Consider the following 115,343-nt stretch of genomic DNA (forward strand, 5'->3'; position numbering starts at 1 on the left):
GAAGAACTCTGCGCCGGTGTTGTAAACCGTAAAGCCCTTCTCGGTGGACTGCATGAAGGCATCAGCCTCGGCGCCCATCAACGCTTCATCCTGCCAGGAATACTCTATGCACTGCGCAACGACCGCAGCAGCTTTCTGGCTAGAATAGGTTTTGTAGGGGCCAACAGCCCGTGCCTGGTTGGATGGCGAAGTACAACCTGCCAACACCGTCAGGGCCATTACCGAGATCAGAAGCTTCATGACAATCCTTAAGGATTAAAAGGCGGATTCTACACCGCCAGGCACCGGGCATCGAGGAAGCATGCGCGCCGCCCCACGGGTTCAAGCGTCGGTGAGTTGTTCTTCGTACTCTTTGACGTACTTACCCGCCAAGGCTTCTTTTTGTTTTTCATCAAGCAGTTTGCCCGCCATCTGAAAGAACTTCTGCTCTTCTTCCTTCAAGTGATGGTGAACCTTCTCGGACAGCTTCTTGGCGGTAGCCAGCCAGGCCGGGCTGGACATTTCAGTCTCGTCCAGCGTTTCCATCATCTCGTCCATCTCATGGTGTTCCGAGATCGCATGACGACTCAGGTCCACGCCATTGTCGTGTTCCATCAGCGGTATATAGAAGAAACGCTCTTCGGCGGTTTCGTGAGCCTGAAGTTCGGCTTTCAACTGTTTGTAGGCCTCAACACGCTCAGCGCTGTCGCCGCTGGTTTTGACCAGAATGTCGGCGTAGCCACGCTGGCGATCATGGCTTTCTCTCAGGGCTTCAAAAATATTCACGGGCTGTACTCCAGGAACAGCTTCCGAATGTGGAAGCGATGGTTACTAGACATCGGCCGCAAAGCGCCAGTTCAGTCCGCGAGTGGTGCACGTTGCTGTTTGGGCCCTGTGCCCTGTGCCAGTCACCTTATTGGCAAGTCGGTGTATCAGGGACGGCGCGCACGCGATGTATGATTAATCCTGCCTGCCATACAACTGCCACTCACTCTATGCGACAATGCGCGCCAAATTCGGCATGAATCCCGCATTCATTTCCAGTCATCCCCCCCAACGGGGCGCAGATGCTGGCTAGATATGGCCCAAAGAATGGCCCTCGGCCCGTGATAAAAATCGCCAGGGCAAAGACGGAAACGGGCATCACATCGGTACCGGCTGCTACAGCCAAATCCCAAGTTATTGAAAGGTAAGGTAATTGATCTCCACAGCGAATATCACCATGCAGTTCGGCGCCAAGCCCTTGTTCGAGAACGTCTCGGTCAAGTTTGGTGCCGGTAACCGTTACGGCCTGATCGGCGCCAACGGCTGCGGTAAATCCACCTTCATGAAGATCCTGGGCGGCGATCTGGAGCCTTCCGGTGGGCAAGTGATGCTCGAACCGAACGTTCGTCTGGGTAAACTGCGCCAGGATCAGTTCGCCTACGAAGAATTCACCGTGATCGATACCGTGATCATGGGTCACGAAGAGCTGTGGAAGGTCAAGGCGGAGCGTGACCGCATCTACTCGATGCCGGAAATGACCGAAGAAGACGGCATGGCTGTGGCCGAGCTGGAAACCGAATTCGCAGAGATGGACGGCTACACCGCCGAATCCCGCGCCGGTGAGTTGCTGCTGGGTCTGGGTATCGGCATCGAACAGCACAACGGCCCGATGAGTGAAGTTTCGCCAGGCTGGAAACTGCGTGTATTGCTGGCGCAGGCACTGTTCTCCGATCCTGAAGTGCTGCTGCTCGACGAACCGACCAACCACTTGGACATCAACACCATTCGCTGGCTGGAAAACATCCTGACCCAGCGTAACAGCCTGATGATCATCATCTCTCACGACCGTCACTTCCTGAACAGCGTGTGCACCCACATGGCTGACCTGGATTACGGCGAGTTGCGTCTGTTCCCGGGCAACTACGACGAGTACATGACCGTGGCGACCCAGTCCCGCGAGCAATTGCTGTCGGACAACGCCAAGAAGAAGGCGCAGATTTCCGAGCTGCAATCCTTCGTCAGCCGCTTCTCGGCCAACGCCTCGAAAGCCAAACAGGCCACTTCCCGTGCCAAGGCGATCGACAAGATCCAGCTGGCCGAAGTCAAGCCTTCGAGCCGTGTCAGCCCGTTCATCCGTTTCGAGCAGACTAAAAAGCTGCACCGTCAGGCGGTCATCGTCGAGCGCATGGCCAAAGGCTTCGACGGCAAGACACTGTTCAAGGACTTCAGCTTCCAGGTTGAAGCTGGCGAGCGCGTGGCGATCATCGGCCCGAACGGTATCGGCAAGACCACCCTGCTGCGCACGCTGGTCAACGAACTGACTCCGGACGCCGGTAGTGTCAAGTGGACCGACGCCGCGGAGCTGGGTTACTACGCTCAGGATCACGCTCACGACTTCGAAAATGACGTGACGCTGTTCGACTGGATGGGCCAGTGGACTCAGGGCGAGCAAATGATTCGCGGTACTTTGGGCCGGATGCTGTTCTCCAACGACGAGATTCAGAAATCGGTCAAAGTGATCTCCGGTGGTGAGCAAGGTCGCATGCTGTTCGGCAAGCTGATCCTGCAAAAGCCAAACGTGCTGATCATGGACGAACCGACCAACCACCTGGACATGGAATCCATCGAAGCGCTGAACCTGGCACTGGAAAACTATCCAGGCACGTTGATATTCGTCAGCCACGACCGTGAGTTCGTGTCCTCGCTGGCCACCCGCATCATCGAGCTGACCCCGGACGGCGTGACCGACTTCAGCGGCACCTACGATGACTACCTGCGTAGCCAGGGTGTGGTGTTCTGATTGGCCTGATCAATCTCTGAGCTTGCAAAACCGGTAGGAGCCAACTTGTTGGCGAAGCGGAGTGTCATGCAGTAAGGCTGTTACTGGAATGGCGCCTCGCGAACAAGTTCGCTCCTACCGGGGTAGCACTACAGTTCCGAGACCTTTCTCAGAGCCTCAAAACGAAAAAGCCCGGTCAATCTGACCGGGCTTTTTTCATTTCCAGACAAGCATTACTTGAGCTGCAACACCTCAATCCACAACGCGCCCTTGCCGGACTCGGCTTCACTGACACGCGTCAGTGCGCCCTTGTCACCCACCCCGTAAACACCCACCTTGTCGGCTTTCTCACCGGTCACCAATAGCCATTTACCATTGGGCGAGAAGGCGATGTTGCGTGGCTGCTTCTCTTCCACCGGGTAGTTATCAAGGAAGGTCAGCGCACCGGTTGCGCCATTGACAGCGAATGCTGATACCGAACTGGTGGTGCGTTCAGTCATGAACAGCAACTTGCCGTCTGGCGACAAACGCAGGTCAGCCGCCCAGATGCGCGGCGTCGGATCGTCTTTCAAATCGTTGTTGCTCGCATCACGCACTTCGCCGTGGACCAGCTTCAGGCGTCCCGGAATACCGCTGGCTTGTGCGACTTGCGTCAACGCACCGGTTTTGTCGTCAATCGAGAACGCTGTGACAGTGCCGCTCATCTCGCCGTCGACAAACAGAAACTTGCCATCACTGGAAAACGCCAAATGCCGTGGCCCGGTTTTGGCAGGCACGCTGACGAAACCACTGCCGATTGGCGTCAGCGCTCCGGTCTTGTCGTCCAGCCGATACTGCAGCACGTGGTCGGCACCGAGATTGCCGGCGTAGGCGAAACGGTTGCTCGGGTCGGTGCGTACAGAGTGCGCATGCGGACCGGTTTTGTAGGTCTGGATTTTGTCGTCAGGCTTCTTCGCCGCATCAATAGCCTGAACCGTAATGGCGTCAGCGCCGTAAGACGCGCCCATCAAAAAGCGACCGCTGCGGTCAGTAGACAGGTAAGCCAGGCTCTCGGCCAGCGGGCCTCGGGATAGGTCAGTCAAGTGCCCGCTTTTGGCATCAATGCTGAAGCCCAGGACCTGGAAGGGTTTGACCCGCAACGCGGCATAAAGGACTTTACCGTCCGGGCTGATCGCCATCGGGTTAACCATATCCCCCGCTTTGGTCTGCTCCACCAGACTCAGCTTACCGCTCGCTTCATCAAGGCTGTACTGGGAAATCAGTCCGTCAACAGGGCTGGAAATGTAAGCGAAAGTCGAGGCATTGGCGTTCATGCTTAACCCGCAGATAACGGCCGCAGCCATGAGAAGAGGTTTGCTCACAGTAAGGATCCTTTGTTTTTATGATTGTGGTCAGTCATCCTATGACTACCTGAGAATTCCAGCAATTACTGTTTTACAAATTGTTGCGCCTTCACATCGTTAGCATGCTTTCATTTGTTTGCGTGCAAGGCCATGATGTGGCCACTCCCTACCGCCTGCCAGCGAAAGAGCCCCATGTCTGTTGCCACCCCGCCGCCCGTTGCACAGCCCAGCTCCATGACGATCACCCTGCAGATCGTTTCCGTGGTTTTCTACACCTTCGTTGCCTTCCTCTGTATCGGCTTGCCGATCGCGGTGCTGCCCGGTTATGTGCATGACCAGCTAGGCTTCAGCGCAGTAGTCGCGGGCCTGGTGATCGGCTCTCAATACCTGGCCACCCTGCTCAGCCGCCCAACAGCAGGCAAGATTTGCGACACCATCGGCACCAAGCTCGCAGTGGTGTACGGAATGTCTGGTATCGCGATCAGCGGCGTGTTGACCCTGGCCGCAGCGCTGCTCGAACACCTGCCCGAAGTCAGCCTGACCATCCTCATCGTTTCCCGGCTGTTCCTGGGCGTCTCGCAAGGCCTGATCGGCGTGGGCAGCATCAGTTGGTGCATCGGCAAGGTCGGTCCGGAGCACACGGCACGCGCGATTTCCTGGAACGGTATCGCCTCCTACGGCGCCATCGCCATCGGCGCGCCGCTGGGCTACCTGATGAGTCATGAGCTGGGCTTCTTCACCCTGGGTATCGCGCTGACGGTGATGGCCTCCCTGTCATTACTGGTCATCCGTAAACAAACGGCACCGCCGGTGATCAAGGGCGAGCGCCTGCCCTTCTGGTCGGTGTTTGGCCGCATTGCTCCTTACGGCCTGAGCCTGACCCTCGCGTCGATCGGCTACGGAACCATGACCACCTTCATCACCCTGTTCTACGTCAGCCGCGGCTGGGAAGGTGCAGCCTGGTGCCTGAGTGTCTTTGGCGTATGTTTTATTGCCGCACGGCTTTTGTTCATCGGTGCGATCAATCGCCTGGGCGGCTTTACCTCAGCCATTCTGTGCATGGCAGTGGAAACGCTGGGGCTGGTGTTGCTGTGGGTTTCGCCCAATACCGCCTTTGCGCTCACTGGCGCGGGCCTGACTGGCCTTGGATTGTCACTGGTGTATCCGGCGCTGGGTGTCGAAGCGATCAAGCAAGTGCCGTCCAGTAGTCGCAGTGCTGGCTTGAGTGCTTACGCAGTGTTCTTCGATCTGGCGCTGGCGATTGCCGGACCCATCATGGGCGCAATCGCATTGGGGTTGGGCTATTCGTGGATTTTCTTCTTTGCTTCGCTGCTGTCGATTGGCGGACTGGGCCTCACGGTGCTGCTGTCTCGCCGTGCTAAGGCCCAGGTTAGCGGGGCATAAAAAAGATGAACTGGTGCATCACGTGCCAGTCCGATCTACATACCCGTTTATAGGAGCATCCGCGTGCCCCCTGATCCAGCTGGCGTTAATGCCGACGTAGTGGACATGAGTGATATCCCTGATATTCATCGCTTGCGCGTGCTGACGGTGAATACCCACAAAGGCTTTACCGCGCTCAATCGCCGTTTCATTTTGCCCGAGCTGCGCGAGGCCGTTCGCAGCACCAGCGCCGATCTGGTCTTCCTTCAGGAAGTATTGGGCAGCCATGAACGGCACGCGTCCCGACACGCTGACTGGCCGGAAACCTCTCACTACGAATTTCTCGCCGACAGTATGTGGAGTGACTTCGCCTACGGTCGCAATGCGGTGTATCCCGACGGCCACCACGGCAACGCGATACTGTCCAAATACCCGATCCTGCAACATCGTAATCTGGATATTTCGATCACCGGGCCCGAGCGTCGCGGCCTGCTGCACTGTGTTCTACAAGTGCCTGGCCATGATGAAGTCCACGCCATCTGCGTACACCTGAGCCTGCTGGAAAGTCATCGTCAGCTACAACTGGATTTACTCTGCAAGCTACTGGACTCTCTGCCCAGCCATGCACCGGTGATCATCGCGGGGGATTTCAACGACTGGCAGTTGCGCGGCAACAAACGCCTGGCCCGTTGTGAGTATTTACACGAGGTGTTCGAGCGCCATCACGGCGCGCTCGCCAAATCCTACCCTGCGCGCTTCCCGATGCTGCGTCTGGACCGGGTTTACCTGCGTAACGCCACCAGCCATGAACCGCGAATTCTGGGTAACAAGCCTTGGACGCACCTCTCGGACCACCTTCCCTTGGCAGTTGAAGTCCATCTGTAATCGCCGTTGCGTATAAAAACCATCATAAAGACTTGTGGTTGGTCAATTTGTTGACGGGCCGCAGGTTGTATCCTTAACTTCGATGGTTACCCGTTGAAATGATTGCTTATTGAAAAGCAGTCCGGATTCCGGGTCGGCTGCACCGCAGTCGCTCGGCTAAAGCGCGGTTGCCGGGCATTGATAAAGCAGTGAAAGCCTCCCTGACCTCGCAGCATGGAGCGCGGTCATGAGAAAAATACTGTTTCGTCACGGTGTGACTGGCTGCACGCTCATCGCCCTGGCAATAGCCTTCACCCCCAACCCGACCCATGCGGCCTGTGACCTGAACTCCACCATCGGCTCCGACATCCAGATTTGTGACAGCGGCAGCAGTGGCCCATTGACCAACCCAGGCGGCAACAACACGCTGATTTTTCCTGCGGGGGGCACAGGCGCCATTATTGGCAATGTGTCATTCGGTGTCGGCCAGGACCGTATCGAGATGAACTCCGGCAGCATCGTTGGCGACTTCAATCAAGGCGCCGGGGTGGATACTTTTCGCATTACGGCGGGCGAAATCACTGGCGATGTGAATCAGAGCTTTGATCCTGATGATTTTTTCATGAGTGGCGGGACAATGCGTTCACTCACTCAAGGCGACGGCCTGGACACCTTTCTCATAACTGGCGGCGCAATCAGCAATGCTTTCGAGGACGGCGACATCGCACGTATGACCGGTGGTTCCATCGGCCGGGTCGACATGAAGCTGGATAACAACCTGTTCGATATGTCTGGCGGTAGCATCATCAATAATCTGGTGGCCGGGTTTGGTCGGGACACAATTATTTTGTCCGGGGGAAGCATTGGCGGCGTGATCAGTGTCAGTGGTGGCGACGACACCATCACCGTCTCTGGCGGCGAGGCCAAAGGCGGGATTCGCACCAGCTTCGGCAACGACACGTTCAGCTGGCGCAATGCCGGGTTTATCCGAGGCTCGGTACTGATGGCGGACGGCAATGACCGCGCCTTCCTGACCAATCTCAGCGAAGCAACGCTGGGAGCCAACCCGCTGCTTGATGGCGGAGCTGGCATCGACCTGCTCACTTTCAATGCGGTCAACACATCCGTCCCGGCTCGTTATGCCAATTGGGAGACGGTGAACCTGAGCAACGGCAGCCTGTTGGAGCTCAATGGCGAAATGGTACTCGGGGATACAGCGAGCGGCACCGGCGTATTGAACGTCGACGCCAGTAGCGCCCTGACGTCGGTTTCCGGTCGCATCCGCCCGTTCACGGCGGCGCAATCAGCAACGCTGAACAGTGCCGGCACACTGGACTTGAGCCGCAATGACAGCGCGACGGACACCCTCTCCGTCAACGGCAACTACGCAGGCAACAACGCCAGGTTATTGCTGCAATCGGTACTGGCTGACGATGCATCGCCCAGCGACAGATTGGTGGTTTCACAAGGCAGCCTGTCCGGTACAACGCAAATCAACGTCAGCAATCTGGGCGGGCTGGGCGCTGCAACTGCGCTAAATGGTATTCAGGTCGTAGAGGCCACTAACGGCGCCACCAGTGAAAACACCGCGTTTTCACTGGGCAACTCATTGTCGGTCGGCGCTTACGACTATTACCTGTTCAAAGGCGGCGCCACGGCGGGATCAGAAAACAGCTGGTTCCTGCGCTCAACCGTGCTGGTGCCCCCTCTTGCACTGGCCGTCCCCGAACCAGAAGCGCCAGCGCCTTTACCTCCAACTCAACCCTCCCAGCCCGTTATACCACCAACAACGCCCACGGTACCCGCCAATCCAGGCATATCAATCCCCCCGACAACCGCCCCTGTGCAACCAGCTGCATTTGCGCCAGTGGCAGCCGTCGGCACGCCACCGCTACCGACGGCGGTGGCCGGTGCAGCTCCGATTCCCCTTTACCGGCTCGAAGTCCCGAACTACGCCGTAGTGCCTCCGGCCGCTGCGGTGCTGACGCTGATGTCGCTGGGCACTTTCCATGACCGTCAGGGTGAGCAGAGCCTGTTAACAGAGTCAGGTTGGGCTCCGGCGGGCTGGGCGCGGGTATTTGGCAGCAGTGTCAGACAAAGCTGGTCCGGTACTGTTAATCCCAAACTTGACACCTCGCTCAAAGGCTATCAAGTCGGTCACGACGTTTATGCCGTACAACACGGCAATGGCCGCATTCAACGCGGTGGGCTGTTTGCCGGGCATAGCCAACTCGACGGTGACGTAAAAGGCTTCGCGGGCGGGTTTCAGGATCGTAAAACCGGCAAGCTGAAACTCGAAGGTGACAGCCTCGGGCTTTACTGGACACTGACCGACCCCAAGGGCTGGTATATCGATGCCGTCGCCATGGGCACCCGTCTGGATGGCTACAGCCGTTCGGATCGAGGTGTACGCATCGACACCGAAGGGCATGCCGTGACGTTGTCCGTTGAAGCCGGTTATCCCCTTCCTGTGAGCGGGAACTGGGTTATCGAACCGCAAGCGCAATTGATCAGTCAGCACATCAAACTCGACAGCCAGAACGACGGTATTTCAGAGGTATCGTTCGACTCTCAGGCCTGGAATACAGCCCGGCTGGGCGCGCGTCTAAAAAGCACTTACAAGGTCAGCGGTTTGCCCGTCGAGCCTTACGTGCGCACGAATCTGTGGCACAACTTCGATGGCGAGGACACCGTCACTTTCAATCACACTGACAGGATCAACACCGAGCACCGATCCACCTATGCCGATGTAGGCGCAGGCATCGTCGCCACTGTATCCCCCGGGGTAAGCGTTTATCTCAGCGTGGATTACAGCGGCGATCTGGATGATGAGGATTTGAGTGGAGTGGCGGGCAATGCCGGGGTGCGGGTGAGTTGGTGATCTGCAGACGATCCACCCTCGGGGTGCTCCCATCGCGGGCAAGCACCGCTCCCACAGGAGATCGAGGTCCATCTGTGGGAGCAGTGCTTGGCCGCGATAAGTGCAGCACGGTCTTTCAGATTAAGCGATTAGCCCTCACTCGCCCTCGGCTTGAGAATCAACACCGCCAGCGGTGGCAGGTTCAATGACAGGGATACGGGCTGACCATGACTCTTGATCTCGTCAGCATGCACACCGCCGCCATTGCCCAGGTTTGAGCCTGCGTACATTTCTGCATCGCTGTTAAGCAACTCGACCCAGTTACCGCCATAGGGCACACCCACGCGATAAGCCTCGCGCGGGACTGGCGTGAGGTTGGCAACCACCAGCAAAGGTTCGCCCTCCTTACTCCAGCGCATGTAGGCGAACACGCTGTTGGCGGCGTCGTCGCCGATCAGCCACTGGAAGCCCATCGGCTCGGTGTCGCGCTCGTGCAGTGCTTTTTCTTCGCGATAGACCCGGTTAAGGTCGCTCACCAGTTTTTTCACTCCGATGTGCTCGGCGTATTGCAACAGGTACCAGTCCAGTTGCTCATCGTGGTTCCATTCACGCCACTGCCCAAACTCACAGCCCATGAACAACAGCTTCTTGCCTGGATGGGTCCACATGAACGTCAGATAAGCCCGCAAGTTGGCAAACTTTTGCCAGCGATCCCCAGGCATTTTGTCGATCAGCGAATGCTTGCCATGCACCACTTCGTCGTGAGAAATCGGCAGGATGAATTTCTCGGACCAGGCGTACATCAGACCGAAGCTCAGCTCGCCGTGGTGGTGAGCGCGATGAACCGGGTCCTGCTGCATGTAGTGTAGCGTGTCGTGCATCCAGCCCATGTTCCACTTATAGGCAAAGCCCAGACCACCCTGTTGGGTGCTCTGGCTGACGCCAGGCCAGGCGGTAGACTCTTCAGCGATCACCAGCGTACCCGGCGCTTCCAGAGCGACGACATCGTTGAGGTGGCGCAAAAAGTCGATTGCCTCAAGGTTCTCACGACCACCAAAACGGTTGGGCACCCACTCACCGGCTTTGCGCGAATAGTCGCGATAAAGCATCGATGCCACAGCGTCTACTCGCAGGCCGTCGATATGGTAATGCTTGAGCCAGTGCAGCGCCGAAGCCAGCATGAAACCGTGTACTTCGGTGCGACCCAGGTTGTAGATCAGCGTGTCCCAGTCCTGATGAAAGCCTTCCTGGGGGTTGGCATATTCGTACAGGGCGGTGCCATCGAACTGTGCCAGTCCGTGGGTATCGGTAGGAAAGTGCGCAGGTACCCAGTCCAGAATCACGCCGATTTCGGCCTGGTGACACGCGTTGACGAACGCGGCGAAATCTTCCGGTGAACCATAACGTGCAGTCGGTGCGAATTGGGCGAGAAGCTGATAGCCCCACGATCCACCGAACGGGTGTTCCATGATCGGCATCAGCTCGATATGGGTGAACCCCAGTTCTTTAACGTATGGAATCAAGCGATCAGCCAGCTCACGCCAGTTGTACTGACGCCACTGGCCTTCATCGTTCTGTTCCATCTGCCATGAGCCGGCATGCAGCTCATAGATCGACAGCGGCGCATTGGCCGCATGACGCTCGCCGCGCGATTGCAGCCAATCGTTGTCGTGCCATTCAAATTGCAGCGGAGCAGAGACTTTCGACGCGGTGTCCGGTGGCAACGTCGTCGCCAATGCCATCGGGTCGGACTTGAGCGGCAGAATCCCGTGGGCGCCCAGAATCTCGAACTTGTACAGCTCACCTGGCTGCAGGCGCGGGACGAACACCTCCCAGACTCCGGTAGGGTGGCGCAGGCGCATCGGATGACGACGTCCGTCCCAATTATTGAAGCTACCAACCACCGAGACGCGTCGGGCGTTGGGTGCCCAGACAGCGAAGCGCACCCCCTGAATACCTTCCACCGTGGTCAATTGGGCACCCAGGCAACTGCTCAGATCGCGATGGTTACCTTCGGCAAACAGGTAGAGGTCCATCTCGCCCAGCAGCGGGCCAAAACTGTAGGGGTCTTCGGTGATTTGCTCGCCACCGGCCCAGTTTATCTTCAACAGATAAGGTTGAACCTGAGCAAAACGCCCAATAAAGAAACCTGGAACTGCGCTCATTTCCAGCGCGCCCAGCTCATGCCCTCCTTCGCGGGCCAGCACCGTTACGCTCAGCGCGTCGGGCAGGTAAGCACGAATGATCTGACCATTGGCCCCATCACCATGGGGACCCAGTATCGAGAAGGGATCACGGTGTTCAGCACGGATCAATGCATCCATGTCTACAGCTGCGGGCATCAGTCGCGGGCCCGCGCCGGTTTTGTCAGGCGCATTCATCAAGACTCTCCATCAGACAGATTGAGCAACCCACGCAAACCTTGCAACGGCACGGACAACCAGGTCGGGCGGTTCTCAGCTTCGTAGACCACTTCATAAGCGGTTTTTTCCAGGGTGAACAGCTCAAGCGCTGCGGCCTCACCCTTGGCGTCTTTCCAGGCGTGGGCCAATCCGGCAGTTGCCGAACGATAACCTTCGATGAAGGCTTCACGCGCCTGGTTCAAATAAGTTTCAGCAACTCGCCGACGCGCTGCACCGGCTTCCGGCGATGTGTCGACACTTTGGGCGCTGCGTACCGCCATCGCCGCCGCGTAATCGAACGAGCGCAACACACCGCTGACGTCCTTGAACGGGCTGTACTTGGCGCGGCGCTCCTGCACCGAACGCGCAGGTTCACCTTCAAAGTCGATCAGGTAAGCATCGCCCTTGACCACCAATACCTGGCCAAGGTGCAGGTCACCGTGAACCCTGATACGCAGACCTCCCACCGAGCGTTTGGCCAATGCTTGCACATGCGCCAGAACTTTCTTGCGGTTGACCAGCAAATCACTGACCAACTGCTGATCAACCGGTTCCAATGCACTTTTGTTCTGCTCCAGCAATTGCAGCGCATGCTCCATTTGTGCAACGACGCTTTTGCCGGAAGCCTGGCTGTCTTTGACGCTGGTGACCTCAACCGCAAAATCCGGATTGTCCGTTGAAGCCGCCAGCACCTGGTGCATTTCCCCCAGACGAAGCCCCAGATTACCGGCGAAATCCTTCAATTCCAGCAAGGCGTTGTAATGCTGTTCCTGGCCGGAAACACTGTGGGACATCTCGTCACGCACAGCGCGTTCCAGATTGTTTTGAGTCCATTCCCACGCATCGCCCTGATTGCTCAGATACCCTTGGGCAATCATCAGCAAATGATGCTGGCCGTCATTGCCGACACGCACAACTGAACCCAGCAGCGGCGAGATGTACTGGTAACCGGCATTGGTCAGATAAGCGCCCATTTCCAGTTCCGGATGAATGCCCGGATTGACCCGGCGAATCATCTTCAGCACCAGGCTGCTGCCTACCACCACCGAGCTGTTGGACTGCTCGGCAGACAGGTAGCGCACTTCCGACTCATTACTCAAACCCAGCGGTTGCAGTTGCGAAGTGTGCTCGAAGCGCAACTCCCCTTCACTGCTCTGCAGCGCGGTTTGCACTTGCATGCCGTGTACCACCGCGCGAATAAAAGTTTCCAGAGTGAAAGCGTCGGTTACCAGACCCACCTGACGGCCCCGGCGTACGCGGGCCAAAGCCAGTTGCTGTGGCAAGGCGCTGCTGATGTCATCCTCAGCGAGCATGCCAAACGGCAGTTGGTAGCGTGCTTGATGATCGCCCGCCGTGACTTCGATTTCGCTAAGCAGAACCGGATGCGCGGCATCGCCAAAGCGCACCGCATAAGCGATGTGCACTTTGTCGATGGTTTTGTCCTTTGCGGCAAACCAGCGGCGCTTCGGCAGATAGAGCGCCAGCGAATTCTGTTCCATCACTGTGCGCAAGGGCTCTTCGAGCAATTCTTCGAGGCGTTTTTTCAGGACCATGGTCGGGAAGTCCGGCATGCTTTGCGCAGGCTCCACATGCCAACTCGGCATCTGGTTTTCTGCGGCGAGCAAGAACCAATAAAAGCCATAAGGCGGTAAGGTCAACAGATACGTCAGTTGGCCAATCGGTGGGAAAGCGCTGCCGCCGAGCATTTCAACCGGGACCGTGCCGGCATAGGCTGAAAGCTCCAGTTCGGCGGCCTGCGAGGCGCTGGACATATTGGCAACACACAAAATGATCTCGGTCTTGCCATCCGGCCCGGTGTATTCACGGGTATAGGCCAGGATCCGGCGATTACTCGGCGACAGCATTTTCAGCACGCCACGACCAAACGCCTTCTGTTGTTTGCGCACCGCCAACATGCGCCGGTTCCAGTTAAGCAGCGAATGCGGGTCGTTGTTCTGGGTCTCGACATTGACCGACTGAAAGCCGTACAGCGGGTCCATGATGGGCGGCAACACCAGGCTGGCCGGATCAGCGCGCGAGAACCCGCCGTTACGGTCGATGGACCACTGCATCGGCGTGCGGACCCCATCACGGTCGCCCAGATAGATGTTATCGCCCATGCCAATCTCGTCGCCGTAGTACAACGTGGGCGTGCCTGGCATAGACAAAAGCATGCTGTTGAGCAGCTCGACACGTCGACGATCCCGCTCCATCAGCGGAGCCAGACGGCGACGAATCCCCAGATTGATGCGTGCCCTACGGTCTGCTGCGTAGTAGTTCCACAGGTAATCACGCTCACGGTCAGTGACCATTTCAAGGGTCAGCTCATCGTGGTTACGCAGGAAAATCGCCCACTGGCAGTTGGCCGGAATTTCCGGCGTCTGGCGCAGGATATCGGTGATCGGAAATCGGTCCTCCTGAGCCAGCGCCATGTACATGCGCGGCATCAGTGGAAAGTGAAACGCCATATGGCATTCATCACCGTCATCACCCTTGGTATCACCGAAGTACAGCTGGGTATCTTCCGGCCACTGATTGGCCTCTGCCAGCAGCATGCGATCCGGGTAATTGGCGTCGATTTCAGCACGGATCTGTTTGAGCACCGCGTGGGTCTCGGGCAGGTTTTCGTTGTTGGTGCCGTCGCGTTCGATCAAATACGGAATGGCATCCAGACGCAGGCCGTCGATCCCCATGTCCAGCCAGTAGCGCATGACTTCGAGCACCGCTTTCATGACCTGCGGATTATCGAAATTCAAATCCGGCTGGTGCGAATAGAAACGATGCCAGAAGTACTGCCCGGCGACCGGATCCCAGGTCCAATTGGAGGTCTCGGTATCGAGAAAAATGATCCGGGTGCCGTCGTACTTGTCGTTGGTGTCGGACCAGACGTAGAAATCACGGGCCTTGGAGCCCTTCTTGGCGGTACGCGCCTTTTGAAACCAGGGGTGCTGATCCGAGGTGTGATTGATGACCAGCTCAGTGATCACCCGCAGCCCGCGTTTATGCGCCTCGGCAATAAACTTTTTGGCATCCGCCATGGTGCCGTAGTCGCTGTGGACACCGCGATAGTCAGCGATGTCATAGCCGTCATCGCGGCGCGGGGACGGGTAGAACGGCAATAGCCAGATGGTATTCACGCCCAGTTCGGCGATGTAGTCGAGCTTGGAGATCAAGCCCGGAAAATCACCGATCCCATCGTTGTTAGAGTCATAAAAAGACTTTACATGGACCTGATAAATCACCGCATCCTTGTACCAGAGCGGATCCTTGATGAAGGCCGCGCTCTTGGGTTTCTTCGCCATAGCTCATTCCCTGTTAGTTGGACTGGATACGCCAGATGCCGAAAGGCTGATACGAAGGATCGATACGCATGAACTGGTTTTTCCCGTACCAGGTCCAGCGGTGTCCGGTCATTAAATCTTCCCCGGAAGTCGCTGCATCATCTGGCAAACCCATCTCCCACAAAGGCAACTCGAAATGCGCTTCCTGCGCATTGAATGGATCAAGGCTGACGGCAACCAGAATGAAGTTGCTGCCATCGGCGCTGCGCTTGCCGAAGTACAGAATGTTGTCATTCCAGACTGTATAAAGCTTCAGGCCCAGGTGCGTCTGCAACGCCGGATTCTGACGCCGGATGCGATTGAGTTGGGCAATCTCGGCAATGATATTGCCCGGCGCCGTGTAGTCCCGAGGTCGGATCTCATACTTCTCGGAATTCAGGTACTCTTCCTTGCCTGGCACGGGCGCCGACTCACACAACTCAAAGCCGGAATACATACCCCACAGGCCAGAACCCATGGTTGCAAGCGCTGCCCGAATCAGAAATCCGGCACGTCCGGATTCATGCAAAAAGTGTGGGTTGATGTCCGGCGTATTAACAAAGAAATTCGGCCGGTAGCAATCGCGCCAAGGCGCTTCATTAAGCTGCGTGAAATATTCGGACAACTCGGCCTTGGTGTTACGCCAGGTGAAATAGGTGTAGCTCTGGGAGTAACCAACCTTGCCCAGCCGCGCCATCATCGCTGGCTTGGTGAACGCCTCTGCGAGAAACATCACGTCCGGGTGCTGGCTGCGAATGTCATCGATCATCCACTGCCAGAATGGCAGCGGTTTGGTGTGCGGGTTGTCCACCCGGAAGATCTTAACCCCCTCCTCGACCCAACCCAGCACCACATCACGCAACTCCAGCCACAGCCCGGGTACTGCATCGGGTGCGTAGAAGTCGACGTTGACGATGTCCTGATATTTCTTTGGCGGGTTCTCCGCGTAACGGATCGTGCCGTCGGGGCGCCAGGTGAACCAGCCCGGATGTTCCTTGAGCCAAGGGTGATCCTGAGAACACTGAATGGCGAAGTCCAGAGCGATCTCCAGTCCGTGGTCGGCCGCTGCCGCGACCAGGTTGCGGAAATCTTCGCGGCTGCCCAACTGCGGGTGGATTGCTTCATGGCCGCCGTCTTCACTGCCAATAGCGTACGGGCTGCCTGGATCATCCGGGCCTGCCGTCAGGGAGTTGTTCGGACCTTTACGATGTGCGCGTCCAATCGGGTGGATCGGCGGGAAATACAGCACGTCAAAACCCATGTCGCGGATCATGGGCAGTCGGGAATGCACATCCTTGAAGGTGCCGTGACGATTCGGATCATCGGTGATCGAACGCGGAAACAACTCATACCAACTGGCAAATTGCGCGAGCTCGCGCTCCACATCCAGCGGGAACTCGACGCTGCGGCTCAGAAACGCATGATTGTCAGCCTGACTCATCAAGGCCGACGTTTCGCTGTTCAGCAACTGCGCCACTCTTGCCTCGGGCTCCGCGCGCTCCAGCTCACCCAGAACACGGAGTATCTGCGCCTTGAGCTCACCGGAACTTCGTTCTGCAGCATGTTCAAGATGAATCCGGCCTTCGGTCAACTCCAACTCGATGGACACGCCTGCGCCAAACTTCTTCTCAAGCTCGTAGCGATAACTGGCGAACTGGTCGATCCAGGCTTCGAGCCGGAAGATATATCGACTCACAGCAGTCGGCGTGAATTCGCCGACCCAGCTGTCATTGCCCAGATCCTGCATGGACGCGCTGTGCCAGGTGTCTTCGGTAGCCGAACGCCAGCGAATTTGCACAGCCAGTTTGTCGTGACCGTCAGCAAATACCTTGCTGGTCACCGTGACGGGCTGGCCAATGATCCCTTTGACAGCAAAAAGCCCACCTTCAATAACCGGCGTCGTGTCTTCAATCACAATGCGCGGCAGTTGCAAGGCTTGGGTCAAAGGTAGGGGTCGAGTCGGGTGTGGTACATCACTGGCCAGGGAATCCGGGCCGTACGGTTGATCAGCGGTCACATTCATCGAGCATCACTCCTCACGCCCCTGGGGACGCTCCTGTGCAATCCATGCATGAAGATGGTCAGGCCGCCGTACCGCTGGCTACCTGAGCAAGAATTTTCTGGCAGCCACAGTCGAGAGACTGAATCCGGCCTGCTGGTTTCCGAGCAGTCACGGACGGGAAAAGTTCAAAGAGGTTTGCAGTCAGGCAACACAAGACGACTGTCAGCTTAGACGGAGATTGATCGTTCGCTTGTCGATTGAGTGAGCCATCCGCGAAAGCATGTGGTCGAAACAGGCGTGGCCAGAAAAATGTCATTTTGCGACCGCATTTGCCCTATGCCATCCAGCACGTAGAGGTGACGCCAATGAACATCCCTATTCCGCCAGAAACGCCCGATCCGATGATTGATGACCCGGCACTGCCGGTACCCAAGCCTGAGCAGGACCCTCCGCCGACTATGCCCCCGGTCATCCCTACCCCGGTAGGTGATCCGCCGCCAGAAGAACCGCCCGCTATCCTGGGTCAGGACTTTCCCGAATAGGCGCTTATTTGCGTCACGGCTTTTCCGAACCGTCCTTTTTATCGGGGTTGTGCTCAGCGGGATCTATTTTGCCGATCACTACCGGCATCAGACTCAGAATCCCCAGTGCGAGCACAGTACTCAACAACGCCGTGGCCTCCCGCCCCATACCCGCCGCGATTCCGATCGCGGCGGTCATCCATAGCCCGGCAGAAGTCGTCAGGCCTTTGACCTGATCGGTCCTCTGCGCGCGATCCTTGAGAATCGTCCCTGCGCCGAGAAAACCAATGCCGGCAACAATCCCCTGAATAACCCGACTCAGCGCAGCGTCATCAGCGCCGGCCATCCGCGGTGCGAGGACAAATAATGCCGCGCCCATTGCTACCAGCATATGAGTGCGAACGCCTGCCGCCTTGCCCTTATGCTCTCGCTCAAACCCTAGAATTCCGCCGAGCACCGCGGCGAGCGTAAGCCTGACCGTGACCTGCGTCAGTTGGGTGGCATCGGTGATATCGGAAAATTCCGCTTGAAGCGCTACCCAGACTTCTTGCCACCATGCATTCATTGCTGCTCCTTAAATATCTGGAAAAGCGCTATCCAATGTTGGCGCGGGACCGGCTTAGCCGTGAACAGGCCGGTACATCCACGGCATGTTCGTCTTTGCGGACCTGGCCTTCCCGGCTAAAGCCGGTCCCACGACAACTCAAGCCAGTGAGTGCCACGGGTGATCCGCATAAATGGACAGCGACGGACGGCAAGAGTGCGGGCTAACACTCCATTGTCCGCACGGTCGTAAATCAAGCAGCCCCGTGAAAGGAGATCACCATGCCTCTGCAATTCGATGCAACCTACGCGCACTGTTCGGCCGAGATCGATGGCGTGCGCTTCACCAGCCCTACTGTTGAAGTTTCGATCACCACCAACGATGCAACCCACATGTCTGAAGCGGAGATTGATGGCATCAAGGTGCCCATCACTGAAGCGGAAGCCGATGCCCTGACCATTTACAAGGCGCGGGATCTGCGGCATCACACGGTGGATCGTGACGAAGAGGATTCGCAGACCGTCATTTGAACCCGTAGATACGAAGACCTGATGGTATCTGATCCGGTTTTTAATCGTTAAGCTGGCCCTGTTTTCAATACGTCGCGTCGCTCACTCTGTTGTGCACTGCCCAGTGATTCAGATGAGCGTCCGACATGATCGAACATAGCCAGCGAGACGTCATGAAGCGTTACGAAAAGTATGCCGATAACATCGCCGAGCTGATCCGGACCGGCGTGCTGGCGCCGGGGCAGCGCGTGCCGTCAGTCCGTTATGCGAGTCAGACTCACGGTATCAGCCCATCGACGGTGTTCCAGGCTTATTACCTGCTCGAACGCCGCGGGCTGATCCGTGCCCGGCCCCGCTCCGGCTATTTCGTCAACGCCAAGGCACTTGATCAGTCAGGCGTCGCATTCAGCGAACCGCTCATTGAGGCTCATCATGTCGGCGAGTCCACTGAAGTCGATGTCAGCGAACTGGTATTTTCGGTGCTGGGTTCGATCAAAGACCCTAACACCGTGCCCTTCGGCTCAGCATTCCCCAGCCCGATGTTGTTCCCCATGCAACGTCTGTCTCGCTCACTTGCCAGCGCCAGCCGGGACATGGACCCACGCGTCGTGGTGACTGATATGTCACCGGGACACCCCCAGTTACGCCGGCAAATCGCCCTGCGCTACATGGCCGGTGGTCTGGTGTTGCCCATGGAAGAGCTGCTGATCACCAACGGTGCTCTGGAGGCGCTGAATCTTTGCTTGCAGGCCGTCACGCAGCCTGGCGATCTTGTCGCCATCGAAGCGCCCGCCTTTTATGCCTGCCTGCAGGTACTGGAGCGCCTCAAACTCAAGGCCGTGGAAATCCCGGTACACCCCCGGGACGGTATTGATCTGGACATCCTTGCGCAAACGCTGGAACGCCATCCGATCAAGGCGTGCTGGTGCATGACCAGTTTTCAGAATCCGACTGGCGCACTGGTGCCTGAGGCACGCAAACAAGCATTGGTGGCCTTGCTCGCGGAACATCAAGTCCCACTGATCGAAGATGATGTCTACGCAGAACTGTATTACGGCCCCCATGCGCCTAAGCCGGCCAAGGCCTTCGACACTCAAGGGCTGGTCATGCACTGCGGGTCCTTCGCCAAGAGCCTGGCCCCCGGTTATCGAATTGGCTGGGTAGCGGCCGGACGCTACGCGCAAAAAATCGAGCGGCTGAAGCTGATGACATCGCTCTGCGCATCGATGCCTGCTCAGGCGGCGATTGCCGACTATTTACAGCACGGCGGCTACGACCGGCATCTACGCAAACTGCGTTATGCCCTTGAGGATCAGCAACGGGCGATGCTCGGCGCCATAGGGCGTTATTTTCCTGCGCAAACCAGGGTCAGCCAGCCCACGGGCGGCTATTTCCTGTGGCTGGAACTCCCGGAGCAAGTCGACTCACTGCACGTTTTCAAAACGGCGCTGGCTCAAGGCATCAGCATCGCGCCGGGGCCGATCTTTTCTCCCACCCGGCGCTTCCGCCACTGCATCCGTCTGAATTACGGCGGTGTCTGGAATGACGCATCAGACAAAGCCATGCAGACCCTGGGACGGATCATTCACTCAATGCTTGCGAATTGAGCGAATCAGCGACCGCCCCCCAGATCAATGAACGTGCCGGTCGCATATGAAGCCTTCTCCGACAGCAGCCAGACGATGGCTTCAGCGACTTCCTCGGCAACGCCGCCACGGCCCATGGGAATACCGGACTCCAGCTTGCTGACCCGGTGCGGGTCGCCGCTCAGGGCATGAAAGTCAGTAAAAATGTAGCCCGGGCGAACGGCATTGACGCGGATGCCCTCGCCTGCCACTTCACGAGCCAGGCCTGTGGTGAAGGTGTCGAGCGCGCCCTTTGAAGCGGCGTAGTCAACGTATTCACCGGGTGAACCGAGGCGCGATGCTACCGAGGACACATTGACGATGCTGCCACCTTTACCGCCATGGCGTGGAGACATGCGCATCAGCGCGTGCTTGCTGCACAGCATCGGACCTACCACATTGGTCATCATCATTTTCAGCAAACGAAACTCGGTCAGTTCCTCGACACGGGAAGCGTGAGCGACGGTAGCGGCATTGTTGACCAGATGAGTCACCGGACCGAGTTCGGCATCGACGCGGGCGAATAAACGAATAATTTCATCTTCGTTACTGACGTCAGCCTGAACGGCAAACACGCTGGCGCCCAGGGCCCGAACTTGCTCACACACTTCATCTGCGGCGCGGTGATCGGAGAGGTAATTAATGCAGATTCGGTAACCCTGCGAAGCAGCAAGCAACGCAGTGGCTGCGCCAATACCACGGGAACCGCCCGTGATGATGAGAACTTTATCCATAAATGTCTCCTTTAAAGGTACGCATGACCCTGATCCAGCTAAAACTTAATGGCCAGAAGTGATCTGGACCCTCTCATGGCACTCAATCGCGGCAGACGTCGCACCTGTAGCAGTGACCGGGGTGGCGATCCACATTGCTCGCGATTCAGTTTTATGGCCGACGAATCAATAGCCTGAACAGACGCTATCGCGAGCAAGCTCACGCCTACAGGAATGCGTTCATCCTGAATGTTTATTTGATAGGAGCCAATCTTTACTGCACCGCAGCGGTTCGAGGTTACCAGTCTAGCCCGCCAATACGGTAGCAGCTCTGGCCGCATGAATGTCTGCCATGAAGCGCTCCGCAGGGAGCGGATGGCCGAGCAGATAGCCTTGCAGCGAGTCGCAGCCCAGGCGCGTCAGGAAACTTTGTTGACGATCTGTCTCGATCCCCTCGGCGACAATCCGCAGGTTCAGCGCCTGACCGACCGCGACAATGGCTGAAATGATCGCTGCGTCATCGCTGTCATGCTCCAGATCGCGAACGAAGCCGCGATCAATCTTGAGCTCGTTGGCAGGCAGTCGCTTGAGGTACATCAGGCTCGAATAGCCGGTGCCAAAATCATCGATGGACAAATCCACGCCCATTTCCGACAACTGCTGCAATACCGCCACACTCGCATCGGCGTCACTCATCGCCGTGGTCTCAGTGATTTCCAGCGTCAGGCTGTTGGCTGGCAGACCATGACGCTCAAGCGACCTGGCCACCGTGTCGACCAGACTGGAGTGACAGAATTGCAGCGTCGACAGGTTCACCGCGACACGCCAATGGCCATACCCCATGTCAGCCCAGATACGCATCTGGCGACAGGCTTCGTCGAGGACCCACTCACCGATACTGACAATCAGGCCGGTCTTTTCCGCGAGGCCGATAAACGAGTCAGGCAACAACAGACCTTTCTGCGGATGATTCCAGCGCAACAGCGCTTCGGCCCCCACCGGTTCGCCGCTGATAGCGTCAAACTTGGGTTGATAGAACAGGCAAAAGTGCTTGTACTTGAGGGCTATGCGCAACTCTTGCAGCAGCTCCAACTGATTGCGCGCATTGGTATTCATGGTGGTATCAAAGAAGCTGTAGCCGTTTTTACCGGCCGCCTTCGCGTGGTACATCGCCGCATCGGCATTCATCAGCAACTCTTCCTGGGTTTGCCCGCAGCCTGGGTAAAGCGCTATGCCGATGCTGACCGACACTTGCAGCAATTGACCTGCGATATGGAACTGCTGGGCAATCACACTGACCTGGCGGGCAGCGATGCACGCCGTGTCCTGAATGTCATCCACTTCAACCAGCAGCACGAACTCATCGCCACCGATGCGCGCCAGGGTATCGCGACGGTGCAGATTGGCTCGCAAACGCAACCCCACTTCCCGCAACAGCTGATCACCCACGTGATGACCAAACGCATCGTTGACGGGTTTGAAGCCATCCAGATCCATGAACATGAGCGCAAAACAACCGCCTTTGGCGTCAACGCGCCGCATGGCCTGCTGGATTCGTTCAGCCAGCAACACCCGGTTCGGCAACCCGGTCAATGTGTCGTGCTGGGCCATGTGCATCAGCTCACGGTTGACCTGAATAAGGGATTGGGACAGCTCAGCGGTCCTGGCCTCAAGCCTTGCGTCGAGGACTGATGTCAGCAACGTGAAGGTCAATACCGCCAGGGTGGCGACCAGCACCAATGAGAACAGGCCGGTGAAGTGAATACCGTCAGCAAGGGCGCCGCAGTAGCTGTCTTCAGAAAAACTCGCCGCCGCCATGCCGGTGTAATGCATGCCGACAATTGCCATGCCCATGACCACCGCTGCTGCGCCACGGGCAACGCGTACATGGGGCGTCTGTTGGCGCAAGCGAAAGGCAATCCACAGTGCAGCCGCCGAAGCAGCAATCGCAATGGCCAGTGAGAGCAGAACTGTGCCGGGGTCGTAGGTGATTCCTGGATACATACGCAGAGATGCCATGCCGGTGTAATGCATGGCGCTGATGCCCGCCCCCATGAACAACGCACCCAGGCCCAGAACTGGCAAAGGCAATTGCGGCTGGCTGACCAACCACAGGGCAAATCCTGAAGAAAGAACCGCAATCAGCAGTGAAAGGCATGTAATGGGCAGGTCAAAAGCCAGTTCGATCGGCAGATCGAAAGCCAGCATGCCAATGAAGTGCATGGACCAGATGCCTACGCCCATGGAGCAGGCACCACCAGCCATCCACAGAGCAGCAACCCGTCCTTTGGACGACGCAATGCGGCCAGCCAGGTCAAGCGCGGTATAGGAAGCGAGGATAGCGACGAAAATTGAAACCAGAACCAACGACGAGGTGTAACTGCCAATCAGCATGGATGACCGCGACCTGGATAAATGAGCGTATCCATGCCCAGTCAAAAAAGGCGATTCTACCGGGAGTTCAACAGGTTGTGGCGGTCACTCGTCGAAAATATGGCGCATAGCCATCAATCAGAAATTTTAACGTACCCGATGCCTGTTGTAGCGAGGCTTGCCCGCGAATCAGACGACGAGGTCAGGCAGATAGCCTTCATTATCGTCTTTTCGCGGGCAAGCCTCGCCCCAACAATGAAGTGCGCTCACAATAGACAGCCTTTCAGCAAAGCCTTCTTTGAAGCACTTGCACGGAGTCGATCCTTCAATCCTTATCCGCCTGTATATCCAGACCACGTTGCGCATCCCAGCCCCCACCCAACGCGGCGATCAGCTGAACGCTGGCAATCAGCCGGCTTTGCAGCAAGGTCAGCACGCTACGCTCATTGCTCAGGGCGGTGGCCTGGACGTTGACCACGTCCAGGTAACCGATCAGGCCAGCCTTGTACTGATTACTGGTCAGCCGCAGGGATTCACGGGCGGCATCCAGCGCCTCGGCGCGCACGCTGGCTTCGTCTTCGTAGACTTTGAGCTGAACCAGGTAATTTTCTACTTCCTGAAAACCGCTCAGGACCGTCTGCCGATACTGCGCGACCGTCTGGTCGTAGACGGCTTCAGTTCGATCCACTTCCGCAGAACGCTGACCTCCATCGAAAAGCGTCATCGCCAGTTGCGGCCCCACTGACCAGAAACGATTGGGCAGGCTGACCCAGTTGGAGAAGGTACTGCTGCTGTAACCACCGCTCATGCTCAAGGTCAGGTCCGGGTAATACGCCGCTTTGGCGATACCGATATTGGCATTGGCTGCCATGACCGAACGCTCCGCCGCGGCAATATCCGGGCGGCGCTCAAGCAACTGCGACGGTAACTCCAAGGGAATTGCAGGCAGCGGGGGGATCGACGTGCTGGCGGCCAGATTAAAGTCCGCCGGTGCCTGGCCCATGAGCACGGCAATGGCGTTCTCGAATTGCGCGCGCTGCCAGACCAGATCGATCAGATCAGCCTGAGTGCTTTTAAGCTGGGTTTGCGCCTGCGCTACGGAGTCACGCCCGGAAATACCCGCGCGGTATTGATTCTGGGTCAGGGTCAACGAACGCTGATACGCCTCGACAGTGGCTTCAAGCAAGCGCTTTTGCTCGTCGATGACACGTAGCTGCAAGTAGTTCTGCACCAACTCCGATTGCAGGCTCAGTTGCATGGCGGCAAGGTCCGCGAGGCTTGCCTGGGCGCTGGCAGTGTCGGCCTCCAGTCCACGGCGCAGCTTGCCCCAGATATCGGCCTCCCAACTGACGCCCAGTTGCGTGTTGTAGGTGTCACGAATGCCGCTGCTTGAACTGCTCAGGCTCGAACTGCTGCTGCCCGTACCCTGGCTTGAACGGGTCTTGCCAGCGGAGAAATCAAGCGTCGGAAAGAAAGCCCCGCGAGAGCTGCGAACCAGCGCCTTGGCCTGGCGATACTGGGCCTCGTACTGGGCCACGGTCTGGTTTGACCTGTTGAGCTTCTCGACCAGGCCGTTCAGTTGCGTGTCGCCGTAAATTTCCCACCAGGCGCCGCGGGCAATCGCATCGCTGGGCGAAGCCTGGGTCCAGCCCTCTGCCGCCTTGAACTGCGCGGGCGTTGCCATCTGCGGCTTTTCATAATCCGGCCCCACCGCACAGGCACTCAGCAGCGCAACAGATAACGCCAGGCACAGCGTGTGTACAGGCCAGTTTTTCAGACGGTTGATCTTCTGTTGTGCGGTCATAGCGGAGTTTCCAAAGCGGCATCGGTACGCACGCCACGCCAGTTGTTGAAGCGGTGGCGCAAACGGTCGAGATAGAGGTAGACCACCGGGGTGGTGTAAAGGGTCAGTACCTGGCTGAAGACCAGCCCGCCTATGATGCACAGACCCAATGGACGACGCATTTCAGCGCCATCAGCCGTGCTCAGCAGCAGCGGCAAGGCGCCGAGAATGGCCGCCATGGTAGTCATCAGAATAGGCCGCAGACGTTGCAGGCACGCGGCGCGAATCGATTCGACCGGGGTCATGCCACTGTCACGTTCCAGTTGCAGCGCGAGGTCGATCATCATGATGGCGTTTTTCTTCACCACCCCGATCAACAGGAACAGCCCCAGTAGAGAAATCAGGCTGAACTGCGAACCCAGCACATAGATGCTCAACAAGGCCCCTACCCCGGCTGACGGCAGCGTGGACAGGATCGTCAGCGGGTGGATATAGCTTTCGTACAGGATACCCAGCACCAGATACACCGCCAGTAACGCGCCGAGAATCATCCAGGGCTGGCTTTTCTGGGTCGCGGCGAAGGCATCGGCAGTGCCGGCCATCTTGGCGATAACGTCCGAGGGCAAGCCCACTTCAGCTACGGCGCGCTCAATGGCCACTGTAGCCTGATCGAGGCTGTAGCCTTCGGCCAGATCAAAGGAAATATTCTCCGAAGCGAACTGCCCGTCATGGGAAACCGTGTCATCTGCCAGGCTGCGCTCATAACGGGCAATACTCGACAATGGCACTCGATTACCGTCCGCAGTGATCACCTGGACCTGCTCAAGGGTCGCCGGGTCCTGAGCAAACTTAGGATTGACTTCCATCACCACCTTGTACTGGTTGAGGCTGTCATAAATCGTCGAGACCTGACGCTGGCTATAAGCGTTGTTGAGCACCGCTGTGACCATGTCCATGTCGATACCCAGGCGTTTGGCGGCATCGCGGTCGACCTGCAACGTGACCTGCTGCGCGCCGCGCCCTTCGCGCGCATCGATAGCCGTCAGCTCGGGAAGGGATTTGAGCGCCGCCACCACTTTGGGATACCAATCACGCAGCGCATTCAGATCACCGCTTTGCAGGATGTACTGATACGCCGAAGTCGTCTGCTCTCGCCCGCCACCCAATTGCAGATCCTGGTCAGGCGACAGGAAAACGCGGCCGCCCGGTACCTTGGGCATTTCCTTGCGCAAGCGCTCCACCACCTGTTCGGCAGTGAGCTTGCGCTCCGAGACGGGTTTCAGACGTACCAGCATGAACGCATTGTTGGTGCCGTTGCTGCCACCAATAAAACCCGCCACGGTGTCCACCGCCGGGTCGGCAAGAATAGCGTCGCGAAACTTCTCCATTTTCGGCTGCATGACCGTGAACGACAGCCCGTCATCGCCACGGACGAAACCCATCAGTTGCCCGGTGTCCTGGGTGGGCAGGAAGGTCTTGGGCACCACCACGTACAACGCCACGTTAACCACCACCGTCACCAGCAGGCTGAGCAGCGTCAGACGCCGATGGCGCATCACCCAACCCAGACTGCGGTCGTAACCCGCCACCATGCGATCGTTGACCCGGCTGCTCCAGCGCTGCAAAGCATTTTCGCTGCCCGGCACGTGAGGTTTGAGCCAGCGCGCGCAGAGCATCGGGGTCAGCGTCAGCGACACGACGAGCGACACAATGATCGATGCCGAAAGCGTAATGGAGAACTCGCGGAACAGGCTTTCCACCAGACCGCCCATGAACAGGATCGAGATGAACACTGCCACCAGCGATACGTTCATGGCCAACAGAGTGAAGCCCACCTCTTTGGCACCCAGATAGGCTGCTTGCAAGGGGGCCAGCCCCTTGTCGATATGCCGGGAAATGTTTTCCAGCACCACGATCGCATCGTCGACCACCAGCCCCGTGGCAAGTATCAAGGCCATCAACGACAGGTTGTTCAGGGAAAATCCGTACAGGTACATGATCGCGAAGGTGCCGACCAACGAAACGGGTACGGCCAGGGTCGGGATCAGCGATGCGCGGAAGTTGCCGAGGAACAGGTAAACCACCAGGATCACCAGAATCACGGCGATCAACAGCGTCATCTCCGCCTCATGCAACGTGGCCTTGATCACCGGCGAGCGATCCATCGCAACCTTCAACGTGGCACTGGCGGGCAACACGGCCTCCAGAGCAGGCAACTGCGCTTTGATCTGCGCAACGGTTTCAATGATGTTGGCGCCTGCCTGGCGGTTGATCACCAGCAGCACTGCAGGCTTTTTGTTGAAGAAGCCTGAGTTGTAGCGGTTTTCCACGCCGTCGCTGACCTTCGCGACATCCTTGAGGCGTAATGCTGCGCCGTCCTGATAACGAATGATCAGCGACTCATAATCCGATGCTTTTTCCAGTTGATCGTTGGCCTGAACCTGCCAGTTGTACTTGGAGTTTTCCACCGCCCCCTTTGGACGACGGACATTGGCGGCGTTCACCGCCGTGCGCACCTCGTCCAGCGATACGCCGTACTGATCCAGCAATTGCGGCTCAAGCTCGATTCGCACCGCAGGCAGCGAACTGCCGCCGATCTGTACCTCGCCGACGCCACTGACCTGAGACAGGCTTTGGGAAAGGATGGTCGACGCCATATCGTAGAGCTCGCCCTTCTCCAGCACTTCGGAGGTCAGCGACAAGACCATGATTGGCGCCTGGGACGGGTTGACCTTTTTATAAGTCGGCATGCTGCGCATCCCGCTGGGCAGCAGATTGCGCGATGCATTGATCGCCGCTTGCACCTCTCGCGCCGCACCATTGATATCGCGGTCCAGGTCGAACTGCAGAATCACCCGTGTGGAGCCCTGGCTTGATCGACTGCTCATGGTGTTAATACCGGCGATCGAACCCAACGAGCGCTCCAGCGGCGTGGCAACACTGGAGGCCATGATTTCCGGGCTGGCCCCCGGCAAACTCGCAGAAACCACGATGACCGGGAAATCCATATTCGGCAGCGGCGCCACCGGCAGCAGCCCAAAGCTGACGCCTCCCAGCAGCATGATCGCCAGACTGAGCAGCATGGTTGCTACCGGTCTGCGGATAAAAGGGCCGGACAGGTTCATGCGTCAGCCTGCTCCAGACGCGCACTTGAATCCGGCTTGCGGCTCCAGCGGCGTCCCATCCGGTCAAAATAGAGATAAATAACGGGCGTCGTGAACAACGTCAGCACCTGACTCAGCATCAGGCCGCCAACCATCACCAGCCCCAATGGCTGGCGCAATTCAGCGCCGGAACCACTTGCCAACATTAGCGGTACCGCGCCGAACAGCGCCGCCATGGTGGTCATGAGGATCGGCCGAAAACGCAGCAACGCCGCCTCGTAGATCGCTGTCTCGGGATCTACGCCTCGATTACGCTCAGCGTCGAGGGCAAAATCGATCATCATGATGGCGTTTTTCTTGACGATACCGATCAGCAGGATGATGCCGATAATCGCGATCATGCCCAGATCATTGCCACTGATCAGCAAGGCCAGCAAAGCGCCGACCGCCGCTGACGGCAATGTCGAAAGAATAGTGATCGGATGAATGTAACTCTCGTACAGCACACCCAGCACGATGTACATGGTCACGACCGCTGCGAGAATCAGCAGCAGGGTGCTGGACAGAGACGCCTGGAAGGCCTGAGCCGCGCCCTGGAATTCAGTCTGCACACCAATTGGCATGCCGATGTCTTTCTCAACCTGTTGAATGACTTCTACAGCTGCGCCCAGAGCGACATCGGGCGCCAGATTGAAGGACATCATGACCGCCGGAAACTGCCCCAGGTGCGCAATGGCCAGTTGCGCCTGACGCTGTTCGACATGCGCCAGACTCGACAGTTTGACCTGAGCGCCGTCGGTGGTTTTGACATGAATCTGCTCCAGCGCTTCCGGCCCCAACTCGCTGGCCGTCGCTGCCTGCAGCACCACCCGGTACTGACTGGCCTGGGTGTAGATCGTGGAAATCTGCCGCTGGCCAAACGCGTCATACAACGCATCGGTGATATTGGCCACGGTGACCCCGAGGCGGCTTGCCGCATCCCGGTCAATGTTCAGGTAGACCTGCAGACCTTTGTCCTGCAAGTCACTGGCGACATCGGTCAGTTCGGGACGTTTACTCAACGCATCCACCAAGCGCCCGCTCCACAGACTGAGCAGTTCGGCATCCGGCGACGACATGCTGAATTGATACTGGGTTCGACTGACCCGATCCTCGATGGTCAGGTCTTGCACCGGTTGCAGGAACAGCCGGATACCCGACAACTTGTCCAACTGCGGCTGCAGACGCTGAATAATCTCGGTCGCGGTGACATCGCGCTCGGCATGCGTCTTGAGGTTGATCAACAGACGACCACTGTTGAGCGTGGCGTTGTCGCCATCGACACCGATATAGGATGAAAGGCTTGCCACGTCGGGGTCTTGCAGAATGATCTTCGCCAAGGACTGCTGGCGTTCGCTCATTGCCGCGAACGACACAGATTGCGGTGCCTCGGAGATACCCTGGATGACGCCGGTGTCCTGCACGGGAAAGAAGCCCTTGGGCACGACCATGTACAGGAAAACGGTCAATGCCAGTGTGCCGATGGCCACCAGCAGCGTGAGAGGTTGATGCTTGAGTACCCAACGCAACTTGTTGCCGTACGCCTCCACCAACCAGTCCAGCCAGGCGCCACTGGCCCGGTAGAAACGGCTTTGTTCTTCTTCCCTCGGCTCGCGCTTCAGCAAACGGGCACACATCATCGGCGTCAGGGTCAGCGACACCACCAGCGATATCAGGATGGCGACCGCCAGCGTAATGGCAAACTCGCGGAACAACCGCCCTACTACGTCCGCCATGAACAGCAGCGGGATCAATACGGCAATCAGGGAGATGGTCAGCGATACCAGCGTGAAACCAATCTGCTTGGCGCCCTTGAGAGCAGCCTGCATAGGCGACTCGCCCTCTTCGATATGCCGGGAAATGTTTTCCAGCATGACGATGGCATCGTCGACCACGAACCCGGTGGCAATTGTCATCGCCATCAAGGTCAGGTTATTGACCGAAAACCCCGCCAGATACATCACACCGAAAGTGCCCACAAGCGACAGCGGCACAGCAATCGACGGAATGATCGTGGCGCTGAAGCGACGCAGAAACAGGAAGGTAACCAGGACGACGAGCACGATGGCAATCAGCAATTCGTGCTGCACGTCTTTGACCGAGGCACGAATCGTCTGGGTGCGGTCTGTCAGGACCGCGACATCCAGCCCCGCTGGCAGGTTATCGGTAATGCTCGGGAGCAGTGCCTTGATCCGGTCCACCACCTCAATGACGTTGGCACCAGGCTGACGCTGAATATTGAGCAGCACCGCCTGATTCTCATTGGCCCAGGCTGCCAGACGCTCGTTCTCGGCGCCGTCAACAATTTCTGCAACGTCCTTCAGGCGCAGCGGCGCACCGTTGCTGTAGGCCAGAATCAGATTGGCGTATTCCTCAGGGGATTTGAGCTGGTCATTGGCATCGAGCATCGACACGCGGGTCGGGCCATCGAAGTTGCCCTTGGGCTGATTGACGTTGGAAGCACCAATCAACGTGCGCACATCTGACAGGTTAAGCCCGTTGGCCGCGAGGGCGTCGGGGTTAACCTTGATCCGTACCGCCTGACGCTGACCACCGGCAATACTGACCATGCCGACCCCGCTGATCTGGGAGATCTTCTGCGCCATGCGCGTGTCGACCAGATCGTTGAGCTTGGGCAACAGCATGGTTTTGGAGGTGATAGCCAGTGTCAGGACCGGGGTATCTGCCGGGTTGACCTTGTTGTAAACCGGCGGCGCGGGCAAATCCGTCGGCAAAAGATTGGTTGCGGCATTGATGGCAGCCTGCACCGATTGCTCTGCCACATCCATGTTCAGGTCCAGGCTGAAGCGCAAGGTGATCACCGACGCGCCACCGGAACTGGTGGACGCCATCTGGCTCAGGCCCGGCATCTGGCCGAACTGGCGTTCAAGTGGCGCGGTTACAGCACTGGTCATCACTTGCGGACTTGCGCCGGGGTACAACGTCATCACCCGGATAGTCGGGTAATCGACTTGCGGCAAAGCAGAAACCGGCAACAATTTGTAGGCGATCAAACCGGCCAGAACGATGGCAAGCATGCTCAGGGTCGTAGCGACCGGCCGCAGGATGAACAGTCTGGAGATGTTCATGCGCGCGTACTTTCCGCCTTGGCAACCGACGCCGACTCATCACTGCCCTTGCCCGGTTTGCCCTGCAACTGCTGACCTGGCGTAGTCGGCACATCCTTACTGTCGGTGACCACTTCTACCGCAGCGCCATCGCGCAGACGGTCAGTACCTTCCAGCACCACGCGATCACCGGCTGACAACCCCTCACTGACGACGGTCTGTTGCTCATTGTTGGCACCGGTTTTGAGGGCTCGGATCTTGACCTTGTTGTCACCGTCCATGGCGTAGACGAAAGTGCCATTGGTGCCGAACTGGATAGCCGCTGTTGGCACCAGCACAGCCTGTTTGAGCGTGTCGGCCAGCAGATGCACATTGACGAACTGGTTAGGAAACAGCACCTCGTCCTGATTATCGAAGCGCGCCTTGAACTTCAACGTCCCGGTAGCGACATCGATCTGGTTGTCCAGGCTGGCGAGCACGCCCTTGGCCTGTTGTTTCACGTCGCCACGGTCCCAGGCTTCCACTGGCAGTTTGTCGCCGCTGCGATAACGTGCGATCACTGTCGACAGGTCTTTTTCCGGCAGCGTGAATGCGACACTAATAGGCTTGGTTTGAGTGATGATCACCAGCGCCGTCGTGTCGTTGGCCGCGACCAGATTGCCGACGTCCAGCTGTTTGAGGCCGATGCGGCCGGCAATCGGTGCACGAATACGGGTGAATTCGAGGTTGAGCTTCGCGTCGCCGACCGCCGCCTGATTGGTTTTGATCGTGCCCTGATACTGGTTGACCAGCGATTCGGCGGTGTCCAGGGTCTGTTTTGCAATGCTGTCTTCGGCGTACAGCCCGCGATAACGCTGTACGTCCAGCTGCGCGTTTTTCAACAGTGCCTGATTGGTCGCCAGGGTGCCCTCAGCCTGCTGCAAGGCAATCTGATAACTGCGCGGGTCGATCTCGGCCAGCAAGTCTCCGGCCTTGACCATCTGCCCTTCCTGAAAGTTGATTTTGACCAGTTCCCCTGCGACCCGGCTGCGCACGTTGATGGTGTTCATCGCAGTCACCGTACCCAGCGCCTTGTAGTAAATAGGGAAATCACCCAACACCGCAGGCGCGACCCGTACCGGTACAGCAACGGTTGAGCCACCAAATCCTGGTCGGGCAATGCCACTTTGAGCCGCACCTCCAGCCTTGCGGCTTGCGCCCTCTTTGTTCGGCGCAGATGTCGGCCACAACCACCAGCACAGGCCGACGATAATCAACAGGACCAACAGGCTGAGGAGCCAGCGACGGGAACTACGGGGGCCAGACAATTGCATGAATAAATCAACCATTGCGGATGGGACTTTCAGGAGGGTGAACAATAAGCACAGATGCGTGACAAGCAAAGCGCCTTTACCGGCAATTTACCTAGTCCTTACTTTTGTTAAACAGCTGAAGCGTAAACGAAAACGGCCTGAACATATTCAGGCCGTCCAAGTATTGCGAGGTGTTACTTCAGTACGGCCAACGCAGCATCGTAGTCAGGTTCCTGGCCAATTTCAGGAACCAGTTCGCTGTAAAGCACTTTGTCATTCTCATCCAGTACGACTACGGCACGAGTGGTCAGGCCTACCATCGGCCCGTCAGCGATGGCAACGCCGTAGTTTTCTTTGAACTCGCCGCCACGCATGGTGGAGAGGTTTTTCACATTTTCCAGACCTTCAGCGCCACAGAAGCGCGTCTGGGCGAATGGCAAGTCTGCGGAGATGCACAGAACGACTGCGTTATTCAGGTCGTTGGCCTGGGCATTGAACTTACGCACGGAGGTGGCGCACGTAGGCGTATCAACGCTTGGGAAAATGTTCAGTACTTTACGCTTGCCGGAAAAGTCGGCCAGGGTCACGTCAGCAAGATCAGCGCCGACCAGCTTGAAGGCCGGAGCTGCAGCGCCGACCTTTGGCAGTTCGCCATTGATTTGGACAGGGTTGCCTCTACGAGTCACTTGAGCCATGAACTGAATCCTTTTTCCACGGGTTGATTAGACCCGGAAGTTAACCATGAAAGTGTTGATCGACCTAGAGTGCAGAGTGATGAATTCAACCCGGTTCAACTGATACACCGCAGCGTCTGCATCGCGGGCAAGCCTCGCTCCCACAACGGATAGCATTTCAGGCTGATACATCAAGGATGGTTGATCCAGACTGGGCCACTCCTGTGATACACCGGCGTCACCCGGTCATTCGGTCCCCTGTAGGAGCCGAGCTTGCTCGCGATGAATTCAACCCGGTTCAACTGATACACCGCAGCGTCTGCATCGCGGGCAAGCCTCGCTCCCACAACGGATAGCATTTCAGGCTGATAGATCAGAAAAGGCGCTTTCCCGGCTAAAGCCGGTCCCACGTGTTCAGCTCTGATTTTCCAGCAATCAAAAATCCCGCTTGTAGAAAATATCCAGCGAACTCGCGATCCCGCTCGCCGCTTCCAGATAAACCTTTTTGCTCAGCATGTACCTCAAGGCAATGGTATTGGCTGGCTCAAACACCCCGACGCCATAGCGCAAGCTCAACTTGTCCGTGATCTTGCCGCTGGCAACAACATTGGTTTTGTCACCTGAACCAGACGTATCCAGTTCGAAATCACGAATGCCCAGATCTTTAGCAAGCTTGCCGGTGGTCGACTCACTGCCCGCCAGCCCCAACGCCAGTGCAGCCTGAGCCATCATATTGCTGTCTTCACCGGTATTGTTGAGCGGACGCCCCAGCACCAGGTAAGACAGTGCCTGCTCCTGACTCATCGCTGGCTCCGAAAACACCGTAGTCGTCGGTTGCTCTGCGCTGCCGGATAAGCGGATACCCGCGACAACGTCATCAGTCTGCCGAATGGCTTCGACATCCAGATACGGCTGATCAATCGGTCCGGCAAAAAGCAGCCGCGCCTTGCGAATCGTCAACCGCTGCCCATAAGCACGATATCGCCCGTTATTGAGGTTGAGTTCGCCACGGGTATCGAGGTTGTCGCCAATATGCACCCTCCCGGCAAGGTCAGCGGTCAGTCCGAAACCGGTGAAGCTCAACTTCTCCTGACCCACCTGGACGTCGATGTCCATGGCCATCGCCAAGGGCGGCGCGCCCTCCTCGGTTTGTTGACCGACGATCACCGTATCGCCTGACAGCTTGACGGTGGAAGGTGGCAACTCGCGAATGGTAATCGCGCCCTTGGGAATCAGTACCTTGCCTGAGACTCCCAGACGGCCACCTTGCATGGATATTTTCAGATCGGGCGCAGCTTCAAGACTGGCGTAAGGCTCAACCGTGATGGGCAGACGAGAGCCCTTGAGACTCAAGTCCACCACCAACGCCTGACTCCAGCCGAACTCGCCGGTCAAACGCCCCTCGCCGGCCTCGCCACTTTTCCATCGACCATCCAGCTGGACGTTTTCTCCGGCAATCAGCGCCTGTATGTTCAGGTCCTGAAGACTTATCGGCAGCTCCGGCCCGGAAATTTCTCCGCCGCTGAGGATCACGCTGCCGTTCACCTGAGGGGCCAGCAGACCGCCCGACAATCGACCGCTGCCGTTCAGCCGACCATTGAGTTTCTGCACCATTGGCACGAATGGTCGGGCGATGGACAGGTCAAGCCCGTTCAGACTGAAGTCGCCACTCAAGGTCTTGTTTTTTGCCAATGGGTCGATCCGCGCATTAACCTGCAATGCGCCGAGCTTTGCACCCTGAAAGTCCAGTCGACTGTCGATCAGTTTCGGGGTCAACTTGCTGACCAGGACCAGAGTTTCGTAAGGGAAGTCCAGCCACTGATCCTTCTCTTTGACGCGAAGCGTTCCCCCACCGGCATTGACTGTGATTTGTCCGCTCGGCCCGGCAGCCGGAACGTCGAGTTGCACGTCGGCATTCAGCGAACCTTTCCAGGCAAAATCTTTAGGAAGCCATTGGGCCAGACTTTCCAGGGGGAAGCTCTTCAAGTGGTAACGCAGACGCGGCTCGGGCATCAGACGCTGGTCCTCACCACACAGACTGGCAGCACCCGCCAGCCAGCAATGAGCACCGAAATTCAGCTTGCCATCGGCCAACCGCTCCAGTTTCGCCGGTTGCTGCAACTGCCAGCGCTGCCCGCCTGTTTGCACATCACCGCTGGCAAGGCGTCCACGCCAGTTACCCTTGTCCAGATTGCCGTCCAGGCCCAGACCCAGCTTGAGCAGCGGCCCTTGCAAATCAAGCTTCAATTGCTGGCGCTTTATATCGCCCTGAGCTCCTACGACCAGCGTGCCCAACTGCTTGTCGCCAAGCTGAATGCCGCTGCCTTTGATATCGACCGTTGCACGCTGGCGGTTGTCGAGCCTGGCATTCAGCGCCAAGGCTTTTAGTTGGTTGTCCTGAAAGCCCAGTTGCGAGCCCTGAAGGGCTAACTGGCCTTGGGGTGCTTGCAGGGTCCCGGCCACATCAAGACGGCCTTTGACCTGCCCTTGCAAGCGTGGCCAAAGCTGTCCCAATCGCGGCAAGTTGATGTCCAGTTGACCCAGCAGCCGCTGCTGCAAGCTGCCAGTCCCCTGAATCCGGTTATCACCCAGGCGCACCTCAAGCGCACCCACATTCCACTTGTCACCGCCCCCCTCGGCTTTGACCTGCAAGACAGTAGGCTGACCACGCAGCCTGCCCTTCAGATCCAGATCCGCGTTCAGGCTTAACTGTTCGTTTCTGAGCTGACCTTTGCTGCGCAACGGGCCTGCCAGCGTACCGGGCAATTGTGCAACCCAATAAGCAGGATCGATTGCGCTCAGATCCAGAGCTGTATCCCAACTGATTCCATCGGCGAACTGCAGGTTCAGATGCCCGGTGGCCTTGCCCTGCCCGGCAACCATTTCCAGTTGCGGCAGGAAGACCTGAGTCAAATCCCCACTAAACGGGCTGACCAGACTGAATGCGCCTGCCGGGCCGTCAAGGTTGGCACTGAAGTTACCCAGGTATTTGCCATCGGTGTAAGACACCTCGCCGGTGAACTTACGCAACGCCACCTGAGGCTCTTCGATCAATGGATAGAGCCTATGCCAGGGAAAGTCCAACCAATCGATTTTCGCCTCGGCACGCAGCGCCTGCTCCCAGTTCACCATGCCGTTAAGGCTCAGACGATGCTCTGCGTCGGCACTCAGATCGAGGGCCTCGATAACCGCGCCTTTTGCATCGACTCGCCCGTTGAGCACCAGGGCGACCGGGCCTTGTTCTGCTGGCAGACTGGCTGTTCCGTGTAACTGGTAACCCTGTTGGAGATCGCCTTGCGCATCGAGCGACAATTGATTGAGTTGCAACGTGTCCGGCAACGAATCGGCAGCCTTGAAAGGTTCGGCAATAATCTTCAACCGCGCAGGCAGGTGTTCCGCCAAGGGTTCCAATTCGCCGTTCAATTGCCCCTGCAGGTACCCACTGCTGATGCCCTTGAGCTGCAAGGTGTCAAGCAGATTGCCTTTAACATCTAGATTGAGGGTCCACGCACGGCCAGCAACGTCAGGTAACTTCAATAGCCCGGTTGCTGTAAGCGGCCATTTCCCGGATGGCTGGAGCAGCCCGGCCAGATCCAGTACCAGATCATCACGGCGCAGATGAACGTCATCCAGTCGCAGGCCATCGGCAGTCCAGTGAGCAGCCAGCCGTACATCGGCTAGTTGCTCGGCGCCATCCAGCAACAGGCTGCCAATGCGCACATCGCTTAAACGAATCGCTAACGGCAACTTCAAATCGGGCAGTTGCAAAGGCCCGCTTTGCCCGGTATCCGAACCCGGAGCCAGCTGCAGGCGAACCTGATTGGCCTGCAAACGATCAATGCACAGGGTCATTTTCAACAGACAGCCGGGCGACCAGTCCAGCGCCGGATTATCGATTTCAATGCGTGTCGCGTCTTGCTGCCAGAGCAGATGATCGGCCTGCCACTGCCCCGCAAGGTAACCGCTGAAGCTTTCTATCTGCAGGCCCGGCACACGCGCCAGGGCCCAACGGCTACCTGTCTCGGTCCCAAACAACAACCACAAGGTGATAAACAGCAGGAGGACACTACTGATGATTACCAGGCCCGCGACTTTCAATGAGCGCCGCCAGTTCAGAGGCTTCATAGCTCCGGCCCCATTGAGAAATGCAGTCTGAAGCCGCCGTCATCGTCCAGCGCGTGCGCCAGATCCAGACGTAATGGGCCTACAGGTGAAACCCAGCGCACACCGATACCCACACCTGTCTTGAGACTTGGCAATTCGAGCTTGTCAAAGGAGTTGCCTTGGTCGACAAACGTCGCGACTCGCCATTTTTCCGCAATCGAGTATTGGTATTCGAGGCTGCCTGCGACCATATATCGTCCGCCGATACGGTCACCGTCGGAGTTCTCCGGGGAAAGGGTCTGATAGTCGTAACCGCGTACGCTTTGGTCCCCGCCCGCGAAAAAACGCAGCGATGGCGGTATCGATTTATACCCGTTGGTAGCGTTGCCACCGAACTGTACGCGCGCAAGAAAGCGGTGATTATCCCAGAGGGTGGTCAGCCCCTTGAGCAACACATTGCCATGCAAAAGGTTCGAATCTGACATCAGCCCTTCCTTGGCCACCTGGGCATCGAACTGCAGGCGATAGCCATTGTGCGGATCGATGCGATTGTCGCTGCGCAGATAGGAATAGCTGACGCCCGGCATCAACAGCGTGCTCAGGCCGGAGTCGTCGCCCAGGCGATACTCTTCACGTTGCCATTTAAGAGAAATGACTCGCTCCCAGCCACTGGGCAGCTTGCTGTGCCACTCAGGGCCAACCGTCAGTAATTTGCTGAGCGTGTCGGTACCCGCGATTTCCTCGTATTGGTAACCCCCCGCAAAACGCAGCTTGTCGGTCAGCGGCGGGTCAAGCGGAACGTCATACCAGAGGCCTACGTTCTGACGAGGTGCAGACAGCTCGCTTTCAATCCCATAGCTGTGGCCCTGAGGGTTGACCCAATGACGGGTCCAGTTGGCCTTGCCGCGGGGACCGACGTCTGTGGAATAGCCCAGCCCGAGCCCCATGGTGCGCGGCTTGCGTGTCTCCAGCTGGACGGTGACAGGAATTTCCTGGCCCACTGCAGTGGTCGGTGTGGCGTCCACACGGACGCCTTCGAAATAGCCACTGGTCTGCATCGCCTGATTCAGCTCGGCGATCAACTCGGAGTCATAAGGCGTGTTTTCCTTGAAGGGCAACATGCGCCGCAAGAGGTCATCATCGAAAGGGGCGTCGCCGCTGAAGCTGACTTTGCCCAGGGTGTAACGCGGGCCGCTGTCGTAAACCAGATCGATATCTGCCACACCCGCTGCCGGATCCACCGAGAGTCGCTGCTGAACAAAGCGCCCGGAAAAGAAGCCATAGCGAGACGCCTGATTCTGTATCAGGCGCTTGGCATCTTCGTAATAACCATGGTTGAGCACCGCTCCGCTTTTCAGCGCATCACCTTTGGGCGTGCGGAATGCCTTGAGTGAGGCTGCCTCTCCTTCAATGCGAACCGTGACATTGCGCAAATGAATCGGCTCGCCGGGCTGAACGGTAATCACTAACTGCGGCTCTTTGTTTTTGCCGGTCTTCACCTCACTGGCGACTTTTGCCTGGTAGTAACCCAGAGCCTGAGCTGCGCGTTGCGCCTGCTCTTCAGCGCCGATGCTGAAATGCTGCAGGCTGTCGGCATCACGCTCGCCGGGGCTGCCCACGTAACCTTCAATATTGGCTTTGAGTTCGGAGTTGGCAGGCGAAACCCTCACCTCCAACTGGGCGTCGGCGAACGCCGCAACAGTGGAAATACTGAGTATCAAACCGCTGGTAAACCTTGCAAGAAACTTCATGGCGCGAATGCTAACACGAGCAACGGTTATCACTGGAACCCGCCAAAAAGTAAGAAATTCATACCTTTACGCCATCTCTTGCAGTGAAACCTGAGGGTTTGGCCGGAAAAACACGTGTTCCCGGATGGGTCCTACAGCAACTTCACCTATTTCCTCGTATCCCTGTCTTTTATAGAACTCAAGGTAACGAGCATTCCCGGTATCGAGCACAATGCCTTGAGAGCTTTCATCCTCAGCACACCAGTTATGCACGGCCTGCAACAGCTGTTCGCCCAAGTGCTCGCCCTGAAACTCGGGATGAACTCCAAGCAGTGGCAGAACATGAACGGACTCCGAAGGCAGGCACGCCAGAACGGCGTTGTAATACTCCAGATAGCGTCGAGTGCAGTTAAACCCCGTACTGAGCACCATGCGTAAACGCCAGGCCCAGCTTTCGGTGATCCCCAGACGGCGTTGCGGAGGCGCGATCAGGGCGGCACCCACCAGACGATCCTCGATGAACAGGCCAATGGCGGGTAAATCCTGCAGGAAGTGCTGTTTGACCAATTCGCGAACGGTCGCTCTGACGCGCTGATCGAAACCGTTGCGTTCGGCATTGAACAGGTAAGCGAAGCCCGGTTCGTGGCGATAGGCGTGATACAGCAGCGAGCGGGTTTCCCTCGAGTAACCGCTGTCGAGCTGACGAACTTCAGCCACGATGGCAGACGATTCAGGCATGGAACAACCTCTCTTCAAGGCGCAGCTCGGACGGCAGCGCTCCAGTGGTACAAAGGGTTCGAGTCAGCGCCTGCTGCCACAGTTCCAATATCCTTCGTGAACACACTAAGAGGCAGCCATCGGCAACGCCTGGCACAGACTGCCCTAACCGCACTGGTGATGAAGCGACAGGTCAGCTAGCATCGCTTTTTTGTATTTGCCAGGACTGCCCGCCCATGAAAATCGCTTCGTTCAATATCAACGGGCTTCGTGCCCGACCTCATCAGTTGGCGGCGCTGATCGAGAAACACCAGCCTGATGTTATCGGCCTGCAGGAAACCAAAGTCTCTGACGAGCAGTTCCCCCAGGCGGAAATTGAAGCCTTGGGGTATCACGTGCACTTCCACGGACAAAAAGGTCACTACGGTGTCGCTCTGCTTTCGCGCAAAATGCCGCTGGCTCTGCACAAAGGCTTCGAGACGGACGACGAAGAGGCACAGAAGCGCTTCATCTGGGGCACATTCGCCGACGATAACGGCCAACCGATTACCGTTATGAATGGCTATTTCCCGCAAGGAGAAAGCCGCGACCATCCGACCAAGTTTCCGGCCAAACAGCGTTTCTACAATGACCTTCAGGCCTTGCTGGAAACCCGTTTCAGCAACGACCAACCACTCATCGTCATGGGCGACGTGAACATTTCCCCGGAAGACAGTGATATTGGCATCGGCCCGGACAACGCCAAACGCTGGCTGAAAACCGGCAAGTGCAGCTTTCTGCCAGAAGAGCGCGAATGGATGGCTCGCCTGAAGAACTGGGGGCTGGTGGATAGCTTCCGACACCTTCACCCGGAAGTGATTGATCAGTTCAGCTGGTTTGACTATCGCAGCCGCGGCTTCGAGGATCAGCCCAAACGCGGGTTGCGCATCGACTTGATCATGGCCTCCAACGGCCTGCAGCCACGCATCAAGGCTGGCGGGGTTGATTACGAACTGCGCGGCATGGAAAAACCGTCGGATCATGCGCCGATCTGGCTGGAATTGAGCTAATTTAGCGAGGAATTAATCACATTTTAAACGTGGGACCGGCTTCAGCCGGGAGTGGGTACTTCTGGCAACTGATTTTCAGTGCCTGTAATGGCCCTTTCCCGGCTGAAGTCGGTCCCACGTCGCCAGTGCCTCGGCCACCAACACTCATCGGGCTCAGCGAGCGCCTCACTATGCTACCGAACCCAATTGTCACATTGCGGTAATCAATCCGACTTAATCTCTCGGCACTTTCCTGATATTCAAGGTGCCGCACATGCTGCGCGCTGTTTCGTTGCTGGCTGTATTCTCATTACTCGCGCTTGACGCAACCGCCAGCCTGCCTTTGCCCGCCGATCACAACCCGGTGCTGCGCATTCATGGCTCCAATACCATCGACGCCCAGCTCGGCCCTGCCCTTGTCGAAGGACTACTGCGCAAACAGGGCGCGCGTGATATTCAAACTGAGACGAGTACCGTGGTCAACGAACTCCGGGTGACCGGAACTGCGGCTAACGGCAAAAAACTGGCTGTGGAAATCGCAGCCCACGGCTCCGGGACAGGCTTCGCTGCATTGAAAGCTGGAAAAGCCGATATAGCCGCGTCATCACGGCCAATCAAAGAAAAGGAAGTTCAAGACGTTGCAGAGATCGGCAACCTGAAAGGCCCGGGAGCCGAGCAGGTCATCGCCATCGATGGAGTTGCAGTCATCGTGCATCCCGGCAACCCGATACGCGAACTGACGACAGAACAACTGGCGCGCATATTTTCTGGCGAAATCCGAAACTGGCAGGCATTGGGCGGCAAAGAAGGCGAAATCCGTCTTTATGCCCGTGACGAGCAATCAGGGACTTTCGATACATTCAAAGAACTTGTCCTGCTCAAATACCGCAAGACACTTTCCTCAACTGCAAAGCGCTTCGAGTCCAGCGAACAACTGTCCGATGAAGTCAGCACTGACCGTAACGGCATCGGTTTCATTGGCCTGCCCTATGTACGTCATTCCAGAGCCCTGGCTGTAGCTGACGGTGACTCACGGCCCATGCTACCCACCGTAGGCCTGATTGCGACAGAAGATTATCCGTTATCGCGCCGTCTTTACCTTTACCTTCCCGTGGAAACGCATCAACCCTGGGCGACCGAGCTGATCAATTTCGCTCAGAGCCCCGAGGGTCAGGCCGTGGTTGCGCAAAACGGATTCGTTGCGCAAACGGTACAAGCCATCAAGGTTCAGGCAACAGCACAGATGCCCGGCGACTATCAGGCACTGACCCGAGAGGCAGAACGGCTGTCGGTCAATTTCAGGTTCGCCCAGGGCAGCGCCAGGCTGGATAACAAGGCGCTGCTCGACGTGAAACGAGTAGCAGACTATCTGACGCAACATGGCAAGCTTGATCAACGGGTCACGCTGGTGGGTTTTGGCGATGCGAAAAGCGACCCCAAACGCGCGCAGCTACTCTCCCGACTGCGCGCCATGGCGGTGCGTCGAGAGTTGATCAAGAGCAATGTGACGTTACGGGAAGTTGTCGGCTTTGGTGATGAAATGCCGGTGGCAGCCAACGATCTTGACGACGGACGCATCAAGAACCGACGAGTTGAAGTCTGGGTGGATTGATAGGGCATTGCCGCTAGCCTGACCAGACGCTATTGCTCGGCTATCCTCGTGAGTACACATCAGGAGGCAACATGCATCAGCCATCCGCGCCTGAACCGCCAGAGTCTGAAGACAGCAAACCACCGACGTTCTGGCAAATGCTACACAGCGTGATGGCGGCCGCATTCGGCGTGCAAAGCGGGAAAAACCGTGAGCGGGATTTCACCCGCGGCAAGCCGATCCACTTTGCGGTCATCGGCCTGTCTTTTACGCTGTTCTTCGCTGCCCTGCTGTTCGGCCTTGTGCAGTTGGTCGTGTACTTTGCCATCGGCTGAAGTCCTGCCTATGGAGAAGCCGGACGCAACAAAAATGAATAGTCAGTTCCCGCAGGCTGGCCTTTCAGGCTCAGGGCACGGAAATCCACACCATAGTCATCGCGCATGCTGTCAGCGCGAATCCGACTCAAATCACTGACACTGACCTCTTTCATGACCTGGGCCTGACGGGCACCGATAATAGGGCGCGCGGCAGCGTCAGTTGTGTCGTAATCATGCAAAAGGACCATGGCCAGACCACCCAGCATGAAGTGCCCACCCGCCAGCGCACTGATACGCCCGTCCTGCAGCGCAATCAGCGATTGCGGTGACCAGTTGATAGAGCTGAACAGCACCTCCCTGCCCGGCTCTCGTGCTGTTTCCCGTACGGCATCCATGGCGCCAAATACCATTTGATCATTCGCCGACCAGATCAGGCTGATCTGCGGGTAGCGCCGAAGCAGCACACGGGCTTGCTCAAGCGCACGATCACGTCGCCAGCCGCCCAATACGATTTGCCGCAAACGAACTTCCGGATGCTCGGCCAGCGCCCGACGCATGCCCTGCTCACGCTTCAACGAGACCGGAGTGGTATTGGTACCTGAAAAAGCGAGCATCTCGATCACATCGCCAGCCTTTAGTGGCGGATGCAGGCTGATCAAGCGTTTGGCAGTGAGATAGCCACCCGTTTCGTCGTCCCCTACCAGGCTGCCAATAAAGTTGGGGTAGCGTTGCGAAACATCACCAAGAATACGCAACTGGTCAGCGGTCAACGTGTTGTTTACGGCAAAGAGCTTTACCTCGCTGTTTTGTGACAGGCGAAGAATCTCGGGGGCAATATTGAGTTCATTGGAAAACACCAGATAGTCCGGACGGCTCGGCCCCTGCAGCGCATCCCTCGCCTGCTCGACCAGTTGCCGCGTGTCACGGTTGCTGTAGAGCACCGTGAGGTTCATGCCGAGCCGGGTCGCCGCCGCTTGCATGAATCGCGCATAGACGGACCAGTAGCCATCGGACGCTGGTCCGGGACTCAGAAAAACCACTGAGGCGGCGCTGGCGGCGTTCAGCCAGCACCCTAAAGCGACCACAAGCACGCCGCAGTAAAGTCGAGTCATTCAGACGAGCCTTGATAAATAGCCAAAGATCTTTTCGAAGATCCAGTTAGCTATCGGCCGCTAACCCGATTGTCTGCACCGCAAATGTGTGCCGAGAAGTCTTATTGATGGCTGACCCAGAACACTGCGGCTCCCACAACAAGAATGATGATGAAAAAAATGGCCCACGCATCAACATGACTGTCGTTCTTGGAAACTTTGGGATGGTTGCTCATGAACATTGCCTCTTGTCTGTTTTATTAGTGGCAGCACGGATAAAGCGGTGAGTCTCAGGTTATTTCAGGTCAGACTCGACCCCAGTAAAGCCGAGGGATGCCCATACCACAAGCATGGGTTATCAGCGTCGGACCAAAGGCTTATCACTTTTAGCTATTTGCATATATGCAAACGCCACTTTTGTGTATATCCGCAAACTGGTATCTTCCCCCGGCTCCGTCTGGAGTGCGCGGCCGTGCGCGCAGATTTGCTGTGGTAATTGCCTGAGAACAGGACCTATATGTACGTATACGACGAGTACGACCAGCGGATCATTGAGGACCGCGTCAAGCAGTTCCGTGATCAGACCCGACGCTATCTTGCGGGGGAACTCAGCGAAGAAGAGTTCCGCCCTTTGCGCCTGCAAAATGGCCTTTATATCCAGCGTTTTGCGCCGATGCTGCGCGTGGCTGTGCCTTACGGCCAGCTGACCTCACGCCAGACACGGATGATGGCCAAAATCGCTCGCGATTATGACAAGGGCTACGCACACATCAGCACACGGCAGAATGTTCAGTTCAACTGGCCCGCGCTGGAAGACATTCCGGACATCCTTGCCGAGCTGGCAACCGTGCAGATGCACGCCATTCAGACCAGCGGCAACTGCCTGCGCAACGTCACCACCGATCAGTTCGCCGGCGTAGCGGCTGACGAGTTGGTAGACCCGCGTCCATGGTGCGAAATCGTCCGTCAATGGACCACTTTCCACCCTGAATTTGCTTACCTTCCGCGTAAGTTCAAGATCGCGATCAATGGTTCAACCAGCGACCGTGCCGCCATCGAAGTTCACGACATTGGTCTTGAGCCTGTCCTGAACCAGGCTGGCGAGCTGGGCTTCCGTGTATTGGTCGGCGGTGGCTTGGGCCGTACGCCAGTGGTAGGCGCCTTCATCAATGAATTCCTGCCATGGCAGGACCTGTTGAGCTATCTCGATGCGATCCTGCGGGTTTACAACCGTTACGGCCGTCGTGACAACAAGTACAAGGCGCGGATCAAGATTCTGGTCAAGGCATTGACCCCTGAAGTGTTCGCCGAGAAAGTCGATGCAGAGATGGCCCACCTGCGTGGCGGCCAGACCACGTTGACTGAAGCTGAAGTACATCGCGTCTCCAAACACTTCGTCGACCCTGATTACAAAGCGCTGGAAGACTTCAGTGCCGAATTGGCGAAACTGGATCAGGAACACCCGGGCTTTGCTCGCTGGCGTACGCGCAACACCCTGGCTCACAAAAAGCCGGGCTACGTTGCAGTCACGCTGTCCCTCAAGCCTACCGGTGTTGCACCCGGCGACTTGACCGACAAGCAGCTCGACGGCGTTGCAGACCTGGCCGATCGTTACAGCTTCGGCCAACTGCGCACCTCTCACGAGCAGAACATCATTCTTGCCGACGTGGAAGAGAGCCAACTGTTCACCCTGTGGCATGAACTGCGCGAGCAAGGTTTCGCCACCCCCAACGTGGGTCTGTTGACGGACATTATCTGCTGCCCTGGCGGCGATTTCTGCTCGCTGGCCAACGCCAAATCGATCCCGATTGCCGAATCCATCCAGCGCCGCTTCGACGACCTGGACTACCTGTTCGACATCGGCGAGCTGGACCTGAACATTTCCGGTTGCATGAACGCATGCGGTCACCACCATGTCGGCCATATCGGCATTCTGGGCGTGGACAAGAAAGGCGAAGAGTTCTATCAGGTCTCCCTGGGTGGCAGCGCAAGTCGCGACGCCAGTCTGGGCAAGATCCTCGGCCCTTCCTTTGCTCAGGACGCCATGCCGGATGTGATCGAGAAGCTGATCGACGTTTACGTTGAAAAACGCAACGAAGACGAGCGCTTTATCGACACCTTCCAGCGTATCGGCATTGACCCTTTCAAGGAGCGCGTCTATGCAGCGAATCATTAAGAACAACACAGTCATCGATGAAACCTGGCACCTGCTGCCCAAGGAAACGTCCTTTGATGAGTTGTCCAACTGCGACGACCTGATCGTTCCGCTTGCGCTGTGGCGCGAGCATGGCCACGCCCTAGCTGCCCGTGATGGCGGCCTGGGTGTCTGGCTGGACAGCGACGAAGAAGCTGAAGAGATCGGCGCTGATGTCGACAAGTTCCAGGTCATTGCCCTGAACTTCCCCGCCTTCACCGACGGCCGCAGCTACTCCAACGCGCGCCTGCTGCGGGATCGTTATGGTTACAAGGGCGAGCTGCGGGCTATCGGCGATGTTCTGCGCGACCAACTGTTCTACCTGCACCGCTGCGGCTTCGACGCATTCGCTATTCGCGCCGACAAAGACCCCTACGAAGCCCTTGAGGGTTTGAAGGACTTTTCGGTGACGTATCAGGCTGCAACCGACGAGCCGCTGCCGTTGTTCCGCAGACGTTAATTCGTTCGTTGCCCGAAAAAGCCCAGGTCTGGATTTCCAGCCTGGGCTTTTTTCATATCGTGGCACCGGATTTAGCCTGGAAGAGGGTATTGCCGACGATAAAATCTGGCGGATGAACTGGCCTCTTCCCGAATGAATTCGGTCCTACCCGCCCGGCGCGCGTCACACCTCATTGGCGGCAGGACCGCCCGCCAGTTCTGCTTGGGTCAATTGCGTTATCAGTTGCTCTTCGTCTACTTGCCGCTGGCGCATGATCGCGTCCGCTTCTCGCTTGTAAACAGCATCGGTCAGGGGGCTTACGCTGTGTAAATCATCCAGGGCTTCCATGCGAATTGCCGTAGCACGCTGGCAGGCCAGGACTTCATCGGCGTATTGACGCTTCAAGTGTTCAATCCAGAAATCACGCTTGATCGCAAAGGCGGTCAGCTCCTCGGGCGTCTCACGACTCAATACGGTCTGCTCGGCCCTGTTCAGCGCATCAGCGGTAACATCTGCAGAGGTGGAAAATTGCATGGTGCGCGACTTGATCGGCAATTCAAGGCGACTGGCAAGGCCGACACGATAGGCCAACTGCACTTCGACATCTTCGGTAAACCCGACGCGTGCGGCTGCATCCATTCTCGCAATGCCATCGACCTCCTCAAGACGAAACAGGCCGCGTATGAGCTTCAGCAACTGAGGCCCTTCTCTTCCTGCCCCCGCCAATGAACGCGCCTGACTCACCAGCACTTCCAGCTCCATATTGCTGAAAATGACAGAAGCCCCATCGACACAGGTTTCCGGGAACGCCGCCATCGCAATTAACCGGGTACGCAATGCTTCATCCTGCGCTCCGGCTTCGAGTAGATCCCACACTCGTTGCGTGACGGCTGCACGACTGAGGCTGAAATCGGCAGAGCCTTGCAAGCGGGAGATGATTTCGAAGAAATCTGCAGCATGCAGCTGGCTCCAGAACAGCTCCCAAAGCTCGCGACGATGCACGCGCTCCAGTGCTGGCGTCTGAGCCAGCCAGAACTCTACATTGTCGGCCACGTCAGTAAACACCAGCGGGCCGCCAACGGTGCCGATACGGATTCGGGTGCCAACGGAAAGAGGATTGCCGTCCAGCAGGGTATGGTCGGCAGCGCCAGGCATCTCGAAGAAGGCCTCAGGCAGCGTCGTAATCTGATTGCCGCGCAGGTCCAATGCCACCAGACCGGGGATTTCGAAGACGCCGACGGGAGCCTCTACAAGGCCGGTGTCGCGCAAAAAAAGATTGAGCAGTTGCGGCATGGCCCTGACGTCAAGCAGCGGCCCGATCGGGTTGCGCTCAAGATTGAGCAAGCGCAGATGAGGCAGGCCGCTGAGGGTTTGCATCATGTCGCCAGTGAGCACAATGCGGTTGTTCGCCAGGGTCAGGCGAGTCAGCTGGCGCAGGTTGCGAATGCCTGCGGGTATCACTGACAGGAAGTTGTTTTCGGCATTCAGCCAGCTCAGCCCAGGGCATTTACCCACCAGGGCGCTCACGGCTTGTTGCGACATATAGGTTCGCGCGACATTAATGGCCGTTACATGACTGAAATCACCGGGCAAATAAGGCAGATCGCCGATCACCAGGCCCGACAAGTCCAGTACATATCCATTGAGATGACGGGCCAGCGTACCTGTGACAGGCGTCTGCCGTTGCCAGCAACGCTTGATGATTTCAGCCGCGTGACGGCGGGACAGACTGGACACCGGTATCGAATGGGTGTCAGTCACCGTTCGCCAGCCCATCGGCCCGTTGACCCAGCGTTCAAGGCTGCGGTCCAGCGATTGAAAGTCCATCGACAATCGTGCCAGCTGTATTTCGATTGACGTGCCAGTGGCGCGCATCCCCGCAATAAAGTCAGCGGTCTGCTGCGAGGTGAAACCCGGATAAAGCGACTGGACCTGGGCATGCAATGACGGCCGGGCGATGCCGGATTCAGGCATCGGCAACGCGTCATCCATGCCACCCTTGAGACCACCGAGGTCTATATCCCACTGATCAGTATCCAGTTGCCTGATAAAAGGGCCGGGCCTGCCTGTCCCGTCAGGCGCCGTAATACGCCATTGACGAGCGGATTCCTCCCAGCAGACCTGGTATGCCCTGTCGTGAATCGGCACGAAATAATGTCCATCGGCATGGTAGATGTCGAGCATGCCATTGGGACCGTGAATAGTAGGCTCGCCGTGCACTGATGCGGGCGGAGCCTCGAACGTTTTCAAGGACTGACGCAGACCGGAACCGAGTGAGCGCAGGTTGGGAGGCGCCATTTCAAAGCGCATACGCGATCTACTGATAGGCTCCGACCCTTTCCCGCTTACCGGGGCTGGCTCATCAACACCGGTCAGTGGCTCAATTGATGTCGCATCTGATAGGCTGGCAAGCACTTTGACAAAGCCTTCCGCCGCCAACGGTAGAGCGTTGAACAGACCAAATGCGATGCGCTGCTCGGCGTGCTTGCGCTCTTCAAAGGTTTTGCCTTGATTCACCTGAACCGCTCCAACGCCGACCAGTGTGACGGAAAGACCGATAATGAATGGCACGGCCTCAGGCACCATCAGGGCAATCAGCCCTGTAAAAACAAGACTACGAGTCAATCCTTCGGCAAGCCCCTCCAGATGAGCTTCATTGCGGCTGTGGATGACCGACCTGGCATCATCTCTGAAACGTGCCTGCAAGCGGTCACGCACAGCATCAAACGGGTCACCGACGATCTGCTTGCCCGCGTGCACGTACTGGCGCGGCGGCCAACTACCGGTTGCCCTGTCAAGCCAGTGCGGATAAGCCGCAACACCCTCAAGAGCGGTGTGCAAACCACTCAGAAACAACCCGTCGCTGTTGTCGCGCTCCTGAAAGTGCGCGGCCAGCGCCAGCCGCCTGGCGGGATCCCGGCACTGGGTCGCCAGCCATTGCGACAGTTTCCTTTCACTTTGAAAGCCGTGCAGGGGTGAAGAGTTTCCGGGGATGTAAAGCAGCGTGCGCTGACTGCGCTGATCCTTGATCAGCAAAATATCAGTGGCACTGTAGTGATGAACTTTCAACGGTGAAACGACCACATGACGGGGGGCGGGAAACGGCTCGGCAAGTTTCGCCGGAGTGAGCGTGTCCCAACGCTGTGCCGTGGTGAGCCCCACGGATTCGAGTGCCAGTTGCCAGTCAGACGCGCTCAGTGTTTCTTCATGCAGCTGCAGGAAAGCCGCTTTGATAAAGGCAGCTTTGGCCAGGACCGGGAAGTACTGCGCACCGGTCGAGAGCGACTGTTCCAGATAGCTGTTGTAGAGCCTGCGCAGGTCAGTGTCTTTGATGAATTGCTTGAACTGGTCAGGACTGATACTGGTGTGAGTTGACGCGTCATAGCGCTGCGGGCTGGTTCGCCTGTAAAGCGCTTCGTAGGTTTGCACGGTGAAGTTCGGCAGCAGCTTCTCGACTCTTCTCAATTCAATGCCTCCAGGCCGCCAGGGCTGGAAGAAGTCGTACCATCTGACCAGTGCCGAACGACGCCGTACGTTGTTCAGCAGCGCTTCAGTCAAGGTCAGCGCCTGCTGAACAACGGCCGGGTAAGGAGCACTGGCCGGCGGCGAGTTGAAATGAAGTGTCGTCAGGCAAGTGGCATCAGGATCAACATCAACCGCCCAATGTTTGAGGGCGTACGCTTTGATCAGCGCCCGGGCAAAACTTGCCGGGCTTTTGATGACCGCGCCGTGATCGGTGACGAAGGTATCCAGCAGTGGATTGTTCGCAAGGTAGTCGGCTGTTTCAGGCATTTCGGGCAATTTCCTTATTGCAAAGAGATTGCCAGTCTTAGCGATATAGCAAAGCGAAATGACCTGTATAAATACCGCGCATTGATTTATTCGAGGCAATAAAAAGCGTCGCCTGCAATTGCAGGCGACGCTCGAAGGTTTTACCAGAAGCGTTGTTGAGTCAGACGACTCCACCAACCCAGCAGGAGCCGGTCCACTGAACCGGTCGCGGCCATGCCCATGCGTTCTTGCAGACTTTTACGCTGCACATAATGTAGGTGGAAGACTTCGGCGGACTTGGCGCGCTCACCAATGTACTCGTCGCTGGTCTTGAGTTCATCGACCAACTGCTTGTCCAGCGCTGCGACGCCCAGCCATACCTCGCCGGTAGCCACTTCATCAATCGCCAGTTGCGGACGGTAATTGGCAACGAAGTTTTTGAACAGGTCGTGGGTGATGTCCAGATCCTGCTGAAACTTCTCGCGGCCTTTCTCGGTGTTTTCGCCAAACACCGTCAAGGTACGTTTGTATTCGCCCGCAGTGAGTACCTCAAAATCGATATCGTGCTTTTTCAGCAGACGGTTGACGTTAGGCAACTGAGCCACGACGCCAATCGAACCAAGAATGGCAAAAGGCGCGCTGATGATCTTGTCACCGATACAAGCCATCATGTAGCCACCGCTGGCCGCCACTTTGTCGATGCAAATGGTCAGCGGAATACCTGCCTGACGAATACGCGCCAGTTGCGACGAAGCCAGGCCATAGCTGTGCACCATGCCGCCACCGCTTTCGAGGCGCAACACAACCTCGTCCTTCTCAGTAGCAAGCGTCAGCAGCGCCGTAATTTCATGGCGCAAGCTTTCAGTTGCGGATGCCTTGATGTCGCCGTCGAAATCCAGCACATAAACGCGCGGCTTGGGGTCGGCCAGCTTCTTGTCTTTCTTGAGACTTTTAGCCTGCTCTTTACGCAGTGTTTTGAGGCGCTCCTTGTCGAGCAGCGACTGCTCGAGGCGCTCGCGCAAAGCCTTGTAGAAATCATTGAGTTTGGTGACTTGCAACTGCCCGGCCGACCGACGGCGGCCTTTGCCGCGCAACGACGCAATCGCAACGAGAACAACAACGATGGCGACAACCAGGGTGACCGTTTTGGCCAGGAAACTGGCGTAATCGGCTAAAAACTCCACAGAGACTCCTCACTTCGATGGCGCCCTTACCATTCAAGGGTCGCGGATGGACTCAAGCATACCGGCGCGGCTTGTCGGCGACCAGCCGCCAATCGCTTAGAGACAGGCCATTCAAACAAGCGTATGTTTTTTCATTGACACGCCTTCGGCATCCTCATAACCTCGCAAACACTTCAACGTACCGGGATACGGACGTGGGCAGCATCTACTTGATACGACATGGCCAGGCGTCTTTTGGTGCCGACGATTACGACGTGCTGTCGCCTGTCGGTATTCGCCAGTCAGAAGTGCTGGGCGCGTATCTCGCCAGCCTCGGTTCAGGCTTTGATCGCTGCATCGCCGGTGGCCTGCGTCGACAACAGCACACTGCCGAACTGACGCTGGACCAACTCCGGGCTGCGGGCCTGAAAACCCCGCAGCTGGAGATCGACGAGGCCTTTAACGAATTCGATGCACAAGCCACAATCCGTATGTTGCTGCCCGCCATGCTGGGCGACGAGCCTGAAGCGCTGCATGTAATGCGCAACGCCGCCCAGAACCGCGCCGAATTTCAGCGCCTGTTCTCATTGATCGTCGCACGCTGGCTCAGCGGTGAGCATGACAGCCCTGAGCTGCAGAGCTGGGAAGCGTTCGTGGCTCAGGTTCAAGCCGGTTTGCAACGAATACTGGAGCGCGCCCAAAGCGGGGAACGCATCGCGGTGTTTACCTCGGGCGGTACCATTACTGCCCTGCTCCACCTGATAACCCAAATGCCCGCTCAACAGGCTTTCGAGCTCAACTGGCAAATCGTCAACACCTCGCTCAACCAATTGAAGTTCCGTGGTCGTGAGGTCGCACTGGCGAGTTTCAACAACCATGCTCACTTGCAACTGATGAATACGCCGGAACTCATCACCTATCGATGACCCTGGCAAAACCGTTACAGAACAACCACTAAAAAGGATCGAACCATGACCTCCGTAGCCGACGCCGTTCAAGCCATGAAAGCCAAGTTCAACCCAAGTGCCGCTGCTGGCCTGGACCTGGTTTTCGGCTTCCGTATCGATGAAGACAAACACTTCTCGCTGATCGTCAAAGACAGCACCTGCGAACTGCAGGAAGGCGAAAACCCTGACGCTCAGGTCACTCTGGTCATGGATGGCGAAACCCTGCAGGGCATCGTCAGCGGCGAGACCGACGGCATGCAGGCCTTCATGGGCGGCAAATTGCGCGCCGAAGGCGACATGATGCTGGCGATGAAGCTGAGCGAACTGTTCCCGGCCTGATCAATGAGTCCGGCAAAAGAAACCGAAGCCTGAGTGCTTCGGTTTTTTTTGGCCGATTTTCGTCTGAGCTATAAAAATGTCCGGGCCATCAAAGGCAATGATCGACGAGCAACACGGCGGCCAATAAGACAGCCTGCACGTTGTTGCCACCATTCGATTAGTCAATGATCTATGCGCACCATAATAAGCAGAAGGGATAAGCATGGCGCTTACTGACCAGTCCACACAGATCCGCGCAGGCGAAGAGCTGGATGCCGCGCTCATAGACCCTTACCTCAAGGCGAATATTCCAGGCCTTGAGGGCAACCCCGTGATCAGCCAGTTTCCCGGTGGCGCATCCAATCTCACTTATCTGGTGCAGTACCCTGATCAGGAATTCGTGCTAAGACGCCCACCTTTTGGCCAAAAAGCCAAATCGGCCCATGACATGGGCCGTGAGTACCGCATCATCAATCAGCTCAAGGATGCGTTCCCGTATTGCCCGAAAGCGTACCTGCACTGCACCGACGAGTCAGTGATCGGCTCCGGGTTTTATGTCATGGAGCGCATCAAGGGGATCATCCTGCGTTCCGACCTGCCAAAGGAGCTAAATCTCACCGCACCCCAGACCCGGCAACTTTGCAAAAGCTTTATTGATCGGCTCGTGGAGCTACACGGTGTGGACTATCAGGCCTGCGGACTGGGTGATCTGGGTAAACCGGAAGGTTATGTTGAGCGTCAGATTCGTGGCTGGGCTGAACGCTATGACAAGGCCCGGACCCCGGACGCGCCGGAGTGGACGCATGTCAAAGCGTGGCTGGGAGAGAAGATGCCCGCAGACCACCCGGTTCCGGCGATTGTGCACAACGACTACCGCTTCGATAACGTGCTATTGGACCCGGCAAATCCGCTGCAGATCATCGGCGTGCTGGATTGGGAGATGACCACGCTGGGCGACCCGCTGATGGATCTCGGCAACACCCTTGCCTACTGGATTGAGGCCAACGATCCGGCCCCGGTCCAGCTGATGCGACGCCAGCCCAGCCATGCACCCGGCATGTTGACTCGTCAACAATTCGTCGATTACTACGCTGAACGCTCGGGCATCGCCATCGAAAATTTCGATTTCTATTACACCTACGGGCTGTTCCGGCTGGCGGGGATCGTCCAGCAAATCTACTACCGTTTCTTCCAGGGCCAGACCCAGGACAAGCGCTTCGCACAGTTTATTCATATGAACAAACTGCTCGAACACATGAGCCTGCAGGTCATCGATAAATCCAGCCTTTGACTGGGACAAGACAAGGAAAACAACTATGTCCAGAACCGAACTGTTCGACCTCGATGGCAAAATTGCTTTTGTATCCGGAGCCAGTCGCGGCATTGGTGAAGCCATCGCGCGATTGCTGGCGCAGCAAGGTGCGCACGTCATTGTCAGCAGCCGCAAAATCGAAGGCTGCCAGCAAGTCGCCGAGACAATCATCGCCGAGGGCGGTCAGGCCACTGCCATTGCGTGCCATATCGGTGAGATGGAGCAGATAACAGCGGTCTTCGCCCAGATCCGCGAGCAATTCGGCAGACTGGATATTCTGGTCAACAATGCCGCGACCAACCCGCAGTTCTGTAATGTGCTGGACACTGACCTGGGTGCTTTTCAGAAAACCGTCGACGTGAATATTCGTGGCTATTTCTTCATGTCGGTTGAAGCAGGCAAGCTAATGCGTGACAACGGCGGCGGCAGCATTATCAATGTGGCATCGATCAACGGCGTTTCTCCGGGCGTTTTCCAGGGGATCTATTCGGTGACTAAAGCCGCAGTGATTAACATGACCAAAGTGTTCGCCAAGGAATGCGCGCCTTTTGGTATTCGTTGCAACGCCCTGCTACCGGGCCTGACCGACACCAAGTTCGCCTCGGCGCTGGTCAAGAACGATGCGATTCTGAAAACCGCCCTCCAGCAAATCCCGCTAAAACGGGTTGCCGATCCCTCTGAGATGGCCGGTGCCGTGCTTTACCTGGCAAGCTCAGCGTCGAGCTATACCACCGGTGTTGCGTTGAACGTGGATGGCGGGTTTCTGTCCTGACCACCGCGTAAACCTTCTCGCCAACGAGTTGCCTCCTACCGGACTCAGCACGAACCGGTACGAGCGAACTTGTTCGCGAGGCGTCTGGCCTGAATCACCGCGTAAACCCTCTCGCCAACAAGTTGCCTCCTACCGGACCCAGCACGAACCGGTAGGAGCGAACTTGTTCGCGAGGCGTCTGGCCTGAATCACCGCGTAAACCCTCTCGCCAACCAGTTGCCGCCTACCGGACCCAGCACGGACCGGTAGGAGCGAACTTGTTCGCGAGGCGTCTGGCCTGAATCACCGCGTAAACCCTCTCGCCAACCAGTTGCCGCCTACCGGACTCAGCACGAACCGGTAGGAGCGAACTTGTTCGCGAGGCGTCTGGCCTGAGTCACCGCGTAAACCCTCTCGCCAACCAGTTGCCGCCTACCTGATACGACTGTCCTGCAGTAATATACGCAGCTTCCGGGGCAGCTTTTCTGCCCGACTGCCAAGTAAGCCCTTCCCATGCCAATTGAACTGAGTGTCGAGCTGAGCACCCTTGCGGTGCTCGTTGTCGTTGCCTTTGTTGCGGGTTTTATCGATGCCATTGCCGGAGGCGGTGGTTTGCTGACCACCCCGGCGCTGATGACCGCAGGCCTGCCTCCGCATCTGGTGCTGGGCACCAACAAACTCAGTTCTACCTTTGGTTCGGCCACCGCTGGTTTTACCTTTTACCGGCGCAAACTGTTTCATCCACGACAATGGACGCATGCGCTGATCGGTACTGCCATCGGTGCGTTGATCGGCGCCGTGATCGCTCAGTATCTGCCTGGCGAATGGATCAACCAGATGCTGCCCGTGATCGTCTTCGGTTGCGGCTTGTACCTGCTGTTCGGTGGCACACCCAAGGCACCGATAAACTGCAATGCACCGATCAGGAAAAAATGGCAGTTCCCGCAAGGTCTGAGCCTGGGCTTCTATGACGGCGTGGCGGGTCCGGGAACTGGCGCGTTCTGGACGGTCAGCACCCTGCTGATGTACCCGCTCGATCTTGTGAAGGCCAGTGGCGTGGCACGCACCATGAACTTCGTCAGCAACGCCGCTGCACTCACCGTGTTCATTGTGTCAGGCCAGGTGGACTGGCTGATCGGCCTGAGCATGGGCGTCGCGGTGATGCTTGGGGCCGCCCTTGGCGCCCGCAGCGCTATCAAGGGCGGAGCAAAGTTCATTCGCCCGGTGTTCATCACCGTCGTGTTGTGCCTGACCGCCCGCCTAGCCTGGCAACACTGGTTCGGGGGCGCCTGAACGCTGCGCCAGGTACAACTCGATCAAGTGCCGGGCAATCGAGCGATTGGCTGGCAACGGCGGCAGATCATTGATGCTGAACCAGCGGGCATCTTCGATTTCGTCCGCCTGAGGGACAATCTCGCCACTCTCATATTCGGCATGAAAACCCAACATCATTGAATGGGGAAACGGCCAGCACTGGCTTCCCACATACTTGATGTTCCTGACCTTGACCTGCACCTCTTCCATCACCTCGCGGCGTACACAGTCTTCGGCGGACTCACCCGGCTCCACAAACCCGGCCAGTGTGCTGTAGACACCGGTCACGAAACGCGGCGAACGGGCCAGCAGGATTTCGTCACCACGGGTGATCAAGACGATCATGCTCGGCGAGATACGCGGATAAAACCGCAGGCTGTCGTGTTCGCAATACATCGCTCGTTCGCCGGGGACCTGCGTGGTGGGACGCCCACAACTGCCACAGAATCGGTGCTCACGAGCCCAGGTACTGATTTGCGCGGCATAGCCCAGTTGCTGGAAGACATCGTACTCGCCAGACAACATGAACTGTCGCAACCCTTGCCAACTGCAGCCTTCGACCTCTGCCGCTTCCTTGAGGACATACAGATAAACCGGCTCGCCATCGAAATAACCGATGCCGTGCTCACTGATGACCGCAAGCTCCTGGCGCTTGAGCCATTCCCTGGGGAACATCGCCCCGTTATCGTCCAGCAGGAAACCTTGCTCGCTATGGACTACAGCCCAACCGCCCGGCATCTGAATATCCAGTACTGCGGTGGTCCAGCGCCTGGGGCCTGACATAAAAACTCCCTGATACGTTGATCTGATTCTCGCTCTGGCTTTCGCTCTAGTTCTCGAAAGCAGGCTTCTGCTTGCTCATCTGAGCAACCATGGCGGTTTTCAAGTCTGCTGATTGCAGCATGGCAGCGTTCCAGATAGCAACGTGTTCCAGCCCGTCATCCACGCGGTGATCACGCATATAGCTGATCATTTCCTTGGTGCCGGTGATGGCGATAGGAGACTTGGCGGCGATTTCTTTAGCAAGGTTCAACACGCCTTCGAGCAGACTGGTCGCGTCGGAAAAAACACGATTGACCAGCCCGATCTCTTTTGCCTCCAGAGCCTCAACCGTACGCCCGGTATACGCCAGCTCGCGCATGATGCCATCGCCGATAATCCGGGGCAGGCGCTGCAGCGTTCCCACGTCGGCGGCCATGCCCATGTCGATTTCACGAATCGCAAACTTTGCATCCTGAGCGCAATAACGCATATCGCACGCAGATACCAGGTCGATGGCACCGCCGAGGCAATAGCCTTGAATGGCTGCAAGCACCGGTTTGCGACAACGGTCAACCGCAGTAAACGAAGCCTGCAGCTGCTGAATCTTGCGCCGCAACGTTCGTGCATTACGCCCCGGGTCCTTCCCCAGTTCATTGGCCACAGAGGCCAACAGTTGCAGATCGATGCCTGAAGAGAAGTGCTTGCCCGCCCCGCTCAGTACGACAACCCGCACTTCATCGGTCTCATCAATCCACTGGAAAATATCAATGATTTCAGACCAGAATGCAGCGTCCATTGCATTGACCTTTTCCGGTCGATTGATCTGCACGTGGGCGATGTGATCACTCAGCTCTACAACAAAGGATTGGTAGTCAGACACGGAGGTTCCTCTCTTGATTTTTCTTGTTCTAGCCACGACCCGATTCAGCCAGAGACTATATCAAGGCTGGCCTTTAGGCGATAAGGCGGCGGATGTGCCAAGTGCCGGACACTTGTCCCAAAACGCGCCTGAACGCGGCCTGCACAGTGCAAAAGTCTGAACGCTCGCGGGGCACAGCGGTCAAGTAGTGTGTAAGTGGTATTAAGCTGTGTCATAGGCATTGACAGCACAGCGGCCGTTTTAAGGCTATGCCACACCCCTAAGGTCGCAAGAGGGCGATTCTTGACTACATCAAAAGCAGCAACCGGTATTGTGGGCCTCGATGACATTCTGGCGGGGGGTCTTTCCCGTCGGCACGTGTTTCTTCTCGAGGGCGAACCAGGCACTGGCAAAACGACAGTCGCTCTGCAGTTTTTACGTGCAGGCGCCCTTGCGGGCGAGCGCTGTCTGTATATCACTCTTTCAGAGACCGACATCGAACTGCGCGATGGCGCGAAGTCGCACGGCTGGGATCTGGATGAGAACATCGTAATTTTCGAGCTGACGCCGCCTGAAAGCCTGCTCAACTCTGAAAATCATCAAAGCTTGCTGTACTCGTCGGACCTGGAGTTAGGCGAAGCAACGCGGCAGATTTTCGAAGTGGTCGAACGGGTCAAGCCAACCCGAGTAGTGATCGACAGCCTTTCGGAAATCCGTCTGCTTGCGCAAAGCTCCCTACGCTACCGCCGTCAGATTCTGTCCATCAAGCACTACTTCAGTCGCTATGACGCGACGGTACTGCTCCTGGATGACTTGACCACCGAAGCACTGGACAAAACCGTCCACAGCGTTGCGCACGGCGTGATCCGGCTCGAAGAGCTAAACCCTAACTATGGCGCCGAACGACGTCGTCTTCGGGTGGTGAAGTACCGCGGGCAAAAGTACCGCGGAGGCTTCCATGATTTCACGATCATGTCCGACGGCATTCACGTATTCCCGCGCCTCGTTGCTGCGGAGCACCGGAATGACTATGACCGCGGCGTGATTTCAAGTGGCGTTGCAGAACTGGATGCGTTGCTCGGTGGCGGCATTGATGGCGGCTCCAGCACGTTGATCCTCGGCCCAGCAGGCACCGGCAAATCGCTGATCTCCATGGTCTTCGCTGCCGCCGCCGTGGCTCGCGGTGAACGCGTTGCGCTGTTTATTTTCGATGAAGAACTAGGCTTGCTGTTCAATCGAATGCGCAAAGTCGGCATCGACCTTGAAGCACTGCAGAAAACCGGCAACCTGCTGATTGAGCAGGTTGATGCTGCAGAGTTGTCGCCAGGCGAGTTTGCCCACAGGGTTCGCTCCAGCGTTGACACCAAGCAGATCAAAACGGTGGTTATTGACAGTATCAACGGCTATCAGGCGGCTATGCCCGAAGAAAATGCGTTGATCCTGCATATGCATGAGCTCCTGCTATATCTCAACCGCAAAGGAGCTTCAACGTTTATGACCGTCGCGCAGCATGGGCTGGTGGGCGACATGCGCGCCCCCGTCGATATCACCTACCTGGCTGACACCGTCATCCTGTTGCGCTACTTTGAGGCTCTGGGCCAGGTTCGACGTGCGGTTTCGATCATCAAGAAACGCACAGGCACACATGAGTCAACTATCAGGGAGTATCGAATCAGTCATCATGGCCTGAAAATAGGTGCCCCGCTTGAAGCCTTCCAGGGCGTCTTGCGCGGTGTCCCGCATTATTACGGCGAAGGCAGTCCGTTAATGCGGGATGAGGCGGAGTGAGTACCCCGGGGCTTTTATCGGAGCGAGCTATCATTCTCGCGCCCAGAGGGCGCGACAGTCAGATTGCTTTGATGATTCTGCAGGAGGCGGGTTTTCCCGCTCTCGTTGCGCACAACCTTGCGGATTTAAATGCCGAGCTGAATCTGGGCGCGGGCGTGGCAATCATTGCCGATGAGGCTTTACGCAGTACCGAGATAGGGCCATTGGTCGACAGCCTAGCCCGGCAACCTGCATGGTCGGATATGCCCATCGTGTTGCTCACCCATCACGGCGGACCAGAGCAAAACCCGTCAGCCTATCTCGGCACACTGCTGGGCAACGTTACCTTCCTGGAGCGCCCTTTCCACCCGGCAACGTTGGTCAGCCTGGTCACCACCGCAATCCGCGGCAGGCGACGTCAGTACGAAGCCAGGGCCCGCATGGCCGACCTGCTGGAAAGCGAAGAGCGACTGCAGAACGCGCTGAAAGCGGGACGTCTGGGGTCTTGGCAGCTGGAAGCAGAGTTTCTCAAGCTGGAATGCTCTGAGACCTCCCGCGCGCACTATGGGCGGGACCTGGACGCTTCATTCGAATACGAAGACTGGCTGGATGGTGTGTACCCCGAAGACCAGCCACGCATGCAATCTGCCCTGCAGCGCAGCCTTGATACCGGCGAAGACTTTGTCATCGAGTTCCGCAATCTGTGGCCAGATGGCTCGTTGAACTGGGTTGACGTGCGCGCACGGGCGATACGCGCCAAGAACGGCAGGGTCAGCTCGCTGACCGGGGTAACGTCGGATATCACCGAGCGCAAGCAGGCGGAAGTCCAGCTACGCCGTCTGAATGAAACCCTCGAACAGCAAGTTGAAGAGCGCACCTCGCAGCTCAAGCACAACGAGGAAGTCTTGCGTCAATCGCAAAAAATGGAAGCTGTCGGTCAATTGACCGGAGGCATCGCACACGACTTCAACAACATGCTTACGGGGATTATCGGCAGCCTCGAGCTGCTGCGCAGGCGACTGGCACGCGGCAAAATCGAGGACCTGAACAGCCTGATCGATCTGGGCGTGACGTCCGCCAACCGCGCAGCGGCATTGACCCATCGACTGCTGGCTTTCTCCCGCCGTCAGTCGCTGGACTCCAAGCCGGTAGAAATGAATCAACTGATCAACTCGATGGGCGAGCTGCTGCATCGCAGCCTCAATGAAAGCATCCGCCTTGAGTTACACCTTCACGAAACACTGTGGGTCGCTGAAGCCGATCCAAACCAGCTGGAAAGCGCCCTGCTCAATCTGGTGCTAAACGCCCGCGATGCCATGCCGGATGGTGGTCTGCTGGTGGTCGAGTCGTTCAATCAGCGGCTGGACAGATCCTTCACCAACGCTCACGAGAATCTTCTACCCGGAGATTATGTCGTGCTTAGCGTCAGCGATACCGGGTGTGGCATGCCGGAAAACGTCATTAGCCGCGCCTTTGATCCGTTCTTCACTACAAAGCCGATTGGTCAAGGGACGGGGCTGGGCCTGTCGATGATCTATGGCTTCAGCAAACAATCTCATGGCCACGTTTCCATCCAGAGCGTGGTCGGCAGCGGCACTACCGTCCAACTTTATCTGCCACGCTTCAAAGGTCAGCAAACTCAAGACGAGCAGATTTACCAGAGCACGGAAAGCCTTGCCAACGAAGGCGAAACGGTACTGATCGTCGAGGACGATGCCGCTGTCAGGGTATTGGTCAGCGAAGTGTTGAGCGAGTTGGGTTATGCCTTTGTCGAAGCCAGCACCGGCGCTGAGGCGGTACCGATTCTTGAATCAGGGCAGCGCGTCGATCTGCTGATCAGTGATGTGGGTTTGCCGGGCATGAATGGTCGGCAATTAGCCGAGATAGGTCGTCAACTGCGACCAGGCCTCAAGGTACTGTTCATCACCGGTTACGCTGAACACGCGGCGGTCAGGGCCGGTTTTCTTGACGATGGCATGCAGATGATTACCAAGCCCTTCGCCTTCGACAATCTGACGTCTAAGGTGAGGGAGATGATTGAGGTGTGACGGTTTCGGCGCCATCTGGAGGTCAGGGATGGCGCGGGAGGGATGATCGATTCAGGCCAGCAGCTTTTCGATCTGGGAGTGCAGGGTTTCCATATTGAACGGCTTGGCAAGAATCGGTGCCTTGGCAGCAATAGGACTGCCTGACTCAAGGATTTCCGCTGGGTACCCGCTGATGAAAATAACCTTCAACTCAGGTCGAAGCTTGACGGCGGGCTCAGCGATCATGACGCCGGAGATGCCGCCTGGCAGACGGTAATCCGTGATCATCAAATCCAGGTGGGGTTTGCTCGCAAGGATCTCGAACGCCTGCTCACCGTTTTCCGCCTGCAACACTCGATAGCCCTCGCCCGATAGATAATCGGCAAGCAACATCAGGATCAGCGGTTCGTCTTCGACGATGAGGACGACATTTTCTGCATCAGAGCTCATGGGACTGCCTTCGGTCTATAAATAGCTGCCTTTACGACCATGGCGGTTGCCGTAGGTTGCGTAAATATCGGATAAATCTGACGCCTACGATGCACGTCCTCAGACCGGCAGGCAGACCCTGAACATCGAGCCTTCGCCCTCTGCACTTTCAACAACGATTTCACCGCCATGGGCAGCGACTATCTGGTCGGAAATAAACAGGCCCAGGCCCAGGCCGTGGACGGCATGATTGGCGGCGACCCGCTCGAATTGCTGGAAGATACGCCGCTGGTTTTCCGCACTGATACCGATGCCCTGATCACGCACCTCGACCCGCGCCTGCCCATCAACGGCATACACCCGGACTTCGATAGGCTTGCGCGCGCCATAGCGCAACGCATTCGTCAGCAGGTTGGCCACCACCTGTTCGATTCGGAACTCGTCCCACACGCCGATCACCGGCTCTTCTGCGGTGAAGGTCACACTGGATTCCGCCGCCGCGATCTGTGCAGAAAAGCTTTCGAGCAGATTGCTCACGAGTTCGGCAAGATCAAACGCACTGGTACGGATCGACAGCTTGCCCGTGCGAATCCGTGACACATCGAGCATGTCCTCGATGAGGCGAATCAGACTCTGGATCTGGCGCTCATCGCGATCAACCATGGCCCGCATCTTGTCCATGGTGAACGCTGATGCGTTGTCTTTCGCCAGGTGCAGCTTGCGCAGCTGAGTTTCAAGGATCAGCCCGTTAAGCGGCGTGCGCACTTCGTGGGACACGATTGACATAAAGTCGTCGCGCATCCGCACGGCGTGCTCCAGTTCGTTCTGAGTAACCTGCAGCTTTGCCAGTAACAGCTCCTGCTCTCGACGACTCTGTTCCAGCGCCTCGACTTGCAGCTTCATGGCCTTGCGCTGTCGATACAGATCAACGAACACGTTGACCTTGCTCTTGACCGCATGGATATCCAGCGGTTTGTGCAGAAAATCCACCGCACCACTTTCATAGCCCTTGAACGCGTAGTTGAGCTCTCGTCCTGCGGCGCTGACAAACACGATCGGGATACTTTTGGTCCGGTCTGTGCCACGCATCAACTCAGCGAGTTCGAAGCCGTTCATGCCAGGCATTTGAACATCCAGAATGGCCATGGCAAATTCGTGCTGCAGCAGCAATGACAAAGCTTCATCGGCGGACAACGCCTTGTACACCTCGCGATCTTCACGCTTGATCAGCGCTTCGAGCGCCAGGAGGTTTTCCGGCAGATCGTCGACGATCAACAGCTTGGCTTGAATGTGATTCAGCATGCAATTCGTTCCAGCTCGACCAGCAATTGGCCTATATCATTTAAAGGCAGAAGGTAATCCGGCTCATGCAACGCAAGAGCAGCTTCAGGCATGGTGCGCGCCTGAGCCTGGTTGGGGTCCTGGATTACCGTCATACCGCCGGAATGTTTGATACACGACAAACCAAAGGCCCCATCATTATTGGCCCCGGTCAGTAGAAAACCTGCCAGACGCGGCCCATAGGCATCGGCGGCTGACTGGAAAAGGATGTCGATACTGGGCCGCGAATGGAATACACGATCCTCCTGGCTCAGCGACAGACTTAAATCGTTCTCCACCGACAAGTGATAGCCGGGAGCGGCAAAGTACAGCGTGCCAGGCACTATGTCCTCTTTGTCGTCTGCCTCTTTGACCCTGAGCGGCAGTCTTGCCTGAAACACCTGAGCCAACTGACTGCGGCGGTCTTCAGGCACATGCAGCACTGTAAGAATGGGCAGTCGATAGCCGACCCTGAGCCGCGAAAACACCTTTAGCAGCGCCTCGACCCCACCGGCTGAGGCGCCCACTACAATGGCGTCAACGACGGGTAACGCTTGATCACCCCCGGACGCCTCAGGAAAAGATGTCTTCATGACTTGCGGTAGATCCGTTCCGGTTTGACCAAAGGCTCGAACTGGCTGCTGTAATCGGAAAAATCCAGTGTTTCCTTGCTACCCAGTACCAGAAAGCCACGGTGGCAGAGCGAGTCGTGGAACAAACCAAAAGCTCGATTCTGCAGTTTCTTGTTGAAATAGATCAGGACGTTGCGGCAGGAAATCATCTGCGTTTCGGAAAACACACTGTCAGTGGCCAGACTGTGGTCAGCAAATGTCACGTTTTCGCGCAGGGTTTTATCGAAAATCGCGTAGTCGTAGGCACTGGTGTAGTAATCGGAAAAGGCACACTGACCACCAGCCTTCTGGTAGTTGTCAGTGTAAGCACGCACGTTTTCCATCGAAAAAATCCCTTGCTGAGCCTTCTCCAGCGAACTCGGATTAATGTCCGTAGCGTAAATAATGGTTCGGTCCAGCAACCCCTCTTCGCGCAGCAGGATAGCCATGGAGTAGACCTCCTCGCCCGTACTGCAGCCCGCGATCCATATCTTTATCGACGGATAGGTGCGCAGCAGTGGCACCACTTCCTGACGAATGGCCAGAAAGTGCGAAGGATCACGAAACATCTCGCTGACCGGAATAGTCAGAAACTGCAGCAGTTGCATGAACGCCTGGGGATCATGAATCACCCGCTCCTGAAGCGCAGAAACCGTGGTGCAGTCAAACTGGCGCAGCGCGTGACTGATCCGGCGCTTCACTGAAGCGCCGGAATAATCACGAAAATCGTAGCTGTATTTGAGATAAATAGCCTCAATCAACAGACGTATTTCGATGTCCGTGTTTCTGTCTTGAGACATAGCGGAACCTTTCACCTTGTGCTGGATGCTCACCTTGGGCTTGTCCAACTCAAATACGTTCCATTTTTGGTAGCCATACACGAATCAAAGAGAACAACCGATCCAGATCGATCGGCTTGGCCAGGTAGTCGTTGGAGCCCGCCTGGAGACAGCGCTCCTGATCGTCTTTCATGGCCTTGGCGGTCACCGCAATGATCGGCAGCTTGCGCCAGCGGGGGTCCTTGCGGATCTCGATGGTCGCTTCGTAACCGTCCATTTCGGGCATCATCACGTCCATGAGTACAAGGTCGATATCTTCGACCTCGTCCAGCTTGCTGATGGCCTCGATGCCATTGCGCGCCACTTCAACAACAGCCCCTTTGTGCTCCAGCGCGCTGGTCAGGGCAAAGATGTTGCGCACGTCATCATCGACCACGAGGATCCTGCGCCCTTCAAATACCTTGTCCCGGCTGCGCGCAGTCTTGAGCATCTTCTGCCGCTCGTTGGAGAGCTGCGACTCAACCTTGTGAAGGAACAGCGTGACCTCATCCAGCAGGCGCTCTGGTGAGCGCGCGCCCTTGATGATAATTGAGCGCGAATACTTCAACAGCTCGGCTTCTTCATCGCGGGTCAGATTGCGTCCGGTGTAGACGATCACCGGCGGGAACGAACAGATCTCGTCGGTGGACATACGCTTGAGCAAGTCATTGCCGAGCATGTCGGGCAACTTGAGGTCGATGATCATGCAGTCGTAGATATTGTCGCGCAGCAGATCCAGTGCATCCTGGGCAAAACCTACAGCGGTGATTTCGATATCGTCATCACCAATCAGTCGCGCAATGCTGTCGCGCTGCAGCGCATCGTCTTCAACCAGCAGGATGCGTTTGACCTTCTGGGTCAACTTGGACTCCAGCTTGGCAAACACATCCTTCAGTTCTTCGCGGGTGGTCGGCTTGACCGCATAACCCACCGCGCCCATGTGCATGGCCGCTTCCTGACGGTCTTCAACGGAAATAACATGCACGGGAATGTGTCGCGTAGGTGCCAGCTCTTTCAGACGCTGCAGAACCGTCAGCCCTGAATGATCCGGCAGACGCATGTCCAGCAGGATTGCGTCAGGCACGAATTGCGCAGCGAGGTTGAAACCATCATCGGCCGCATGGGCAACCAGGCAGTGGTAACCCAGCTCATGAGCCAGGTCGAAGAGAATCCTGGCGAAAGCCACCTCGTCTTCAATGACCAGGATACAGCGCTTGGTCGATGGCAGTTTTTCGCGATCATCGGCAAAAGTCGGCACCGGCGCCCGGGCCGGGGCTACAGGAACCTCAATCGGCGCAGGCGTCAGGAACTGCACAGGCAGCGCCGGTGCGGCAACAGGTGCCGGGATATCTCCCGGCTCTGACAGCAGCGGCTCGACGTACTGTTCTGGCAGGATCAGCGAGAAGATGCTGCCCTGCCCCGGTTCGCTGGTCACGCTGATTGAACCACCGAGCAACCGCGCAAGATCGCGGGAAATAGACAGTCCGAGACCCGTGCCGCCATAACGACGATTGGTGGTGCCGTCCGCCTGACGGAACGCTTCGAAAATACTTTCCTGTTGCTCCGCCGCGATGCCGATGCCCGAGTCGCGGACGGTGAACACAATACCCGCGCCAGGCTGGCGCGAGACCGTCATGCTGACGGTGCCGGTTTCGGTGAACTTGATCGCGTTCGACAGCAGGTTTTTCAGAATCTGCTCCAGACGCTGGCGGTCGGTGTAGAGCATGGTCGGCGCACCGGCCTGTAACTCCACGTGGAAGTCCAGCTTCTTGTCGACAGCCAGCGGCTGGAACATGTTGCGCAGCCCCTCGACCAGACGCGGCACGCTGCTGTTTTCAGGGCGCATATCCAGCTTGCCGGCTTCGACCTTGGAAATATCCAGAATGTCGTTGATCAAATTGAGCAAGTCATTACCCGCCGAGTAGATCGACTCGGCAAACTTGACCTGCTCGGCTGTAAGGTTCTCTGCCGGGTTCTCGGCAAGCAGCTTGGCCAGAATCAACGAGCTGTTCAGCGGTGTACGCAGCTCGTGGGACATATTGGCAAGGAATTCAGACTTGTACTTGCTGGAACGCTGCAACTCATCGGCACGGGCTTCAAGCTCCACCTGCGCAATGTTCAGTTCTTCGTTCTTGCGATCCAGCGCATCGCGCTGATCGGCCAGGACCTGAGCCTGGTCAGCCAGTTGTTCGTTGGTTTGCTCCAGCTCCGCCTGCTGAGTTTCCAGGTGAGCCTGGGATTCTTTGAGAATCCGTGATTGCTCTTCCAGCTCTTCGTTGGCGGTGCGCAGTTCTTCCTGTTGAACCTGCAGCTCTTCGTTGAGCTGCTGGGTTTCGGCCAGGACTTCCTGCAGGCGCTGGCGATAACGCGCGGCCTCAATAGAGGTGCCCACGTTATCAGCGATCAACTCCATGAACTCAACATCGCTTTCGGTCAGCGCACGCAGGAAACCCAGTTCGATGACGCCATTGACCTGATCGTCGTTGCTGGTCGGGACCACCAGGATACTGCGTGGATTGCCCTCACCCAGCCCGGAAGACACTTTGAAGTAATCACCCGGCACTTCATCAAGGCGAATGATCTGATCCTGCTGCGCGGCCTGGCCGATAATCCCTTCGCCGCTGTAAATCGATTGTTCGTACTGTTCCTGCTCCCGGGAAAAACCGTAGGACGCCACACGCTTGAGTCCGCCGTGCTCCTGACGCACATAGACGGCGGCGACAACGCTACCCAGATACTGAGCGAAGAACTGCAAAACGTTGCCGCCGAGGGTATTCAGGGTCAACTGTCCCAACACTTGCTCGGCCAACTCGCTCTGACCGTTGCGCAGCCAGGCGACTTTTTTCAGGCGTTCGGCGTTTTCGTCCTGAAGCTTGAGGTTATCGCCGTAGGTGCTTGAGAGCGCAAGCAAGTCCCGGCGACCGATGTACGCCAGGAAGCTACTGACGCTCAGTACGAAAATCAGATACAGGGTTACGCACAGGATTGTGGTGCGAGTGACATCGGCGTTGCGCGCCAGACGCAGCTGCTGTTCAACTGCGACAACTTCCTCGTACTGACTGCGGACCTCGTCAGTCAGACGCTTGCCTCGCCCGGTACGCAAGGGGGCAATGTATTCACCTTTGATCCGGCGCTGCTGGATCATTTCCTCAGCGTATTGACCCCAGTCGTCCTGCAACGCCTGAATGCGCTTGAGCCGGTCAACCTGGGGTGGGTTGTCACTGACCAGGGTCTCAAGCCCCTTGAGTTCCGCAGTAAGCGCTGGCTTTGCCAGTTCGTACGGATCGAGATAGTGCTCATCTCCGGCTAGCAGATAACCGCGCATGCCCGTTTCCATGTCGATGGAAAGTTTCAGCGCGCGATTGGTGTTGTTGATCACCCGGTCGGTATGCTCGACCCATTGAATGACCGACAGCAAGTAGCTGATCAGGCCAATGAAAAAGACCGCGCTGATGACGCCCACACTCAAAGGCAGAGTGACGTTGCGGCCAAGCAATTTACGAAAACGTTGCTCATCGACGGTAGACGGACGGATCATGGGTCATCCTTGGTGATCATCAAACCATGAAGTTTGCCGTAAACTTTAGAAAAAGACTCTCATTTCTGACACAGATAGCTGAATTTTCTGACATTTAATCCGACAGAAACCTGCCTAGCGCTTCACAATGGTTACAAAATGGCCACTACGCACTCAAATGGGTGCCTGTGTTTGGCTATAGGAACTTCCAGCGTTATTTTGTTTACTCATCAACGGTCGCATGCGTCACTGCTGCCGTTTATTGTCTCTATTTGAAGGAACTCACACATGTCTGCCCCCGCCAGCACCATTCTCGTGGTCGAAGACGACGCTATTGTCCGCATGCTCATCGTCGACGTGCTTGAGGAACTGGAATACAACGTGGTCGAAGCCGAGGACGGCGAAGAGGCACTGAAAGTGCTGCAGGACGGCTCCAGCGTCATTGACCTGATGATGACCGACCATGGCCTTCCAGGCATCAGCGGCGCTCAACTGGCGGTTAAAACCCGCGAACTTCGTCCTTCCCTGCCCATTCTGTTTGCCAGCGGCTATGCGGAAAACATCGATGTACCGGCAGGCATGCACAGCATCGGCAAACCGTTTTCCATTGATCAGTTGCGCGACAAGGTAAAAAGCATCCTTGGATAAGCATGACTCGCAGCAACTGCCGGAAAGTCCGGCCTTGAAAGCATCAACTCATGTATTGATTATTGGCTATGTGTGGCCCGAGCCCCGGTCGTCGGCGGCCAGCGGGCACATCATGCAATTGATTCAGTGCTTCCTTGAGCAAGGATGGCGCATCACCTTCGCCAGCCCGGCCACTGAGGGGGAGCACAAGGCGGATCTTGCCCGGCTGGGCATCGATGAGGTGAGCATCGAGCTCAACAACAGCAGCTTCGATATTTTCGTCCATGAACTGCAGCCGGATATCGTCCTTTTCGATCAGTTCATGATTGAAGAGCAGTTTGGCTGGAGGGTTGAAAAGCAGTGTCCGGGCGCTCTGCGAATCCTGGAGACATCAGACCTGCAAAGCCTGCGTCATGCTCGCCACCAAAAGCTAAAGCACCACCTTGCAAATGAATCTCAAGCTGATGATTTAAATGATTTTTTTTCATCATCACAGCACGACATCTTCTCTCTGATGGCAAACGGCGATCTGGCTCAGCGTGAAGTTGCAGCACTGTACCGCTCCGACCTCAGCCTGATGACCTCAGATGTCGAAATGCAGTTACTGACCAGCCGGTTTGGCCTGCCCGACGCCATTCTGCATTGGTGCCCGCTGATGGTCAGCAACGTACCGGCACCTGCCCGCCCGTTTGCCAATCGTGCTCATTTCCTGAGTATCGGCAACTTCCGTCACGCGCCTAACTGGGATGCCGTGCTCTGGATGAAGAACGCGATATGGCCGTTGATACGCCAGCAACTACCCAAGGCTCAGTTGCATGTCTACGGAGCCTACACACCGCCCAAAGCCACCGCGTTGCACAATGCGGCTCAGGGTTTTCATGTAATGAACTGGGCTGAAGATGCCTTGCAGGTCATGTCAGAAGCGCGCATATGCCTGGCTCCGCTGCGTTTCGGGGCAGGCGTCAAAGGCAAGATTGTTGACGCAATGCTCTGCGGCACACCAACCGTCACCACGCCGATCGGCGCCGAAGCCATGAGTGGTGACCAGCCATGGCCCGGAAGCATTGCCAGCAGCGCTGCGGACATCGCCGAAGAGGCCGTGCGCCTCTATCAGGATGAAAGCCTCTGGCAGCAGGCCCAGAGCGCTGGATGGGCGCTGCTTGAAGCGCGATACCGGCATCAGCAGCATTGCGCGAGCCTTATTGCACGTATCGACGCATTGCGCGAAAACCTTGAAGCTCACCGAACCGCCAATTTCACCGGGGCAATGTTGCGTCATCACCACCACAAGAGCACGCAGTACATGGCGCAGTGGATTGAGGCGAAGAATCGCAATCCGGTGTGACAAACAGAGGACCTGCAGCCGACTTGTTGGCGGAGCGAAATACCTGACTACGCAGGTCTACGCCTCGCTACCAAGCCACCTAAAAATTCTAAATATTGTTTAAAATCAAATACTTGAATTAAATATTTAGAATCTACATCTCATTCCTCAGCAAGTACGTATCCATGATCCAGCCCTTGTCCTTGCGCGCGGCTGCCCTCACCGCTTTGATTTCTTCACAGACTTCATCCAGCAGCCCGGCAATCAGGATTTCGTCCGGGGTCCCCAGGTACGCCCCCCAGTAGATATGCAGCCCCTGATTGAGAAAACGCTCGAATGTGCAATGCGCATCCAGCATAACCACCGTATTCTCGGGCGTTTCACTCTCCTCAAGCGCGAGCCTGCGGCCTGTCGTAATGTGGATTGACTCGCCAATACGGTTCAATGGAATACGATGCTGGGCAGCCAGCGCTTGCACACTGCTTATTCCAGGAATTACTTCATAATCAAATAGTTGTGGAGTGCTCATGAGAATAAGCTCGAAGATACGCAACGTACTGTCATACAGGGTTGGTTCACCCCAGATCAGGAATGCCGCGGTTTGCCCGGGTTCCACTTCATCGATGATCAGGCGTTGAAACAGTGCCGCCCGCTGCTCGTGCCACAGGGTGACACCTCGCTGGTAGGAATGGGGATCATCCTCCCGAGACGGATCGCTGACCTGAAGAATGCGGTAGTCATCATGCGTGATGTAGCGCTCACAGATGTCTCTTCTCAGGCGCAGCAAATCATCATTTGCATAGCCCTTATCCAGAACGAAAAACACCTTGGCGCGGTTAAGCGCATTGATTGCCTGAACAGTGATCTGCTCCGGATTGCCAGAGCCTATGCCAATCAGCAGAACGGTTTTCATGAGTTGATTCCATGCAGTGCAAGCCATTTGGCTCAGTCACTTAAACGCTGTGGGAGCTGAGCTTGCTCGCGATAAGAACGCTGCGATCTGAAGTGAACCGCGCCAGCCTCATCGCGAGCAAGCTCAGCTCCCACAACACCACTGATGAGGTGGGCAAATATAGAATCTCCCACAAGGGGTGCACTTCAGATCAAGTCGGCTTGTCGGGGTTTGATCGCCCACCCAAATAGTGCACATTAGCAGTCTGGCATTCTGCATACAGGCCATACCATGACAAAAACAACAAGGGTCACAGACCCGTCGTACGAATTGATGGACGACCATAACGGCCTGTCTATCATCTACCGCGAACACGGCTTCCCCTGCCCGCTGGTGCGCTGGCACTTCCACAAGGAATACGAGTTGCACCTGATCGTAGCCAGTTCAGGCAAGGTCTTCGTGGGTGACTACATTGGCAATTTCTACCCGGAAACGCTGTTCCTCACCGGCCCCAACCTGCCCCACAACTGGATCAGCCAGGTCGCCGAGGACGAAGTGGTCAGCAAACGTGACATGTTGGTGAATTTCACCGATGAGTTGCTGGAGAGCGGCAGTCAGATATTCGCTGAACTGAAAACTCTGGCGCCTTTGCTGGAGCGCGCTCAGTACGGTATCGAGTTTCGCTGTAAACGCACCATCCGCAAAGCCACCCAACTGATGCAGAAGATCGCCGACTCCAAAGGCATCAGCCGCCTTGGGCACTTCCTCATCCTCCTTGAACTGCTGGCCGTGTGCGACGACTACCAGTTGCTGTCAGGCAGTAATTCAGCCCCCATCGCGGATGAACACAGCGTAGATCGCACCAACCGCGCAGTGGATTACATCTTTGCCAACTACGCCCGCGAACTGCCACTGGAAGAAGTCGCGGAGTATCTGGGCATGAAGCCCACGTACTTTTCCCGGGTATTCAAACAAGCCACCGGGCGTTGTTACGTCGAATTCGTCAATCGCCTGCGGATAAGTAAATCCTGTGAGCTGCTGGCCGACGGCGACAAGCCGGTCACTGATGTCTGCTTTGAATCAGGTTTCAACAATATCTCCAACTTCAATCGACGCTTTCAACAGCTCAAGGGCATGACGCCTTCGCACTATCGGCGCCTGGCCGTTCAGCGCCTGACTGAGCAAAACCTGTACTCATTCACCCCGCCTGCGCGCTGAGCGTCTACGCTGAGACTGCGCCGCAGACTGTCGCAGGCCGGTTGCGACAGTCTCGTGTGGATTTTTTCGCCTGCCGATCACTGCAGAAAAGTATCAGTCGAAGTGTCACGCAGGATTTGTCATCTGCCTCGGCGCCCGTTGTAATCCATGAACATCTTCCTTGCCTCCGGAAGACACAAAAACAATAACTGACCTTCTGTAGCCTTTGGGCGCGGAAGAGGAGTGATAAATGAAGACCTCTGCAAAAGTTCTGCTTGCCGGTACCTGTCTGACACTCTGCGCCACCGCCTCTGCGGGCGACGTCACCATCGCCACGGTCAACAACAGCGACATGATCCGCATGCAGCGGCTGTCGAAAACGTTCGAAGAGCAGCATCCCGATATCAAACTGAAGTGGGTCGTACTGGAAGAAAACGTTCTGCGCCAGCGTCTGACCACTGACATCGCCACCAAAGGCGGCCAGTTCGACGTGCTGACCATTGGCATGTACGAAGCATCGCTGTGGGGCGCCAAAGGCTGGCTTCAGGAGATGAAGGACCTGCCTGCCAGTTACGCACTGGATGACGTTTTCCCGTCGGTACGCGACGGGTTGTCGGTGGATGGCAAACTGTTTGCGCTGCCCTTCTATGCCGAGAGTTCGATCACTTACTACCGCACCGACCTGTTCAAGGCCGCGGGCCTGACCATGCCGGAACGTCCTACCTGGACACAGATCGCCGAGTTCGCCGACAAACTTACCGACAAGTCCAAAGAACAGTACGGCATCTGCCTGCGTGGCAAAGCGGGCTGGGGCGAAAACATGGCGTTGATCAGTACCGTCGCCAACTCGTTTGGCGGACGCTGGTTTGATGAGCAGTGGAAGCCGCAGTTCGACCAGCCTGAATGGAAGAACGCGCTGAACTACTACGTGAACACCATGAAGAAGTCCGGTCCTCCGGGTGCTTCGAGTAACGGCTTCAACGAAAACCTTGCGCTGTTCAACAGCGGCAAATGCGCAATCTGGGTCGATGCCAGCGTCGCCGGCTCATTCGTGACAGACAAGAGCCAGAGCAAGGTCGCTGACAGTGTCGGCTTCACCTACGCACCTCATGAAGTCACCGACAAAGGCTCCGCATGGTTGTACTCATGGGCACTGGCAATCCCGACCAGTGCGAAAAACCAGGCCGACGCCAAAGCCTTTACCGAATGGGCAACCTCAAAAGAGTACGCAGCATTGGTAGCCGAGAAAGATGGCGTGTCCAACGTACCACCAGGGACTCGCGCTTCGACCTACACGGATGCTTACAAGAAAGCCGCGCCGTTCGCGAACATCACGCTTGAGTCTTTGAAGGCCGTGACGCCAAAAACGCCGACCCTCAAACCTGTTCCCTATGTGGGCATTCAACTGGTGACCATTCCGGAGTTCCAGGCTATCGGGACCTCGGTTGGTCAGCAGTTCTCCGCCGCACTGGTGGGCACGGCAACGCCTGATGCCGCGTTGAAAAACGCGCAGACCTCGACCGAGCGGGACATGAAGCGAGCGGGTTATCCGAAAAAGTAGTCGCTGCTGACTATTGGTCGGGGGCGACGAGCGCCCCGACACCCCGCTTTCCTTTGTCGCCAGGATCTTCGCCATGACAACCTCAACTATCACGCCTCAGGCGGCTACGCCCAGTGCCAATTCGCAAGCCAAAGGCAGCGTGACCAAACCAGGCTGGTTTCTGGTCAGCCCGTCAGTCCTGCTTTTACTAGTGTGGATGGTCGTCCCGCTGGGCATGACCATTTACTTCTCGCTGATCCGTTACAACCTGCTCAACCCTGGCGAGAACGAATTCGTTGGTCTGGAAAACTTCGAATACTTCGTGACCGACAGCGGATTTATTCCCGGCGCGACCAATACACTCCTGCTCGTCGGTAGCGTGCTGTTGATCAGCGTGGTGTTGGGTGTGCTGATTTCTGCACTGCTGGAGGCCAGCGAGTTCCTCGGTCGCGGCATTGTCCGGGTATTGCTGATTTCGCCGTTTTTCATCATGCCCACCGTAGGCGCGCTGATCTGGAAGAACCTGATTTTCCATCCCGTGTCCGGCATTCTGGCCGCGGTCTGGAAGCTGTTCGGCGCCCAGCCTGTGGACTGGCTGGCCAATTACCCACTGCTGTCGATCATCATTATTGTCTCGTGGCAGTGGCTACCGTTCGCCATTCTGATCCTGATGACCGCCATGCAATCGCTGGATCAGGAGCAAAAGGAAGCCGCCCGTCTCGACGGTGCCGGGCCTATCGCTATTTTCTGGCACCTGACGCTGCCGCACCTGGCACGGCCGATTGCTGTGGTGGTGATGATTGAAACCATCTTCCTGCTCTCGGTATTCGCCGAGATCTTCACCACCACTAACGGCGGGCCGGGTTTCGCCTCGACCAACCTGGCGTACCTGATCTACAACCAGGCGCTGCTGCAATTCGATGTGGGCATGGCGTCCGCTGGCGGTTTGATTGCCGTGGTTATCGCCAACATTGCCGCAATCATCCTGATCCGGATGATCGGCAAAAACCTCACCGACAAGTCCTGAGGGCCAAACAATGATGACGCTCAAACAATCACGACGTCTGCAAAGTGTGCTGCTCGGGACGTTGTGCTGGCTGATCGCGGCGCTGATTTTCTTCCCGATCTTCTGGATGGTTCTGACCAGCTTCAAAACCGAAATCGACGCGTTTGCCACACCTCCGCAGTTTATCTTCACCCCGACCCTGGAAAACTACCTGCACATCCAGGAACGCAGCGACTACTTCCACTTTGCCTGGAACTCGGTGGTCATCTCGTTCAGCGCGACGATTCTGTGCATGCTCATTGCCGTGCCCGCGGCTTACTCCATGGCTTTTTTCGAGACCAAACGGACCAAAAGCACGCTGCTGTGGATGCTCTCGACAAAGATGCTGCCCCCGGTGGGCGTGCTGATGCCGATCTACCTGCTGGCCAAGACCTTTGGCCTGCTGGACAGCCGCATTGCGCTGATCGTGATCTACACGCTGATCAACCTGCCCATCGTGGTCTGGATGATTTACACCTACTTCAAGGACATCCCCGGCGAAATCCTCGAGGCGTCCCGGCTTGACGGCGCCAGCACTCGCCAGGAGATCTTCAAGGTCCTGATTCCAATCTGCAAAGGCGGTCTGGCGTCGACCGCACTGCTGTCACTGATCCTGTGCTGGAACGAGGCGTTCTGGTCACTGAACCTGACGTCATCCAACGCCGCGCCCCTGACTGCACTGATCGCGTCCTACTCCAGCCCCGAAGGGTTGTTCTGGGCCAAGCTCTCGGCCGTCTCGACCCTGGCGTGTGCGCCAATCCTGATCTTCGGCTGGATCAGCCAGAAACAGCTGGTGCGCGGCCTGTCGTTCGGTGCCGTCAAGTGATTAACACCAACCCTGTAGGAGTCGCCCAAGTGCCCCTGAAACCCAGCTGTCACGAATCAAACACAGCTCCATGTGGGAGCGGTGCTTGCCCGCGATAAGGGCGCCGCGGTCTGGAGGGTGAATCGCGATAGCGGTCTGTCTGATACACCGCCATCGCGGCCTCGCGGTGCTCGTGCGCTCCTACAGGGTGTCGCTTTTACCCATTTCTGAAATATCGAAGAATAAAAACGGAGGCCTCCATGGCTAACCTCAGCATCAGAAACCTGCAAAAAGGCTTCGACGGTCACCAGATCATCAAAGGCATTGATCTGGACGTAAAAGACCGTGAGTTCGTGGTATTCGTTGGTCCGTCGGGCTGTGGCAAGTCCACCCTGCTACGTCTCATCGCCGGTCTGGAGGACGTGACTTCCGGCACTATCGAACTCGATGGCCGTGACATCACCCAGGTCACGCCCGCCAAACGTGACCTGGCCATGGTGTTCCAGACCTACGCCCTGTACCCGCACATGACCGTGGGCAAGAACCTGTCTTTCGCTCTGGATCTGGCCGGTGGCGACAAAGCTGTGATCAAAAAGAAAGTCGATGAGGCGGCGCGCATTCTTGAGCTGGGTCCCTTGCTGGAGCGCAAACCCAAGCAGCTTTCCGGCGGTCAGCGCCAACGGGTCGCGATCGGCCGCGCTATCGTGCGCAACCCGAAAATCTTCCTGTTCGACGAACCCTTGTCGAACCTCGACGCCGCGCTGCGGGTGCAGACACGCCTGGAGCTGTCTCGCCTGCATAAAGAACTGCAAGCGACCATGATTTACGTGACCCATGACCAGGTCGAAGCCATGACCCTGGCCGACAAAGTCGTGGTGCTGAATGGCGGCAAGGTCGAGCAAGTCGGTTCTCCGCTTGAGCTGTACCACCACCCGGCCAACCTTTTCGTCGCCGGTTTTCTGGGCACGCCAAAAATGGGCTTTCTCAAAGGCATTATCAGCCGGGTCGACGCCGACGGTTGCGAAGTGACTCTGGATGCAGGGGCCAGGATCAACCTGCCATTCGGTAATGCACAGCAGAGCGTTGGCGACCCGGTCACCCTCGGTATTCGTCCGGAGCATCTGAACATCGCCAAAGAAGGTGACTGCCAGATGGAGGTCATCGCCGACGTCAGCGAGCGTCTGGGCAGCGACACCTATTGCCACGTGCGGACCCGCTCGGGCGAGGCGTTGACCATGCGTATTCGCGGGGACCTGGCCAGCCAGTACGGCGACACGCTCAACCTTCATCTCGATAGCGCTCACTGCCACTTGTTCGACGCTCAGGGGTTGGTGATTGCCAAAGCCTTGCCGGTCGCAGCCTGAAATCAGGAATTATTGTCATGAAATTGAACAAACAGAATTTGTCTCAGCTCGGTGACGGTATCGCCCTGCCTGACTACAACCCTGAAGCCACAACTCAAGGCATTGCCCACATCGGCGTAGGCGGTTTCCATCGGGCACATCAGGCGTTTTATACCGACGCGTTGATGAACAGCGGCCAGGGCCTGGACTGGAGCATCTGTGGCATCGGCCTGCGTCCGGAAGACCGAGGCGTGCGCGATGCACTCGCGGGGCAAGATTATCTCTACACACTGTATGAACTGGGCGACACGCCTGATACGGAAACAAGGATCATCGGCTCGATCAGCGGCATGTTGCTGGCCGAAGACGATATCCAGGCGGTCATCGACAAGCTTGCCAGCCCGCAGATTCGCATCGTTTCGCTGACGATCACCGAAGGCGGTTATTGCATTGATGACAGCAATGGCCAGTTCATGATCCACCTGCCGCAAATCCAGCACGACTTGAGCTATCCGCAAGCACCGCGCACGGTGTTCGGGCTGCTTTGTGCGGCATTGGCAAAACGTCGCGCAGCAGGGATACCCGCCTTCACGGTGATGTCCTGCGATAACCTGCCGCATAACGGCGCGGTGGCGCGCAAGGCCCTGCTGGCCTTCGCTGCACAGGGTAATCCTGATCTGCACGACTGGATCGCCGAACACGTGAGCTTCCCCAACGCCATGGTCGACCGCATCACGCCGATGACCAGCACAACCCATCGCCTGAAACTGGCTGACGAAAAAGGCATTGATGATGCCTGGCCGGTAGTCTGCGAACCTTTTGTGCAATGGGTGCTGGAAGACAAATTCGTTGATGGACGCCCGGCCTGGGAACAGGTTGGCGTGCAGTTCACCGACGACGTCACACCCTACGAAGAGATGAAGATCAAGCTACTCAACGGTAGCCACCTTGCGCTCACCTATCTGGGCGCACTGAAAGGCTACCGCTTCGTTCACGAAACCATGAACGACCCGCTTTTCGTCAGCTACATCCGCGCGTACATGGACCTGGACGTCACGCCGCAATTGGCTTCAGTGCCCGGTATTGATCTGGAAGGCTACAAGGACACGCTGATCGAACGGTTCTCCAATCAGGCGATTGCAGATCAACTGGAGAGAGTCTGCTCGGACGGTTCGTCGAAATTCCCGAAATTTACCGTCCCGACGATCAATCGGCTGATTGTCGACCAGGGCAATCTGGAGCGTGCGTCCCTGGTAGTCGCAGCGTGGGCGCTGTATCTGCAACGCCACGAAGGCGAAAACGGGGTTGCCTATAAGGTCGTCGACCCGCGCGCTGAATTCTGCAAGGCGCTGGTGGCCGATGATGTATTGATCACCCAGCGCTTGCTGGCAGTCGAGGAGATATTTGGTGCAGCTATCCCTCAGTCCGCCGAATTCGTCGCAGCCTTCGAAAAGAACCTGAACAGCCTCAAGCAGTTGGGCGTCAGCAAAACGCTGGAAAGCCTGTTGGCTAAAACCGTGTGAGGTGCGCATGTTTCTTGGAATCGATTGCGGCACCCAAGGCACCAAGGCCATCGTACTCGACGCTGTCACGGGTCAGGTACTGGGACAGGGATCAGCCCCGCACAGCATGATCAGCGGCCATAACGGCCGACGTGAGCAGGACGTCGAACAATGGCTGTCAGCCTTCGAGCAGGCGACTGCCGAGGCGCTTCTTCAGGCGGGAATATCCGGGCAGCAGATCCTCGGCATTGGCGTATCCGGCCAACAACATGGCTTGGTACTGCTCGACGATAACGGCCAGGTGCTGCGCCCGGCGAAGCTGTGGTGCGACACCGAAAGCGCGCCGCAGAATGATCGATTGCTAGAATATCTGGGAGGCGAAAGCGGCTCGCTGGAGCGCCTTGGTATCGCAATCGCGCCGGGCTACACCGTGTCGAAGCTGCTCTGGACCAAGGAGGAGCATCCCTCGATATTTGAGCGGATCGCCAAAATCCTGTTGCCCCATGACTACCTCAACTACTGGCTTACCGGCCGTTGCGCCAGTGAGTATGGCGATGCCTCGGGCACCGGCTATTTCAATGTGCGCAGCCGTCAGTGGGATCTGGCGCTACTCGAACACATTGATCCCAGTGGCAACTTGAGCCGCGCGCTGCCCGAGTTGCTTGAAGCGCACCAGCCGGTGGGCACTGTTCAGCCGGATATCGCCAGGCGTCTGGGCATCAACCCGCAGGCGCTGGTCTCCAGCGGTGGCGGTGACAACATGATGGGCGCCATCGGCACCGGGAACATCCATCCGGGTGCGATCACCATGAGCCTTGGTTCTTCGGGTACCGTCTATGCGTTTGCCGACCGGGCAAGTGTCAGTGAGCAGGCGTCAGTGGCAACCTTCTGCTCTTCGTCCGGCGGCTGGCTCCCGCTAATTTGCACGATGAACCTGACCAATGCGACGGGTGCCGTTCGTGAGCTGCTGGGACTGGATATCGCGGCCTTTAACCAGGCAGTCAGCCAGGCCCCGATCGGCGCCGAAGGCGTGTCGATGCTGCCGTTTCTCAATGGCGAGCGTGTACCCGCTCTGCCCCATGCCACCGGCAGCATACTGGGCCTGGACGCCACCAACCTCAATCAGTCCAACCTGTGCCGAGCGGTCGTCGAAGGCACCACCTTCGGTTTGCGTTATGGCCTGGATCTGCTGCGTGCAAGCGGTATCAGAAGCGATAACATTCGCTTGATTGGTGGCGGAGCCAAAAGCCCGATATGGCGGCAGATCGTTGCCGACATTATGGACACTCCCGTGGTCTGTACCGAGCAGGCTGAAGCCGCAGCTTTAGGTGCCGCCATTCAGGCAGCCTGGTGTCATGCCAGCGTCGATCCGGGCGGGGAAAGTCTGGACAGTCTGTGCACCCGCTGCGTGAATCTGGATAACAGCAGTGAAACCCGGCCCATTGCCCAGAACGTCGTTGCTTATCAGCAGGTTTATCAGCGATATCGCGACCAGTTGCAGGCCATCTAGGCCGCACCGGTGAAATTACTTCAGGGAGCACCTATGTTTCTCGTTTGTGGCGAAGCACTGTTCGACTTCTTCAGCCAGCCCGACGGTGGCGGGCAACTCAACAAAATCGGCTTTCAGGCCATTGCGGGCGGCTCGCCATTCAACGTCGCTGTGGGTTTGCGGCGCTTGGGCGTAGACGCCGGACTGTTAGCTGGCCTTTCCACCGACTATCTAGGCCAGCGGCTGCGCAACGTGCTGGAGCACGAAGGGGTAAAACCCGATTACCTGATCAGCTTCGATGCACCCACCACGCTGGCTATGGTTGCAGTGGACGTCGATGGTTCGCCTCACTACAGTTTTCGCGGTGAGGGCTGTGCCGATCGCAAGTTGCAACTGGAACATCTGCCGGAGCTTGATCCGCAAGTGCGCGGCATTCATGTCGGTTCGTTTTCACTGGTGGTTCAGCCTGTCGCCGACACGCTGCTGGCACTGGTAACCCGAGAGAGCGGGAAACGGCTGATCACCCTCGACCCTAATGTGCGCCTCAACCCGGCACCCGATATCAGCCGTTGGCGCGAGCAGATCAGTGCTTTCGCCGAGCATGCTCACATCATCAAGGTCAGCGATGAGGACCTGAGCCTGCTTTACCCCGATAAAGATCCGCAGACCATCGCCCAAAGCTGGCTAAGCAAGCGCTGCCAGCTCGTGGTGCTGACCCAGGGAACTCAGGGTGCGACGGTCTTCACCCGCCAGCACGGTAGCTGGTCAGTGCCAGCACAAACCGTGAAAACTGCTGATACCGTGGGTGCGGGCGATACCTTCCAGGCTGCCTTGATAACCTTCCTGAGCGAGCGCGGGCTGGATGACCCGCTCAGCTTGCCAACCCTGCGCAAGGATACGGTTGATGAGATGCTCAAGTTCGCAGTACAGGCCGCCGCGCTGACCTGTACCAAAGTCGGGCCGGACTTGCCGTATCGGGATCAGTTGAAGTGAAGCAGATGTAGACTGCACGGCTGCAGGCTACTGGATTGAAATGCATTTTCTGTAGGAGCTGCCGAAGGCTGCGAAGCATCTATCCTGACGCATCGCAATCGCAGCCTTCGGCAGCTCCTACAGGTCTTACATGTGCCGCGAGACAGCGCCGTGCCAGGGGCACGGTGCGATCTCCTGCAGGCAGTCACCGGTATTTGTGATATCGGGTTTAAACCAGCGCCAAACGAGCCGCGAGGATTTTGCCGTTTACATCAGCGGTAGTCTGTTGCTGCTGCTCTTTCAAGGCTGTTTGAAGCTTGGTATCGACGTCTAGCTTTTGCTCAGGCGTCATGGCTTCATACTCTTCCTTACTAACACCGGTCAGTTGCTCACGCATCTTCTCTGCGGGCGTCAAGTCCATGTAGTCCTTGAACTCCTGCTGAGTCGACGTGAACTTCGATACCGCTTCGGCCACGTCCGCCTCGCTGGTGACCGCAGAATCACGGGCCGCGATGTTGCTGTCATTGGCTGCCGAGATAAACGACGGCTCAGCTTCGGTATCGGTCTTCTGCGTAGCAGTCTTCAGGCTGAGCAGCATTTTGGCGAAAGCTTCGTCATAAGCTCCGTTCTGCTGGCTGCCATTATTTTGCGCGATAGCATCCACGGCCGGGACAGGGCTGGCAGCCCCGACCGGTACCGAGAAGGCATCTGTGCTTACATCCTCTTGAGTCTTGCGACCCACCGCCTGAGAAACCAGGTGATGGAGCGCACTGATACTAGCGGTATTCATGCTCACCTCCTGTTGCCGATTGTGACGCCCAGCAAGTAGAGCAAGACCGATGCCACTTTGGTTGCCGCGCTGCAGGCCTTGGAACACAAAGGCTGTGGCTCGGCGGCTGTCTATTCAGGCGAGAGTAAACGGCAATCTACGGCCAGCATTGGCCGAGGTTTGCCGGTCCATCAGATATTTAGCTGCAGCTTGTCTTCCGGTAAAGGCACGGCGAAGAAATAGCCCTGAGCCTGACCTGCACCGATCTCACGTAGCAAGTCGAGGGTTGCCTGATCTTCAACACCTTCAGCCACCACCGTCAAATCGAGGGACTCCGCCATCCGCACGATTGCACGCACGATCGCCCGGCTACGAGCGCTGGTCGTCAGTTCAAGCGTAAACGACTTGTCGATTTTCAAGCCGCAGAAGTGATACTGATGGACGTAACTGAGGGACGAGAAACCTGCGCCAAAGTCGTCCAGAACCACCGTCATGCCATGGTCGGCAAGCTGTTTCATTGACTGCCTGGCCAATTCAGGCTCTGCAACCAGAGCCCCTTCGGTCAGCTCCAGGCAGATTCTGGAAGGTGCCACCTCGTAGTTCGCCAACAGCGTTAACACTTCTCCGGCAAATTCGGGTCGTGTGATGCTATAGCTGGAGCAGTTCACGTGCACGGTGGGCCAATGCCCATTGCCTGGCCGCGCAAGAATCTCCACGACGCAGCGCAACATGTACAAGTCCAGACGGCCAATCAGACGCAAGCCTTCCAGAGCCGGTAGAAACTGGCCCGGAGCGAGGATCTTGCCGTCGGGTTGACGCCAGCGGATAAGCGCCTCAAGGGCCAGCAGCTTGCCGGTGTTTACACACACAATCGGCTGGAAGTAGGGAATCAATTCGTCCGCACGCTTAAGGGCATTGCGCAAGGCGCCCTCGCGCTCGACCTGATCGGAGACTTCGCGACGCAACTCCTGATTGAACACCGCGTAGCTGTCACGTCCGCCGTTCTTGACCCGGTACATCGCCATATCAGCATCACGCAGCAAATCCGCCGGCATTTGATGAAACTGGCTGTCGGCGCCGACAACGCCGATGCTGCAGGATGAAAACACCGCATGACCATCGATGAAAAACGGCAAATCGAAAGCGGCAAGAATGCGCTCGGCAATCCCGATAGCAACTTCCAGCGGCGCACCTGCGGCCAGAACGGCAAACTCGTCACCGCCCAGACGTGCCAGCAAATCTGTTTCCCGCATGCAACCCCGCAGGCGGTCCGCAGCCTGAGTCAGCAGTTGATCGCCAAAATGGTGTCCCAGGCTGTCGTTCACCAGTTTGAAGCGGTCGAGGTCGATAAACATCACCCCCAGTTCGCTGCCATGATTACGAAACTCCAGCCATGCTGACTGCAGGCGTTGCTGCAAATGACTGCGGTTCGGCAAGCCGGTAAGCGAATCATGGGAGTTTTCATGCTGGAGCTTGGCGTTGGCGTAATCCAGCTCACGGGTTCTGTCCTGAACCCGTGCTTCCAGGCGCAGATTGGCGGTATGTACCGCTTCAGCTGCGCTACGCCGAGACAGCGCAGTGTCGATATGCCGGGAGACGAACGTCAGCAGCTCCTGATCGCGTAATGAGTAACGCACCAATGGCGAGTAACTTTGCACGGCCAGCACGCCACGCACGTCATTCCCGTCAAACAATGGAATGCCCAGCCATGACGAAGAGCGGATGCCTTCTCTGACCACTTCAATCTCACCGCAGCGCTCAAGCCTGATCGTTTCGTCCTGATCGATCAGGCAGGCGCGACGCTCTCGTATGACGTACTCGGTAAGGCCGCGCTGGCCCCGACGCGCAGCTGGCCGGGTGGCCTGGCGCTCATCCACGTAGTAGGGAAAAGTCACTTCTGCGGTAGACGTGTCAAACAGCGCAATATAGAAGTTGAGCGCGACCAGCAATTCTCCCACGATTAAATGCAGGCTGTGGAAGAGCTCAGCCATGTCGCCAGGCTGGCTGGAAAGTTCGGCAATCTGAAACAAGGCACTTTGTAAATGCTCGGCCCGCTCACGCTCGGCAACCTCCTGACGCAGCGCGTCATTGAGCGTCGAGAGCTCCTGGGTGCGGAGCATGACCGTCCGCTCAAGGTCGGCACGGTGCAGGATACGGTCCAACGCCATGGCAACATGACGAACCACGACCAGAAACAAAGCCCGGTCCTCGGCGCTGTAAACCCGGGATACGTCGTACACCTGCATGGCCAGCATGCCGAAGACTTCATCCGAGGCATTCTTCAGCGGCGCCCCCATCCAGAACTCCGGGCGATGCCCGACGCAGTAAAAGCGTTTCTGCATCCGTGCCCGTTCGATACCCGCAGCATCGACAAACAGTGGCTGGCCGCTGGTCAGGACATACCCGGTCATGGACAACCTTGAGTGGTCCAGGAACTCGTAAGCCTCGGACTCAAGCGCCTCTATGTCCGTGATGTCGATGTAGTACGGGTAGGTGATTTTGTCGCTGCCCGGATCGTAAAGCGCAAGATAGAAGTTCTCTGCGTCAATCAGCGAGGCAAGCTGATGATGCACCCCCTCCAGGAAAGCACTGCGATCGCGGGTCGAACTGGCCAGGTAGGTAATTTCATAGAGCACTCGCTGGGTAATCTGTGCCCGAGCCAATGCATCAACCTGCAGGCGGTTGCCAAGCCGTAGCGCGAGCGCGGCCAACTCGACATTGGCTGCCTCGCTTTGCGGCGCAACAAGCCAGGCAAGCACGCCTTCGCCCCTGCCCGCAGCCCAGCGCTGCAAACCGTATTCGCGACAGAAATCATCAAACCGGTCGTTGGCAACACTCACCGACCAACGCATCTGGCTTTCGCCGCGCCCTAGTAGGTGCATGGGGTCACCGACGGCGTACACCGCCCAGGGTATTTCCCCCATGCACTTCTGGATGGCGGCGAGGACCACTTCGATAGGTTCGCCGTCGCAATCCACGGCCGCGCCTTGCCCGGCACTGACCGGATAGCCACGAACAGGCTCGTTGCTGACACTCGATTGCGTTCGGTCAGGGGCCAAGGGCGGAACACTCATGAAAGCTCCAAAACCAGAGACAGCAGGCGCTTATCTTCGCGGCGCCTGCAAAACCGTGCAAGTGGCATATTCATATCAGCTGCAAGAAAGCCGCCAGATTTATCGGCGTGCACAGTTTAGCCTTGAGCGCGGCTTCAGACACCCTGCCTGTAGCTCAGCCTGTCAATAATCAGACAGAAGCGTTGATGACAGTAAAAAGAAGGGTTATTGGGCGGGAATCAAACGGATATCGGTAATCCCCAAGAGCCTGGCCTGAGCCAGCACCTCTTCAGGAGGCGCGGCGGCGTTTGGCATAGTCAGACCACTCTCCGCGTCGCCAAAGTGCAGTTGCAGCAGGTGCAAAGCAGCCATGTTCTCGGTGAGCACTTGCTCCGGCAACTCAAAAGAGTGTTCGCGCATGTACCCTTTGAATCGGTATGAAACGAGGTGGCGAAAAACCATGACCTTTCAAGCCTCTACCCGACAAGAGCATGGCCATAGATTTCGGAACGTCTGATAAAAGCACTCCAGCGGCCGAATGACAGGCTTTGCCGTGCGGTAGCAGCAACCCATACCGGTCCTGTAGTCTGGTGCGCCCCCACCATTCCCATCATCGCAGTGGTTGCGTCATTCAATTCGAACATCAATACGTTTGCTTGAGTGCTGAAATCATTGTGCATAGTCATGAGATAACCTTCTGGGCGATGGGACTGTCTGGACAAACAGCCCCTTGCAATGAATGTGACAGCGGGATAACCCAGATAGCCGCTACCTTCCGACAAGCGGTCTTTAATAAAGAATTTCTATCTCCATTCAGGACAAATAACTGCGCATAGTTTGACTGAGCGCCATTGACGCGCCCTCTTTTAGAGCGCGGTTTGAAAAAACTCATCAAATGTTCCCTACGCTACCGGCGGCCGGCTTTTCAAAACTCTTGAATAAATCGCGTCGCATGAGTTGTGACGGAGGCCACCCCCCTCATCATCAATGTGATAAAGCCCAATTATTTGAAGCCAGGCTTTTTATGCTCAAGCTTTACCCAACACTCGCCGAAATAGATAAGCAGGCAGAGGAAAATGGCACCATTCGTGCTTAAGACATTTTTGTGAAGTTTTTGTGACAATATGATTACCGAGACGTCTGATCACCTTCACAGATTGAAGTAATGCGCCCTCCATCAAGAGGGTCAGCATTTACATAAGGTGAACAAACCATGAAAGAACGGGCAACAGTGATCTGCAAACGCGACGGCAGGATTCTGTACGTGCGCAAGCCCAAATCCAAATGGGCCCTGCCTGGCGGCAAGATCGAGATGGGTGAAACGCCTGAACAGGCGGCCGTTCGAGAGCTGCGCGAGGAGACAGGGCTGCAGAATTTAGATCTGGTCTACCTGAATGAATATGAGAAAGACGACGTCACTCATTACATATTCATGGCGATAATTTCGTCATCAGCCAAACCAGAACCGCAAAATGAAATTGCCGCGTGCAAGTGGTCGCCAGTCAAAAACGTCAGCGACCTGAATGTCAGTGCTGCAACCAAATCGATTGTCAAATCGTTCGCCCGACAGGCCGTGTGACCGCCCCGCTCGCCGCCAGAGGGTGCTGACTACTTAATCAGCACTACGGGCACTGAAACCTCATGGATAACGCGATTGGCGACCGAACCCAGCAGCAGCCCACTGAAGCTTCCGAGACCTCGAGTCCCCATAACGACAGTGTCGCAACCCAACTGCTTGATAGCTGTATTCACCTGCTCAGCAACATTACCTAACGCCGCATGAGTTTTATGCGTCACGTCTGCGGCAGCCAGCATTAATGCGGCCTCCTTTAGCACTTTATCGGCCTCATCCAGGAGGCTATTGTTGATTTCCTCGATCATGCTCGCAGTGACGTAGTCGCCGTATACCACGGCGCCATGCTGAGCATTGATTACATGAACCTCAAGCGGGCTCGCACTGTCACCGGCACGCTCAATGACGTATTGAAGTGCACGTTTAGCGGGCTGCGAGCCATCATAAGCGACCAGAACGTTGCGCATGGCGTATCTCCCTTGGTGTGTAAACCAAGACTAGGCAGCCGCTGCCACCTGCGCCACCGCTAATAAGAGTTGAGTTGATCCAGCTCAATTTCTGAAGGGTTTTATCGAGGGGTATGGGGGATTCAGCGATAAAAAACCCCAACAAAAGCCGGGGTCTGATACTCATGAGTAAACTCAGGCTCTCGCCAGCAGACCAATGGTGAAGCCATCCACCGAGGCAATCTTGCCGCGCCACAGAACGCCTTCTGCGCAAATCGGACTCTGGTCACTTGAATAGGTCTTGCAATCCTTCAGATGGATGAAGTGAAAGGCTGTGGTTTCGTCCGCCGACTCTCCGGGGGTGAAAGACAAAATGATCTGCTTCATTGACTCATCAACACCGCCTTCGAACTGAGCCAACGGTGCTGCCATGTCCTCAGCTAACTGCCTGAAGTAGGTGTCGTGGGAGATCAACTGACCCGACACAAGGTTGCCGCCTACCGATAGCGTTATGCCAATTTCTACCGGAGTAGTCACAACAAACTTGACCAGAAATTGCAGCAACCAGTCTATTTGCTTGCCTTGATCCTTCAGATGCGCGATCAGCTCATCATACTTCACGTCCGAGGACGTGCCTGTGAGGCTCTGCTGTACTTCCGACATCGACTGCTCCTTGCCATGCAAGTTAATGAGCCTTAGCTATAGCTCAGATTCGCCAAAAGCGAAACCCGAGATTCCTCACCCTCCTGTGCGTCATGCGTTGAACCGCGTGCGTCAGGGCGTTAGTGCTTTCGCTTTAAGTAAGCGACTGTCAAGTGAAGATGAGTGTTCAGTCTGTGAATGACCTATCAGTACTGTTAATATTCGACATGGAATAGCAATTCGCCACAAAGACGAAGGATTTATGTTCGCGGTCAAAGAGATTTATCAGCAGTTTCCACACACATTCAAATATCTTGATGCCACATTTTTCCTGGTCGAGGCTCCCTCGGACGCCAAGCGTGACGCACTGTGCAATCTGGTTCGCGCACGGCGCTTCCCCGGCCTTGAGCGAGTCAGCGCACCACTGCAAGGTGTGGAGGACGAACTGTTCGCCAAGGCTCAGCCACTCGACAGTCTGAAGTCCCGGATCCGCGTCACACTGGGTCGCGCCAAGTCCGACGGCATGTATGACTGGCCAGTAGAGGAAGTATTGAATACCGTTGAGGCTTATCGTCGTGGCGCCCCGATAACCCCTCTTGCAGGGTTTGGCTACAGCAAATCAACGCTTGGGATCACCCAGGAATATTTCATCCTTACTGAATTACTCAATGAACACGTTAACGGTATAACGTGGCTCGAGTCAGCACCCGAACAGATCGTGTCCTTCATCAAGCTTTCATTTAGCCTGCTGCGATCCTTGCATGAAAAACAGATAACCCACATGGACTTCTGGGCGAATAATGTCATGATCAACCTGGCCCCGGAAGGCGAGCCGATGGCGATAGACCTGGAGAACTGCTTCCCCCAGACCTCTCTCTATTTCAGCGAAACACTGGCGTTTCAATTCGGTTTTTTCTACAAACGAGATATTTATCGCTTTATCACTGAAGCGCATTATGACCATCTGGTAGCCGATGAACTTGCCACGTACACGTCCATTGACCATGAGGCGTTCGAAAACGTCTACAAGCTCAGCAAATACGAAAAAATTGGCAGGAAGGACCGCCGCGAGATATTCCTGAGGGGCACTGTCGTTACCGGCTGATCCCCTCCCGGTCGCGTCACCGCCTCCAATATCGACTATCCGAAAAGATCGATTGAGCGCTAAGAGTTACTCAATCGAATAGCATTTCTCAGTAAGTGCCCTCATTACCGATCGCCCCCCCCTTCGCAGCGCCAGATAATGGCAATATAGTACTGCGCAACCAGAATTTACGGGGCGGAGCCTATGAACAGGAAAAAATACGCGATCGTCCCCGTACCTTTGCTCGAACGCTTGACGGCGCCCCTGACGCACACCGTGACGGACTCTTCCAGCGCAGTGCTGGACCTGCAGGAATTACTTGCCAAGCCAACCGAACTGCCACTGACACCTGACCTACGGTTCATCTTAGGCAGACCCAATTTCGGATGCCAGCCGACTGCGCAGGTGCTGCGAAGGTTGGGCCACCCTATCGCGGAACGGGCCGAAGACGAGCAGGCAGCGACCATCCACTGGCTCCTTAACCACTACTTGCGAGACCCGCTGAACTGGCGGAAAAACTCGCTTGAAGAGTTTGATGCAGCTGCCCGGTTGCTGAAAAATACCGAAGGCTACCTCTAGCCAGCGCAACCCGCCACCTCAGGTGCGAGGCTTACCCCTACCACTCTATCCAATAGCAGATTGAACCCTTGCAGCGCGGTCGTGACTAAACAGTAACGACCAAGGGAGAGCAACGCTATGGGTAATTCAGAGAGTTGGAATGTACTGGCGGCAATTATGAATATGCCCCTGTTGTGGATCATATTCGCGACCATCCTGGTGATAGTCGAGTTTTTGGTAGTCATGCGGATCGTCAAAAGCGAAGGCAGCCGAGAAAGCAAATGCCTCTGGATCCTGGCGCTGGTCTTCGTTCCTGTTGTGGGGCTGATTGCATGGATCATTGCAGGGCCGAAGACCAAAACCGTACGCTCGGAATCTCGTGGCTAATTCCATAACCCGCTCTTACCCCGCTCGTCCGAGCGGCCAGCACTCTGGCGCAGCGCTTGCAGCAGGCGTCAGCAACCACAGCAAACAGACGTAATTTTGACGTGGCAGTCAATTTACTAAAGCTCAAGGACGCAGCGATGCGCCGGGACCAGGAGACGCACAGTGTCAACTCTCAGTGAAATCGCAGCGAACCATGCGAAAGCAGCCAAACCACTGGATGCAGAGTCGGCCATTTCAAAGGCGCCATGCTCCCTGCATTCGAACGATTGTAACGACAGCAATGACGAGCATGATCAGGTGCCGCCATACGCCATCGCTGCGCTCACCGAGCGGAGGGTTACAGCGCTGTTCAGCGTTGCGGTCAACACTGACTGAATCCCATGCCTCGAGTTACTACAGCATGTCGACAGTGCTTGCCCTGCGCTGAAATGCATGCTTCTCGGGGCTGAAGAGATATAGGTGGCGAGTACCAGCAATAGTCCCGCCAACACACAATCAGAACACTGCAAGCTGATAGACATGCGCAGCGAAGTCAATCAAACGAAACGTGCTGCGCACAAAACTGGCGTAAGCCAACGCCAGGCTCTCAAAAACTGCCTACAAGCGACCGCCGAGGGCTGGGCACGCACAAATGTCCTGCAGCCTGAACCAGTTCGCGGGACATTTCCTTCGCCCCGGACAGGAACGGATAATTCGGATCATTCCTGTTCCAGCAGTTGTACTGTCGGGCTTATGTAGGAGTCGGTGTAACCCTCACCCCACCAATCCGGCTGGCCGTTAATCGATTCCGAACGCTCCAGCCACAGCGATCTGACCTGCGTGCTTCTCCCCATTACGCGCGGATCAATACATCGCGATATTCTTCAATCACGGTCATATCTTTCCCAAAAAAAATCGCCAAATACCGTTGAAGGTTGTGGCCCTGGCTTACCTACGGTCAAGACATAGATGGCGTAGTGCGTTATTCCGCGACATGGTAGTATATCGAACATGAGAAGCAATCCATATAAAGCAGGAAGCATGATAGGATCAATACAGTTACTTAGAGCATTCGCGGCATGGATTGTGGTATTCCATCACTATGTACAAATATTTTATGGATTCGGCACACCTTCGCCGATAAGGAGTTTCCTAGCGAACTATGGAGCAATAGGAGTTGATATATTTTTCATAATAAGCGGATTTGTCATATATTCATCTTCAACAAAAAAACACCCGACACCATTTGAATTTGCAAAACAGCGGCTCTTTCGAATTCTCCCGGCTTACTGGGTATTCACACTCATCGTAGCCCTAAGCGTAAGCGCCGTGCCCTACATATTATTTTATGCAACCTACGACACTGAATTCTTGCTTAAAAGTATGTTTTTCGTGCCCGCTCAAAATCCCGCTGGCATCGGACTGCTACCCCTCGTAACCGTGGGATGGACACTGAACTACGAAATCGCGTTTTACGCCATATTCTTTATGGCGCTCTACGCGCCAAAAAAACTGTTGATTCCTATTGTTTTCATAGGTGTTTTTGCGCTGCAATATCTGGTACCGAAGCTTGGCGGCGCATTTACATTTTATGGCCTGCCTCTTGTATACGAGTTTCTGCTTGGCATGATTGTCGGGGCGATAAATAATGCCGGCGCGATCAAAAAAATCTCATCACCTTTCGCACTACTCATGATTATTGGATCAACCGGAATTATATGGAGGAGCGGCAGTGCTGCACATAACCTGCTCCACACAGGACTGCCTTGCGCCCTTATCGTCACTGCGTTTATTTCCCTGAACAAATACCTCGGCAATTTTTTCGTGTTAAATCGTTTAGGTGATTGGTCATATTCAACCTATCTGTGTCATCCAATAATCACATACGCAGTTCTTTACCAATACAAGCAGGGGGTCATCAGCGAGGAGGCTTCTCTTTTGTTGGTTTGTGCCGGAACTGCAGCAGTGTCTTGGGTTTCATATAATTTTATAGAGCGCCCCATCGCCAGACTGGCTAAACCAAGAAACGACAGCGCGCCCGAGGATAAACCCAGACTCCCGACATGATATGTATGCTCAGGCAGGAACTACCGGGTGGCCTGCGCGGACGGTTCTGAACACCTCGACCATGACTTCATGCCCAAAAAATTTGGCCACGACCACGGAGTAACTCCTGGTCCTGGTCAGCTTGTCTGATGAGTGCATTTGACGGCTTTTAAAACTCGCCTCTAAGGTTCCGGCGCATTTATTATCCGGAAGTTCAGCCACCCTTACTCCAATCGGCCAACAACTCATTCGAAGTGAAGGGTTAGCATCAGAATCCCCCTCGCATAGAGCCTGGCAAGCTCAGAGGACACTCCGTCAAGCAACGGGTCAATCTCAACCCCTGAATCAGGGACTCCATTACAAGCTTGGCTTTACGAACAACAGAAATTTTCGCAGGAGCAAATCCAGGCACTACCGAGTCATGCGGACGAGAAGATGACGCAGCATTATCAGGATGGGCATGACGAGAAGAAAATCGAGTACGTCGAGGTGGGTGCCGAATTGGCATTCTGAGTGGGGGTTTTGCAAAAATTTTGCAAAAGTTTTGCAAATCCATTTTAGAAACGGACAACAAAAAAGGGCCCACCTTTCGGTGAGCCCTTCTGTACCGGCAGCAGGACCGGATTTTGTTTGGTAGGCGCGACTGGACTCGAACCAGCGACCCCCACCATGTCAAGGTGGTGCTCTAACCAACTGAGCTACGCGCCTGCTGTGGGTCGGCATTCTACGGATATTGGAATGTGTGTCAACACCTTTTTTCGCGCTAACTCCATGAATATGCGAATTTTTTCGCTATCGGCGATTTGTCTCTTTGTTTGATCACTGGCTGGTGGAGATTTTTTATCTCGGGTAGGATCTGAACCTTCGTAAAAAATATTAAACGGAGGTTGAAGGATGGCGAACACTCCTTATCCGCATTCCTATTACGCCGCTTCGGCCAATCCGGTACCGGACCGCCCGCAGTTGCAGGGTGATGTGGAAACTGACGTTTGTATCATTGGTGCTGGCTATACCGGTTTGTCCAGCGCCCTGTTCTTGCTGGAGCATGGATTCAAAGTCACCGTACTCGAAGCTGCCAAGGTTGGCTTTGGCGCTTCTGGCCGCAATGGCGGGCAGATCGTTAACAGTTACAGCCGAGATATTGACGTGATTGAGCGCTCCGTCGCCCCCCGGGAGGCGCAACTGCTTGGTCAAATGGCGTTCGAAGGCGGCGCAATCATCCGCGAGCGTGTTGCGAAGTATCAGATTCAGTGCGACTTGAAAGACGGCGGAGTATTTGCCGCCATTACTGACAAGCAGATGGGGCACCTGGAAGCGCAGAAGCGCTTGTGGGAACGCTACGGCCACACTCAGTTGGAACTGCTGGATAAGCGTCGCATGCGCGAAGTAGTCGCGTCGGATCAATACATAGGTGGCATGCTCGATATGAGCGGTGGCCATATTCACCCGCTCAATCTCGCGCTCGGTGAAGCCGCCGCAGTGGAGTCGCTGGGTGGCGTCATCCATGAACAATCTGCAGCCGTACGAATAGAGCGCGGCCCTACCCCGGTTGTTCATACGCAATCAGGCAGCGTCAAAGCACGCTTTGTGATCGTCGCCGGGAACGCATATCTGGGCAATCTGGTGCCAGAACTGGCAGCGAAGTCCATGCCCTGCGGTACTCAGGTCATTACAACTGAACCCCTGAGTGACGAGTTGGCGAGAACGCTGCTGCCTCAGGATTACTGCGTCGAGGATTGCAACTACCTGCTGGATTATTATCGACTGTCCGCAGACAAGCGCCTGATTTTCGGGGGCGGTGTAGTTTACGGCGCACGCGATCCGGCGAACATTGAGGCGATCATCCGCCCGAAAATGCTCAAGGCATTTCCGCAACTCAAGGACGTGAAAATTGACTACGCATGGACGGGCAACTTCCTGCTGACTCTGTCGCGACTGCCGCAAGTGGGCCGATTGGGTGACAACATCTACTACTCTCAGGGCTGTAGTGGCCACGGAGTGACGTACACCCACCTGGCTGGCAAGGTATTGGCCGAGGCTTTACGTGGGCAGGCAGAACGCTTTGACGCGTTCGCCGGTTTGCCACATTACCCTTTCCCCGGCGGACAGTTGCTGCGCACACCCCTTACGGCACTGGGCGCCTGGTATTACAGCCTTCGAGACAAGCTTGGCTTCTAACCCGACGCGACAGCTGATCAGCGGCTTTTAAGTGTCTTGATAGCTTCGCCAGCGGCCTGCTCTTGCCCTGCCTGAGCCAGGTCGTTGGCTGCCTTCGACCAGCGCTGCTCATCGAGATTGGCAGGCAGCTGGCGCGGGTTCTGAATCAGCACAGCCCAACTGCCGGTCTTTTCCCAAGCCGAGGCAAAGCTGCTGAAACTCATCAGCAAATGTCGATTCATGCCAGCGTGGAGCAACACGGTCTGCTTGTTGCGGTTGTAGCCGACAAGCACGCCGTAACGCGGCTCGGTGAAGATCGCCCCCTCAGCGAATCGCACCATCACCGGATAACCTGCCGATACCTGCGTCAGCAACGACTGCAGCCCACTGTCCAGCGGGTACACCAGAAACCCGTACTGCCGCGCCACTTGCTGCATATTTTGTTCTAGCTTGCTCTCGCCGCCTGGTAATTGCAGGGATTTGTCCAATAGCCCGGGGGTTATCTGCACCCGCTGATAAGACAGCATGCTGGCCAGTGCGCCGGGACCACTCTGGTAGGCGTTACCACGGAAGAACGGGACGTTGTTGAGCTCGACGCGGTCCGGGAGGCGTTTAATTTCAGGGCTCAAGGCCGAGGCACAACCGCCAAGGGTAAGGACAACCGCAATGACCGCGCCTAAACGCTTGAGGCCAGCGACACGAGACAGAGGAAATACCGGCGACATTTTTACTCACTTCAACAAGCGCCGGACAACCCACGGCCCGGCTCGGACGACGATAATAGGACGCGTCAGGTGCGGGGTATACCTCAATGTGCAGTCTTCAGCCGCACATAGATCAAATCGATCATGAAGCTTCGACCATTGGTCAACTAACGGAAACATGCCACGTACTAGACTGTCGATTACAAGGACCGCAAATGAAAAGCAGGGTCCGTGGAGGACGTATGAGCCTGGAAATGACAATCGTGATGCTGATCGCCGCATGGCTGGCTGTTGCCACCGCCATGCTCTGGGGTGTGATGCGTATTTCCCGTCGTCATCATCACCATCGCAGTGTTGAACCCGCAGCAGCCAAACCCTTGAAGCCAATCAAGGGCCGACGGCACGTTCCGGCCCATTGAGCGAGCCTGATTGGTTATCTCAAATAAAGCGGCCGGTATGGACATTGCCCATACCGGCCGCTTGTTTTTCAGGCTGGCAATCGAACCTGGCTATTACGCCTTGGACGCTTGAGCTGCTGCTTCTTTTTTCATCTTGGCCTTACGCGCCCACAGATTCAGGACCTCAATCAAGGCCGAGAAAGCCATCGCCGCATAGATGTAGCCTTTTGGTACGTGAGCACCGAAACCTTCTGCGATCAGCGTCATGCCGATCATGATCAGGAAGCCCAGCGCCAACATCACCACACTCGGGTTGTCATTGATGAACTTGGCCAGCGGCTCGGCAGCGACCAGCATCACAACCACAGCCGATACCACCGCAATGATCATGATTGGCAAATGTTCGGTCATGCCAACAGCGGTAATAATGCTGTCGATCGAGAACACCAGGTCCAGTACCAGAATCTGACTAATCGCCGCACCCATGCTCAGGGTGATGGTTGTATCCAGCTTCTGCTCTTCCTCGGTCTTTACATCAACGCTGTGGTGAATCTCGGTCGTAGCCTTCCAGACCAGGAACAGACCACCTGCAATCAGGATCATGTCCTTCCATGAGAACACCTGCCCCAGGATCTCGATGACAGGTTCAGTAAGCTGCACGATCCAGGCAACGGTGCTGAGTAAGCCCAGACGCAGGAACAACGCCATACCAATACCCAGGCGACGTGCCTTTTGCTGCTGATGAGCCGGCAGCTTGTTGGTCAAGATGGAGATGAAAATCAGGTTATCGATGCCCAGCACGACTTCCATGACCACAAGGGTAGCCAAGGCAATCCAGGCAGCTGGACTTGAAGCGAGTTCTAACAGGTATTCCATGTGTATTGCCCTGATTCAGTCAGTAGATAAGGTCAGATTTCTTGCTTGCTTTCGTCGTCTTTCTGCTCAGCTTTGGGCTGCGCCATGGACAGATCCTGTTTGGCATCATCCAGGGCTTGTGTTGCGGCCTTGTGAGTATCGTCGATTGCTTGCTTGGCTGAATCAGCCGCAGTGCTCAACAGTTGTTTACTGGATGTTTCAATCTGGTCACAGCCTGCCATAACCATGAGGGGTACAGCTAGCAACACTGCGTAAAGAGGTTTGATCATCTGAAGCCTCGAAAATGAACCGGTCGATACTTCTCCGGCGATAGGCCAGCATTCTAGAGAGATCAGATCATCAGGAAAATTCGTATTTTTAAGCTGTATACTTCGGCGAAACCGAATCGAGAACGCCCATGCTTAACTATCGTCAACTGCATTACTTTTGGGTGGTAGCTAAAACCGGCAGCATTGTGCGGGCTTGCGATCAGTTGAACCTCACCGCACAGACCATCAGCGGCCAGATCAGCCTGCTTGAGCAATCGCTGGGCGTCGACCTGTTTCAGAGGGTCGGCCGGCAGCTTGAGCTTACCGAAGCCGGGCGCCTCACCCTGCCCTACGCCGAACAGATGTTCCAGCTTGGCAACGAATTGGAGTCGGTGTTACGGGCTCAGCCGGATGAGCAGCAAATACTGTTCCGCGTCGGGGTCGCTGACGTGGTGCCGAAGTCGATTGTGTACAGACTTATTGCGCCAACAATGGAATTGAGTGAGCCAATTCGCATTACCTGCCGCGAGGACAAACTCGAACGATTGCTTGCAGACCTGGCTATCCAGCGCCTTGATCTGGTGATATCCGACAGCCCTATGCCCTCGCATCTGGATATCAAAGGCTACAGCCAGAAGCTGGGCGAATGCGGAATCAGCTTTTTCGCCACTGCGGAGCTTTCAGAGCGTTACGGGCAGAATTTTCCGTTCGGTATGCAAGGTGCCCCCTTGTTGATTCCCGGCCAGGAGACGGTGGTGCGCAGTCGGCTGATGCGCTGGTTCGCGGAGCTTAAAGTCCAGCCAAGGATTGTCGGGGAATTCGATGACAGCGCGCTGATGAAGGCATTCGGCAAGTCAGGCAGCGGCATATTCGTCGCCCCCAGCGTGATTGCCGATGAGGTCCAGGCGCAATATGGCGTGCAGCTACTCGGCCAGACAGATGCCGTGACCGAGTCTTTTTACGCCATTTCAGTAGAGCGCAAGGTCAAGCACCCGGGCATCGTTGCGATTACCGAAGGTGCCAGACAGAAGCTATTCACCGATGCGGCTTAAACGCGCATAAGACTTAAACAGTACCCATGAAGTCGCGCTTGCCGATCTCGATGCCATTGTGGCGCAACAGGTCGTAGGCGGTAGTCACGTGGAAGAAAAACTGCGGCAGGCTGTAGCTGAGCAAGTAAGTCTGGCCAGTGAAGCGCTTTTCCTTGGGGGTACCGGGACGCAGGATGATTTCGATCCCTTCGTTGCCGTCGATCTGTTCCGGTTTGATGCTACCGATGAAAGCCAGCGTTTTCGCCAGCAGCTCCTGCAGCTCCGCAAAGCTGGTTTCAGTGTCGTCATACTTGGGCATTTCAATCTGAGCCAAGCGCGCTGATGCGCCTTTGGCGAAGTCCACAGCGATCTGAACCTGACGAGTAAAGTTGAGCATGTCCGGGTACAGACGGGCCTGCAGCAAAGCTTCAGGCTGGATATTTTTCTGTGCGGCGTGGGCTTCAGCTTTGGTCAGGATCTGGCTCAACGCGGTGAGCATTTGCTGGAAAACCGGAACGGAAGCAGCGTACAGGGAAATAGTCATGACAAGTCCTTTAAAGAAAGTGGCTGATTATAGGCATGTCAGCCCGACCGTGCTGTGCCTGTTTATGGCTAACGTGCGCAGCCCGAAGTTGCTGCTGGAAATAATCCCTCGCAGCCCATAGGCTATCTGCCCGTCATTGCCTATGGAAAGCGCCATGTCCACAGAACAGTCCGCAAGCAATCCGTCCGAGCAACCGGATGCGCTGAACCTGAGCAGCACCGAGGTGCGTATTTTGGGCTGTCTGATCGAAAAGCAGGCAACCAGTCCGGAAACCTACCCACTGACGCTGAATGCGCTGGTCACTGCCTGCAATCAAAAAACCAGTCGTGATCCGGTGATGAACCTCAATCCCGGCCCCGTTGGTCAAAGCCTGCGTGCCCTGGAGGGCCGTGGTCTGGTTCGGCTGGTGATGGGGAGTCGCGCTGATCGCTGGGAGCAACGTGTCGATAAAACCCTGGAACTGGTGCCAGCCCAGGTGATTCTGACCGGCCTCTTGCTGCTGCGCGGTCCGCAGACGGTCAATGAACTGCTGACCCGCAGTAACCGGATGCATGACTTCGAAGACACCGAGCAGGTCATCCATCAACTTGAGCGGTTAATCGCCAGAAATCTGGCGATCCTCCTGCCACGCCAGTCAGGCCAGCGGGAGGACCGCTATATGCACACCCTGGGCAATGCGGATGACCTGCAGGAAATCCTCACGGCGCGGCAAAACCAGCCTAACCATTCACCCTCTGCGAACACTGCCTCGGCCGAACGACTGGACGAACTCGAAGCCCGCATTGCGGCACTGGAAGAGCGTCTGGCCAAGCTCGAATAATACTGCGGACAAAGCGCTGAATCCGGGCAGGATTCAACCTTTATCCCGCCCGGGCGAATGCCGCAGCTTGCTGAAACTGCTCATCGCTCGGACGAACGCCGGTATACAACACAAACTGCTCCAGCGCCTGAATGGCTGCCACTTCATCGCCACTGATAACACGCTTGCCCCTCGCCCGTGCGGCCTCGATAAGTGGCGTATTGGCGGGGTTGGCGACGACATCAAAGACAGTGTCGGCCGCGTCGATAGCGTCGAGACTGAACGCCAGTTCAGCTGATTGAGCACCGATCATCCCCAGCGGGGTGACATTGACCAGTAAAGATGGCCGAAAGCCCCCCAGCTCCGCTTGCCAACGCAGTCCACAGGACTCAGCCAGCGCCCGACCTGTTACCTCATTGCGGGCAATGATTACCCCCTCGGTGAACCCCACGTCACGCATGGCAAAAGCCACCGCCTTGGCCATCCCGCCACTGCCGCGCAGGGCAAATTCGGTACGCGGCACAGCATGGCTGTCCAGAAGCTGAGCAACGGCAATGTAGTCCGTGTTGTAAGCCTTGAGATGGCCAGCGGTATTGACGATGGTGTTGATCGACGTGATAGCTGCAGCGGAGTCATCCATTTCATCAACCAACGAAATGCTTGCTTCCTTGAACGGCATGGAAACGGCACAGCCGCGAATCCCCAGTGAACGCATCCCGGCGATAGCAGCGGGCAAGTCCGAAGGGCAAAAAGCCTTGTAATAAAAATTGAGACCCAATTGCTGGTAGAGATGGTTATGGAAACGAACACCGAAGTTGCCTGGTCGCGCAGCGAGCGACATGCACAGTACGGTTTCCTTGTCAGGGATAAGGGGCATTTTTTCTCCCGAACGGTATTAGTCATTGCTTCATTGAAAAGCGTAATATCAGCACCGCAACACGGCCTGATCAAACTCGCCGGATACCTTACACAAAATTTACTTAACGGCTTCGCAGTTTTTTAGCAAAGCGCTGTCTTAAGAGTTATCCCGTGGCAGTGCTTGAGAGTAATGCAGGCCCGCGACAACGGGTTGAAAGTCGAGGAATAGTCATGATTCGTCAAATTCCCAAGGTTGCCTTGCTGTTAGCTGCTCTGGCCATGGCCGGCCAGGCGAACGCCCATGGTGGCGGCGGTGGCTGGGCGGGCCCTGCAGTTGTAGGTGCAATTGTGGGTGGCGTTATTGGTTCAGCGGTCTCTTCCGGCCGCGACAGAACTGTCTATGTTGAGCAACAGCCGGTCTATGTCCAGCAGCCGGTCTACGTTCAGGCACCGCCACAACCCGTCTATTACCAACCGGCTTATCAGGTTGTGGCGCCGCCTGTGCGCGTGTATGGCCCACCACCTGGCTATTACGGCCCTCCGCCGGGTTATTACGGACCGCCGCGCGGCTATTATGATCGTGGTCGCTGGTAACCATTGAAAAAGCCCCGCCCTTACTGGCGGGGCTTTTTTTTGCTGGATGGCCGATAACAGCTATCTTCAGGCTCAAGATCGGCGAAAAAAAGACGATAGCCTGCTAACAGTCCCGGCTCACTTCTGGCCAAATGAAAACCTTCCAGCGCCATTGCTACCAGTCAGCCATAACAATAAGGAAATCAGGATGCCGACACAGAACCCACATCGAATGGTCGGACTCTGTACGTCGAACAAAGTCTACAGCGCCTTGACAGAACTCAAGAGCCTTGAAGGTCACCGGACTGCCAAGTTCGTTGCGCTTCTGGCTCAGAATCTGGTGGAAAAAGGCGTGTTGTCCGACGAGGAAGTCATCAACATGCTGGACCAGGTCGTCGACTGACCCTCATCCGCCGAACATCTCCGGCTTGCCTGTTCATCAATGTCCACTATCGAGAGCGTTGATTTCTGCTGCGTCCCATGACGCCGTAGAGTAGCGCCATAGATTGTTGGAGGCACTTATGAACACACTCAAAATCATGTCAGTGGTAGGCAGCGCAGTCCCGCAAGCCCTTAGAGCCCAGGGTCTTCTGGCCTGCTGGTATCTGGTGCACGACGGTGAGCCCGTCAGCGGCCCTTTCGCCTCGCTGAATGCCGCACAAGCGCGTTCCGATATGTTTGAAAGTGGTCAGTTGAATGGCTGACCACTCGCGATAGACCGACAGCTCACCTGGTTCTACGCCCTGAATGAATCGTGCGTTGCTCCGCACATCCCCTTGCCCGCATCCCTCCCCTGGTGCGGGCTTTTTTTTGGCTGCACATTCGCAACCGACAATCAGAGACGCTCGGCCATCGCCGCGTTGACCTGACACCGATGGGTCAGTTTCTGCAGACGCTTTTCCATGCTCATGAACACCACCCGATCCGAACGACCACTTTCCAGCTCATCGATAAGGTCGTTTGCGACCTGACGCAACTCGTAGGCAATCACTACGCGATCGTCATTCAGGTCATCCTTGTGGGATTCAAACAGGCGGTGCAGATAATCTTGCAAGACATACTTCAAGCGATGCCGATCAGTTGCGCGCAGATGGTTCAGACTCAGGCTGATTTTGCCCAACAGCTCGCCCAGCTCGCCGCACAGATACTGCATGCGCCTGGCATAACCGATCTGCCCTTCGCGCATAGCCTTGTGTTGCACTGCAGCCTCCTGGCTGCGCTGAATACCCGGCACTGCAACAGCGACCATCATGCCGATAATCAAGCCCGTTGCCTGAACCCAACCCACCCAGTCTGCAGGCCTTGAAAAGAATCCTGCCCCCATCAACAGAACGGCTATTGCACCGGCAACTATCACTAAAACGACGTAATCCTTGCTGATAAACCCCTTGGGCATTGCGCGACTCCTTCGGTCTGTGTCGGCTGCTATCGATGGCATGGGATGCTAATCGGTGCTGGCGCCGGACACCACGACTATTGTCATCGACGGACGATATTTCAGCCGGTCGATGCAAAGTTAAATATTACGCTTATTAGTGAAACGTCCTACAACACCCATCGACAGTAGTCAGGCCTGCTCATAAAATACCGCGCAGTTTCTTTAACCCTGTGTGATACCACACTCCACTTTTAGTGAGCGTTGCTCTTGAAAATTCGTCTTCCACTTTTGGGCCTTTTATTTGCACTTGCAGGCCCGGCACTATCCACCAGTGCCTATGCGAACGACCCCGCCCCACTTAATCGTGACCCGTCACTTCTTCATCTGGCGTCAGGCAGTGCCATGGTCGTCGATCTGCAAACCGATAAAGTTCTGTATTCAAGCAATCCGGATGTCATCGTACCGATCGCCTCGGTTACCAAACTCATGACCGCGATGGTCGTGCTGGACGCCAAGCAGTCCATGGATGAGGTCATTCCGGTCAATATCTCTCAGACGCCGGAAATGAAAGGCGTGTTCTCCCGGGTAAAACTGGGCAGCGAACTACCGCGCCGGGAAATGCTGCTCATTACCTTGATGTCGTCTGAAAATCGCGCGGCGGCCAGCCTCGCGCACAGTTATCCGGGCGGCTACGCAGCGTTCATTCTGGCGATGAATGCCAAAGCCAAGGCCTTGGGTATGAAGCACACCGTATATGTCGAGCCTACAGGCCTCTCGATATACAACGTTTCTACCGCCCGCGATCTGACCAAACTGCTATTGGCATCACGTAAATATCCAGCGCTTAGCGAGTTAAGTACAACGCCGGAGAAAACCGTGACGTTCCGCAAGCCGACTTACAGCCTCGGCTTCAGCAACACCGACCACCTGGTTCGAAAATCCAACTGGGACATCAAATTGACCAAGACGGGTTTCACCAATCAGGCCGGGCACTGCCTGGTGCTGCTGACCAGCATGGCCAATCGTCCTGTGTCGATGGTGATTCTCGATGCATTCGGCAAATACACACACTTTGCGGACGCTAGCCGGATCCGCCAATGGATGGAAACAGGCAAAAGTAACCCGCCTCCAGCCGTAGCCTTGCAGTACAAGAAAGAAAAGAATCTGGTGATGAAGCAACAAGGGCTACAAGCTACCGAGTGATTCGCCCCGTTAATCGCTCCAAAAGAAAGGCCGCCAGCTCATCAAGAAGCTGGCGGCCTTTTACTTTATTGCGCCTGTGTCGCTAAGCGTTTAAAGGTTGAACTGAGTCACCAGCTTGGTATTCAGATAGGCCTCAATCGCTTCGGTCCCCCCTTCGGAGCCATAGCCAGAATCCTTGATGCCACCAAATGGCACTTCCGGCAAACCAATACCCTGATGGTTGATGGACAGCATGCCCGCCTCAATGTAGGTGCTCAACGCATGAGCCGTCTTCATTGACGTGGTAAAGGCATAAGAAGCCAGACCAAACGGTACTCGATTGGATTCGGCGATGGCCTCTTCAACCGTATCGAACGGCACCAACAGAGCGACTGGACCGAACGGCTCCTCGTTCATGATGCGCATTTCGCGAGTCAGGCCACTGAGTACGGTCGGCTCGAAGAAATAACCAGGGCCATCAATCGCCCGACCGCCAGCATTCAGCGTCGCGCCAGCAGCTTTAGCGTCCTCTACCAATGCCGCCAGTGCGGGAATACGTCGCTCATTGGCGACCGGCCCCATGGTTACGGTGGAGTCCAGACCGTTACCCACCTTGATTTCCCGGGTCAGACCGACAAACTTCTCGAGGAATGCATCGAACACCCCGCGCTGCACCAGAATGCGAGTCGGTGAAACGCACACCTGACCGGCATTGCGGAACTTGGCCGTGGCCAACACGCGCGCAGCAAGATCAACATCGGCATCATCAAAAACCAGCGCCGGAGCATGACCACCAAGCTCCATTGTGGCGCGTTTCATGTGCTGCCCGGCCAGAGCAGCCAGCTGCTTGCCGACCGGCGTCGAGCCGGTGAAGGTCACCTTGCGGATGACCGGATGAGGGATGAGATACGAAGAGATTTCCGCCGGATCGCCGTACACCAGACCAATAACACCCGCTGGCACACCGGCGTCTGCAAACGCACGGATCAGCTCGGCAGGTGATGCCGGTGTTTCTTCAGGGGCCTTGACGATGATTGAACAGCCCGCGGCAAGAGCCGACGAGAGTTTGCGCACGATTTGATTGATCGGGAAGTTCCACGGTGTAAACGCAGCGACGGGCCCAACCGGTTCCTTGACGACCTTCTGCTCAACGCTTGCTCCACGGGATGGAACAATGCGGCCATAACTACGACGGCCCTCTTCGGCCAACCATTCGACAACATCAGCACCGGACAGCACCTCGGCACGGGCCTCAGCCAAAGGCTTACCCTGCTCCTGCGTCATGATCCGGGCAATCACATCCGCACGCTCACGCAGAAGCTGTGCGGCTTTCTGCATCGTCTTGTAGCGATCGTAAGCCGAAGTCTTGCGCCACACCGCGAAACCACGCTCGGCAGCGGCCAGCGCTTCATCGAGGTCAGGAATACTGGCGTGCGCAACGGTGCCCAATTGCTCACCTGTGGCAGGATCGATGACTGGCAGGGTGCGACCTTGTTGGCCTGCACGCCATTGACCGTCGATGAATAGCTGTACATCAGGATACATAGCGATTTCTCCAGTTGCGTTCGCATAGACAGAAATAAGCTTTTCAAAAGCGCTACGAGTTCAATGGGGGCGTGCCTGTATATATCAAGGCATTTCAACAAATGGACGTCAGGAGTCGCTATCCGTCAGGCCTTGGTGCGCTGTTGCCACGCTGCTGCCAATCCGCTCAGGCAGATTACCGCGATGCCCAATTGAGCCGTCAAAGACGGCGCATGACCGAACACCAGATAGCCCAGCAAACCGGCGAATACAATCTGGCAATAACTGAACGGCGCCAGCATCGCGGGAGCGGCGAAGCGAAAGGCCTGGGTCAACAGTAAATGAGCAACCATGCCGCATGCGCCGAGCGCCAGCATGAACGGCAGATGCTTGGGCTCCGGCACAGTCCAGAAAAAAGGTAGCAATGCAGTCATGACAAGGCTGTTGAACAGCCCGGCAAAAAAGTTGCTGGTGGTCGGACTGTCATGAGCACTGACCATGCGGGTCAGCAACTGATAGGACGCAAATAGCGTCGCAGAACCCAACGGCAGCAAAACAGCCGGAGTAAACAACTCACCTCCGGGATGCACGATGATCAGCACCCCCACAAAACCCACCAGCACTGCGGCCCACTGTTTACGCGTGACATGCTCGTGCAGTAACGGTACTGACATAGCGGTGATCAACAACGGCGCAAGGAAGTTAACGGCGGTTGCTTCGGCCAGCGGGATATACATCAGCCCGGTCGTGAACAACAGGCTGGTCCCCAACAGACAGAGCGCCCGTATTATCTGCAGCTTCAAACGTTTGGTACGCAAAACCCGCAGCCCTGCCGAGGGCATGAAAATCCCGGCCATGAGCAAGGTATGCACCAAGTAACGCACCCAGACGACCATGAAGACGGGATAGAAACCGGACAGGTACTTGGAGATGGTGTCATGACTGGCAAACAGAAACGTTGCCAGCACAATAAGCGCAATGCCCTTGAGTGGCTGATTGACGCCAGATAGAGGCGTGCTGACGATGGTCATCTAGTTTCCTTGGCATGGCAGAAAACAGGCGCATATTCAAAGATCGAATGACAGCGCATCCGATGTCCCTGAAAAGCGGATAGACCAAAGAATATAGAAGCTGTCCCGGTTATCCAAACAAAGCAACGGTTCATGACGAAATTAACTGACTGACCAGTCTGGTCAGGACTCAGATCCAGAATCGCAGTAAAGCCCCTGTCGTACCATTAAGGGGATCGGCTTCAGGCAAAGGCACCTCGACAATACGCTGCCTTGAAACCGGCAGCAGAGCAGGGTCTGCACGCTGGATATCGTAATTGCTCTGATTGTAGGGATAAGCCCCCACAACCAGGAAGTCATCGCTTTGTTCGAGGCAGCAGTGACCGGTTCCGGCTGGCAATACCAGCACATCGCCAGGTGCCACGGTGACTTCCTGCCCGCCTGCGCCCCCAAGCATCACCCGTGCGGCGCCGCTTGCCACGCCCAGCGCCTCATGCGCAGTAGCGTGATAATGGTGGTAGTCAAAAATCCCGTCACGCCACTTTGCCAGCCAGTGATTGCTGGTAAAGAGTCGCTCGAACGCCTTGGCAGTATCAGGGCTATCAAACGACACCCCCCGATAGATCAGCACCGGTAATCTGCTATTGGGAATGGAGTGGTTCTCGTCAAAGTACAACTGCTCAGGTATACGTGAAATCATGATGGCGGCTCCTGCCTGAAGACCATTCATTACCCATGTCGACTCCCGCACGAAGCTTGAAGTTGCGTGCTGCGGTCAGGCGGTCTATTCGGCCATTACCTCAATAGAAACCAAAGGCACTGTAAAGCTGAATTCGCTGCCTTGCCCCAATTCACTGCGGACCCATAACTCACCGCCATGGGCTTTGACGATCCCCATTGAGATGTAAAGCCCCAGACCCGTACCACTCGGATTACCCTCACGAATCCGCCAGTATCGTTCAAACACATGAGGTAGTTGGTCAGGGGCGATACCGGCTCCAGTGTCGACAACGCTGAAGGTGGCGTAATCACCCTGTTTTTCGGCGGTGACAGCGACTCGCCCCTCTCTAGGAGTGAACTTGATGGCGTTCCCAATCAGGTTGGACAGCACCTGAAACAGCCGCTCCGGGTCAGCCATAACACGCAAACCGGGTTCGGAAACAAAACTCAGCTCGATGAATTTATTCAGCGCCAACGGTGCGAGCAGCGAATAAGCCTCTTCGAAAATCTGACTTACATCGCGAGGCTGCGTCGTGATGGAATAGCGTCCGGCCTCGATTTTCGAGGTATCCAGAAGATCCTCCAGCAGATTGGTCATTCGCGTTGTCGCACGCTGCATCGTATCGATAGCTGAGTTGACCCGCTTGGAGGACGGAGTGCTGTCGGCCCCGATCAATCGCTGCATCATTCCGCACTGCATCACGATCACAGTCATTGGGTTGCGCAAGTCATGGGAAACCACTGCGACCAATTCATCCCGCGCACGTACTGCTTCCTGCTCACGTAGCACCTGACGAGACAGATCGGCCTCCAGCGCAGAGCGTCTCAGGTCAGCGACCGCGAACAGGTCACCACTGTCCCAGCGATGCGCTTTGCCATCCACCTGCTCCTTCCATATCTCGAATGATTTGCGAGGCTGAAGCCGATTACCGGTATCGGTTTCGGACATTTCCATCGGCTTGCTCGGGTCGCCGCTCCAATGAACGCTGTCCTTGACCTCCGGACGAAACCACAGCACGGCATTGTCCACCGGCTTGGGCAACGTGAACGTCAGAAGGCCGCTGCCGACATCCTGATATTCATGAGCAGCCGGGAAATCGGCACTCAGATTCGATGATTCATAAATGCCTGAAGGCTGCTGTTGAACCCAGGTATAAAGAGAACGGATATGCTCTACCGCAGGACAAGCACCCCACACGTGCAATCGCTCCTCTACCAGCACAGCGACGCCTGACGCTCCGGTCAACGCCATCAGCGACTCTGGATCCTGTGCCAGCGCCTCCAGTACATCCTCGTCGGCGGACAAGTGCATGACACGGCCAAGCTCTGCGAGCAATACCTCTTTCTTCTGGCGCTGACGGGTTATCTCGGCCTCTTCAAGAGCACTGATCTGCATCGAGAGCACCTGACCAATCGTCTGGCAAGCGGCCCGCAACCCATGTGGCACCAGCAACGGCTGGCGATTGCCACAACTGATCAGCCCCCAGAGACGATCGTCCTTTAGCAAAGAAATGCTCATAGAGGACAACACGCCCATATTCTTCATGTATTGGCAGTGAATCGGCGAAACACTGCGCAACAGCGAATGCGTCATGTCCAGCGGCAACAACGTATCAGGGCGTAGCAGTGGCACCAGAGGCACAGGCATGTAGCGCGCATCGGGGATTATCCGCAACCAGTTGACCCGGTACAGTTCACGAGCCTGGCTCGGAATATCGGATGCCGGAAAAAACAGACCGTTATAGATGTCCATGCCCGGGCTGGACGCCTCAGCAATAACCTGGCCATGCCCTTCAGCTTCGAAACGATAGATAAGCACGCGGTCATAACCGGTCAATGCCTGAATTTCGCGGACACTTATTTCGTAAAGCTCTGCGAGGGATTTTGCACCTTGCAGTCGGCGCAGCGTGCGGCCCAGGCCACGATCCAGATGCTGCATGCTGGCTGAAGTAAGCTCACCGGGATTTTCAATCTCCAGCACCAGCAACCCGTCGTAACGATGCAAGGTGCAGTCCATCTGACCCAAGCCATAGGTCAACGACAGCGGATTGACTTCGTCCAGTGAATAGGCCGCTGCAGCGCTGCGCACTAGCTGCGCCTGTTGTGCGCCCAGCACGATTTCAAGGTCCTTCCCAGCCAGTTCCAATGCGGGGCGGCCAAAGAGCCCATCGGCATTTGCGCTGAGTTGTTGCACGACCCAGGTTGCCTCGTTGACAGTCAGCAGCACGCCATGGGGCTGGATTGCACCCGGGACCTGAATAGGCTCCTGATCACAATTGGCCAGCAACCGATCAAAGACATCACCGTCGTCAACAATCATTGCAAAACCTCCACACGCTTAAACCAGCGCTCAACATAAACTAGCGACGCGTCATCCCTGTGCGACGAGTTGTTAATCAGCACCGGTACTTCATTCCGGCAAATATTTATGATTGGATCCAACTTACCGAGATTCATGCCTGACCGTTCCAACGAAAAGTATTCACCACGAAAACTCCGCGATAAAGGACGATAAAGATCATCGCGACGCCATGCAGGAGTAACAAACACCAACACTTCAGGGAATAATACTGACCAGCGCGGGGTCCACCTGACACAAGACGGGCTCGCAAAACGTGCGTATTCGGGGAGTATCGACTGCTTCGCAGGGAGATAATCGTCAAGCAAATTTCAGTGTCCGTAACCATGGCACACGAACGAGTTCGGCGCACTGTTATATTCCATTCAATATCACTAAAGCAGATTCGTTTTTAAAGACGCCCGACACATTACAGCATCAACTTGATTCCGCGAAGTATCTCGATACGGATCTTTTGGAATAACGATTTAACCCAACTCACTCATCCCCAATAACAGGGCTGCCAGACTACGGTGCCGCTGCACCGCCAGTCTGACGCCCCAGTCCCCATCCGTTAAAAAATATAGTCAGTGGTGAGGAAGCTGGACTCCCGATTACGAATAATGTCGCTGACCAGCTTTTTGTTACTTTCCTGAAACTTGGTCGCAACCAACGTACGGATCGAGAAAACCCGAAGCGCGTCATGAACCGACAAAGTCCCTTCGGCCGAGTTTTTGCGACCGTTGAAGGGAAACTGATCCGGGCCACGCTGACACTGCGCATTGATGTTGATACGCCCGACCTGATTGGCAAACGCATCCACCAGACGTCCGACCTGAGCAGAATCACTGCCAAAAATGCTCAGTTGCTGGCCGAAGTCCGAGTCCAGTACGTAGTCGATCACCGACTCCAGATCGCGATAAGCGACAATGGGCACTACCGGACCAAACTGCTCTTCATGGTAAACCCGCATAGCCGAAGTCACTGGATACAACACCGCCGGGTAGAAGAATGTTTCATTGATCTCCCCGCCACCCTCATTGACCACGCGCGCGCCTTTACTCACAGCGTCTTCGACCAGCCCCTTGAGGTAGTCGGTCTTGCCAGGCTCAGGCAATGGCGTCAACGACACCCCCGTCTCCCATGGCATACCGGCTTTCAATTGGGCAAGTTTGTGCTGAAATTTTTCCAGAAAACTGTCGACCACACTTTCATGCACGAAGAGAATCTTGAGCGCAGTGCAACGCTGACCATTGAAAGACAACGCTCCGGTTATAGACTCACTCACGGCGTTATCCAGGTCCACATCCGGCAACACAATGCCTGGATTCTTGGCATCCAGGCCCAGTGCAGCACGCAGACGATGTGGCTTGGGATGAAGCTTCTTCAAGTCACTGGCGGCTTTGTTAGTGCCGATAAAGGCGAACACATCGACCTTGCCGCTGGCCATCAATGCACTGACCGTTTCCCGACCGCTGCCGTAGATAACGTTGATGACACCGGCCGGAAAGCTGTCCCGAAAGGCTTCCAGCAATGGCCGGATCAACAACACACCAAACTTGGCCGGCTTGAAGACCACGGTATTACCCATGATCAGTGCCGGTATGAGCGTGGTGAAGGTTTCATTAAGCGGATAGTTGTAGGGCCCCATACACAGCGTCACGCCCAGAGGAACCCGGCGAATCTGGCCCAAGGTGTCCTGCTCAAGCTCGAAACGACTCGAACGCCGATCCAGCTCCTTGAGCGCATTGATGGTGTCGACGATGTAATCGCAGGTGCGATCAAACTCTTTCTCCGAGTCCTTGAGATTTTTGCCAATCTCCCACATCAGCAGCTTAACCACTGCCTCACGCTGCTCGCGCATGCGCTTGAGAAACGCCTCTACATGCTGAATACGCTCAACAACCCGCATCGTCGGCCAAGCGCCCTGCCCTCTGTCGTAAGCCTGAACCGCCGCCTCCAGTGCGGTCATCGCGGTGGCCGCATCCAGCAAAGGAGTGCTGCCCAGAATGACTGAGCGGATACCGTCGGCACCACTAAGACATACCGGGCTGCGCACCGGTGCCAAAGGCCCTTGCCACAGCTGCAACGTGCCATTGACCAGGTACTCGCGCTGTTCGATGGCCTCAACAGGACGGTACTGCTCAGGGATCTGTTCCAGCGCAGGAAATAACGATTCAAGACGATTGCTGACGGTCACTTCTTTCACCTCTCTAGGGATCAGTCACAAAGGGCACGCCGACTACACTACGCCAAAGCCCGCCCTCTTTGGAGACGTGCCTCGCCAAGCTGCTGAATAGTAAAAATATTTTCGGCACACGCTTGACTAATCCAATTGAAACAGTAACATAGCGCCCATTCCGCGATAGCTCAGTTGGTAGAGCAAGTGACTGTTAATCACTGGGTCCCTGGTTCGAGTCCAGGTCGTGGAGCCATATTGAATCAAGCGTCTGGGCGGTTTTGCAGGACCTTAGTCATCTCGTGATCTGAATCACTGAGAGGCTGTTCTGACAAAACCGCCCTTTTTCTTGGCCGCGAATCACGAAGTTTCCCTTCCAGTTGTCGCGCTAGGATGCAGGCAGTGTCACTAATCATGAGCTCGCAGGCGACTCACTTACGATTACGACTACCGAAGCGCATTGCCCCCTACGCGACATCACCCCTGCCAGTACAGCCCATTACCACTCCCTCAGGTTTGCTTGCTCTATCCTCCCACGCGACTACCCGACCAATGGACGCAATCATGATTACTCAGATGGACTTTCAGGTGCTACAGCTGATGGAGGGAGTACCTGGTCAGTCTATGGATCAGCTTATTCGCAACGGCGTATCGCTGACAGCCCTCGACAACCTGTCCCGACACGGCGTCAGCGCAGTCAACCTTGGGATCATCAGCGCGCCTACCCTGCGCCGCCGTCAGATCAAGGGCGAGCGCCTGTCGCTAGATGAAGGCGACCGCCTGTACCGGGTGAGTAAGCTAGTGATTCTCGCTGAGCACGTTTTTGGTGACAAGACCAAGTCAGCTCACTGGCTTAACAAAGCACAGAAGACCTTTGGAGGATTGGCCGCTCTGGACGCCGCTACCACCACGCCCGGCTATTGCGCAGTTGAAGAAGCTCTTGAGCTAATCAGTCACGGATTTTTCGCATAAGGGCGACCTGATCCGATGCTGATTTTTACATCCCCCAAGCGCTCAAGGACGAGGCAGCGTCTTGTCGGTTATAGCAGTGCCCGCAACCACCGCCGTCGATAGAAGTCGTTCCGGCATGCGAGCCAAGTCAAATCCATTACCTCCAGCACCAAATACCGCACTGATGAACTCAGCTCAGGAAGGTATCCAGAATAAGCCTCTTAATTGGAGAGACCAGGCTCCGTAGGATGTACTCCACCGGCCTGCCCCGCCTCCAGTCGACTAGCACGCAGGTCTTGCAACGCGGCGAGGCGAGAGCTCACCTGATCATAGATATGCAAGCCTTGTTGAACGACGCGCTGGAAGCGCTTTGGTAGTCGATATTGAGGCTCTGCTTGCGACTTTCAGGACCAGCGCTTGATGAGCGTGGATCTGTGACAAAAACACGAAAGAACCAGCGCCCTCTGCCGGATCTTTTGCTCAATGACGCTTGGAGTACGCATCATGAGTTTTTTCTCAATCAGGTTCTCGGTAACGCTTCTGCTCTCTTTGCTGACCGAAATGGTCATGGCAGAAGCAACTTCACCGGCGAATCCTAAGGCAGGCATGGCCAGCGACGTCACCCATCAGGACGCTAAAGAAAATCAGGGGGGAGAAAACCCGGTAGTGCTGGTCGTTGGTGCGAGTGGCAGCATCGGTCAACCGGTTGTCGCCGAGGCATTAAAACGTGGATACGAGACGCGGGCACTGGTGCGCGATCCGGATCAGGCCAAACTGTTTCCGGCAGGCGTAAAGGTCATTGTCGGCGACCTCACGCGTGCCAATACGCTACACGAAGCAGTTGCCGGAGTGACCGCAATTGTGTTCACACACGGCATCAGCGGCAATGATCCGCGAGGCGCCGAGCAGGTCAATTACGGCGCCGTGCGCAATGTTCTGAGCGTGCTGAGTGCGCCCGCCCGGATAGCCTTGATGACGACTGTCGGAGTGACAAAACCCAGTGTCGGGCATGACTGGAAACGGCGAGGCGAACGGTTGGTACGTGCCAGCGGGCTGCCTTACACCATCGTGCGACCTGGTTGGTTCGACTACAACGCAGCTGATCAGCAGCGACTGGTGATGCGCCAGGGTGACACACACTGGGCAGGCTCTCCATCTGATGGCGTAGTCGCCCGAGTGCAGATCGCCGAGGTCCTGGTCGCGTCACTGACATCAGTAGCGGCAACCCGCAAGACCTTCGAGTTAGTGGCAGAAAGAGGCAATGCGCAAGACGATCTCGATCCACTGTTCTCGGCACTGCCAGCCGATTCGTCCAAATCTCATGATGCAATCGAAGATCGGGAAAACTTGCCTATGGACAAAGAGCCGCCTACCGTCCTTAAAGACCTTGATGCTGTTCGTGCACGATTCAAAAACTGATCGTACTGACGCACTCGCACTGATCACATCCCCACATTCTGGTTGTGACACAGCGAGCAGAACGCTGAATGCCTGCCGCCGAATGCATCGGCCTTGGCCCCTTCCCGCAGACGCACCGGGTAAAGTGTCTGCCGGTAGACACTAATTCTTCTGAACTCTATCGCCAAAGGGCGTTCTAGACCCTTTCGCCGATTTCTGGTTAGCATCGGCGCCGCACTCTTCGTGACCCTTGAGATTTTGACGACGCATGTCTATTCAGCAAACACCCGGGCATGTACTGCCCGCACGCTCGGCCGCCAAAATGGAAGCCGCAATGGCCGTAGGCGCTTTCGCTATCGGTACTGGCGAATTCGCGATCATGGGGCTGATGCCCGACATCGCCAGCAACCTGCAATTGAGCGAACCACAGGTAGGCCATGCCATCAGCGCGTATGCATTGGGGGTGATGGTCGGAGCACCGCTTTTGGCCATTCTGGGTGCCAGGTTGCTGCGCAAACACCTGCTTCTACTGCTCATGGCGCTGTACGCTCTGGGCAATCTGGCAACTGCGTTTACTCCGACATTTGGCAGCTTGATTGCCTTTCGGTTTATCAGCGGCCTGCCTCATGGCGCCTATTTCGGTATCGCAGCAGTGGTGGCTTCGAGCATGGTGCCTACCAATAAGCGTGCCGGTGCCGTGGCAAGGGTGATGATGGGCCTGACGCTGGCGATGCTGCTGGGCAACCCTATTGCGACGGTGTTGGGTCAGTTTTTCGGCTGGCGATCAGCATTCGCGCTGGTAGGAGCCATTGCAATCTGCACCATCGCGCTGGTCTGGCGCTTTGTGCCAGACCGCCATGATGAGCCGCGCAGTGATCCGCGCAAGGAGCTGCGAGCTTTCACCAAACCGCAGGTCTGGATGGCCCTTGCGATTGGTGCCATTGGCTTTGCCGGGATGTTCTGCGTCTTCAGTTACCTGGCACCCACGATGCTCGAAGTCACCCGCGTAACACCGCAATGGATTCCCTTCGGGCTGGCTGCTTTCGGACTGGGCGGCATCATCGGCAACATCGCCGGAGGCAAACTGTTCGACCGTCTGCAGTTCCGTGCGGTGGGCCTGATACTCGTCTGGTCGATGGCAGTGCTGCTGTTCTTTCCGTTTGCAGCCGGTTCGCTGTGGGGCGTCACGCTAGGCATCGGCCTTGTTGGAACAATGGTGGCTCTGGCGGCTCCACTACAGATCCGCCTCATGGACATTGCTCACGAAGCCCCAAGCCTGGCTGCCGCGTCCAACCATGCGGCATTCAACCTGGCGAATGCGCTTGGACCATGGTTTGGCGGGATGGCAATTACCGCCGGGCTGGGCTGGACCAGCACCGGGTATATCGGTGCAGCCACTGCACTGGTGGGTTTGGGTCTCTACCTGATTGCGCGGCGCATGAAAGGCGGCGATTGAACCCGCCAACCTTGCCCAGGCGGCCGTCGTGACGCCCCCCCCCACCCTCGCCCGGTTGCGCTTCAAATGCCCCATTTGCCGAGATGAACTCCATCTCGGCAATCCCCTTGAGCGCATAGGCGCGTATCTGCACAGAGCCAGCATCCCATCAAGGGTGCGTATCGGGCGCCTGTCTGAATGCGGTTTGATGGCTGGCACTGGTAAAGATGCTGTAGCGGGTACTGCGCGATACTTTCTTCGTCAGGAAACGCTCGAAGACGGGCAGAAAAACGGTCCGGTCAAGTCCTGGCTGTTCATCAAGCAAATAGCGCTCACACAGCGCCCGATAGTCTTCGAGCGCAATAAAACGCTTGATCCAGTAGTGGTAGAAATACCCCATCAAAAAACCAAGACTGAAATCGTGGTTGATCACTGAATGAGCGCAGCATTCAAAGTCGATCAGGCGCAAGCTGCCGTCCGGCCCGATCAGAATATTTTTTGGATGTGGGTCCATGTGCACAAAGCCTTCGCTGAGCATTTGCTCAAAGAGGCGGAATACCTGAGGCAGCAGAGAATGAGCGTCTTCAGGGTGCTGGGTAAGTCGATCATCAACGCTGCAGTGCTGATCGAAGAAACCCAGCAAAAGATATTCTTCCTTGAGAAACGGGAAACGCGCCTTATACCCGAACCCGGCAACACGAGGAACGCTAGTGGAGCGCGGCGACACCGCTGACAGATTGATGAACTCGTTCGTCAAATCATGCAGCCCGAATACTTTCTTGAGACCCAGGTAGTTTTGTAGCTGTTTTTTCCAGTGCGCAAGACGGTTGTACTTCAACACCCATTTACGCTGCCCCTCAAGCAGGAACACACCGCGTGTCTCCTCAGGGATATCCAGCGTCGCGTGCGCCTCAGGCGCCGCAATAAAGCGACGGACCAGCGTAGCCAACTCATCCTGACAGGACGGCTCGAAATGAAAGGTTATGCCCTGGATGCTCTGAATGGCTAACGGGCGGGTCAATTCTTGAAGGTGACGCATCTGCATATCCATATCAATGCTAATAGCCGACTAGAATCACCGATATCGCTAAGCTATTACAAGTAGATGCGCAGCCAAAACAACCAAGGCTGACTTCAGTTTTTTAAACTGAAAAATCCAATGTCTTGCCAAAGTATCTGGCCGACAATTTATGACCTGAACCCACAATATCGAAGGGCTGACACATGGCTCCGGTAGAGATGATCTCACCGGCCTGCAAAGTGATCCCGTACTGCGCAGCATGTTGAAAAAGCGCAGTCAGAGAATTCAGTGGATTGGTCGCCGTGTCATCAAACAACCCCTTGGCCCTGGGTTCGCCATCCAGATACACGACAACGGTTTCGGCCAACTCACGCAGTGCGTTTTCGTCCAGTCCTGCGCACACTGATTCGCCGATCACCAGCGCCTCAAAACCTACGTTGTCCGCGACAAAGCTCGGCCAGCCGACTGTCTTGCGGTCAGTAAATCGTGAGCGCACCACTTCGAAAGTGACGCAGGTGGAGCGGATGTCCTGAGGTTCGATTTTCCTGCCCGCCAGCGGTGGCAAATCACGGTCCAGGATAAATGCGATCTCGCATTCGATGGTGACCTGAGTCGGCGCAGGCATTTTCAGATGCACCCCGCTGCGATGACAGCGGTCTTGCTCCAACTGCCCCACCAGTGGGCGCG

The 115,343-nt window shown here is 56.5% G+C and carries 93 protein-coding genes and 2 tRNA genes (2 of these 95 cut by a window edge); 47 read left to right on the forward strand and 48 right to left on the reverse strand.

The annotated features are described in order from the left end of the window. Together ACYASS_RS01255 and ACYASS_RS01260 are read right to left on the reverse strand one after the other, a co-directional pair. On the reverse strand, window positions 1–240 hold the 5' portion of the coding sequence (locus ACYASS_RS01255) for a 2-oxoacid ferredoxin oxidoreductase (protein WP_463584736.1). It extends 105 nt beyond the left edge of the window; 240 of the gene's 345 nt are visible here — the first part of the coding sequence; the start codon lies at window positions 238–240; its stop codon lies off the left edge, out of view. 81 nt (window positions 241–321) lie between these two features. After that, the gene (locus tag ACYASS_RS01260) at window positions 322–765 is read right to left on the reverse strand and encodes a hemerythrin domain-containing protein (RefSeq protein WP_463584737.1); all 444 of its coding nucleotides are present in this window, start codon (window positions 763–765) and stop codon (window positions 322–324) included. 412 nt (window positions 766–1,177) lie between these two features. Here ACYASS_RS01260 and ACYASS_RS01265 point away from each other — a divergent pair, with 412 nt between their 5' ends. Continuing rightward, window positions 1,178–2,764 carry an ABC-F family ATPase gene (locus tag ACYASS_RS01265; protein WP_463584738.1) on the forward strand — a complete coding sequence of 529 codons (1,587 nt, stop codon included), beginning with the start codon at window positions 1,178–1,180 and terminating at the stop codon, window positions 2,762–2,764. 212 nt (window positions 2,765–2,976) lie between these two features. Here the strand turns inward: ACYASS_RS01265 and ACYASS_RS01270 are convergent, their stop codons facing one another. Further along, window positions 2,977–4,104, reverse strand: coding sequence for a lactonase family protein (locus ACYASS_RS01270; protein ID WP_463584739.1), 1,128 nt, complete (start codon window positions 4,102–4,104; stop codon window positions 2,977–2,979). Between the two features lie 174 nt (window positions 4,105–4,278). Here ACYASS_RS01270 and ACYASS_RS01275 point away from each other — a divergent pair, with 174 nt between their 5' ends. The 3 genes from ACYASS_RS01275 to ACYASS_RS01285 all read left to right on the forward strand — a co-directional run bounded on the left by ACYASS_RS01275 (window position 4,279) and on the right by ACYASS_RS01285 (window position 9,214). Beyond that, entirely contained in the window at window positions 4,279–5,490 is a 1,212-nt protein-coding gene (locus ACYASS_RS01275) for an MFS transporter (protein WP_463584740.1), read from the forward strand. A gap of 105 nt (window positions 5,491–5,595) precedes the next feature. Then, entirely contained in the window at window positions 5,596–6,354 is a 759-nt protein-coding gene (locus ACYASS_RS01280; RefSeq protein WP_243247077.1) for an endonuclease/exonuclease/phosphatase family protein, read from the forward strand. Between the two features lie 226 nt (window positions 6,355–6,580). Continuing rightward, the gene (locus ACYASS_RS01285) at window positions 6,581–9,214 is read left to right on the forward strand and encodes an autotransporter family protein (RefSeq protein ID WP_463584741.1); all 2,634 of its coding nucleotides are present in this window, start codon (window positions 6,581–6,583) and stop codon (window positions 9,212–9,214) included. Between the two features lie 128 nt (window positions 9,215–9,342). Here the strand turns inward: ACYASS_RS01285 and glgB are convergent, their stop codons facing one another. From glgB to ACYASS_RS01300, 3 genes are read right to left on the reverse strand one after another with little or no spacing between them, the layout of a single operon-like run. Next, window positions 9,343–11,574, reverse strand: a complete 2,232-nt coding sequence (glgB, locus tag ACYASS_RS01290) for a 1,4-alpha-glucan branching protein GlgB (RefSeq protein WP_463584742.1) — start codon at window positions 11,572–11,574, stop codon at window positions 9,343–9,345. Continuing rightward, window positions 11,574–14,897: a maltose alpha-D-glucosyltransferase gene (gene treS, locus ACYASS_RS01295; RefSeq protein WP_463584743.1), complete on the reverse strand. Its 3,324-nt coding sequence runs from the start codon at window positions 14,895–14,897 to the stop codon at window positions 11,574–11,576. Before treS ends, glgB begins: the two co-directional genes overlap by 1 nt. Window positions 14,898–14,910: 13 nt before the next feature. Further along, a complete protein-coding gene (locus ACYASS_RS01300) occupies window positions 14,911–16,938 on the reverse strand; it encodes an alpha-1,4-glucan--maltose-1-phosphate maltosyltransferase (RefSeq protein WP_463584744.1) in 2,028 nt (675 codons plus the stop codon). A 344-nt stretch (window positions 16,939–17,282) separates the two neighbouring features. Here ACYASS_RS01300 and ACYASS_RS01305 point away from each other — a divergent pair, with 344 nt between their 5' ends. After that, on the forward strand, window positions 17,283–17,459 hold the full coding sequence (locus tag ACYASS_RS01305; RefSeq protein WP_243246926.1) for a hypothetical protein: 177 nt from the start codon (window positions 17,283–17,285) through the stop codon (window positions 17,457–17,459). A 13-nt stretch (window positions 17,460–17,472) separates the two neighbouring features. Here ACYASS_RS01305 and ACYASS_RS01310 read toward each other — a convergent pair whose 3' ends face one another. Next, the gene (locus ACYASS_RS01310; RefSeq protein ID WP_463584745.1) at window positions 17,473–18,003 is read right to left on the reverse strand and encodes an MgtC/SapB family protein; all 531 of its coding nucleotides are present in this window, start codon (window positions 18,001–18,003) and stop codon (window positions 17,473–17,475) included. A 260-nt stretch (window positions 18,004–18,263) separates the two neighbouring features. Between ACYASS_RS01310 and ACYASS_RS01315 the strand changes: the two genes are divergently transcribed. Together ACYASS_RS01315 and mapR are read left to right on the forward strand one after the other, a co-directional pair. After that, window positions 18,264–18,512 (forward strand): DUF3203 family protein, encoded by a 249-nt coding sequence (locus tag ACYASS_RS01315; RefSeq protein WP_463584746.1) that lies wholly within the window; start codon window positions 18,264–18,266, stop codon window positions 18,510–18,512. Window positions 18,513–18,664: 152 nt separating this feature from the next. Further along, a complete protein-coding gene (gene mapR, locus ACYASS_RS01320) occupies window positions 18,665–20,098 on the forward strand; it encodes a GntR family transcriptional regulator MpaR (RefSeq protein WP_463584892.1) in 1,434 nt (477 codons plus the stop codon). A 5-nt stretch (window positions 20,099–20,103) separates the two neighbouring features. Here the strand turns inward: mapR and ACYASS_RS01325 are convergent, their stop codons facing one another. The 10 genes from ACYASS_RS01325 to ACYASS_RS01370 form a co-directional block, all read right to left on the reverse strand. Beyond that, window positions 20,104–20,850 carry an SDR family oxidoreductase gene (locus ACYASS_RS01325; RefSeq protein ID WP_463584747.1) on the reverse strand — a complete coding sequence of 249 codons (747 nt, stop codon included), beginning with the start codon at window positions 20,848–20,850 and terminating at the stop codon, window positions 20,104–20,106. Window positions 20,851–21,135: 285 nt separating this feature from the next. Next, a complete protein-coding gene (locus tag ACYASS_RS01330; protein WP_463584748.1) occupies window positions 21,136–23,223 on the reverse strand; it encodes a putative bifunctional diguanylate cyclase/phosphodiesterase in 2,088 nt (695 codons plus the stop codon). A gap of 304 nt (window positions 23,224–23,527) precedes the next feature. Next, window positions 23,528–25,006, reverse strand: a complete 1,479-nt coding sequence (locus ACYASS_RS01335; protein ID WP_463584749.1) for an efflux transporter outer membrane subunit — start codon at window positions 25,004–25,006, stop codon at window positions 23,528–23,530. Continuing rightward, the gene (locus ACYASS_RS01340) at window positions 25,003–28,110 is read right to left on the reverse strand and encodes a multidrug efflux RND transporter permease subunit (protein WP_463584750.1); all 3,108 of its coding nucleotides are present in this window, start codon (window positions 28,108–28,110) and stop codon (window positions 25,003–25,005) included. Before ACYASS_RS01340 ends, ACYASS_RS01335 begins: the two co-directional genes overlap by 4 nt. Continuing rightward, entirely contained in the window at window positions 28,107–31,217 is a 3,111-nt protein-coding gene (locus ACYASS_RS01345) for an MdtB/MuxB family multidrug efflux RND transporter permease subunit (RefSeq protein WP_463584751.1), read from the reverse strand. Before ACYASS_RS01345 ends, ACYASS_RS01340 begins: the two co-directional genes overlap by 4 nt. Further along, window positions 31,214–32,524, reverse strand: a complete 1,311-nt coding sequence (locus tag ACYASS_RS01350; protein ID WP_463584752.1) for an MdtA/MuxA family multidrug efflux RND transporter periplasmic adaptor subunit — start codon at window positions 32,522–32,524, stop codon at window positions 31,214–31,216. The genes ACYASS_RS01345 and ACYASS_RS01350 overlap by 4 nt, the downstream gene beginning before the upstream one ends. Window positions 32,525–32,682: 158 nt before the next feature. After that, complete coding sequence (gene tpx, locus ACYASS_RS01355; protein ID WP_463584753.1) at window positions 32,683–33,183, reverse strand: thiol peroxidase; 501 nt, start codon at window positions 33,181–33,183, stop codon at window positions 32,683–32,685. 414 nt (window positions 33,184–33,597) lie between these two features. Beyond that, window positions 33,598–37,287 (reverse strand): translocation/assembly module TamB domain-containing protein, encoded by a 3,690-nt coding sequence (locus ACYASS_RS01360; protein WP_463584754.1) that lies wholly within the window; start codon window positions 37,285–37,287, stop codon window positions 33,598–33,600. Then, window positions 37,284–39,017 (reverse strand): autotransporter assembly complex protein TamA, encoded by a 1,734-nt coding sequence (locus ACYASS_RS01365; RefSeq protein ID WP_463584755.1) that lies wholly within the window; start codon window positions 39,015–39,017, stop codon window positions 37,284–37,286. Before ACYASS_RS01365 ends, ACYASS_RS01360 begins: the two co-directional genes overlap by 4 nt. 66 nt (window positions 39,018–39,083) lie before the next feature. After that, on the reverse strand, window positions 39,084–39,734 hold the full coding sequence (locus tag ACYASS_RS01370) for a GNAT family N-acetyltransferase (protein WP_243246914.1): 651 nt from the start codon (window positions 39,732–39,734) through the stop codon (window positions 39,084–39,086). Between the two features lie 215 nt (window positions 39,735–39,949). On the opposite strand from ACYASS_RS01370, the gene xthA reads away from it, so the two are divergent. The 3 genes from xthA to ACYASS_RS01385 all read left to right on the forward strand — a co-directional run bounded on the left by xthA (window position 39,950) and on the right by ACYASS_RS01385 (window position 42,667). Then, window positions 39,950–40,762, forward strand: coding sequence for an exodeoxyribonuclease III (xthA, locus tag ACYASS_RS01375; protein WP_463584756.1), 813 nt, complete (start codon window positions 39,950–39,952; stop codon window positions 40,760–40,762). A gap of 253 nt (window positions 40,763–41,015) precedes the next feature. Further along, complete coding sequence (locus tag ACYASS_RS01380) at window positions 41,016–42,353, forward strand: substrate-binding domain-containing protein (protein WP_463584757.1); 1,338 nt, start codon at window positions 41,016–41,018, stop codon at window positions 42,351–42,353. Window positions 42,354–42,424: 71 nt separating this feature from the next. Beyond that, a complete protein-coding gene (locus ACYASS_RS01385) occupies window positions 42,425–42,667 on the forward strand; it encodes a DUF2970 domain-containing protein (protein ID WP_463584758.1) in 243 nt (80 codons plus the stop codon). An 8-nt stretch (window positions 42,668–42,675) separates the two neighbouring features. On the opposite strand, the gene ACYASS_RS01390 is transcribed toward ACYASS_RS01385, so the two are convergent. After that, window positions 42,676–43,761: an ABC transporter substrate-binding protein gene (locus ACYASS_RS01390; protein WP_463584759.1), complete on the reverse strand. Its 1,086-nt coding sequence runs from the start codon at window positions 43,759–43,761 to the stop codon at window positions 42,676–42,678. Window positions 43,762–44,257: 496 nt separating this feature from the next. Between ACYASS_RS01390 and ACYASS_RS01395 the strand changes: the two genes are divergently transcribed. Together ACYASS_RS01395 and ACYASS_RS01400 are read left to right on the forward strand one after the other, a co-directional pair. Beyond that, complete coding sequence (locus ACYASS_RS01395) at window positions 44,258–45,916, forward strand: nitrite/sulfite reductase (RefSeq protein ID WP_463584760.1); 1,659 nt, start codon at window positions 44,258–44,260, stop codon at window positions 45,914–45,916. Next, window positions 45,900–46,394 (forward strand): DUF934 domain-containing protein, encoded by a 495-nt coding sequence (locus ACYASS_RS01400; protein ID WP_463584761.1) that lies wholly within the window; start codon window positions 45,900–45,902, stop codon window positions 46,392–46,394. The genes ACYASS_RS01395 and ACYASS_RS01400 overlap by 17 nt, the downstream gene beginning before the upstream one ends. Before the next feature lie 162 nt (window positions 46,395–46,556). Here ACYASS_RS01400 and ACYASS_RS01405 read toward each other — a convergent pair whose 3' ends face one another. Together ACYASS_RS01405 and sohB are read right to left on the reverse strand one after the other, a co-directional pair. Beyond that, window positions 46,557–50,165 (reverse strand): NEL-type E3 ubiquitin ligase domain-containing protein, encoded by a 3,609-nt coding sequence (locus ACYASS_RS01405; RefSeq protein WP_463584762.1) that lies wholly within the window; start codon window positions 50,163–50,165, stop codon window positions 46,557–46,559. A gap of 140 nt (window positions 50,166–50,305) precedes the next feature. Next, complete coding sequence (sohB, locus tag ACYASS_RS01410) at window positions 50,306–51,328, reverse strand: protease SohB (protein ID WP_463584763.1); 1,023 nt, start codon at window positions 51,326–51,328, stop codon at window positions 50,306–50,308. A 194-nt stretch (window positions 51,329–51,522) separates the two neighbouring features. On the opposite strand from sohB, the gene ACYASS_RS01415 reads away from it, so the two are divergent. The 5 genes from ACYASS_RS01415 (at window position 51,523) to ACYASS_RS01435 (ending at window position 55,928) form a co-directional block, all read left to right on the forward strand. Beyond that, complete coding sequence (locus ACYASS_RS01415) at window positions 51,523–52,233, forward strand: histidine phosphatase family protein (RefSeq protein WP_463584764.1); 711 nt, start codon at window positions 51,523–51,525, stop codon at window positions 52,231–52,233. Window positions 52,234–52,278: 45 nt separating this feature from the next. Next, window positions 52,279–52,593, forward strand: a complete 315-nt coding sequence (locus ACYASS_RS01420; RefSeq protein WP_122663577.1) for an SCP2 sterol-binding domain-containing protein — start codon at window positions 52,279–52,281, stop codon at window positions 52,591–52,593. A 202-nt stretch (window positions 52,594–52,795) separates the two neighbouring features. After that, window positions 52,796–53,863 (forward strand): phosphotransferase family protein, encoded by a 1,068-nt coding sequence (locus ACYASS_RS01425; RefSeq protein WP_463584765.1) that lies wholly within the window; start codon window positions 52,796–52,798, stop codon window positions 53,861–53,863. Window positions 53,864–53,888: 25 nt separating this feature from the next. Beyond that, window positions 53,889–54,656: an SDR family oxidoreductase gene (locus ACYASS_RS01430; RefSeq protein WP_463584766.1), complete on the forward strand. Its 768-nt coding sequence runs from the start codon at window positions 53,889–53,891 to the stop codon at window positions 54,654–54,656. 492 nt (window positions 54,657–55,148) lie between these two features. After that, window positions 55,149–55,928 (forward strand): TSUP family transporter, encoded by a 780-nt coding sequence (locus tag ACYASS_RS01435; RefSeq protein WP_463584767.1) that lies wholly within the window; start codon window positions 55,149–55,151, stop codon window positions 55,926–55,928. On the opposite strand, the gene nudC is transcribed toward ACYASS_RS01435, so the two are convergent. Next, window positions 55,896–56,732 carry an NAD(+) diphosphatase gene (nudC, locus tag ACYASS_RS01440; RefSeq protein ID WP_463584768.1) on the reverse strand — a complete coding sequence of 279 codons (837 nt, stop codon included), beginning with the start codon at window positions 56,730–56,732 and terminating at the stop codon, window positions 55,896–55,898. The genes ACYASS_RS01435 and nudC overlap by 33 nt on opposite strands. Window positions 56,733–56,778: 46 nt before the next feature. Continuing rightward, a complete protein-coding gene (locus ACYASS_RS01445) occupies window positions 56,779–57,591 on the reverse strand; it encodes a crotonase/enoyl-CoA hydratase family protein (RefSeq protein WP_463584769.1) in 813 nt (270 codons plus the stop codon). Window positions 57,592–57,873: 282 nt separating this feature from the next. Here ACYASS_RS01445 and ACYASS_RS01450 point away from each other — a divergent pair, with 282 nt between their 5' ends. Then, window positions 57,874–59,358: an ATPase domain-containing protein gene (locus ACYASS_RS01450; protein WP_463584770.1), complete on the forward strand. Its 1,485-nt coding sequence runs from the start codon at window positions 57,874–57,876 to the stop codon at window positions 59,356–59,358. Next, window positions 59,355–61,385 carry a response regulator gene (locus ACYASS_RS01455; protein WP_463584771.1) on the forward strand — a complete coding sequence of 677 codons (2,031 nt, stop codon included), beginning with the start codon at window positions 59,355–59,357 and terminating at the stop codon, window positions 61,383–61,385. Before ACYASS_RS01450 ends, ACYASS_RS01455 begins: the two co-directional genes overlap by 4 nt. A gap of 51 nt (window positions 61,386–61,436) precedes the next feature. On the opposite strand, the gene ACYASS_RS01460 is transcribed toward ACYASS_RS01455, so the two are convergent. The 5 genes from ACYASS_RS01460 to ACYASS_RS01480 all read right to left on the reverse strand — a co-directional run bounded on the left by ACYASS_RS01460 (window position 61,437) and on the right by ACYASS_RS01480 (window position 68,080). After that, on the reverse strand, window positions 61,437–61,814 hold the full coding sequence (locus tag ACYASS_RS01460; protein WP_463584772.1) for a response regulator: 378 nt from the start codon (window positions 61,812–61,814) through the stop codon (window positions 61,437–61,439). A gap of 99 nt (window positions 61,815–61,913) precedes the next feature. Continuing rightward, entirely contained in the window at window positions 61,914–63,095 is a 1,182-nt protein-coding gene (locus ACYASS_RS01465; protein ID WP_463584773.1) for a hybrid sensor histidine kinase/response regulator, read from the reverse strand. Further along, complete coding sequence (locus ACYASS_RS01470) at window positions 63,089–63,706, reverse strand: chemotaxis protein CheB (protein ID WP_463584774.1); 618 nt, start codon at window positions 63,704–63,706, stop codon at window positions 63,089–63,091. The genes ACYASS_RS01465 and ACYASS_RS01470 overlap by 7 nt, the downstream gene beginning before the upstream one ends. Beyond that, the gene (locus tag ACYASS_RS01475) at window positions 63,703–64,524 is read right to left on the reverse strand and encodes a CheR family methyltransferase (RefSeq protein WP_463584775.1); all 822 of its coding nucleotides are present in this window, start codon (window positions 64,522–64,524) and stop codon (window positions 63,703–63,705) included. The genes ACYASS_RS01470 and ACYASS_RS01475 overlap by 4 nt, the downstream gene beginning before the upstream one ends. Before the next feature lie 49 nt (window positions 64,525–64,573). Further along, on the reverse strand, window positions 64,574–68,080 hold the full coding sequence (locus ACYASS_RS01480; RefSeq protein ID WP_463584776.1) for a response regulator: 3,507 nt from the start codon (window positions 68,078–68,080) through the stop codon (window positions 64,574–64,576). A gap of 267 nt (window positions 68,081–68,347) precedes the next feature. Here ACYASS_RS01480 and ACYASS_RS01485 point away from each other — a divergent pair, with 267 nt between their 5' ends. Beyond that, a complete protein-coding gene (locus ACYASS_RS01485) occupies window positions 68,348–68,707 on the forward strand; it encodes a response regulator (protein ID WP_243246893.1) in 360 nt (119 codons plus the stop codon). Then, window positions 68,700–70,031 (forward strand): glycosyltransferase, encoded by a 1,332-nt coding sequence (locus ACYASS_RS01490; RefSeq protein ID WP_463584777.1) that lies wholly within the window; start codon window positions 68,700–68,702, stop codon window positions 70,029–70,031. The genes ACYASS_RS01485 and ACYASS_RS01490 overlap by 8 nt, the downstream gene beginning before the upstream one ends. 133 nt (window positions 70,032–70,164) lie before the next feature. Here the strand turns inward: ACYASS_RS01490 and cobF are convergent, their stop codons facing one another. Further along, window positions 70,165–70,923 (reverse strand): precorrin-6A synthase (deacetylating), encoded by a 759-nt coding sequence (gene cobF / locus ACYASS_RS01495; protein WP_463584778.1) that lies wholly within the window; start codon window positions 70,921–70,923, stop codon window positions 70,165–70,167. Between the two features lie 270 nt (window positions 70,924–71,193). On the opposite strand from cobF, the gene ACYASS_RS01500 reads away from it, so the two are divergent. The 8 genes from ACYASS_RS01500 to ACYASS_RS01535 all read left to right on the forward strand — a co-directional run bounded on the left by ACYASS_RS01500 (window position 71,194) and on the right by ACYASS_RS01535 (window position 80,816). Further along, window positions 71,194–72,120 carry a helix-turn-helix domain-containing protein gene (locus tag ACYASS_RS01500; protein WP_463584779.1) on the forward strand — a complete coding sequence of 309 codons (927 nt, stop codon included), beginning with the start codon at window positions 71,194–71,196 and terminating at the stop codon, window positions 72,118–72,120. Between the two features lie 229 nt (window positions 72,121–72,349). Then, on the forward strand, window positions 72,350–73,660 hold the full coding sequence (locus ACYASS_RS01505; protein ID WP_243246890.1) for an ABC transporter substrate-binding protein: 1,311 nt from the start codon (window positions 72,350–72,352) through the stop codon (window positions 73,658–73,660). Between the two features lie 73 nt (window positions 73,661–73,733). Continuing rightward, window positions 73,734–74,666, forward strand: a complete 933-nt coding sequence (locus ACYASS_RS01510; RefSeq protein ID WP_243246889.1) for a carbohydrate ABC transporter permease — start codon at window positions 73,734–73,736, stop codon at window positions 74,664–74,666. A 10-nt stretch (window positions 74,667–74,676) separates the two neighbouring features. Further along, entirely contained in the window at window positions 74,677–75,510 is an 834-nt protein-coding gene (locus ACYASS_RS01515; protein ID WP_095093944.1) for a carbohydrate ABC transporter permease, read from the forward strand. A 239-nt stretch (window positions 75,511–75,749) separates the two neighbouring features. Beyond that, complete coding sequence (locus ACYASS_RS01520) at window positions 75,750–76,853, forward strand: ABC transporter ATP-binding protein (RefSeq protein WP_243246888.1); 1,104 nt, start codon at window positions 75,750–75,752, stop codon at window positions 76,851–76,853. Between the two features lie 17 nt (window positions 76,854–76,870). Then, window positions 76,871–78,355, forward strand: a complete 1,485-nt coding sequence (locus tag ACYASS_RS01525; RefSeq protein ID WP_463584780.1) for a mannitol dehydrogenase family protein — start codon at window positions 76,871–76,873, stop codon at window positions 78,353–78,355. A gap of 7 nt (window positions 78,356–78,362) precedes the next feature. Next, complete coding sequence (xylB, locus tag ACYASS_RS01530) at window positions 78,363–79,844, forward strand: xylulokinase (RefSeq protein WP_463584781.1); 1,482 nt, start codon at window positions 78,363–78,365, stop codon at window positions 79,842–79,844. Window positions 79,845–79,877: 33 nt separating this feature from the next. Then, window positions 79,878–80,816 (forward strand): carbohydrate kinase family protein, encoded by a 939-nt coding sequence (locus ACYASS_RS01535; RefSeq protein WP_463584782.1) that lies wholly within the window; start codon window positions 79,878–79,880, stop codon window positions 80,814–80,816. Between the two features lie 208 nt (window positions 80,817–81,024). Here the strand turns inward: ACYASS_RS01535 and ACYASS_RS01540 are convergent, their stop codons facing one another. The 4 genes from ACYASS_RS01540 to ACYASS_RS01555 all read right to left on the reverse strand — a co-directional run bounded on the left by ACYASS_RS01540 (window position 81,025) and on the right by ACYASS_RS01555 (window position 85,303). After that, window positions 81,025–81,585: a hypothetical protein gene (locus ACYASS_RS01540; RefSeq protein ID WP_463584783.1), complete on the reverse strand. Its 561-nt coding sequence runs from the start codon at window positions 81,583–81,585 to the stop codon at window positions 81,025–81,027. 170 nt (window positions 81,586–81,755) lie between these two features. Further along, window positions 81,756–84,638, reverse strand: a complete 2,883-nt coding sequence (locus tag ACYASS_RS01545; protein ID WP_463584784.1) for a sensor domain-containing phosphodiesterase — start codon at window positions 84,636–84,638, stop codon at window positions 81,756–81,758. 204 nt (window positions 84,639–84,842) lie between these two features. Further along, a complete protein-coding gene (locus ACYASS_RS01550) occupies window positions 84,843–85,037 on the reverse strand; it encodes a hypothetical protein (RefSeq protein ID WP_463584785.1) in 195 nt (64 codons plus the stop codon). Window positions 85,038–85,093: 56 nt separating this feature from the next. Then, a complete protein-coding gene (locus tag ACYASS_RS01555) occupies window positions 85,094–85,303 on the reverse strand; it encodes a hypothetical protein (protein ID WP_463584786.1) in 210 nt (69 codons plus the stop codon). Window positions 85,304–85,830: 527 nt separating this feature from the next. Here ACYASS_RS01555 and ACYASS_RS01560 point away from each other — a divergent pair. Continuing rightward, complete coding sequence (locus tag ACYASS_RS01560; RefSeq protein ID WP_243246881.1) at window positions 85,831–86,196, forward strand: NUDIX hydrolase; 366 nt, start codon at window positions 85,831–85,833, stop codon at window positions 86,194–86,196. Window positions 86,197–86,225: 29 nt separating this feature from the next. Here ACYASS_RS01560 and ACYASS_RS01565 read toward each other — a convergent pair whose 3' ends face one another. Together ACYASS_RS01565 and gvpU are read right to left on the reverse strand one after the other, a co-directional pair. Further along, window positions 86,226–86,657 (reverse strand): universal stress protein, encoded by a 432-nt coding sequence (locus ACYASS_RS01565; protein ID WP_463584787.1) that lies wholly within the window; start codon window positions 86,655–86,657, stop codon window positions 86,226–86,228. Between the two features lie 174 nt (window positions 86,658–86,831). Continuing rightward, window positions 86,832–87,299, reverse strand: coding sequence for a gas vesicle accessory protein GvpU (gvpU, locus tag ACYASS_RS01570; protein WP_243246879.1), 468 nt, complete (start codon window positions 87,297–87,299; stop codon window positions 86,832–86,834). Between the two features lie 241 nt (window positions 87,300–87,540). On the opposite strand from gvpU, the gene ACYASS_RS01575 reads away from it, so the two are divergent. From ACYASS_RS01575 to ACYASS_RS01595, 5 genes are all read left to right on the forward strand, one after another. Then, window positions 87,541–88,383 (forward strand): hypothetical protein, encoded by an 843-nt coding sequence (locus tag ACYASS_RS01575; RefSeq protein WP_463584788.1) that lies wholly within the window; start codon window positions 87,541–87,543, stop codon window positions 88,381–88,383. A gap of 183 nt (window positions 88,384–88,566) precedes the next feature. Continuing rightward, complete coding sequence (locus ACYASS_RS01580; protein ID WP_463584789.1) at window positions 88,567–88,941, forward strand: hypothetical protein; 375 nt, start codon at window positions 88,567–88,569, stop codon at window positions 88,939–88,941. Between the two features lie 117 nt (window positions 88,942–89,058). Next, window positions 89,059–89,307, forward strand: coding sequence for a PLD nuclease N-terminal domain-containing protein (locus tag ACYASS_RS01585; protein WP_463584790.1), 249 nt, complete (start codon window positions 89,059–89,061; stop codon window positions 89,305–89,307). Window positions 89,308–89,469: 162 nt separating this feature from the next. Then, entirely contained in the window at window positions 89,470–89,682 is a 213-nt protein-coding gene (locus ACYASS_RS01590) for a hypothetical protein (RefSeq protein ID WP_463584791.1), read from the forward strand. 615 nt (window positions 89,683–90,297) lie between these two features. Beyond that, window positions 90,298–91,353: an acyltransferase family protein gene (locus tag ACYASS_RS01595; RefSeq protein WP_463584792.1), complete on the forward strand. Its 1,056-nt coding sequence runs from the start codon at window positions 90,298–90,300 to the stop codon at window positions 91,351–91,353. A gap of 610 nt (window positions 91,354–91,963) precedes the next feature. On the opposite strand, the gene ACYASS_RS01600 is transcribed toward ACYASS_RS01595, so the two are convergent. Next, a tRNA-Val gene (locus ACYASS_RS01600) sits at window positions 91,964–92,040 on the reverse strand. Window positions 92,041–92,226: 186 nt separating this feature from the next. Here ACYASS_RS01600 and ACYASS_RS01605 point away from each other — a divergent pair. Next, window positions 92,227–93,510 (forward strand): NAD(P)/FAD-dependent oxidoreductase, encoded by a 1,284-nt coding sequence (locus ACYASS_RS01605; RefSeq protein ID WP_463584793.1) that lies wholly within the window; start codon window positions 92,227–92,229, stop codon window positions 93,508–93,510. A gap of 17 nt (window positions 93,511–93,527) precedes the next feature. Here the strand turns inward: ACYASS_RS01605 and ACYASS_RS01610 are convergent, their stop codons facing one another. Further along, window positions 93,528–94,214, reverse strand: a complete 687-nt coding sequence (locus ACYASS_RS01610) for a peptidase C39 family protein (protein ID WP_243246869.1) — start codon at window positions 94,212–94,214, stop codon at window positions 93,528–93,530. A 194-nt stretch (window positions 94,215–94,408) separates the two neighbouring features. Here ACYASS_RS01610 and ACYASS_RS01615 point away from each other — a divergent pair, with 194 nt between their 5' ends. Further along, window positions 94,409–94,612, forward strand: a complete 204-nt coding sequence (locus ACYASS_RS01615; protein ID WP_164666702.1) for a hypothetical protein — start codon at window positions 94,409–94,411, stop codon at window positions 94,610–94,612. A 93-nt stretch (window positions 94,613–94,705) separates the two neighbouring features. Here the strand turns inward: ACYASS_RS01615 and ACYASS_RS01620 are convergent, their stop codons facing one another. Continuing rightward, window positions 94,706–95,467: a TerC family protein gene (locus ACYASS_RS01620; RefSeq protein WP_463584794.1), complete on the reverse strand. Its 762-nt coding sequence runs from the start codon at window positions 95,465–95,467 to the stop codon at window positions 94,706–94,708. A gap of 32 nt (window positions 95,468–95,499) precedes the next feature. After that, the gene (locus ACYASS_RS01625) at window positions 95,500–95,736 is read right to left on the reverse strand and encodes a hypothetical protein (RefSeq protein WP_122663613.1); all 237 of its coding nucleotides are present in this window, start codon (window positions 95,734–95,736) and stop codon (window positions 95,500–95,502) included. A 128-nt stretch (window positions 95,737–95,864) separates the two neighbouring features. On the opposite strand from ACYASS_RS01625, the gene nhaR reads away from it, so the two are divergent. Continuing rightward, on the forward strand, window positions 95,865–96,767 hold the full coding sequence (gene nhaR, locus ACYASS_RS01630) for a transcriptional activator NhaR (protein ID WP_463584795.1): 903 nt from the start codon (window positions 95,865–95,867) through the stop codon (window positions 96,765–96,767). A 13-nt stretch (window positions 96,768–96,780) separates the two neighbouring features. Here nhaR and ACYASS_RS01635 read toward each other — a convergent pair whose 3' ends face one another. Continuing rightward, entirely contained in the window at window positions 96,781–97,290 is a 510-nt protein-coding gene (locus tag ACYASS_RS01635; RefSeq protein WP_243246866.1) for a DUF1993 domain-containing protein, read from the reverse strand. A 154-nt stretch (window positions 97,291–97,444) separates the two neighbouring features. Here ACYASS_RS01635 and ACYASS_RS01640 point away from each other — a divergent pair, with 154 nt between their 5' ends. Then, complete coding sequence (locus tag ACYASS_RS01640) at window positions 97,445–98,110, forward strand: YceH family protein (protein ID WP_463584796.1); 666 nt, start codon at window positions 97,445–97,447, stop codon at window positions 98,108–98,110. 40 nt (window positions 98,111–98,150) lie between these two features. Here the strand turns inward: ACYASS_RS01640 and ACYASS_RS01645 are convergent, their stop codons facing one another. Further along, complete coding sequence (locus ACYASS_RS01645; protein WP_463584797.1) at window positions 98,151–98,966, reverse strand: shikimate 5-dehydrogenase; 816 nt, start codon at window positions 98,964–98,966, stop codon at window positions 98,151–98,153. Between the two features lie 212 nt (window positions 98,967–99,178). Here ACYASS_RS01645 and ACYASS_RS01650 point away from each other — a divergent pair, with 212 nt between their 5' ends. The 3 genes from ACYASS_RS01650 (at window position 99,179) to ACYASS_RS01660 (ending at window position 100,224) form a co-directional block, all read left to right on the forward strand. Beyond that, window positions 99,179–99,541, forward strand: a complete 363-nt coding sequence (locus ACYASS_RS01650) for a hypothetical protein (RefSeq protein ID WP_463584798.1) — start codon at window positions 99,179–99,181, stop codon at window positions 99,539–99,541. Window positions 99,542–99,728: 187 nt separating this feature from the next. Beyond that, complete coding sequence (locus tag ACYASS_RS01655) at window positions 99,729–99,923, forward strand: hypothetical protein (protein WP_122663619.1); 195 nt, start codon at window positions 99,729–99,731, stop codon at window positions 99,921–99,923. A 118-nt stretch (window positions 99,924–100,041) separates the two neighbouring features. Continuing rightward, entirely contained in the window at window positions 100,042–100,224 is a 183-nt protein-coding gene (locus ACYASS_RS01660) for a hypothetical protein (RefSeq protein ID WP_122663620.1), read from the forward strand. 131 nt (window positions 100,225–100,355) lie between these two features. On the opposite strand, the gene ACYASS_RS01665 is transcribed toward ACYASS_RS01660, so the two are convergent. Beyond that, window positions 100,356–100,916 (reverse strand): hypothetical protein, encoded by a 561-nt coding sequence (locus ACYASS_RS01665; protein ID WP_243246863.1) that lies wholly within the window; start codon window positions 100,914–100,916, stop codon window positions 100,356–100,358. Between the two features lie 243 nt (window positions 100,917–101,159). Between ACYASS_RS01665 and pbpG the strand changes: the two genes are divergently transcribed. Beyond that, window positions 101,160–102,101, forward strand: coding sequence for a D-alanyl-D-alanine endopeptidase (gene pbpG, locus ACYASS_RS01670; protein ID WP_122663622.1), 942 nt, complete (start codon window positions 101,160–101,162; stop codon window positions 102,099–102,101). 90 nt (window positions 102,102–102,191) lie between these two features. Here pbpG and ACYASS_RS01675 read toward each other — a convergent pair whose 3' ends face one another. The 5 genes from ACYASS_RS01675 to ACYASS_RS01695 form a co-directional block, all read right to left on the reverse strand. Beyond that, the gene (locus ACYASS_RS01675) at window positions 102,192–103,625 is read right to left on the reverse strand and encodes an NAD-dependent succinate-semialdehyde dehydrogenase (protein WP_463584799.1); all 1,434 of its coding nucleotides are present in this window, start codon (window positions 103,623–103,625) and stop codon (window positions 102,192–102,194) included. Between the two features lie 125 nt (window positions 103,626–103,750). Continuing rightward, complete coding sequence (locus ACYASS_RS01680; protein WP_463584800.1) at window positions 103,751–104,635, reverse strand: DMT family transporter; 885 nt, start codon at window positions 104,633–104,635, stop codon at window positions 103,751–103,753. 169 nt (window positions 104,636–104,804) lie between these two features. Continuing rightward, window positions 104,805–105,314, reverse strand: a complete 510-nt coding sequence (locus ACYASS_RS01685) for a cupin domain-containing protein (RefSeq protein ID WP_463584801.1) — start codon at window positions 105,312–105,314, stop codon at window positions 104,805–104,807. Window positions 105,315–105,398: 84 nt separating this feature from the next. Next, complete coding sequence (locus ACYASS_RS01690; protein WP_463584802.1) at window positions 105,399–107,654, reverse strand: ATP-binding protein; 2,256 nt, start codon at window positions 107,652–107,654, stop codon at window positions 105,399–105,401. Between the two features lie 592 nt (window positions 107,655–108,246). Continuing rightward, window positions 108,247–109,872, reverse strand: coding sequence for an NADP-dependent glyceraldehyde-3-phosphate dehydrogenase (locus ACYASS_RS01695; protein WP_463584803.1), 1,626 nt, complete (start codon window positions 109,870–109,872; stop codon window positions 108,247–108,249). A 159-nt stretch (window positions 109,873–110,031) separates the two neighbouring features. Between ACYASS_RS01695 and ACYASS_RS01700 the strand changes: the two genes are divergently transcribed. From ACYASS_RS01700 to ACYASS_RS01715, 4 genes are all read left to right on the forward strand, one after another. Next, window positions 110,032–110,107, forward strand: a tRNA-Asn gene (locus tag ACYASS_RS01700). Window positions 110,108–110,415: 308 nt separating this feature from the next. Beyond that, window positions 110,416–110,823, forward strand: a complete 408-nt coding sequence (locus tag ACYASS_RS01705) for an antitoxin Xre/MbcA/ParS toxin-binding domain-containing protein (protein WP_463584804.1) — start codon at window positions 110,416–110,418, stop codon at window positions 110,821–110,823. Window positions 110,824–111,306: 483 nt separating this feature from the next. Then, a complete protein-coding gene (locus ACYASS_RS01710) occupies window positions 111,307–112,221 on the forward strand; it encodes an SDR family oxidoreductase (RefSeq protein WP_463584805.1) in 915 nt (304 codons plus the stop codon). 247 nt (window positions 112,222–112,468) lie between these two features. Beyond that, window positions 112,469–113,656, forward strand: a complete 1,188-nt coding sequence (locus tag ACYASS_RS01715) for an MFS transporter (RefSeq protein WP_463584806.1) — start codon at window positions 112,469–112,471, stop codon at window positions 113,654–113,656. Window positions 113,657–113,804: 148 nt separating this feature from the next. On the opposite strand, the gene ACYASS_RS01720 is transcribed toward ACYASS_RS01715, so the two are convergent. Next, window positions 113,805–114,674, reverse strand: a complete 870-nt coding sequence (locus tag ACYASS_RS01720) for a lipopolysaccharide kinase InaA family protein (protein ID WP_463584807.1) — start codon at window positions 114,672–114,674, stop codon at window positions 113,805–113,807. A gap of 103 nt (window positions 114,675–114,777) precedes the next feature. Further along, window positions 114,778–115,343: the 3' portion of a 2-keto-4-pentenoate hydratase gene (locus tag ACYASS_RS01725; RefSeq protein WP_463584808.1), read on the reverse strand. 220 nt of this gene lie beyond the right edge of the window; only the last 566 of its 786 coding nucleotides appear in the window; its start codon lies beyond the right edge, outside the window — the gene reads right to left on this strand; it ends in the stop codon at window positions 114,778–114,780.

Source organism: Pseudomonas sp. HP_14 (assembly GCF_055283875.1).

Coding starts and splice junctions, on each gene's coding strand:
- ACYASS_RS01275 (WP_463584740.1), top strand. CDS start 4,279: ATGTCTGTTGCCACCCCGCCGCCCGTTGCACAGCCCAGCTCCATGACG.
- ACYASS_RS01280 (WP_243247077.1), top strand. CDS start 5,596: ATGAGTGATATCCCTGATATTCATCGCTTGCGCGTGCTGACGGTGAAT.
- ACYASS_RS01285 (WP_463584741.1), top strand. CDS start 6,581: ATGAGAAAAATACTGTTTCGTCACGGTGTGACTGGCTGCACGCTCATC.
- glgB (WP_463584742.1), bottom strand. CDS start 11,574: ATGAATGCGCCTGACAAAACCGGCGCGGGCCCGCGACTGATGCCCGCA.
- treS (WP_463584743.1), bottom strand. CDS start 14,897: ATGGCGAAGAAACCCAAGAGCGCGGCCTTCATCAAGGATCCGCTCTGG.
- ACYASS_RS01300 (WP_463584744.1), bottom strand. CDS start 16,938: ATGAATGTGACCGCTGATCAACCGTACGGCCCGGATTCCCTGGCCAGT.
- ACYASS_RS01305 (WP_243246926.1), top strand. CDS start 17,283: ATGAACATCCCTATTCCGCCAGAAACGCCCGATCCGATGATTGATGAC.
- ACYASS_RS01310 (WP_463584745.1), bottom strand. CDS start 18,003: ATGAATGCATGGTGGCAAGAAGTCTGGGTAGCGCTTCAAGCGGAATTT.
- ACYASS_RS01315 (WP_463584746.1), top strand. CDS start 18,264: ATGCCTCTGCAATTCGATGCAACCTACGCGCACTGTTCGGCCGAGATC.
- mapR (WP_463584892.1), top strand. CDS start 18,665: ATGAAGCGTTACGAAAAGTATGCCGATAACATCGCCGAGCTGATCCGG.
- ACYASS_RS01325 (WP_463584747.1), bottom strand. CDS start 20,850: ATGGATAAAGTTCTCATCATCACGGGCGGTTCCCGTGGTATTGGCGCA.
- ACYASS_RS01330 (WP_463584748.1), bottom strand. CDS start 23,223: ATGCTGATTGGCAGTTACACCTCGTCGTTGGTTCTGGTTTCAATTTTC.
- ACYASS_RS01335 (WP_463584749.1), bottom strand. CDS start 25,006: ATGACCGCACAACAGAAGATCAACCGTCTGAAAAACTGGCCTGTACAC.
- ACYASS_RS01340 (WP_463584750.1), bottom strand. CDS start 28,110: ATGAACCTGTCCGGCCCTTTTATCCGCAGACCGGTAGCAACCATGCTG.
- ACYASS_RS01345 (WP_463584751.1), bottom strand. CDS start 31,217: ATGAACATCTCCAGACTGTTCATCCTGCGGCCGGTCGCTACGACCCTG.
- ACYASS_RS01350 (WP_463584752.1), bottom strand. CDS start 32,524: ATGGTTGATTTATTCATGCAATTGTCTGGCCCCCGTAGTTCCCGTCGC.
- tpx (WP_463584753.1), bottom strand. CDS start 33,183: ATGGCTCAAGTGACTCGTAGAGGCAACCCTGTCCAAATCAATGGCGAA.
- ACYASS_RS01360 (WP_463584754.1), bottom strand. CDS start 37,287: ATGAAGCCTCTGAACTGGCGGCGCTCATTGAAAGTCGCGGGCCTGGTA.
- ACYASS_RS01365 (WP_463584755.1), bottom strand. CDS start 39,017: ATGAAGTTTCTTGCAAGGTTTACCAGCGGTTTGATACTCAGTATTTCC.
- ACYASS_RS01370 (WP_243246914.1), bottom strand. CDS start 39,734: ATGCCTGAATCGTCTGCCATCGTGGCTGAAGTTCGTCAGCTCGACAGC.
- xthA (WP_463584756.1), top strand. CDS start 39,950: ATGAAAATCGCTTCGTTCAATATCAACGGGCTTCGTGCCCGACCTCAT.
- ACYASS_RS01380 (WP_463584757.1), top strand. CDS start 41,016: ATGCTGCGCGCTGTTTCGTTGCTGGCTGTATTCTCATTACTCGCGCTT.
- ACYASS_RS01385 (WP_463584758.1), top strand. CDS start 42,425: ATGCATCAGCCATCCGCGCCTGAACCGCCAGAGTCTGAAGACAGCAAA.
- ACYASS_RS01390 (WP_463584759.1), bottom strand. CDS start 43,761: ATGACTCGACTTTACTGCGGCGTGCTTGTGGTCGCTTTAGGGTGCTGG.
- ACYASS_RS01395 (WP_463584760.1), top strand. CDS start 44,258: ATGTACGTATACGACGAGTACGACCAGCGGATCATTGAGGACCGCGTC.
- ACYASS_RS01400 (WP_463584761.1), top strand. CDS start 45,900: ATGCAGCGAATCATTAAGAACAACACAGTCATCGATGAAACCTGGCAC.
- ACYASS_RS01405 (WP_463584762.1), bottom strand. CDS start 50,165: ATGCCTGAAACAGCCGACTACCTTGCGAACAATCCACTGCTGGATACC.
- ACYASS_RS01420 (WP_122663577.1), top strand. CDS start 52,279: ATGACCTCCGTAGCCGACGCCGTTCAAGCCATGAAAGCCAAGTTCAAC.
- ACYASS_RS01425 (WP_463584765.1), top strand. CDS start 52,796: ATGGCGCTTACTGACCAGTCCACACAGATCCGCGCAGGCGAAGAGCTG.
- ACYASS_RS01430 (WP_463584766.1), top strand. CDS start 53,889: ATGTCCAGAACCGAACTGTTCGACCTCGATGGCAAAATTGCTTTTGTA.
- ACYASS_RS01435 (WP_463584767.1), top strand. CDS start 55,149: ATGCCAATTGAACTGAGTGTCGAGCTGAGCACCCTTGCGGTGCTCGTT.
- nudC (WP_463584768.1), bottom strand. CDS start 56,732: ATGTCAGGCCCCAGGCGCTGGACCACCGCAGTACTGGATATTCAGATG.
- ACYASS_RS01460 (WP_463584772.1), bottom strand. CDS start 61,814: ATGAGCTCTGATGCAGAAAATGTCGTCCTCATCGTCGAAGACGAACCG.
- ACYASS_RS01465 (WP_463584773.1), bottom strand. CDS start 63,095: ATGCTGAATCACATTCAAGCCAAGCTGTTGATCGTCGACGATCTGCCG.
- ACYASS_RS01470 (WP_463584774.1), bottom strand. CDS start 63,706: ATGAAGACATCTTTTCCTGAGGCGTCCGGGGGTGATCAAGCGTTACCC.
- ACYASS_RS01475 (WP_463584775.1), bottom strand. CDS start 64,524: ATGTCTCAAGACAGAAACACGGACATCGAAATACGTCTGTTGATTGAG.
- ACYASS_RS01480 (WP_463584776.1), bottom strand. CDS start 68,080: ATGATCCGTCCGTCTACCGTCGATGAGCAACGTTTTCGTAAATTGCTT.
- ACYASS_RS01485 (WP_243246893.1), top strand. CDS start 68,348: ATGTCTGCCCCCGCCAGCACCATTCTCGTGGTCGAAGACGACGCTATT.
- cobF (WP_463584778.1), bottom strand. CDS start 70,923: ATGAAAACCGTTCTGCTGATTGGCATAGGCTCTGGCAATCCGGAGCAG.
- ACYASS_RS01500 (WP_463584779.1), top strand. CDS start 71,194: ATGACAAAAACAACAAGGGTCACAGACCCGTCGTACGAATTGATGGAC.
- ACYASS_RS01505 (WP_243246890.1), top strand. CDS start 72,350: ATGAAGACCTCTGCAAAAGTTCTGCTTGCCGGTACCTGTCTGACACTC.
- ACYASS_RS01510 (WP_243246889.1), top strand. CDS start 73,734: ATGACAACCTCAACTATCACGCCTCAGGCGGCTACGCCCAGTGCCAAT.
- ACYASS_RS01515 (WP_095093944.1), top strand. CDS start 74,677: ATGATGACGCTCAAACAATCACGACGTCTGCAAAGTGTGCTGCTCGGG.
- ACYASS_RS01520 (WP_243246888.1), top strand. CDS start 75,750: ATGGCTAACCTCAGCATCAGAAACCTGCAAAAAGGCTTCGACGGTCAC.
- ACYASS_RS01525 (WP_463584780.1), top strand. CDS start 76,871: ATGAAATTGAACAAACAGAATTTGTCTCAGCTCGGTGACGGTATCGCC.
- xylB (WP_463584781.1), top strand. CDS start 78,363: ATGTTTCTTGGAATCGATTGCGGCACCCAAGGCACCAAGGCCATCGTA.
- ACYASS_RS01535 (WP_463584782.1), top strand. CDS start 79,878: ATGTTTCTCGTTTGTGGCGAAGCACTGTTCGACTTCTTCAGCCAGCCC.
- ACYASS_RS01540 (WP_463584783.1), bottom strand. CDS start 81,585: ATGAATACCGCTAGTATCAGTGCGCTCCATCACCTGGTTTCTCAGGCG.
- ACYASS_RS01545 (WP_463584784.1), bottom strand. CDS start 84,638: ATGAGTGTTCCGCCCTTGGCCCCTGACCGAACGCAATCGAGTGTCAGC.
- ACYASS_RS01550 (WP_463584785.1), bottom strand. CDS start 85,037: ATGCGCGAACACTCTTTTGAGTTGCCGGAGCAAGTGCTCACCGAGAAC.
- ACYASS_RS01555 (WP_463584786.1), bottom strand. CDS start 85,303: ATGACTATGCACAATGATTTCAGCACTCAAGCAAACGTATTGATGTTC.
- ACYASS_RS01560 (WP_243246881.1), top strand. CDS start 85,831: ATGAAAGAACGGGCAACAGTGATCTGCAAACGCGACGGCAGGATTCTG.
- ACYASS_RS01565 (WP_463584787.1), bottom strand. CDS start 86,657: ATGCGCAACGTTCTGGTCGCTTATGATGGCTCGCAGCCCGCTAAACGT.
- gvpU (WP_243246879.1), bottom strand. CDS start 87,299: ATGTCGGAAGTACAGCAGAGCCTCACAGGCACGTCCTCGGACGTGAAG.
- ACYASS_RS01575 (WP_463584788.1), top strand. CDS start 87,541: ATGTTCGCGGTCAAAGAGATTTATCAGCAGTTTCCACACACATTCAAA.
- ACYASS_RS01580 (WP_463584789.1), top strand. CDS start 88,567: ATGAACAGGAAAAAATACGCGATCGTCCCCGTACCTTTGCTCGAACGC.
- ACYASS_RS01585 (WP_463584790.1), top strand. CDS start 89,059: ATGGGTAATTCAGAGAGTTGGAATGTACTGGCGGCAATTATGAATATG.
- ACYASS_RS01595 (WP_463584792.1), top strand. CDS start 90,298: ATGAGAAGCAATCCATATAAAGCAGGAAGCATGATAGGATCAATACAG.
- ACYASS_RS01605 (WP_463584793.1), top strand. CDS start 92,227: ATGGCGAACACTCCTTATCCGCATTCCTATTACGCCGCTTCGGCCAAT.
- ACYASS_RS01610 (WP_243246869.1), bottom strand. CDS start 94,214: ATGTCGCCGGTATTTCCTCTGTCTCGTGTCGCTGGCCTCAAGCGTTTA.
- ACYASS_RS01615 (WP_164666702.1), top strand. CDS start 94,409: ATGAAAAGCAGGGTCCGTGGAGGACGTATGAGCCTGGAAATGACAATC.
- ACYASS_RS01620 (WP_463584794.1), bottom strand. CDS start 95,467: ATGGAATACCTGTTAGAACTCGCTTCAAGTCCAGCTGCCTGGATTGCC.
- ACYASS_RS01625 (WP_122663613.1), bottom strand. CDS start 95,736: ATGATCAAACCTCTTTACGCAGTGTTGCTAGCTGTACCCCTCATGGTT.
- nhaR (WP_463584795.1), top strand. CDS start 95,865: ATGCTTAACTATCGTCAACTGCATTACTTTTGGGTGGTAGCTAAAACC.
- ACYASS_RS01635 (WP_243246866.1), bottom strand. CDS start 97,290: ATGACTATTTCCCTGTACGCTGCTTCCGTTCCGGTTTTCCAGCAAATG.
- ACYASS_RS01640 (WP_463584796.1), top strand. CDS start 97,445: ATGTCCACAGAACAGTCCGCAAGCAATCCGTCCGAGCAACCGGATGCG.
- ACYASS_RS01645 (WP_463584797.1), bottom strand. CDS start 98,966: ATGCCCCTTATCCCTGACAAGGAAACCGTACTGTGCATGTCGCTCGCT.
- ACYASS_RS01650 (WP_463584798.1), top strand. CDS start 99,179: ATGATTCGTCAAATTCCCAAGGTTGCCTTGCTGTTAGCTGCTCTGGCC.
- ACYASS_RS01655 (WP_122663619.1), top strand. CDS start 99,729: ATGCCGACACAGAACCCACATCGAATGGTCGGACTCTGTACGTCGAAC.
- ACYASS_RS01660 (WP_122663620.1), top strand. CDS start 100,042: ATGAACACACTCAAAATCATGTCAGTGGTAGGCAGCGCAGTCCCGCAA.
- ACYASS_RS01665 (WP_243246863.1), bottom strand. CDS start 100,916: ATGCCCAAGGGGTTTATCAGCAAGGATTACGTCGTTTTAGTGATAGTT.
- ACYASS_RS01675 (WP_463584799.1), bottom strand. CDS start 103,625: ATGTATCCTGATGTACAGCTATTCATCGACGGTCAATGGCGTGCAGGC.
- ACYASS_RS01680 (WP_463584800.1), bottom strand. CDS start 104,635: ATGACCATCGTCAGCACGCCTCTATCTGGCGTCAATCAGCCACTCAAG.
- ACYASS_RS01685 (WP_463584801.1), bottom strand. CDS start 105,314: ATGATTTCACGTATACCTGAGCAGTTGTACTTTGACGAGAACCACTCC.
- ACYASS_RS01690 (WP_463584802.1), bottom strand. CDS start 107,654: ATGATTGTTGACGACGGTGATGTCTTTGATCGGTTGCTGGCCAATTGT.
- ACYASS_RS01705 (WP_463584804.1), top strand. CDS start 110,416: ATGATTACTCAGATGGACTTTCAGGTGCTACAGCTGATGGAGGGAGTA.
- ACYASS_RS01710 (WP_463584805.1), top strand. CDS start 111,307: ATGAGTTTTTTCTCAATCAGGTTCTCGGTAACGCTTCTGCTCTCTTTG.
- ACYASS_RS01715 (WP_463584806.1), top strand. CDS start 112,469: ATGTCTATTCAGCAAACACCCGGGCATGTACTGCCCGCACGCTCGGCC.
- ACYASS_RS01720 (WP_463584807.1), bottom strand. CDS start 114,674: ATGCGTCACCTTCAAGAATTGACCCGCCCGTTAGCCATTCAGAGCATC.